Below are 99,152 nucleotides of genomic sequence, written 5' to 3' on the forward strand. Positions count from 1 at the left end.
GTGCTGGTGGGGTGCGGTGTTGGTCGGGAGTAGTGCTGGTGGGGCGCGGTGTTGGTGGGGCGCAGTGCTGTGGGCTGTTCGGGATTCGGATCTTCTTTGGGGGCTGGAGTTTGCGGGCCGGGTGCGGTTGGTGTGTGGGTTGAAAGGCGATTTTTACGGCCTTCGGTTATGGTTGTGCCGGTTCGGGGTTCGGGTCGGTGGGTGTGTTTGTCGGCTGCCGGTTCCTGCGTTCACGACCCCGCCATGCCTCAGGCCTCTTCAACTCCGGCAAGTTAGAGCAAGAACCAGATCAACAGCAAGATCAAGAGCCAGATCAAGGTCAAAAACTGTGATGAAGAGCCCGGCGCCTCCGGCGGGGGCTCTCGGCTCCCTCGGGGAACTGGCGCAATTCCATAGGGTGGTCCGGTCAGGGCCCTGCGCTGGCGGTTTGTGAGGTGGTTGCGGTTCGTTCCCCACGGTCGCGTCGTCAGCCCCAAGGGGTACAGCACCGGTGTCCGGGAGTAAAGTCCGCGCGCTTGCGGTCGGGGCTGCATGCTGCGGTTTGTATAGCGCGAACTTGACTCCCGGCCACCGGCACTGTAGGCGAAGCCCTGCCGACGCGACCGAGGGGAACGAACCGAAAACCGGCCGGATAGGTGCAAAGCCCAGTGGTGCGGGTACCGGCGACTCGGCGAGTTCGGCCGCCGGTCCGGCGTGTGGCGGCGCGGCAGTCCCAGAGTGCGCATTCTAGGCTGGCGAGTGCGAGTGCGAGTGCGAGTGCGAGCGCAGATGCGGGCGCGGGCGCGGGCTCGCCAGGCCGCCAAGGCCGATGCTGGCGGATAGCAAGGTGCGCGCTGGGGGATGTCGGCAGTCGGAGGCAGACTGCTGTGAGCGCGGCCGGTCCGTTGCCGCATACCGCACCCGGGCACGCCGTTGACCAACTGACCAGCGGCCCGTCGCCACGCTCTTACCGGCAGCGGCACCGCCCAGCCCGCGTCTACGGGCCCTGCGGTTGCTTTTCTTCCGGTCGGTTTTCGGTTCGTTCCCCTCGGTCGCGTCGGCAGGGCTTTGCCTACAGTGCCGGTTCTCGGGAGTCAAGTTCGCGCTGTACGCGGCTGCCACCTGCGCGCGTATCGTAAGGGCGCGGACTTTACTCCCGGGGTTCGGCGCTGTACCCCTTGGGGCTGACGACGCGAGCGAGGGGAACGGACCGCACCACCTCACAAACCGCCGCCGCAGGGCCCTGACCCGGCCACCCTATGGAGCAGCGCCAGTTCCCCGAGGGAGCCGAGAGCCCCCGCCGGAGGCGCCGGCCCTTCATCACAGCTCTTGATCTTGTAGTTGATCTTGCCTGTGCAGTTGATCTTGTGATCTTGCCTGTGATCTTGCTCTTGATCTTGCTCTTGATCTGGCTCTTGATCTGGCTCTTGATCTGGCTCTTGTTCCAACTTGCCGGGGTTGAAGAGGCCTGAGGTGCGGCGGGGTCGTGAACGCGAAGACCGGCAGCCGACAAACACACCCGCCGACCCGAACCCCGAACCGGCACAACCATAACCGAAGGCCGTAAAAAGCCTTGAAAACCAACAAAAAAACCGCAGCCCAGCCCGCAAACTCCGAGCACCTCTAGCCCGCTGCCGGCTTGCGCACCAGAACCTGAATCCCAGCTGCCGCGTTCCCGTTCATGGTGGCCACGCCGATCCGTCGGGTGTCCTGGACCTCGAAGCCGTCCAGCAGCGTCGCGAAGTGATCGGCCGGGTGGTGCCGGCACACGGCCCCGTCGCTGGTCTCGAAGACCCCGTAAGCGAAGACCCCATTAGTGCCGTTGCCGTGTGCCGCAGCGAATCGTTCGTAGCGTTCGCGGCTGCGCGGGTCGTCGCCCAGCAGGAGGTCGCTGACGTAGAGCAGGCCGCCGGGTTTGAGGATCCGACTGAGCTCGTCGATCAGCCGTCGCTGGGCCGCGTCGCCCGGGATGCAGGTCAGGACTGCGAACAGGACTGCCAGGTCGAAGCTCGCGTCGGGGAACGGCAGTGTGGGCGGGGTGTCCACGAGCTCGAACCGCATCGTCGGGTGCTGCGTGCGGGCCGTGCCGATCATCCCCGCTGAGCTGTCGGCGCCGGTCAGATCGGTGAAGCCGAGCTCTGCGAGGTCTGTCATGGTCCGGCCGTATCCGCAGCCGTAGTCCAGGATTGCGGCGTCCCGGCCGATCGCCGCTGTCCAGGGCGCGTGCAGCGGGTGGGTGAAGCGCTTCGTTGTGGCGACGGCGTCCCAGTAGGGGGTCTGGTTGTCGAGGTCGGTCATGGTTGGGTCCTCCCGTCGTCCTCCCGTCGCGACGTTACCTGCCGGTCAGGATCTCCGCTGCGGCCTGGAGGCAGACCCGCGAGGCTCCGTAGCTCGCGATCCAGGCCGCGCCGCCCGGGTCGATGTGCGCGACGCCGAGATCGACCACGATCGTATCGGGGCGGTCCTTCACCAGGCTGGTGACGCGTTCCAGGTCCTCGGGGGAGCGTTGGATGCCGCGGACCACGATGACCAGCGGTCGGTCGGCGGGGACCTCGGTGGTGGCGGCGAGCTGCGAACTCGTGGTGCCGGGCAGGAGTTCGGCGAGGCAGGTCGCGAGGCTGCGGGGGAGTACGGCCTCGACGACGTGCGGGGCGGCTTTCAGGGGCAGCGCGCCGTCGTCGGCACGCAGCACCGTGGCCGCGCGCCGGGCTGCCGCGAGTCCGATGCTGGCGCGCGCGGCATCGGCGGCATTTGCGATGTCAGTGGCGTCAGTGGTGTCAGTGGCATCGGCGGTGTCGGTCGCATCGGTCGCGTCGGCGGCGTTGACAGGGGTCTCCCGCGCCGCCCGCCGCCACTCGGCGAACGCCGCGACCCTCTCAGCAGCCTCCACCAGCCGCGCCTCGCTCAGCGTCCCGTCCCGCAACGCCGCCGCGACCGCGTCGGTGATCGCGGTCAGGTCGGCGTCCGTGGTGTTGCTGTCCACACAAACCAGGTCGATGCCTGCGGCCAGCGCTCGCACCGCCGCGCCCGCGAGCCCGTAGCGCTCCCGGACGGCGGCCATGCCGATCGCGTCGCTGACCGCCAGGCCGTCGAAGCCGAGCTCGGAGCGGAGCAGGCCGCCGATCACCGCCGGGCTCACGGAGGCCGGGTGTTCGGCGTCGAACTCGGGCATCAGCAGGTGCGCGACCATCACCGCGCGCACCCCGGCCTCCGCCGCGGCCGCGAACGGGGGCAGGGTGTCGCGCCGCAGCTCCGCCAGGGTCGCGGTGACGGTCGGCAGGCCGAAGTGCGAGTCCACGACCGTGTCGCCGTGCCCCGGGAAGTGCTTGGCACACGCCGCGACCCCGGCCGCGTGCAGGCCGCGGACGGCGGCGGCGACGTGCCGCGCCACCAGCGTCGGGTCCGATCCGAACGAGCGCGCGCCGATCACCGGGTTGCGCGGCTCGCTGTTCACGTCGGCGACCGGCGCGTAGTCCAGATCGATACCGGCCGCGCGCACCAGCGCCCCGATCGAGCGCGCCGCGGCTTCGGTCAGCGCCACGTCGTCCACGGCCCCCAGCGCCAGGTTCCCGGGGAAGGACGATCCCGTGGCCGCCTCCAGCCGCGTGATGTCCCCGGCCTCCTCGTCGATGGCGACGAACATGTCCGGGTTCTCCGCCCGCAGCCCGTCGGTCAGCGCCCGCAGCTGCGTCGGCGACTTGATGTTGGCCGCGAACAGGATCACCGACCCGAGCCCGTCGGCCAGCCGGCGGCGGACCCAGTCCGGAATCTCCCGGCCGTCGAAACCCGGCTGCAGAACGCGGGCAGTCAACACATCCAGCTCGGACATCAGCACTCTCCATCGCGCGCATACAACAGATACGGTTCCCGCTCCACCTCGGCGAACCGCCGGGCCGGCTCCCGCCACTCGTCCAGGATCTCCTCGGCGGAGCAGCCCTTGTTCAGCGCCGTCCGCAGCCTGTCGGACCCGGCTAGCAGGTCGAAGTGCTTGTCCCGGAACCGCAACCGGCCCAGCCAGCCGTCGCGCAGCGCGCACAGCACCGTCACGCCGACGGTCAGCGGATCGACGGCCTCGGGGTCGGTGACGTGCAGCTGCGCGCCGCAGATCAGCTGGCCCGCGTATCGGTCGAAAGCAGGGGTCGCATACGCTTCCCGCACCGCGATCCCGGCCGGCTCGGCGGCCCGCAGCCGCTCGGCGAAACCGCGGTCCAGCCACGGCGCGCCGAGCAGTTCGAACGGCGTCGTGGTGCCCCGGCCGACCGAGACGTTCGTCCCCTCCAGGAAGCACGTCCCGGGGTAGATCAGAGCACTGATCGGCGTCGGCAGGTTCGGCGACGGCGGCACCCACGGCAGCCCGGTCGCGCTGAACAATCGCGCGGGGTCCCAGCCGGCCAGCGTCACGACCTCCGGCGCCTCGACGCCGAGCCGGGCAGCGAACAGGCCGCCGAGTTCGCCCATCGTCATGCCGTGCCGCACCGGGATCGGAGCCCGTCCCACGAACGAGGAGTACGCCTCGTCCAATATCGGCCCGGCGACGGCTTGTCCGCCCAACGGATTCGGCCGGTCCAGCACGCACACCCGGACGCCGACCATCGCCGCGGCGGCCAGGGCGTCGTAGAGGCTTGATTCGTAGGTGAAGAACCGGGCTCCGGCGTTCTGCAGATCGACGGCCAGCACGTCGATCCGTGCCTCGGCCAGCATCCCGGACAGGTGCTCGACGCTGTGATTGTAGGTGTCGTAGACCGGGAGTCCGGTGCTCGAATCGGTCGCCGCGGACTCCGATTCCCCGGCCTGCGCGGTGCCCAGCACTCCGTGTTCGGGGCCGAACAGGGCTCGCAGGTCGGTGCCGGCGTCCAGGAGCGCGTGCGCGGCGTGGCGGCCGTCGGAGGTGATCGCCGCCGGGTGAGTCAGCAGCCCGACGCGCTGACCGGCGAACGGTTTCCCGGCGTGGACCAACCGTTCGAGCCCTGAGACGGTCATGCGGTGACCGGCTTCTCGAAGGCCCAGAAGACCCGGCCCAGGCGCGCCCCGACGGTCTTGGAGTAGAACCGCGCCGGGCCGACCCAGCCGATCTCGACGACGTCGATCCCGGCGGCACGCTGGTCGGCCAGGCAACGGCGCAGCAGTACGGCGCCGATGCCCAGGCCGCGCGCCGCCTCGTCGGTGCCCATCGGCCCGAACATGCCGACGCGCTGCATGCCGTGGCCGGCGAAGCCGAGGAACGCGCCGTCGCGGACCGCGACGTGCAGCGTCGGCGGGTCCTTGCGCAGCGCCATCGCGGCTTCCTGGCCCCAGGTGCCGCCGAACTCCTCGTCGGACCAGGCGCGCAGGGCGGCCTCGTCCTCGGGCCGGCCGCGCCGCACCTCGATGCCCGCCTCGGCCAGGCGTTCCACGTCCTGTTCGGTCGCCAGGTCCGCCGCGGCCAGGTTGACCAGCATGCTGTTGGCGTCGAGCAGCCGCTCGTAGCCGGCGGCCGCGGCCAGGCAGACCGCCGGGGTGTAGCGGATGTCGATGCCGGGCCAGGCGAAGTTCGGCGGGTTGCCGCGGATGCGCAGCCGGGCTGCGCCCACGGTGACGAGGCGACGCTCCAACTCGGCGAGCAGTGCGCGTCCGTGGCCCTGTTCCCGGTGCTCCGGGCCGACGACGATGAGCTCCACGTGTCCGGTGGCCGGCTGTTCGTCGCGGGCCGGGCGCAGTGAGCCGAGGGCGAAGCCGATGATCCGGCCCGAGCTCTCGGAGTTCGCGGCGGCCGCGCCGCCCGCCCTGTCGTCGCTGTCCGCGCTGTCCGCGCCGTCCTCCAGGACGATCCGGCACCCTTCGGCGGCGGAGGACCACAGCAGGTCGACGACCGCGTCGGTGTCGGGGTCGTAGATGAGGCCGGTGCGGGCCAGGGACCGCAGGGCCGGCAGGTCTTCGGGAATCGCTTGGCGCATAGCGGCTCTCTGTCACTAAGCTCTGTCACTAAGCTTGTCGTCATTTGCTAACGTCTTCAGGCATGTTGACGGTGGAAACCTACCACCGGCCCCACGCGGGAAGGAACCGATGGTGAGCGGCGATTTTGTGGTGGGTGCCGATCCCGGTGAGATCGTCGCCGAGGCCGTGCGCGCGGGCGTGGTGCCCGGCGCGGTGCTGATGTACGGCCGCGGGAGCGACGGGCCGGTGCACGGCGCCGCGTTCGGGGCCGGGGTCAGCCCGGACACGCTCTACGACCTGGCGTCGCTGACGAAGGTGACGGCCACGCTGCCGTGCGTCTTGCGCCTGGTCGAGGCCGGGGAGATCGGGCTGGACGATCCGGTGCTGAAGTACCTGCCCGGATTCGGGAAGCACCAGGTGAAGGACCGGGTAAAGGACCGGGTGACCGTCCGGCATCTGCTCGCCCACTCCTCAGGGCTGCCCGCGATCCTGGAGGTGTGGCGGCTGCCCGGGACGGCCGAGGATCGGTTAGCGGCCGTGCTCGCCGAGCCGTTGGAGGCGCCGGTGGGCAGCCGAGTTAAGTACTCCGACCTGGGCTTCATCCTGCTGGGGCAGATCGTCGCCGACCTCACCGGCAAGCCGTTGCAGGAGGCGTTCCGCGAGCTGGTCGCCGAGCCGCTCGGCATGACCGCCACCGGCTACCTGCCTTCCGGGCCCGCCGCCGCCACCGAGGCCAACTGGTTCGACGATCCCGGGCGTCAGGACGCGAAGTCCGGCGTGGTGCACGACGAGAACGCCGAAAGCCTCGGCGGCGTCGCGGGCCAGGCCGGCCTGTTCGGCACCGCCTCCGACCTCGCGGCGTACCTGCGCGGCGGATGGCTCGCCGAGGACAGCCCGATCCTGTCCTCGGCCATGCGCGCCGAGGCGTTGCGCTGCCAGACCGAGGGGCTGGACGGCCGGCGCGGGCTGGGCTGGACGCTGCGCGGCGACTCGTTCGATTTCATGTCCGACCGGTGGCCGCCGACCGGGGCCGGGCACAGCGGGTTCACCGGGACCAGCCTGGCGTTCGACCCGGTCTCGGGGATCTGGTGCGTGTTGTTGACCAATGCGGTGCTGTATGGCCGGGACAACCGGGCCCGGCAGTTGCGGCGCTCGCTGCACGGCGCGGTGGCCGCCGCGTACGGGGTCGGGCACGGGGATGCCCACGGGGTTGCCGACGGCGTCGCCCACGGGTTCGAAGTCCCACCTGGTGACGTGCGGGAAGGCGGTTCCGGAGGCTCCCTCAACGGCGGTACCGACGGCGCCGGGCCTGGCTCTAGGATCACGTCATGAGCAGTGGCGCGAATCGGCAGTCCCGCGGCGGCCGCGGCGCGGTGCCCGCCGCCTCGGCCGCGACCGGCGTCTCCACGCTGGTCATCGGCGAGGCCGGGCCGCCGCCGACCGTGCTGGTGCGGATCCGGGCCCTGCTGCCGACGCTGCCGCCCTCGGAGCGCCGGGTGGCCGAGGCGGCGATCGCCGACCCGGCCGGCGTCGCGGCCAAGACGATCAGCGAGCTGGCCGCGGACTGCGACACCTCGGAGACCACGGTCATCCGCTTCTGCCGCGCGGTCGGACTCAAGGGCTACCCGGAGCTGCGGATCGGGCTGGCCGCCGCGGCCGGGATCGAGGACGCCGCCGCCACCGCCCACACCGCCGGCGGCGACATCGGGCCGGGCGACTCGCTGGCCGACGTGGTGACCAAGCTCGGCTACGCCGACGCGCGCGCCGTGGAGGACACCGTCGCGCAGGTGGACCTTCAGGTGCTGGAGCGCGCGGTGGACGCCGTGGTGTCGGCCGGCGCCGTGGACGTCTACGGGATCGGGGCCAGCGCCCTGATCGCCCTGGACCTGCACCAGAAGCTGCACCGGATCGGGCACCGGGCCTTCGCCTGGCCGGACGCCGAGGCCGCGCTGACCTCGGCGGCGCTGCTGGGCCGGGGCGACGTCGCGATCGGCGTCTCGCACACCGGCGCCACCCCGGCCACCGTCACCGCCCTGGCCGAGGCGCACGACAACGGGGCCCGCACCATCGCCATCACCAACTTCCCGCGCTCGCCGATCACCGACGTCGCCGACCTGGTGCTGACCACCGCGGTCCGCGAGACCACGTTCCGCTCCGGCGCCATGGCCAGCCGGATCGCCGCGCTGACGGTGGTCGACTGCCTGTTCGTGGGCGTGGCCCAGCGGAACTTCAGCCGGACCACCCGCGCGCTGGAGCGGACGCGCAGCGCCGTGCAGGGGGCGCGGGGGCGGTAGCTCGGTACGATCTCGACCATCGCTAGGGAGGGGTGGTTCTGATGGACTTCACGTTGACCGGCCGGCTGGTGGGGCTGCGGATCCTGCGGGAATCGGATCTGGACTCGCTGGTCGCCTGGTGGTCCGACCCGCAGACGATGGCGCGGCAGACCCACGGACCGTTCGCGGCCAGGCAGGCCGCCGACGTCCGAATGAGGTCACGGCGGCGGCGTCCGTTGATCATCGGACCGGCTGCCGCGCCGGGAACGGACCAGCAGACCGAAGAACGGCAGCCACGGCAGCAAGTCCCCGAGGATCTTGCGCGCCCGTTCCGCACGCTCCGCCTTCGCGAACACCGCGGGCGCGATGACGATACCGAACAGAAGGAACAAGAACACTGCGCTCAGGCAGGCCGGAACGAGCACGAGCCCGAAGGCGATGGCACCAGCTGAGTGCAGAGTCATGGACGGATCTCCCTGGGGCTGTTTCACAGCACGCGAAAACAACACCAGGAGTCTTCTCCGCCTGAAGCCATCGGCTCAGGCTCGGTGGCCGGGAGCGTGTGAAGCTCCGTGATGACGACCACGCCGATTGGGGAGTACTCCCCCCTGGGGTTCCAAGGGTAGCGGCGAGTGCTGATGGTCGCCAGCAACTGCTATTAGTGACCGGCAATAGTGGACTCAAATCCCTGTGGTCTAAACCACGCCGGTGTGAGCGCCGGGTACCCGCCGACCCCTATGCCGCGCCGACAGCCGAGAGCTGAGAATGGTGCGTGCTACGACTACCACCCACCTAGCGGCCGAGCTGGATCGGCGCGCACCGCGACCGTGACCCGCAGAACCGCTCGCCCGCCGTTTTGGATGTCGCCATCCGCCACCCGCAGAACCGCCACCCCACCCCACAGCGCAGCGGCCCCCACGCGGGGCTCAGGTCCGCGTGGAGGCCGCCAGTGCCGCCCGCACCTGCCCCGAGGCGGCGGTCAGCGCGCGCCGGGCCTGGTCCGGCGCGACCGCGCTGAGCAGGCAGACCAGCGCCGTCTTCAGTTCGCCGTCGGCGTCGGCCAGGGCTTTGGCGCAGACGTCTTCGGGCAGGCCGGTGGCCTCGGTGAGGATGGTCAGGACCCGGCCGCGCAGTTTGGTGTTGGTCGGGGCGAGGTCGACCATGAGGTTGGAGTAGGTGTGGCCCAGGGCGATCATCGCGGCGGTGGACAGGCCGTTGAGGATCAGTTTCTGGGCGGTGGCCGCTTTGAGGCGGGTCGAGCCGGCGATCGCCTCCGGGCCGGTGTCGGGGCCCAGGTGCACGTCGGCCTCGTCGGCCAGGGCCGCGGCCGGGTTCGCTGACACCAGGACCGTGTAGGCCCCCGCCGCTCGGCCTGCTTGCAGCGCTCCCGCGACGTAGGGGGCGCGCCCGCTGGCGGTCAGTCCGACCACGACGTCACCGGCCTTGACCTCGGCGGCGTCCGCCGCGCCGCCGGGCACCGAGTCCTCGGCGCCCTCGACCGGGATGGTCAGGGCCTTGATGCCGCCGGCGATGTGGGCGACCACCACTCCCGGCGGGAGGCCGAAGGTGGGGATCAGCTCGGCGGCGTCCATCACCGCCACCCGGCCGGAGGTGCCGGCGCCGAAGTAGTGGACGCGGCCGCCGGCGCGCAGCCGGCGCACCGTCTCGTCCACCACGTCGGCCAGGGCCGGCAGGACGGCGCCGACCGCGGCCGGGACCCGGGCGTCCTCGGCGTTGAGCAGCCTGAGCACCTCCACCGTCGGCACGGCGTCGATGTCCGCGGTCGCCGGGTTGCGCGCCTCGGTCGGCGCGGCCACGCGCTCTGCGGTGGGCGGGGTGAGGGAGCTCATGCGTGGCGTTTCCTCTCGGGGGTCAGCCGGGGGTGGGGAAGTGGCTCTTCGCGGGTCGTGCCGTTGGCAAGTTACGGAATGAACGCGATTCGCGCAACTCATTGACGAAGGTTGGCGCCGCGCCCTACGGTTCCACTCACCGACCCGGCACCGCCGTGTCCGCGCACTTGGAAAAGCCAGCCCACACCCCGTCCCACCGACCCGAACGGAGATGTCAGGACCATGTCCCGACCCAAACCACTGGTCGCGGCGATAGCCGTCGCGGCGGTCGCGGCCACCGCGCTGTCGGCGTGCTCCAGCTCCTCTTCCTCGGCGAAGAAAACCAACGGTGGCGGCGGCGGTACCGGCGGCGTCTTCACCAGCATCGACGCCAACAACAAGATCACCGCCGGCGCGCCGATGAACCCGTACAACGCCTCGCCGAACATGTTCAAGGGCTACAACTGGATGCAGCTGGCCTTCACCAAGAACGACCCGTCGGACCCCAACGCGGTGCTCCCGGGCCTGGCCGCCAGCTGGACGTCCTCGGACTCCGGCCTGACCATCCAGCTCCAGCCGAACGCCAAGTGGTCCGACGGCACCCCGGTCACCGCCGCCGACATCAAGACCTCGCTGGCCATCGCCTACACCCAGGGCACCGCGGGCCCGGTGGCCAGCGCCGGCGGCACCGTCGTGGCCGGCAGCAACTTCGAGGTGTCCGACGTCAAGGACCTCGGCGGCGGCAAGATCGAGATCGACCAGCAGCCGGGCGTGAAGAACCTCTACTTCCAGCGCCTGGTGCTCACCGCGACCATCGTCAACGACAAGGTCTACGCCGGCCAGCTGCCGGCCGACATCTGGACCCAGATCGCCGCCGTCCAGGGCACCGACCCGGCAGCGGCCAGCGCCGCGGCCGACAAGCTGGCCGCCGAGGGCAAGACCATCGCCGCCTTCTCCCCGGCCAAGGACGTCTCGGCCGGCCCGTTCGTGGAGACCCGGGTCAACCCGGGCGAGGCGCTGCTGGACCGCAACCAGTACTTCTACGCCGCGAACAAGATCTCGCCGAAGCAGGTCATCCTGCGCAGCTACTCCGGCAACCAGCAGATCTGGGGCTACATGAACGGCGGCGAGCTGGACTACGCGCCGTACACCTCGATGCCCACCAACATCTTGAACCAGGTCCTGAAGGCCGGTTACACCCGCATCGACGCCCCCAGCTACGTCAGCGCCTCGATCGCGTTCAACGAGAAGCAGGCGCCGTACAACCTGACGCCGGTCCGCCAGGCGCTGGCCTACGTCATCGACCGCGACGCGGTCACCAAGGTCGGCGAGCCGGTCGGCGGTATCACGGCGCCGACCACCACCGGTCTGGTCGGCTCGCAGTCCGACTCGATCCTGTCCGCCGACCAGAAGGCGGCGCTGAACCCCTACAGCCCGGACCCGGCCAAGGCCGCGTCGCTGTTGCAGGGCGCCGGGTTCACCAAGGACTCCTCCGGCCAGTGGCACCTGCCCAACGGCCAGCAGTGGAAGATCACGCTCCAGACCGTGAACGGCTTCTCCGACTGGATCGCCGCCTCCACGATCGTCGCCAACGAGCTGACCGCCTTCGGTATCCAGACCACCGCAGCCATCACCGCGGACTTCGCCACCTACCAGAAGGAGATGGCCGCCGGTAAGTACGCGGTCGGCTGGTGGCTGGTCGCGCTGGGCCCGCAGACCGACATGGCCTACGCCCGCATTTACGGCTCCGCCGACGGCTACAGCGTCACCAACGGCCAGGCCGCCCACGACGACAACGCGGCCACCAACTGGGAGCACACCCCGGCCAGCTACACCGTCAACGGCCAGAGCATCGACCCCGGCCAGCTCGCCGCGCAGCTTTCGACGACCCCGGTGTCCGCCCAGCAGCCGATCATCGCCCAGCTGGCCGCGGCCACCAACCAAGAGCTGCCGGTGATCCAGATCTGGAACTACACCCACGTCATGTTCGACCTGGACAAGCGGTTCACCAACTACCCCAAGACCGGGCAGGACGACCTGCTTGCCAACCCGCCCGGGGTGTGGATGATGCAGGGCTACGTGCAGGGCAAGTAAGCGCGAGTACGGGCACCGGGTCAGTAGCACAGACGGGGCCAGGACAAAGAACAGGGCCAGGACACAGACAGGGCCACCGACCATGACAGGAAGAGGGAGGGGAAGAAGATGACGGCGTTCGCCCGGCGACTGGCCGGCAAGCTGGCGGCCGGACTGGTGATGGTCTGGGTCGTGGTGACGTTCACGTTCTTCCTCGTGCACGCGCTGCCCGGCAAGCCCGGCGATGTGCAGTACGAGCAATACATCCAGTCCGGGATGAACGCCGAGCAGGCGGCCGCGAAGGTGAAGGCGATCTACGGCTACACCTCCCACGACTCGATGCTCTCGCAGTACGGCGGGTATCTCGGCAAGCTGCTGCACGGCGACCTGGGGCAGTCGATCAGCTACTCCGGCGTCCCGGTCAGCCGCCTGATCTGGGCCGCGCTGCCGTGGACCGTGATCCCGGTGCTGTCCGGGCTGCTGGTCAGCTTCCTGATCGGGGTGACCGCCGGCGTCGTGGCCGCGGTCCGGCGCTCCAGCCGCTGGGGCGGTCTGCTGACCGTCTCCGGCTCGCTGTTCGCCGGCGTCCCCGCCTTCGTCCTGGCCCTGCTGCTCCTGGTGGTCTTCCACACCGAGTGGAACCTGCTGCCCGACGCCGGCACCAGCGACATCCAGTACGACCCGGGCTGGAACCTGCCGTACATCGGCTCGGTGGTCCAGCACGCGGTGCTTCCGGTGTGCGCGTACGCGCTGCTCAGCTATGGCGGCTGGCTGCTGGCGATGAAATCCTCGGTGGTGTCGGTGCTCGGCGACGACTTCATCCTGGCCTCCGAGCTGCGCGGCATCGCCCCGGTCACCCGGGCCCGCTACATCGGCCGCAACGCGATCCTGCCGTTGTTCACGGTGCTGGCACTGTCCTTCGGCGTGATGTTCGCGGGGTCCTTCTTCATCGAGGACACCTTCGACTACCCGGGGTTGGGCGACCTGCTCCTGAAGAGCATCGGCACCCGCGACTATCCGGTGATGGCCGGGGCGTTCCTGCTGATCACGGTGTCGATCATCATCGCGAACATCCTGGCCGACCTGTGCTACACCCTGATCGATCCGAGAGTGAGGCGCTGAGATGGCCGCCACCGCCACCCTGGCCGCGTCGGTACGCAGCCGCCGCCCGGCGCTGACGGCCTTCCGCAAGGCCGTGACCCGCAAGCCCGGCCGCATCATCGGGCTGGCCATCATCGTGTTCTTCGTTCTGCTGGCGATCTGCGGGCCCTGGTTCTACGGCCGGCTGGCCGTCGACCCGAACTCGCTGTACGCGGCCCCCAGCGCCAAGCACTGGCTGGGCACCGACTTCGCCGGCTCCGACGTGCTCCAGGAGGTGGTGACCGGCGCGCGCTACGTGCTGGCCACCGCCGCCCTGTCGGCGTTGTTCACCAGCCTGTTCGGAGTCACGATCGGCCTGGTCGCCGGCTACCAGCGCGGCCTGACCGACAGTGCCCTGATGCGGCTGACCGACTTCGTCCTGACCATCCCGGGCCTGCCGCTACTGATCATCCTGTCCACGGTGTGGAACTTCGGCAGCCCCTGGAAGATGGGGCTGATCCTGGGCGTCACCGGCTGGGGCGGCGTCGCCCGGGCCGTGCGCTCGCAGGCGCTGTCGCTGCGCGAGCGTGGGTTCCTGGAGGCGGCGCGCGGGCTGGGCCTGTCCCGGCGGCACATCCTGCTCAAGGAGATGCTGCCGAACGTCGCGCCTTACGCGGCCATGCAGCTGATGCTGTCGATGATCGCGTTCATCGGCGCCGAGGTCGGCCTGTTCTTCCTCGGCCTGGTGCCCTTCTCCAGCACCAACTGGGGCGTGATGCTGAACCAGGCGGTCTTCTCCGGCGGGGCGATGGAGACCCCGTCCGCGCTGATCTATCTGCTGGCGCCGCTGGTCTGCATCCTGGTGCTGACGCTGGGCATCGTGCTCTTCCTGGACGCCATCGACGAACTGTTCAACCCGCGGCTGAGGGAGCGCGTGTGAGCGAGGTAGAAGTACGCGATCTCACGGTCGAGTACCAGACGTCGGTCGGCTGGCTGCCGGCCGTGGCCGGGGCTTCCCTGGACCTGCGGGCCGGGCAGATCACCGGTCTGGTCGGCGAGTCCGGCTCCGGCAAGTCCACGCTGGCGCTGTCGCTGCTCAACGCGGTGCCGGCGCCGGGCCGGATCGCCGGCGGCACCATCGAGGTGGCCGGGGTCGGCGACCTCACGCGGCTGGGCGGCAAGCAGCTGCGCAAGGCGCGCGGCGGGGCCATCGGCTACGTCTTCCAGGCGTCGCAGAACTCGTTGAACCCGCTGAAGACCATCGGCCGGCAGCTGCTGGACTTGGGGCGCTCGCATGAGGTCGGCGACCTGCGGGCGCTGATCGCCCGGGCCAAGGATCTGGCCAACCGGATGGGCCTGGACGGTGACCGGGTGTTGGATTCCTACCAACACGAGCTGTCCGGGGGCATGCGCCAGCGGGTCGGCATCGTGTTCGCGCTGGTGCTGAACGCCAAGGTGCTGATCCTGGACGAGCCGACCACCGCGCTGGACATGCTGTCCCAGGCCTCGGTGCTGGACATCGTGCGCAAGGTGCACGACGAGAACCAGCTGTCCACCCTGATCATCACCCACGACATCGGCGCCATCTCCGAGATCGCCGACCGGCTGGCGGTGATGTACGGCGGCCGGATCGTCGAGGACGGCCCGCTGCTGGACGTGCTGCGCCGGCCCACCCACCCCTACACCAAGGCCCTGATAGGGGCCACGGCCCGGATCACCGGCGACGTGGACGGCGCCCGCGCGCTGCCCGGCCGGCCGCCGGACCTGACCACCGTGGCCCGGGCCGGCTGCGTCTTCCGGGACCGCTGCCCGTTCGCGGTCGAGGTCTGCGCCCAGACCGAGCCGGAGTTGGAGACCTTCGAGAGCGGCCGGCGGCGCGCCTGCCACGTAGAACCGTCCACTGTGCTGACCGGACCCGTGCTGACCGGGACCACCGGGACGCCCGCGGCCGTTGGGGAGCCGGCATGATCCAGGCCCGCGGTATCACCCGCACCTACCAGACCCACGGCTCGTTCACCGGCGACCGCACCGTGCGCGCGCTGCGCGGCGTCGACTTCACCCTGCCCGACGGCGGCGCGGTGTCGTTCATCGGCGAGTCCGGCTGCGGCAAGACCACGCTCGGCAAGATCCTCACCGGGCTGGAGACCTTCGACGGCGGCGAGCTGGTCGTGGACGGCGTCGAGCTGTCCAAGCTGCGGCCCCGGCAGCGGGAGAAGTACTTCCGCCGGATCCAGATGATCCATCAGGACCCGTATTCGGCGCTGAACCCGACCCGCACGGTCGAGGCGACGCTCGGCGATCCGTTGCGGATGCGGGCCCGGGAGAAGGCAGCGGCCGGCGAGCAGGCCGGCAGCTGGCGCGAGCGCGCCGCCGAGCTGCTGACGCTGGTCGGCCTGGAGCCGACCGCGGTGCTGCCGAAATACCCGCACCAGCTCTCCGGCGGGCAGCGGCAGCGCGTGGTCATCGCCCGAGCGCTGACCGTCGACCCGACGGTGCTGATCGCCGACGAGGCGGTCTCGATGATCGACGTCTCGATGCGGCTGGGCATCCTGAGCCTGCTGCGCGACCTGCGGGCCCGGCTGGGGATCTCGCTGGTGTTCATCACGCACGACGTGGCCACCGCGCGGTATGTCGGCGACGGCGGCGAGCTGCACGTGATCTACCGGGGCGAGGTCGTCGAGCGCGGGCTGACCGACGAGGTGATCCTTTCGCCGGTGCACCCCTACACCCAGTGCCTGCTCTCGGCGGTGCCGGTCATGCGCGGGCTGGAGGAGCCGGGGCCGGACCGGACGGCACCGACCGCGGCGCTGGACGAGCGGACGCCGACGCCGGGGTGCCTGTTCCAGCCGCGGTGCCCGTTCGCCGGTGCGCAGTGTGCTGAGAAGCATCCGGTCCTGGTCCCGTTCGGGCTGGACGCGGCGGGGCAGGGGGAGGCGGCCGCCGCCGAAGACGGCTCCGGACACGTACACGCGTGCTTCTATCCGGAATCCCGCCGCGTGGTCGGCGTCGAGGTCGGAGCCGCGAGCGCGTGAGAGTCCTGGGTCTGAGCTCCGGCACCTCCCACGACGCGATCGACGTCGCGCTGGTGGACTTCCGGCTCGACGGCGACGTGCTGGTCGGCGTGCTCGAACACGCCGGCCACGTCCCGTACCCGGACGACCTGCGCGCGCAGATCATCGCCGCGCTGCCGCCGAACCCGACCGACCTCGGCGCGGTCTGCCGCCTGGACACCGGGATCGGCCAGGCGTTCGCGGCGGCGGCGTGGCAGGCCGTGCAGGCCGCGGGCCCGGTGGACCTGGTCTGCTCGCACGGCCAGACCCTGTTCCACTGGACCGAGGACGGCGCGGTGCTCGGCACGCTGCAACTGGGCCAGCCGGCCTGGATCGCCGAACGGGTCGGCGTCCCGGTGGTCTCCGACGTCCGCACCGCCGACGTGGCGGCCGGCGGCCAGGGCGCGCCCCTGGTCTCGCTGCTGGACCTGTTGCTGCTGCGCGGCCTGCCCGGCCCGGTCGGCGCCCTGAACCTGGGCGGCATCGCCAACCTGACGGTCGTCGCCGACCCGCCGGTGGCGTTCGACATCGGCCCGGCCAACGCCCTGCTGGACGCCGCCTGCCGCCGGCTGACCGGCAAACCCTACGACCGCGACGGCCGCCTCGCCGCCGCCGGCCTGGTCCACCCCGGCCTGCTCGCGGCGCTGATGGCAGAGCCCTACTACGCCCGGCGCCCGCCGAAGACCACCGGCAAGGAGCTGTTCCACGACGCGTACCTGGCCGCCCACATCGAGGCCTTCCCGGACCTCACCCCCGAGGACCTGATGTCGACCCTGGCCACCCTCACCGCGATGACCGTGGTCGACGCCGTCCGCTCGCACGGCATCGCCACCCTGGCGGTCTCCGGCGGCGGCGCCGATAACCCGGAGCTGATGAAGCGCATCGCCAAGCGCCTGCCCGGCGTCGAGGTGCTGCGCTCGGACGCGTACAAGGTCCCCTCCGACGCGAAGGAGGCGATCGCCTTCGCGCTGATCGGCTGGTTCACGGCCCACGGTCTGCCGGGAACGGTCGCGGCCTGCACCGGCGCCTCGGGGGAGCGGGTACTCGGGCGGATCAGCCCGCCGGCTCGCGGGGCGCTGGTACTGCCGGAGCCGGTGGAGAAGGCGCCGAGGTCGGTGCGGTTCGAGGGGTAGTGCCGAAGGGCTGCCGTTGCTGTCGTCGCTCAGATCGCCGTGGTGCCGCCGTCGACGACCAACTCCATCCCGTTCACATAGCTGGAGTCGTCCGAGGCCAGGAACAGCGCGGCGGTCGCGATCTCCTCGGGGCTGCCCATCTTTCCCCGCGGGATCAGGGATTCGAACTGCCGCTTCGTCGCCTCGTCGAACAGTTCCTCCTGCTTGGCGGTGGCGACCTGGCCCGGGGTCAGCACGTTGACTCGGATCCGCCGGTCCTTCAACTCGGCCAGCCACACGCGGGCGTAGGCCTGCTGCACGGCCTTGCTGGCCGCGTACACGCTCCACCCGGGGTAGCCCTTGAGTGAGGCGCTCGACCCGGTCATGAAGATCGAGCCGCCGTCGTTGAACAGCGGCAGCGCCTTCTGCACCGCGAACAGCGTGCCGCGCGCGTTCAGTCCGAACGTGGCCTCGAAGTGCTCTTCCGTGATCTCGCCGAGCATGCGCTGCTCGCCGGTCCCGGCGCTCGTCCACAGCACGTCGACCGCGCCCTTCTCCTGCCTGACCGTGGCGAACAGCCGGTCCAGGTCGGCCAGGTCGGCCGAGTCGCCCCGCACGCCGGTCACGTTCTCGCCGATCAGCTTCACGGCCTCGTCCAGCGCTTCCTGCCGCCGGCCGGTGATGAAGACATGCGCTCCTTCGTCGACGAACAGCTTGGCCCCGGCCAGCGCCAGGCCGGTCGTTCCGCCCGTGATCACCGCTACCTTGCCATCGAGCTTGCCCATGATCGCTCCCTTGAAGTGGTGGATGTTCCAGATGAATTGGCGGCTATTCCAGACAGCTATGCACACCGATCTGTGTACTTAAGCTAGCGGCCGACGCCCGATGGCGCAAGCTATGTACACCGATCGGTACCGAACGGGGCTAAGCTGGGGGCATGACGGAGTTGGAGAAGGGCCCCCAAGGCCTGCGGCGCGGCCGGGGCGCGCGCGAGCGCATCCTGGGCGCCTCACAACAGCTGTTCCGCGAGCAAGGCATCAACCACACCGGCATGGACCAGCTCTGCGCGGTGGCCCAGGTGTCGAAGCGCACGGCGTACCAGCACTTCACCGGCAAGGACGAACTCGTCACCGAGTACCTGCGCCGGTTCGATCCCGACGTCATGCCCGGGGTGTTCGACCGCACCGACCTCACGCCCCGCGAACGGCTCCTCGCCGCCTTCGACGTGCCCAAGACCGGGCCGCAGAACCTCACGCCCCTGTGTCCCTACATCGCGGCCTCCGTCGAGATCCACGACCCCGAACACCCGGCACGCCAGCAGGCCCACGACTACAAGGCGGCCGTCGCCGCGCGGCTCGCCGAGACCGCCCGCGAAGCCGGCGCCACCGATCCCGAACAACTCGGCGAGCAACTGGCGCTGCTCCTCGACGGCGCCTCGGCGCGCACCCGGGTCCTCAACGCCGACGCCTTCCCGACCGCCGCCGCCATCGCCGCCGTGCTCATCGACAAGGCCATCCCGGCCTCGGTCCGGTGACGAGGGCGCGCGTCTGAGAGTAAGCGGGCTTCTTCGAGGGCTCCTTTGCGGGCTCCTTCGGGCGCACCTTCGTGCGTTCCTTCGGGTGTCAGAGCCGGGCAGTATGGTCTGCGGCCATGACGACGATCGCCCGCCTCGCCGGGGTTTCGCTCGATACGGACGACCCGCACGGGCTCGCGAGCTTCTACCAGCACCTGTTGGGGCTGGAGGTCTTTCTGAACAGCGATGACGTCGTCGCGCTGAAGGGCGCGGGATTCCTGCTGACCACCCAGCGCGTGGCAGGCTACGTGCCGCCGGACTGGCCGAGCGGGCCCACGCCCAAGCAGATGCACCTGGATGTAGCCGTCGCAGACCTCGAACGAGCCGAGAGCCTGGCGCTCTCGCTCGGGGCGACTCGGGCGGCGTACCAGCCCGCACCGGAGGAGTGGCGGGTGCTGATCGACCCGGCCGGCCACCCGTTCTGTCTGACCACCCAGGCCCCGATGGACCTCGGCTGACCGTTCGGCAGCGATGGTCTGGTAGCGACTGTGCGGTAGCGGAGAAGGCCCGTGACTCCGCCGACCCTCGATCATCCCCGCTCCGCCGTGAGAGAGTCGGATCATGCAATCCCTCCTCGCGCCCCGGGCTCTGAAGGCCGGCGACCGCGTCGCCGTCATCGCGCTCAGCGGGCCGCCCGGGCGGCAGGAGCTCGATCTCGGGCTGGCGGCGCTGCGGAGCGTGGGGCTGGTGCCGGAGGTGTTCCCGTCGGCGCGGTCGGTGGGGCCGTATCCGTATCTGGCCGCCGACGACAAGGTGCGGGCCGACGACCTGGCGCGGGCACTGGGGGAGCCGGGGTACACGGCCGTGTTCTGCGCGCGCGGCGGGTACGGGGTGCAGCGCGCGCTGGAACTGCTGGACTGGGACGCGCTGGGGACGCCGGAACCGCGCATCGTGGTCGGCTTCTCCGATGTCACGGCCCTGATCGAGGCGGTGCGGACCCGGTTCGGCTGGATGTCGGTGTACGGCCCGCTGGTGTCCAGCGTGATGTTCCGCTCCGGCGTCCCGTCCTTCGAAGGGCTGACCCGCCTGCTGCTGACCCCGCACAAGTGCACCGAGCTGCTGTTCCAGGACACCCGCGCCCTGGTCCCCGGCGTCGCCGAGGGCGTGACGGTCGGCGGCACCGCGAGCCTGATCTCCACCTCCGTGGGCACCCCGTTCTCGGTCCCGGCGCGCGACGGCATCCTGTTCCTGGAGGACGTCGGCGAGCAGCCCTACCGCCTGGACCGGGTCCTGACCCACCTGCGCCGCTCCGGCTACCTCGACGGCGTCCGCGGCATCCTGTGCGGCACCTGGGACGAATGCGGCCCGCTGGCCGAGGTCGAGGAACTGCTCGCCGACCGCCTCGGCGACCTCGGCGTCCCGGTGCTGCTCGGTGCGGACATCGGGCACGGGGTGTTCATGCAGTCGCTGCCGCTGGGCGTGCGGGCCCGGCTGGACACGGCGGCGGCGACGCTGACGTTCCTGGACCCGCCGCTGTCGGTGGGGGAGTGAACCGCACCGGGATCGTGCCACTCCCCTCGGTTTGCTCGTGTTCATAACGACCTCACCTGGACTCTTGGGCGGCTCGCGAGCGCATCCTCAGGGTCACCGATCGGCCGAAGCTCCTGTCTCCCGGAGGTACTCGTGCACCAGGCGGACGGACATCGATCCTTCCCCCACGGCTGAGGCGACGCGCTTGATGGAGCCGCTGCGCACATCGCCGGCCGCGAAAACTCCCGGTCGGCTCGTCTCGAGTACGTAGGGCTCGCGGGCCAGATGCCGCCAGTGCCGCGCGCGGCCGGAATCGGCGGCGGCGTGGCCGGTGAGCACCGCGCCGCGGTCGTCCAGGGCCAGGGTGCCGGCCAGCCACTCGGTGCCGGGCTTCGCTCCGATGAACACGAACAGCGCTCCGACCGGCAGCGTCCGCTGTTCGCCGGTGCGGTTGTCTTCGACGACCACTGACGCGATGGCTTTGTCGCCTTCCGCGGCGCGTACCTCGGTGTTCAGCAGCACCTCGATGCGGGGGTCGGATTCGATGCGGTCGACGAGATAGCGCGACATGTCCTTCGACAGGTCCTCACCCTGCACCACCAGGTAGACGTGCGGTGATTGGGCGGCCAGGAAGACGGCGGCCTGACCCTCCAGCAGCCCGATCTCGCCCAGGAACCGGCCGGGGCCGTGGACCCGGACGACGCCCTCGTCCGGGCCGGCGCCGTCGATGATCGCGACCAGGCCGGCGAGCACGACGAAGAAGTGGCCGACGGGTTCCCCCGCCCGGAACAGCACGTCCGCGGCCTGGACCGGGCGGCGTTCGCCTCGGGCGGCGAAGACGGCGATCTGCGAGTCGGTCAGCCGGGGGAACGCGCCGTCCAGGTCCGGCGTCTCGGTCGCGGTACTCATACGTAGGCCTCGTCGATGTAGCACCAGCGCCAGTCCTCGCCCGGTTCCAGGGAACGGACGATCGGGTGCGTGGCGGCGTGGGCATGAGCTCGGGCGTGCTTCATCGGTGAGGAGTCGCAGCACCCGACATGCCCGCAGGTCAGGCACAACCGCAGGTGCACCCACGGTGTGCCGAGCCGCAGGCACTCCTGGCAGCCCTGCGGCGTGCGCGGCGTGACCGGCCGGACCAGGGCCAGGTGCGGGTCGGGCAGGGCCCGGCTCACGAGACGTCTCCGGAATCCGGGGCGCCGGCCTCCGCCGGGCGGCGGCTCGCGAGGGCCTGATCCACCCATCGGCGCAGCACCGGCGCGGGAGCGGCCCCGGACTGCCGGGCGATCACCTCGCCCCGGTCGGTCACCAGCAGCGTGGGCACGGCCTTGATGTCGAAACGCCGAGAGAGCGCGGGGGAGGCGTCCACGTCGACCTTGACCAGCTTGATGCGGCCGGCCAGGTCGGTGGCCACCTGCTCCAGCGCCGGGCTCACCATCCGGCACGGGCCGCACCAGGTCGCCCACATGTCCACCAGCACCGGGATGCCCGCCTTCGCCACGACCTGGGCGTAGCTGGCGTCGTCGGCGTCGGCGATCCACGGCAGCAGGTGGTGGCAATTGCCGCACTCGGGCCGCCCCTGGGCCACGGCCGGAACCCTGTTCTTCTTCTGGCAGTTCGGGCAGCGGACCACCCTGGTCGCGGCGCTCACGACACCCTGCTCTGTCCGGCGTGGTTCCCCGGATCCGGCTCCGCGCGGCTGGCGCCGTCCTCGTCGGTCTCCTCGAAGTCGACGGTCAGCTCCCCGCCCTCGGCATCCACCACCACGGTCAATCCCTCACGGACCCCGCCGGCCAGCAGCGCGCGGCCGATCTTCGTCTCCACCTCGTGCGAGATGAAACGGCGCAGCGGCCGGGCGCCGTAGACCGGGTCGAAGCCCTCCTCGGCGATCAGGCGGCGGCCCTGCTCGGTCAGGTGCAGCGTGATGCGCTGTTCGGCCAGGCGCCGGCGCAGCTCCTCGAAGAGCAGGTCGACGATCCGCTCGATCTGGGGCAGGCCGAGCGGCCGGAAGACGACCACGTCGTCGACCCGGTTGAGGAACTCCGGACGGAAGTGGCCGCCCAGCTCCTGCATGATCAGCTCCCTGACGTCCGGCTTGATCTCGCCGTCGGCGGTGGCGCCCTGCAGCAGATACTGCGAGCCCAGGTTGGACGTCATGATGATCACGGTGTTGCGGAAGTCGACGGTCCGCCCCTGGGAGTCGGTGATCCGGCCGTCGTCGAGGACCTGCAGCAGGGTGTTGAAGACGTCCGCGTGCGCCTTCTCCACCTCGTCGAACAGCACCACCGAGTAGGGCTTGCGGCGCACGGCCTCGGTCAGCTGGCCGCCCTCCTCATAGCCCACGTATCCGGGAGGCGCGCCGATCAGACGGCTGACGGTGTGCCGCTCCTGGTACTCGCTCATGTCGAGCCGCACCATGTTGTCCTCGCTGTCGAACAGCGCCGCCGCCAGGGTCTTGGCCAGCTCCGTCTTACCGACCCCGGTGGGGCCCAGGAAGATGAACGAGCCGATCGGCCGGCGCGGGTCCCGGATGCCGGAACGGGCCCGGATGACGGCGTCGGCGACCAGCTGGACGGCCTCGTCCTGGCCGATCACCCGCTGCCGAAGGATCTCCTCCAGCCGCAGCAGCTTCTCCCGCTCGCCCTCCTCCAGTCGGGACACCGGGATACCGGTCCAGGCCGACACGATCTCGGCGATCTCGTCGGCGGTGACCACTTCGCGCAGCAGCCGGGTCTGGCCCTGCTTCGCAGACAACTGCTGCTCTTCGGCCACCAGCCGCCGTTCGAGTTCGGCGATCTCCCCGTAGCGCAGTTCGGCGGCCCGGTTCAGGTCGTAGGCGCGCTCGGCCTGCTCGGCCTCCTGCCGGGCCTGCTCCAGTTTCTGGCGCAGTTCCTGGACCTTGCGGATGGCCTGCCGCTCGGCCTCCCACTGCGCGCGCTTGGAGTCCGCCTCGGCACGCAGGTCCGCGAGCTCGCGGCGCAGGTCTGCCAGGCGGTCCTGGCTGGCGCGGTCCTTCTCCTTGGCCAGCGCGGCCTCCTCGATCTCCAGACGGGTGACCCGGCGGGTGAGCTCGTCGAGTTCGGCCGGCATGGAGTCGATCTCGGTGCGGAGCCGGGCGCACGCCTCGTCGACCAGGTCGATGGCCTTGTCGGGGAGGAACCGGTCGGTGATGTAGCGGTGGCTCAGGGTCGCCGCGGCGACGAGCGCGCCGTCCTGGATCTTCACGCCGTGGAAGATCTCCAGACGCTCACGCAGTCCCCGCAGGATCGAGACGGCGTCCTCGACGGTGGGCTCGTCGACCATGACGGTCTGGAAGCGGCGCTCCAGGGCGGCGTCGGACTCGACGTACTTGCGGTACTCCACCAAAGTGGTGGCCCCGATCATGTGCAGCTCGCCGCGGGCCAGCATCGGCTTGAGCATGTTGCCCGCGTCCATCGTGCCCTCGGCCGCCCCCGCGCCGACCACGGTGTGCAGCTCGTCGACGAACAGCAGGATCCGGCCCTCGGCGGCCTTGACCTCCGACAGCACCGCCTTGAGCCGCTCCTCGAACTCCCCTCGGTACTTGGCCCCGGCGATCAGGGCACCCATGTCCAGGGAGAAGACCGTCTTGTCGCGCAGCCCTTCGGGCACGTCGCCGCGCAGGATGCGCTGGGCCAGTCCCTCGACGATGGCCGTCTTGCCGACGCCGGGCTCGCCGATGAGCACCGGGTTGTTCTTGGTCTTGCGGCTGAGGATCTGGACGACGCGGCGGATCTCGGCGTCCCGGCCGATCACCGGGTCGAGCTTCCCGGAGCGCGCCTCGGCGACCAGGTCGCGCCCGTACTTCTCCAGCGCCTCGTAGGACCCCTCCGGGGTAGCCGAGGTCACCCGCTGGTTGCCGCGCACCTTTGTCAGGGCCGTGAGGAAGCTGTCCCGCGTCACTCCGCGTTCCTTCAGCCGACGCCCGGCGGAGGTGGCAGAGCCCTCCTCGATGAGCGGCAGGACCAGGTGCTCCACCGAGACGTACTCGTCCTTGAGGCGTCTGGCCTCGCGCTCGGCCGCGTCCAGGAGCCGGGACAGCCGCTGGGTGAGGACGACCTGGCCCGGGGCAGTTCCGGGGCCGGTCGTGCGAGGACGCTTGGCCAGGTCGGCGCTCAGGTCCGCGTGCAGACTCTCGATGTCGGCGCCGGCCTGGTCCAGTAGCCGGGGAACGAGGCCCTCGGGCTGGTCGAGCAGAGCGATCAGCAGATGCTCGCCGTCGACCTCGGTGTGTCCCAGCCGCACGGCGACGGTCTGCGCCTCCTGCAGCGCCTCCTGGGACTTCTGGGTGAGGCGGTTCATATCCACGGCTTCTGCTCCTTACCTCCGGCGCCCATCGCGGCGCAGTTCGGCTTCCAGCCGCTCGATCCGGTCCAGCAGGTCCAGGACCAGTCCGAGGGCGGCGTAGTTGAGGCCGAGTCCGGCATGCAGCCGCAGCGCCCGGGCGACAGTCGCCGGGGCGCGCGCGTCGAACCAGAGCCGTCCGGCCTCGTCCCGGCGTGCCTGGACGAGGCTGAGCGTCACGAAGCGGCTGATCAGCTGGGGATGGACCCCGCAGCGGCGCGCGACATCCTCCAGGCTCAGCAGGCCGCGGTCGGCCGGGTGCGCCACGACGACCATCGGGAAGCGCACCTCGGAACCGACCTGGTCAGCCGGTCCCCCGAATGGCGGTTGGCGGGCAGTCATATCTGCCTCCTCGGGTCGAAGTCCGAGACGGCGGCCAGCTGCTCGAACAGCTCCCGCTCCCGATCGGTGGGTGAGGACGGCACCATGATCCGGACCTCGGCGTAGAGGTCCCCGGGCGAGCCCTTCGGGTTGGGCATGCCCTCGCCGCGCAGCCGCAACTTCCGGCCGGTCGAGGAACCCGCGGGGACCACGACCTTGGCCGTCCCGGCAGGGGTGGCGACCGGCGCGGTGGCGCCCAGGACCGCCTCCCATGGACTGACCGGCAGATCCACGGTGATGTCCCGGCCGGAAAGCCGGTAGCGGCGGTGCGGCCTGATGTGCACGACGAGGTAGAGGTCGCCGGGCGGCCCGTCGCCGTACCCGCGCCCGCCTTGCCCGGCCAGCCGGATGCGTTGACCGTCCACGACCCCGGCCGGGATGTCGACCTCGTACTCGCGCCCGCCGCCCGGACCCCCGATGGTGATCTTCCGCCGGCCTCCGTGGAACGCCTCCTCGACGCTCAGCTCCAGGTCGGCTGTCTGGTCCGCGCCGGCGACCCGGCCGGCTCCCGGACGGGCGAACATGCCGCCGAACAGGTCCTCGAAGTCGACCGGGGAACCCTGGAAGCCGGCGCCGCCGAAGCCCGCACCGGCACCGGCACCGGCGCGACCGCGCCCGAACCCGCCGGCGCGCGCGCCCTGGGCCGCCTGGGCCGCGGCCACCCGCTCGTCGTAGTCCTCCGGGATCTGCCGGAAGTCCGGCCCGAACCGGTCATACCGGGCGCGGGTCTTCGGGTCCGACAGCACCTGGTAGGCGTCGTTGATCTCCTTGAACCGCTCCTCCGCCGCCGGGTCCTTGTTGACGTCGGGGTGGAGGCGCCGGGCGAGCTTCCGGAAAGCCTGCTGGATCTCCTGCGCGCTCGCGTCCCGCGAGACGCCCAGCACCTCGTAATAGTCGCGGGCCATGACGGCTCACTCCTGCTTGCGGCTGACCAGCACGGCCGCCGGACGCAGTTGGCGCTCGGGCGGCTCGCCGTAGCCCGGTCGCAATACCCTGACGACCGTTCCGGGCGGTGCGCCGGGCTCGTCGACCATGCCGGTCGCCTCGTGTCGAACGGGGTCGAACGGCACGCCGGTCTCGTCCTCGCGCGGATAGCCGAGCGAGGCGAGCAGGGCGACCGCCTGATCCCGCACCGCCCGCACACCGTCGATGAGGGCCGCCGGATCGCCCTGGGAGTGCTCCAGGGCGAGCTCCAGGTTGTCCACCACGGGGAGCCAGGCCAGCGTGACCCGGCGGCGCTCGGCCTCGGCCGCCTGGCTCAGCTCGCGAGCGTGCCGCTTGCGGGTGTTGTCCAGGTCGGCCAGCGCGCGGCGCCAGCGGTCTTCAAGGTCCTTCACGGTGGCTGCCAGCGCGTCGGCGTCGGGGGACGGTCGCCCGGTGGCGGTCTCCTGACCGCGGGACCCGTCCCGGACGTCGTTCACCTCGTCGCCGGACATGTCGCCGCTCTCGGGAGCGCCCAGATCGTGGACCATGGCGACGCCCCTCAGCTCCGGTCGAAGTCCGCGTCGATGACGTCGTCGTCCTCGCCGTCGGCCGACGTGGTGTCCTGGCCGCCGGCGCTCGTCGCGCCGGTCCCGCCGGCCCCGCTGTCGCCGCCGGGACGGCGGCCGGCGAGGGACTGGTAGATCTGCTGCAGCTCCGAGGTCAGCGTGCGGACGCGGTCCAGCGGTGCCTCGTCCTTGACCGCCTCGCGCGCGTCACCGATGAGCAGTTCGGCCCGCGCCCGCTCGTGCTGCGGTGCCTCGCCGCCGAGCTCAGACAGCCGCTTCTCGACCTGGTAGGCGACCGCGTCCAGCTCGTTGCGCGCGTCCACGGCCTGGCGCAGGCTCTGGTCCTGGGCCCGGTTCTGCTCGGCCTCGGCGACCATCCGCTCGACCTCCGCGGGATCCAGGTTCGAGCCCTCGCTGATCGTGATGCCCTGCTCCGCGCCGGTGTCCTTGTCCTTCGCGCTGACGTTGAGGATGCCGTTGGCGTCCACGTCGAACGTGACCTCGACCTTCGGCTCGCCACGCGGGGCGGGCCGGATGTTCTCCAGCCGGAACCGGCCGAGCACGCGGTTGTCGGCTGCGGCCTCCCGCTCGCCCTGCAACACGACCACGTCCACCGCGCCCTGGTTGTCGTCGGCGGTGGAGAAGACCTCCGAGCGGCGCACCGGGATGGTGGTGTTCCGCTCGATGATCTTCGTCATGACGCCGCCGTGGGTCTCCACGCCCAGTGACAGCGGCGTGACGTCCAGCAGGAGGACGTCCTTCACCTCGCCCTTGAGCACCCCGGCCTGGACGGCCGCGCCGAGCGCGACGACCTCGTCGGGGTTGACGGACATGTTGGGTTCCTTGCCGCCGGTCAAGCGCTTCACGAGCGCCTGCACCGCGGGGATCCTGGTCGAGCCGCCGACCAGGATGACCTCGTCGATGTCGCTCGCGGTGACCTTCGCGTCCGCCATGGCCTGCTCGACCGGGCCGAGGCAGCGCTCGACGAGGTCCGCGGTGATCTGGTCGAAGGTCGACCGGCGCACCGTCTCGGTCAGGTGCTTGGGGCCGGCGGCGTCGGCGGTGATGAACGGCAGGTTGACCTGGGTCTGGGAGACCGAGCTCAGCTCCGTCTTGGCCTTCTCCGACGCCTCGAACAGCCGCTGGAGTGCCTGCGGGTCGCTCCTGAGGTCGATCCCGTTGGCCTTCTGGAAGCCGTCGGCCAGATAGTCGACCAGCCGCCGGTCGAAGTCGTCACCGCCCAGATGGCTGTCGCCGGCGGTGGAGCGCACCTCGACGACACCGTCACCCACATCCAGCAGGCTGACGTCGAACGTCCCGCCGCCCAGGTCGAAGACGAGAACCGTCTCGTGCCCCAACTTGTCCAGGCCGTAGGCCAGGGCCGCGGCGGTGGGCTCGTTGATGATGCGCAGCACCTCGAGCCCGGCGATCTTCCCGGCGTCCTTGGTGGCGGTCCGCTGGGCGTCGTTGAAGTACGCCGGCACGGTGATCACCGCTTCGGTCACCCTCTCGCCGAGCGACTTGGACGCGTCCTCGGCGAGTTTGCGCAGCACCAAGGCGCTGATCTCCTCGGGGGCGTACTGCTTGCCGCGCACGTCGATGCGGGCCGTCCCGCCGGGCCCCTCGACCACGTCGAAGGCGACTGCCTTCGCCTCGTCGGACACCTCGTCGAAGTGCCGGCCGATGAAGCGCTTGGCGGAATAGACCGTGCCCTTGGGATTGAGGATCGCCTGGCGCCGGGCAAGCTGCCCGACCAGGCGTTCGCCGTCTTCGGTGAAGGCCACCACGGACGGCGTGGTCCGTGCGCCCTCGGCATTCGGTATGACCGTCGGCTCGCCGCCCTCCCAGATCGCGATGACCGAGTTGGTCGTGCCTAGGTCGATCCCTACCGCTTTCGCCATGGGACGCTCCTTGCTCAGGTCGGCGCCGGTGTGAGCCGCCCGGTAGGGCATGCTCATGATGCCGTGGCCGGATGGATCGTATTAAAGGGGGCACTTTCGTTCCTACCATCGCGAGCATTGCCCCGCGAGCCGGTCACGGTTCCGCATGCTGACGGCGCCCAGTGCCGACGGTCATGGCCGCATCGGTCCTTTCCTGATCGGCGACGGCGGGATCCCCGGGGCCGGACCGCGTGTGCCGCGGGTATCCGAACAGCAGGTCGTAGCCGTCTGGGAGCTGCCGTAGCAGGCGGTGGGTGAGCTCGGGGCCGGCGGCGTCGGCGACCACCGACAGCACCGCGCTGACGTCCCAGGTCGCGGTCTGCTCGGTGGCGCCCTCGATCCAGGCCGCGGTGGCTCGGAGGAACCGCCGCGGGTCCAGCGGTTCGTCCGCTCGCGGCGGGTCGAGCAGGGTCAGCGTGAACGTCTCGGGCAGCCGGGCGGCCAGCTCCGCGCGGACGGTGCCCGCCAGGTGCGCACCCAGCAAAGCGAGCACGACGCGGGCCGCTCGCTCGGCTTCACGCCGATCGGGGTAGGCGCCGCGCTCCTGGACGGCTGTCAGGAACGCATCCCATTGCATGGCCATCGTTCTCCTTCCCCTTTTGTGGACTGTCCTGACGGGGCCGCTGCCTGGGCGGGCACGCGGCCCGGATGTAGTCATGGGCCTGGCCGGCGGTGTTCGGCCCAGACCGGCGGGGCGATCGACGTCGACGTGGGGCCTCGCCGTCCCCGGCTTCGAGCGCGTCATGGACCGCTTCCAGGCCCGGGTCGGCCGGGTCTCGTGCGCGGGACGTCGCATGCGCCTCGGGCGGGGCCCGCGGCCGGCGGTGCCCTCTGCGCCCATCTGTCCGGGTTGCTGATCGTGGCGGGGGCCCGCGGCCGTGGGAGCCGGTGGTCAGGCGTTGATCTCCTTGCGGCGGCCAGCCGTGGTGATCTCCACCTTGCCAGGCTTGGCCGCCTCGGCGACCGGGATCCGCAGCGTCAGCACCCCGGCGTCGTAGTCGGCCTTGATGTCGTCCGCGTCCAGGGCGTCGCCCAGGAACAGCTGGCGGGAGAACACGCCCAGCGGGCGCTCGGAGATCTGCATCTCCGCGTCCCCGGTCTCGGCGGGGCGCCGTTCGGCCTTGACCGTCAGCACGTTCCGCTCGACGCCGACATCGACGGCGTCCGGCGACACGCCGGGCAGATCGAGGCAGACCACGAACTCCTCACCGCGCCGGTAGGCGTCCATCGGCATCGGGTTCGGGCGCGACCAGGTGCCCGCGGCGGCGGTCCCGAGCAGCTGCTGGGTGAAGCGGTCCAGGTCACGGAACGGGTCGGTGCGCATCAACATGGGGTTCACCTCCGGTGTCCGGGTCGACGGCGGTCCGTCGACGTGTCTTCGACACCGTTGTAACATGTCATCCAAACGATGGCAAATGCTCCAGTCGGCGAACGGATGACATTGTGAATGGCCAGGTGAACGGCCCGCAGGGCACCCAGGGGGAAGCGGAGGCTGCGACAGCCCTGGATGCCGGGTCGGCGCTGGACCAGGTGCTGGCGGCGGTATCGGCCCTCCGCGCCGCGCCGGTCACGGCTGCGGGGCCGGCAGGAGCCGGCGGCGGACCGCTGAGCGGCCCCCAGGTCCTGGCCGCGCTCACGCTCCTGCGCGAGCTGCGGGCCGAAATCGCCGGATGGGAGCCGGAGCTGATCGAGGCCGCGAGGCGCCGGGGCACCAGCTGGGTCGAACTGGCCCCGGCCCTGGGAGTGGCCAGCCGCCAGGCCGCCGAGCGCCGGTTCCTGCGGCTGCGCCCCTCGGCCACGCCGGGACCGGTGACCGGGGAGCAGCGGGTGACCGCCGAGCGGGACCGGCGGGCCGGCGACCGCGCCGCCCGGGCCTGGGCCCGAGACAACGCCGCCGGTCTCCGCCAGCTGGCCGGACAGATCAGCGCCCTGACCGACCTGCCTCGCGGCGCCGCGCACGACGTGGCCGCCGTGCGCCACGCCCTGGGCGGCGATGACGCCGCCGACCTGCTCGGGCCCCTGGAACAGGCCCGGCCACACCTGGAAGCAGGCCATCCCGGCCTGGCCGAGGCGATCGGCGCCGTCGACGAGAACACCCGCCGGGCACGCCGGGATGCCCGCCACCGCACGGCCGACTGAAACTACGCTGCCGCCGTGGCCTCCGCCGCCTCGCCGCGGCCGCCCTGGTGTGCTGTGTCGAGAACGAGCCGAGGGCTACAGCGCCGGTCCCGCGCGCCTTCCCCGCCGTCCCGCGCCTGACCACCCGCACGGGTGAGGGACTCGCGTCCGCGTCGAGGTCAACTGCGCCAGCCCCGGCAACGCCTGTGCGACGGGGAGCTGGCGAGGAGATCCGGCGACAACGCCGTGAGGTCCTTCCGGGGGAGCGGTTCGTGCTGCGCCGCGTCAGTGGCCGAGATAGGGGCCGCTTCACATCAAGACCGCGCGTACTCCAGTCACCGATCATTGCCTAGAATATCGATTATTTTTGATTTCGCCTTGACTCATCACTTTAATCGATCGCCGCGCTACACTGGGTCCATGGGCCAGCTGAACAGCAAGCGCGGATCGACCCGCTCGCTGGAGGTCTACAACGAGATCCGCTCGGACATCCTGGCCGCGCGCATCCCGCCCGGTAGCCGGCTCAAAGTCGGTCCCCTCTGTGAACGGTTCGGCGTCAGCCTCTCCGTTGTGCGCGAGGCGCTGACCCGCCTGTCCGAGCAGCGCCTGGTCCGCTCCGAACCGCAGCTCGGTTTCACCGTTGTGCCACTGGACCGGGCCGGCCTCGAAGACTTGACCAGGGTCCGGGTCGAGATCGAAACCCTCGCCCTGCGCTGGGCCATCGAGTGCGCCGACCTGTCTTGGGAGACCTCCGTCGTCGCCGCCCTCTACCGGCTCGGCCGGACGCCCGTGAGCGAGCCCGATGATCCCAACGGGGTCTCCGACGCCTGGTCCGACGCCCATGCCGCGTTCCACGCGGCGCTCGTGTCCGGCTGCGCAAGCCCGCTGCTGATGGAGCTGCGCCGCGGCCCCTACGACTCGGCCGAGATCTACCGGCGGTGGGCCCGGCCCGGGGCGGTGCGGGAAGAACGCGACGTGCACAAGGAGCACACCGAGATCGCGGACGCGGCGATCGCCCGGGACGTCGGGCTCGCGACCAGCCTGCTGGAAGCCCACATCCGGCAGACCACGCGGACTTTGCTGACGAGCGACTTGATGAACTCCACGCCGGACTAGCCGATGAGCTGACGAACCGACGGGAGATCGGGAGGAGAACGGAATGCTCGATCGCGACAGCGCCGTCACCCCGCAAGAAGGCCGCTACGCAGGCGGCTACGAAAGCTCCTGCGACGGGCCGTTGCGTGCCTACGAGCGCTACCGCACCAAGGACCCCGCCCAGGCATCAGCCTTGTCGGCGACCGTCCTGTCCGCGAATCAGCTGGTCGTCCGCGACCGCGACCGCCGGTTCGAGGCCACCTGCCGCGCCGTCCGAGTCCATTCCGCCTCGCTGCTGTACCTGACCTACGGCACCGATGTGGTCGTGGACCGGGTCCGTCCCGCCCACCGCGACTACCTGGCGATCCTGTTGCCCATCCGCGGCCGGCTCCACCTGCGTCACCAGGGCCGTGAGTTCGACGTCCGGGCCGGGGAGACGGCGGGTGTCACCGTCTCGCGCGACACCATGCATGCGGAGTTCGGTACGCAGGCGTCGGTCCTCACGCTGCGCGTCGACGTGCACGCGGTCGAGCTCGCGCTCGGGAACCTGCTCCTGGAGCCGCCGCCCACCGACCTGCGCATCCAGTCGGGCCCGGTCACCGGTTCGGCTCGCAGTTCACTGACGGGGACAGCCGAGCTGCTGGCGGCCAGTCATGACGAGAAGGACCCGCTGTCCCCGCTCCCGCCCGTGGTCGCGCGCCGCATCGAGGAGCAGATTCTGTTCACGGTGCTGCTCTCGGTCGACCACAACTACCGGGCTGCGCTGTTGGGGGAGAAGGCGCGGCCGGGTCGGCGCACTGTCCGCGAGGCGATCGACCTGGTTTCGGCTGAGGAAGAAGCCACGTGGACGATCCCCGAGCTCGCCGGTGCGGTAGGTGTCACGGTCCGGGCGCTTGAGCTGGGCTTTCGAAAGGAACTGGGCAAGACGCCGCGGGAGTTCGTCCGGGAGCAGCGGTTGCTGCGCGCCCACGACGAGCTGCTGCGCGCTCATTCCGGGGACGGAACCACCGTCACCGGGGTCGCCGGCCGCTGGGGTTTCTGGCATGCCGGCCGGTTCGCGACCTGGTATGTCGAGCGGTTCGGTGTCCGGCCCGTCATGACACTGCGGTCCGCCACGACACTGCGGTCCCAGGCAGCGACAACGACAACGCCCGTCGCCACGGTTCGCTAGTCGGCTGAGGCGCGGTTCGCGAAAACGCGCTCTGCCGAATCGCGGTTCGCTAACTGGCACCCCCGTGTTCGGTCGGCGACTCGGCTGACCGCGAAGCAGCTCGTAACGTCTCTATCCCAGGCGCAGGCGGCAGGCCGGCGCGGAAGGGATGAGACATGGCCTTCGTAAGCCTCGAAGACGAGATCAACCGGGCCGGCGGGGCGCTGCGGATGCTGCGCAGTACGCACGCCGGCGCGCACCCCTTCCCCATCCCACCCCAGTTCACCACGTGGCAGGACGAGCAGAAGTCCTGGCAGCAGACCGCTGTGCTGTTCGAGATGCGCCACATGACCGATGTCTATTTCGAAGGCCCCGACGTGCGGCGCCTGCTCAGCGACGTGGCCGTCAACAGCTTCGCCACCTTCGGGCCGATGAAGGCCAAGCAGCTTGTCGTGGCCAACGAAGCAGGCCAGTACGTCGGCGACGCGATCCTGTTCGGGCTCGGCGAGGAGAAGGTGAGTCTCGTGGGCGGCACCGCCGCCGCGAACTGGGTTTCCTTCCAGGCCGAGCGGGGCGGCTATGACGTGGCGATCAGCCGCGATGAAAACGCACTGGTCAACAAGGGCAGGCGCCTCGTCTTCCGCTACCAGGTGCAGGGCCCGCGCGCCCTCGACATCGTCTCGGCCGCGCACGGTGCTCCACTTCCGCGGATCAAGTTCTTCAACATCGGGGCTTTCGACATCGCCGGAATCCGGGTTCACGCGCTCAACCACACCATGGTCGGGATACCGGGGCAGGAGAGGACCGGGCTGGAGATCTGGGGGCCGGTGGAGTCCGGGCCGCAGGTCCTGGAGGCGCTGCTGGCCGCCGGGGAGCAGTACGGGCTGCGGCAGGGCGGGGCGATCGCGTATTCCACCACGGCGTTGGAGTCGGGATGGTTCGGCCTTGTGGTGCCCGGCATCTACGCCGGCGATGCCACCGAGGCCTACCGCCGGTGGCTGCCCGCCGGGGGATTCGAGGCCGGCGCGTCCCTGGGTGGCAGCTTCGTCTCCGAGGACATCAACGACTACGTTCCCACGCCCTACGAACTGGGCTATGCGAACATCGTCAAGTTCGACCACGACTTCATCGGCGCGGACGCGCTGCGCCGGAGCAAGAAGGAACCCCACCGCCGCAAGGTCTGGCTGCGATGGAACCGAGAGGACGTCACCCGGCTCCTCGGCGACAGCTTGTACGGGCCCGAACAAGACCGGCCCAGGTACCTGCAGATCCCGTACGCCGTCTACGCCACCTACCAGTACGACGCGATCATGCATGGCGGCCGGGTGGTCGGCATCTCCAACCGCACCGGCTACACCGTCAACGTCGGCGCCTGGTCCTCCCTGTGCATGATCGACGAGGAACTGGCCGTCGACGGCACCGAAGTGACCGTGCTCTGGGGCGACCCTCAAGGCCCCAGCCTGCGTCCCACTGTCGAAACGGCCCACACCCTCAGGGAAATCCGGGCTGTCGTGAGCACCCGGCCGCTCGCTTAGCGATCCGTGGAGGACCACGATCATCATGTCCCTGGCATCATCATCGAACCCGCTGACCATCGGCCCTGTCCTGGCGGACGCGACCATCGAGATCATCCCGCTCAAGGGCGCCCAGGACCAGATCCAGGCCGCGCCCGCCGCCGCCACGGTGGCCATCACCTGCTCGCCGAGGTTCGGATTGGACCGCACCCTCCAGTTCTGCGCCGTCGCCGCCGACTCCGGCCGAAGGGTGGTGCCGCACCTCGCGGCCCGCATGGTGACCAGCCGCCGCGAGCTCACCGAGTTCGTCAGCCGGATCCAGGACCTCGGTATCACCGACCTGTATGTCATCGGCGGCGACAGCGAGAAGCCAGCCGGCCCCTACAGCGAGGCCGGCCAGGTCCTGGAGGACCTGCACGAGCACGGGCACGCGCTGGCCAGACTGGGCGTCAGCTGCTACCCCGAGGGCCATCCGCTCATCGGCGACGACCAGCTGTGGGCCGCCCTGGAACGCAAGCAGCAGCTGGCTACCTACATGGTCAGCCAGATGTGCTTCGACGGCGTGGTCGTCCGTGACTGGCTCGCCCAGGCCCGACAGCGCGGCATCTCACTCCCGCTGCGGGCCGGCGTCGCCGGACCGGTGAAGCTCGCCAAGCTGGCGGAGCTCTCGCTCAGGATCGGGGTCGGCCAGTCACTTCGCTACCTGGGCAAGCAGCACGGCATGGTCGGCAACGTCCTGCGCCGGCGCGCGTACGACCCGAGCCCGTTCATCTCCGTGATCACCGGGATGCCCGGGGTCGAGGGTCTTCACTTCTTCAGTTTCAACCAAGTCCCCGAGTACGTCGCCTGGCGGGACGCCCGCCGCGACAGTGGCGACACCTCGCCGCAGTAGGAAGGAGGTCGGCTCTTGAGCGACGTCATCGTCACCCTGTCGTGCCCTGACCAGCCCGGGATCGTCCGCGCCGTGGCCGGATTCGTGGCCGATCAGGGCTGCACCATCACCGAGAGCCATCAGTTCATCGACCGTGAGGCCTCGCGCCTGTATATGCGCTTGGCGTTCCAGGCCGCGCACGGCGTGACGCCCGGCATCGCTATGCTGACCACCGAATTCGCTGAGGTGGCGCGTGAGTTCCTGATGACCTGGAAGATCACCGACGCCACTCGGCGCGCCCGCCTGATCATCATGGTGAGCAAGTTCGGCCACTGTCTCAACGACCTGCTCTATCGGGTCAAGGTCGGCCAGCTCAACGCCGATGTCGCGGCCGTGGTGTCCAACCACCGAGACCTTGAGCAGCTGGCGGCGTTCGCAGGCGTGCCGTTCGTGCACCTGCCGGTCACCCCGGCCACCAAGCCGGAGGCCGAGGCGGAACTGCTCCGGCTTGTGGACGAGCTCGAAGCCGATCTGGTCGTCCTGGCCCGCTACATGCAGATCCTCTCGCCGGGCCTGTGCGCCAAGCTTGAGGGACGGGCCATCAACATCCACCACTCGATGCTGCCCAGCTTCAAGGGCGCCAAGCCGTACCAGCAGGCCTACCGGCGGGGCGTGAAGCTGGTGGGCGCCACCGCCCACTACGTCACCTCCGACCTCGACGAAGGGCCCATCATCGAGCAGGAGGTGCAACGCGTCGACCACGCGATGGACGCCGCCGGCGTGACCGCGCTGGGCCGCGACACCGAGGCGCTGGCCCTGGCCCGCGCCGTCCAATGGCACCTGGAGAACCGGGTCATGCTCGACGGACGCCGGACGGTCGTGTTCCGGTGACGGCTGAGTCGGCTGCGAGAGGAGACGTGAAATGCGGTTCGTGACCTACGCATCCCCGGCGGGTGGCGACCGAGTCGGCGTCGTGCATGACGCGGAGGTGTTCGGAGCCGAACCCGGGCCAAGCCTGCTCGACCTCTTGGACCAGGGGAACCTGCGCCAGGCCGGCGAGCACATCATTGCCTCGCCGGTCGAGCGGATCCCGTATGCCGAAGCGACCTTGCGGGCCCCGCTCCAGCCGCGTTCGCTGCGCGACTGCGTCGGCTTCCTGCAGCATCTGCGCAACCTCTCGCAAGCCGCGGACATGCCGGTCGACGAACGGCATTCGCAGTTCCCGCCGTTCTATTTCTCCAACCCGGCCGCCGTGATCGGCCCCGACGACGACGTCCCCATCGCACCGGATTCGGCGATGTTCGACTACGAGCTGGAGATCGCGGCAGTCATCGGGAAGGCCGGCGCGAACATCCCCCTGAAGCACGCCGAGTCGCACATCGCCGGCTACATGCTGCTGTGCGACTGGAGCGCACGCGACCTACAGACCTACGAGATGCCGCTGCGACTGGGACCGGCGAAAGGCAAGGACACCGCGAACTCGCTCGGGCCCATGCTGGTGACACCCGACGAACTGGAACCCTTCCGTTCCCGGCAGGCCTTCGACCTGGAGATGACCGGGTACGTCGACGGCGACCTCGTCAGCCGGGGGCGCTGGAACACGATCGACTGGGGCTTCCCCGACATGATCACCTACGCCGCCCGCGGAACCCGGCTGCGGGTAGGCGACGTCATCGGCTCCGGGACGGTCGAGACCGGGTGCCTGTTCGAGCACTACGCCGTCGATCCCGGCACCTTTCGCGGCTGGCTGGCGCCCGGCAACGAAGTGCGGCTCGCGGTGGAGCAGCTCGGCGAGCTACGCCACCGCGTCGTCGAAGGGGTTGAAGCCGAGCGGTTGAGCAGCGGCTACTGACGACGCCAATGACCCTCGACGGATCGACCGGCGCGCTAAAGCAGGTGCGCGCCGGCATCCACGACGAGGTTCTCGCCGGTGACGCCTCGGCAGGTCAACAGGAACAGCACCGCCGCGACAATGTCATCGGGACTGGGCAGCCGTTTGGCCGGCGTGCGCTGACGCTGCGCCTCGAAGAACTCGGCGAGGACCGGATCGGCGTTGTCGATCGCGGCTGTTCCCGCGACCGAGCCCGGCGTGATGGCGTTCACCCGCACCGGAGCGATCTCGACCGCGAGGGAGTTGACCAAGCCGAGGATCGCGGAGTTGGCCATCGACATCGTCGTGGACCCGGGGGAGGGCCGCCACATGGACAGGCCGCCGAACATGACCACGGAGCCGTCCGGGTCGAGCTTGGGCAGTGCGTGCGCGACGGCGTTCGCGTAGCCGACCGTCTTGATGAGCATCATCCGTGCGGCGGCGTCCGCGCGGAAGTCGGCGACGGTGTTGTTGTCCCGCTCGATGGCGGTGAGCACCAGGTGGTCGACCACGTCGAGGTCGGCGAACAACCGGCCCATGGAGCCGGCGTCCAACAGATCGCAGCCCAGCCCGCGAGCCGATGGCCCGAGTTCGGCGGCCCGCGCCTCGGCGGCGTGCGCGTCCCGCCCGGTGACGGTCACTCGCACGCCTTGTTCCGATGCCGTCCGGGCCAGTTCGAACCCCAGGCCACGCGCCCCGCCGATGACGAGGAGATGGGTATCTTTTCTGAGCGTCGCGTTCGACTTCATACCAGTCCTTTCCTTCGATGATGCTGATAGTGCCGACATGGCGGACGGCAGCAACGTGCTAGACAGATTCCACGCCTGTCAGTCGAGGCTGAAACTGTCGCTGAACAGGCTGAACGTGAGCCGGACGGTTCCTTCGTTCAGCTGCCAGCCGTGCACGGTGTTCACGCGCAGGCCCTCGCGGTGGAAGGGTTCTGTATCGGAGATGGCCACCGCCGCTTCCAGGGACGATGCCCTGATGATGGCGGTGCCGCTGCCGTCCCACTCCTGTCCGGCGGCGTTGGCGCCGGACAAGAACAAGACGCCGTTCTTCTCCTGCGTCGCAAGCCAGAGAATGTGTTCTTGGATGTGGGGGGCCAGGTATTCCATCGGCGAGTCCACGGGATGCACCATGTCCATGCGCATCATGTACAGCTGTACCTGGCGCAGGTTTTTCAGGTGGTCCTCAAGGTCGAACGATCCCTCCGGGTGGTCGGGCAGTTTCTCGTTTCCGGTGGTCGTCATTTCCGGCTCTCCTTAGCTGGTTTCTGTTGTGTCGTAAACATCGACATGGGCTTTCAGCGTCTTGTTGGCGACTGCTTCCAGGATGGGGACGCCGCCGGTTTCGGCCACGGTCACGAAGAGCCGTCCGTCCGGGTCCAGGCAGCACGCGACCGGTTGGCCGTCGCCCGTGCCGATTTGGTCCAGCCGACCGGATCGGCCGACGAGGGCGATCGCATGGGCGCTGAGCGTGCAGACCCAGACGCCGTGCGCGGCGGCGCAGATCCCGTCGGGCCGTGCTTCGGGATGCACGACCGCGGCGAGGTCGGCGAACAGTCTCCGGTCGGTGAGCTGTCCGCCGGCACCGATGGTGAAGGCGGACAGGCGCTGGGCCCAGGTCTCGGCGACGACCAGGGTGTGGCCGTTGTCGATGATCGCCAGCCCGTTCGGGAACTCGAGGCCTTCCGCCGCCACCGTCGCCCGCCCGTCCGGCGTGACATGGATCAATCGGCCCGGCCGCGGCTGTTCACCGAGGTGGGCGGCGTAGCCGACATCGTCGACATACAGACCGCCGTCTCGGTCGCCGACCATGTCTCCCAGCGGTCCCGTGGCGACGGCGGACAGGTCGGCGTATTCCCCGAAGCCGGCTCCGTCCCAAAGCCCGACTCTCTTCTCGCGCATGATCGCGCCGACCAGGCGGCCGTCGGGAAGGAACCACAATCCATTCGACTGCGCGGCCAGCGGTGTGAAGGCCCACGTGCCGCCGCTGTCAGTCCAGATCCCGCCCTTCTGGGGGTCCGAGACCCACAGGGCTCCGTCGTTCCACCGGGGGCCTTCGCCCAAAGTCAGTCCGTCGCCGTACAGACTCATGGCGTTACGTCCTCGTCCTCAGCCACCGGGGTACCGGCGGGCGCCGCGCCGTGTTCACCCGACGGCACTGTGGGCTCCGGTCATGTGGGCGGCGAGGTCCTCCGGGTTGACGAAGGACGGCGGGGGAGGCGGGCCCCAGCTGTAGAGGGCCTTGTCCTCGTCCCAGACGCGGGGGGACCACAGCGCGTCGTCGATGATGCAGTCGAGGTCTGAGTAGTACTCGGAGAAGGTCCCGGCCGGGTCCCTGAGGTACCAGAAGAAGTTGGAGCCGATGAAGTGGCGTCCCAGCCCCCACGTGTGGCGTTCGGGATGGTCCGCGAGCATCGCCATCGCGCCCCGCCCGATCTCGTCGACGTCGTCGACCTGCCACGAGGTGTGGTGCAGGAAGGTGATCGGTGCCCGGGTGACCAGCACGTTGTGGTGGTCGGTCGAGCACCGCAGGAACGTGGCCGCGTCACGGACCTCGTCGGACACCTTCAAGCCGAACCCGTCGGTGAAGAACCGCCGGGAGGCGGCCTGGTCGGTGGACCCGATCACGACGTGGCCGAGTCTGCGCGGCCGTACCGCGCCTTCGCGCAGGAGCCCGGGTGCGCGGGCTTCTGGCCGCTTGATGAGTCCGGGCTGGTTGTACGCGGTTTCCGGCGACGGCCGCTGGATCAGCCGTCGCGTCACCCTGGCGGTGACCTGCACGCCGGTGACCGGTTCGACCGCCGTGACCGCTTCGTCGGTCAGGCGGGAGACAGTGAGATCAAAGCGCCGGAGCCGGCCGGCGATGCGGCCGATGTCGTCGAAGTCGTCGACGCCGATCTCCATCCGCATCAGCTGCCGGTGCGAGGCCGGCACCAGGCGGAGCTGCCGGCCGCCGTCGGTCGTCGACAGCCAGCCGTCGTCCTCGCCGCTGAGCCCGAAGTCCTCGTAGTAGCCCCGGACGGCCTCGACGTCCGGCACTCCGACCGTCAGCGAGTTCAAGGTGTGAAGAGACATGAGCCGTCTCCTAATTAAGAGCTTTCAGATGGTTTGCGAAGTGTGCCGCGGGCCTGCCGCGAACGTGTTGCGAAGGCGGCCGACACCGGAGATCCAGGTCTCCAGAACGTCGCCCGGCGCGAGATAACGCCGCGGTGACCGGGCGTGGCCGACGCCGGACGGCGTGCCGGTGAAGATGAGGTCGCCAGGGGTCAGCGCAAGGATCGCCGACAGCCGTTCGACGAGGGCGGCGACGGAGAAGATGAGGTCGCTGGTGCGGGCGTGCTGAACTGTCTCGCCGTTGACACTGCACCCGATTTCCAGGTCCTCGCGGTCGGCCAGCTCATCGGGCGTGACGATCTCGGGCCCGATCGGAGCGAACCCTGGGAAGGACTTGCCGATGCTGAACTGCGGCGGGGCGCCGACCAGCTGCCGGGTCCGCTCGGACAGGTCCTGCCCGACCATGACGCCGGCCACGTGGTCCCAGGCCCGTGCCGCGTCCACCGCGACGGCGCGCCGGCCGAGGACGACTACCAGTTCCGCTTCCCAGTCCACGGTCGACGTCGGCAGCCTCACCTGGTCGTTCGGACCGGCGATGGCGGTCTGGAACTTGGTGAACACGGCCGGTTCAGGCGGCAGCGGCAGGCTGCTCTCGCCGGCGTGGTCGGCGTAGTTCAGCCCGATCGCGAACACCTGCGACGGGCGCGGAACGGGCGCTTTGAGGCGCCGGGGGTCGAAGGGCTCGACGAAAGGAGCCCGCAGGCCGTCGGCCCAGGCGACGAACTCGTCCCAGCGGGCGAACACGGCCTGCGGGTCCGCGGCGAACCGCCCGTCGCTGGCCTTCTGCACGTCGGTGACGCCGTCCGGGTACTTGAGCACGAGCCGGCCGTCAAGATTGGCGATACGCATGCAGCGCACTCTCCTTATATTCGATGCGGATGTCCGATGCGGCCTCGCCGCTCAGCAGGCGCACCTGACGGCGAACTCCCGCTCGTTCCCGCCGCCCAGAACCTGCGTGTGGGCCGCCGCATTCGCCAGCACCGAACCGCGGATCGCGTTGTCGAGGCGGTAGACGTCCGCGACGAGCGCCTCCCAGTCCCGGTTGCCGTCCGCGTCCCACTGGAACGGCAGACGCTCCAGCTCCCAGTCCGGCCCGGCCTGCTCGGCATGCTCCAGTGCCGCCTTGACGATCTCCCGTTGCTGCGCCTGCTCCCGCGGCCGACCCGCCGGACAACCCAGCGGAAAGTCCAGGAACGAGGCACGCGGCGGCTTCAGGTACGTGGCCTGCTTGTACAACGTGGTGATGCTGGTGGTCGGGATCCCCCGCTTCTCGATCGCCCGGGCCAGAACCCCGAAGGCCACATGGCACTGCGGGCAGAACGGCACCACCAGCACCAGATCGACCCCCATGGCCTGGAACTCCTCGACGATCCGGGGAGCCACCCCGGTCGCCAGCTCGTCGAACTGGCTGATCGAGCCCACCATCGACACCGCGGCGGCCGCGTACCGGCCGATGACACCGTCCCGCTCCAGATCGAGCATGGTGTCCCTGGGATAGGCCACATTGGGATCGGCGAGCGCGAAGGCCCGGATCGGCGTCATGTGCCCGAACAGCACCTCATCCAGGCCACGCTCCCTGGGCAGCAGCCGGTAGGACAGGTCGCTGTGCTGCCCGAGCCGCGGCTGGTCCGGAAAGTAGGCGCCACAGGACACCAGCAACCCGACCGTGGCCTCCCGCAACGGCACCCCCATCGGCGTCAACGCGGGAGGATCGAAGTCCGGCAACGGCTCGGGCTCAATACCCAGCACGTTCCTGAGCAGGCTGTCCGGGTCGAACACCGGGAACCCGGGAACCCCCAGGCCGGAAGTCGTCTGATCAACGTCGGTCACGGTCATCACCTCAGGAAGAAGCGGCTGAATACGCACGACGTTACGAGCCGCTTCACATCCGGCCGAGTCGCTGGCCGAAGGCGGGGGTGCCAGTTAGCGAACCGCGGTGACGGGGCCCGGATCGCAGTGCCGTGGCCTGGCGGACACCGAACCGCAGGGGCGGGTCCGGGTACTGGGCCGGCCCGCGCAAGTCAAGGCGGCCGAGTCCAGGCGTCGCGCCCTGGGGAACCGCCCCGCCCCACACGCTGGCCGATGGCTAGGCCTTACGCGCTTCCCCGCCGACGACTGACACGCCCAGGTGCGTCGGGAACGGATTGCGTCCGGAATCTCTCAGACCGTAGATCCCGCTCTACAGAGCTGCGGCAATGTCCCGCATGACGGACTCCAGGTCGCGTTCACCCGCCGGGGTTTGCACGCCATGCTCCAAGGCGCTCGTCATGAGTTTCGCGGGCAGGTCCCCGCTCACCAGCCCAACCCACGCGTCATTCTCCGCGCGCAGGCTATCGGTCAGATCCGCGGGCGGAACCAGCTGCTTGGCCGCGGCGATGACCTCCGGCGAAAGCGCGGCGATCTTCTCTGCCACCGTGTCGACGAGCGCGTCGAGGTCGGCTGCGGGCACCGCGCGGTTGATCCAACCGTAGGCGGCCGCGGTGTCCGCAGCCACCAGGTCGCCGGTGAGCAGCAGCTCGAGCGCGCGGTTGCGCCCGACGCGCTCGCGCAGGTACTGCGTTCGTCCGCCACCGGGAACGATTCCCATCAGCACCTCGGTTTGACCGATGCCCGCGTTCTCCCGCGCAGCGAAGGTCATATCGGCCGCCGCGACGAACTCGGCAGTTCGGCGAAGTCGGCGGGGGAGCCGTGCCAGAGCGCGTCTTGGACCAGCAGCGGGTCCAAGACGTCGGCGCACGCGGACGGCGTCGGCCACATCGGTTTGCTGCGAGTCCAGGGCGAGTACGGAGTTGCCCAGCCGGACCATCGGGGACGGGGTCGCGGCGAACAGCCGGATCGGCCTTCTCTCGGCGGACACCGATCACATCATGGCCCGCGTCGTGACCGGCCACGTCGCCGACGCCGAACGGCCGTGAGGAATCAGCGTCCGGTCAGTGTCCGGCGCCTCAGTGGCGCGCGGCGCCCGGGACCGGCGGGGCGGGGGCGAGCAGTCTGAGGTCCCGGGCTCGGGCGACGGCCTCGGTCCGGCTGTGCACGTCGAGCTTGTCGTACAGCTTGCGTATATGGGTCTTGATGGTGTTGCGCGAGACGGACAGCTCGCCGGCGATGTCCTGCGAGGTCAGGTTCGTCGGCAGGTAGCGCAGCACGCGGATCTCACTGTCGCTGAGCGGGCCGGCCAGCGGATGCGGGCCGCCGGGTGCCTCCTTGACCTGGGCTCCGTCGAGCGCGCCGCGAATCTCGGCGAGCAGCGAGGCATGCGCGGTGCGGCTGTGATGGGCCAACCCGGGGGGCGGATACAGCAGGAACGGCGAAAGCAGTCCGTCGGGTTCCGCCTCGTCGAGGGCGTGTTCGATGGCTGATTCGGCACCCGCGCTGTCACCGAGCGCGTCGTACGCGGCCGCCGCCAGCAGGTGGGCCTGAGCCCGCCAGACGCGACGGTCCAGTGGAACGGCACCTTCCAGTACCGGGGCGAGCGCGGCGAGCGCGGCGTGCGGATCGCCTTGCGCGAGATTCAGCTCGGCGGCGGCGGTATGGATCTCACCGAAGGCGCGATCCCGGTCGCCCAACCCGGCCAGCAGGCGCTCGGCGTGCTCGGCCCGGCCCGCGCGAATCAGGGCATGGATCTGGAACGTGCGTATGCGGGGGATGAGGTGGTGCGGTCCGTCCAGACGCCGGGCCTGGGCCTGGACGGACCGCAGCGCGGTCAATGCCGCTTCGTAGCGGTTCCGGCCCAGCTCCAGCAGCGCGCGGACGTAGCAGATCCCCAGGCTCGCCGCAGGCTGTGTCTCCGCTCTGAGCGTACGTTCGGCGCGCTCGATCCACGGCTCGGCTTCCTCCGTCCGGCCTTGCCGCACCAGCACGGTGGCCACCGCCATGCAGGCGACGCCGGCGGCGGCGTGGCCGGTCCAGCCGTGTCGACGGGCCAGTTCGTACGCCTGCCTGCCATCGCGGTCGGCTCGGGCGAAGGAGACGTAGATCTCTGCCATCGCCAGGTCGGCCAGGCCCGTGAACTCCAGATAGGGACGCCCGATCCGTCGACTCAGCGCGACGCCGGCCTCCAGGTGGTCTCTGCCGTTCTCAAGCCGGTCCACCCAGAACTCGGCCGCGCCGAGACTGATCGACGCCAGCGCCCGCAGATCCTCGCCGCAGCCCCTCACGGCGGTACCCGCCGCCGTCTCGGAGCACAGCCGTGCCGCGACTTCGGCCACCGCCGAGACGTTCCCGCGCTCACGGGCCAGCAGCAGCCCGACGATCCCGAGCAGGATGCGAAACCGACGACGATCGGGTTCGGGCACCGACGCCGATCGACGCTCGGCGAGGCCGAGGTAGCTCTCAGCCGCCTCCAGCGATCCGCGGTTCAGCTCATCGGCGGCTGCCACGACGGCCAGGCCGGCGTCAGCCGCCACCAGGTCGGCGGGGAACGCGGTGAGCAGTTCGTGGATGGTGGCGTGTTGTCCGTTCAAGCGCAGACCGGACCACGCATCGACGAAGAGGCCGGCGGCGAGGTCCCAGTCCTGGGCTGCCTGCGCGTGCCGGATCGCCTCGCTCGGGAACCCGTGCTCGGCCAGCCATCCGGCGGCGGTCTTGTGCAGTCCGGCGACCTCACCGGGCGCTACGCGGCGCAGCTCCAGCAGCAGTAGGTCGGCGAACATCTGGTGATAGCGGAACCAGGTGCGCTGCCCGTCCAGCGAGACGACGAAGGCGTTCGCCCGTTCCAGGTCCAACAGGATCCGTTCCGCGCCCTCGTCGCCGGTCAGCAGGCTGGCCAGTTCCGCGTTGACCCGCTCCAGGATGCAGGTACGCAACAGCAGCCGCCGCACTTGCTCGCTCTGCTGGCTCAGCACCTCCGCACACAGGTACTCGGCGACCGTCCGTTCGCTGCCGGAGAAGTCGGCGGCGAACCGCACCGGTTCCGGCTGCCTGGCCAGCGACAGGGCGGCAAGGCGCAGTCCCGCCGCCCAGCCCTCCGTCCGTTCGTGCAGCGCCGTCAGCGCCGACGCGGGCAACTCCACCCCCGCGGACGCCACCAGTTCGGCGGCCTCGGCCACGCTGAACTTCAAATCCTCGGCGCGGATCTCGGTCAGCTCGCCCTCCAGCCGCAGCCGGTGCAGCCCCAGCCGGACGTCGTGGCGGGCGACCAGGACGAACCGTAGCTCCGGCGGGGCACGCATCACCAGCAGTTCGAGTTGCCGCAGGACGTCCTCCGAGCCCAGTTCGTGCACGTCGTCGATCACCAGCCACAACCGGTCCCGCACCGGTGCCAGATCCTTGAGCAGCAGCTCCATCAGGACCCAGCCATCCAGATCCGGCGCCGCCGAAACCGCTCGCACCAGCGCCGATCCCACGGAAGTCCGACGTATCGCGTCCAGTACGGAAAGCCAGAACCGCTGCGGATCCCGGTCGTCGCGCCCCACCGGCACCCACCCGGCGCGACCGGCCATGTCCGGCTGGCTGATCCACGATTTGAGAAGCACCGTTTTGCCGCTTCCCGGCGGCGCCGACACGAACGTCACCCGGGCCGCCCCGGCCAACCGCTGCACCAGCGCCGGGCGTGACACCACCCTGCTCACCACAGGACCGGGGACACCCGCGGCGCCGGCACTCGTTTCACCCGCGCCCACATTGACATTATGTCACCGTCGCCGGCACCCAAAGCCTTGGCGGCTTGAGAAGTCATCTCCAGATCCAGGTGATCCGGGGCGGGCCGGCGCCGGGTAGTCAGGACCGCGAGCTGGTCAGGGGCGGTGGGTCGGGACACCTTCGATCCCGTGCCGTGTTGATGAGAATCAATCTACTGAGATCGCAGGAGGTTACCCAGAGCACTGCGATGCCGCCGGGGTGGCATCGTTTCTGTGCGCCTCGACGCCGGCCCGCTACCCGCCGAGGTTCTCCACCTCCACCGGGTCGATCCCCTCGGCCGCCGGCAGCTCGAAGCCGAGTACTTGCCCGTAGAAGGACAACTCGGCGTCCAGGGCCCGGCAGATGTTCGCCCCGAGCCGAAAGCCATGCTGCTCGCCGTCGAACAGCAGGTAGGCCACGGGCACACCCTGCCCGCGCAGCGCGTCGACGATCAGCCGGCTCTGGCTGGGGGGCACCACTGCGTCCTCGGTGCCCTGGAGGACGAGCACCGGCCTGGTGAGGTCGGCGATGTGGGTGATCGGCGAGCGCTCCACGTAGACATCGCGACGTTGCGGGTAGGGCCCGATGAGCCCGTCGAGGTAATGGCTTTCGAACTTGTGCGTGTCCTTTACGAACGCCTCCAGGTCGGCCACGCCGTAGCGGTCGGTGCCCGCGGCGAACGGGGTGTCCTTGTGAGCCAGCGCCGCGAGCGCCGTGTAGCCGCCCGCAGAGCTGCCGCTGATCGTCAGCCGCGCTCCGTCGACGCGTCCGCGCGCGGCCAGCCATGACACCGCAGCCATGCAGTCCTCCACATCGGCGACGCCCCATGCGCCCCTGAGCGCCTCGCGGTAGCGGCGCCCATAACCGGTCGAGCCGCGGTGGTTGACGTCGACCACGGCGAACCCGCGGCTCGTCCAGTACTGGTAGCTCGTCTTCAACGACGAGTGCCCCGTGCCGGTGGGGCCGCCGTGGACCTGCACGCGTACTGGTGGGAGTTGTCCGTCCGGCCCGGTGAACCCGGGATTGGTGGGCGGGTAGAACAGCGCATGTGCTTCAGCGCCCGCACGCGTCGGGTAGGTGAGGTGTTCGGGTACTGACAGGTATCCGGGCTCGATGCCGAATTCGGGCGGCCGGCGCAGGACGGTCAGCTCGCCGGTGGCCGGGTCGAGCCGGTAGATCCCGGCGGCGGACGTGGGGGTGCCGCCGACGAACACCACGGCGTCACCGGCGGAGCACAGCGCCGACAGGGCGGTGAAGGGTTGGTCGAGGTCGCGTATCGCGCCGTCGACGGCGCGGACGGCGAGCCCGTCGCGTCCGTCGCGATAGCGGGCGAAGACGACGGTGCCGTCGTCCAGCGTCGCCGAACGGGACACCCCGAACTGCCAGGCGGCCACCCCGAGTTCGGCATCGGTGTGCACTACCGGCTCGACGCCGCTGTCCGGCAGCCAGTGGTAGAGGTTCCACCAATCGGTGCGGTCGGACAGGAACGACAACGCACCGTCGGGTTGCCAGCGCGGCTCGCCGACCGATTCTCCGGGCCCGCCGGCGACAACGGTCTGCGCGCCGGTCGCGATGTCGCGCACCAGCAGTTCGACGTCGTCCCAGGGCATGCTCGGGTGGTTCCACTGGAGCCAGGCCATCCGTGCGCCGTCCGGCGACAGCCGCGGCGCCGCGACGAAGTCGGGTCCGCTGACCAGGACCTCGGGCTCGTCGGCGCGATCGGCGGCGATGCGCACGATCTCGTTGCGCACGCCGGTGGCGCCGGGCCCACCGTGACACTCACGCACACAGACGATCGACGTGCCGTCGACGCTCGTGTCCCCGTCGGCCCAGCGGTCAGCGCGCGGTGTGGCCGGCGGCGCCGTGATCGGTTCCGGCGCCGCGCCCGGCCGGAGCCGGTAGAGCCGTTGATCTGCCCAGTTCGCGAACCAGAGGACGCCGCCGCGCATCCACCATGCCCCGCCCCCGTACTCGTGCACGGCGGTGCGCGCGCTCATCCCGTCAGGGAGCAGGTCGGTGCGGGTGCCGTCGGCAGCACGGCGCACGAGTTGGACCCGGCCGCCCTCGGACGGCCGGGCTTCCTCCCAGACCACGGCGTCGCCGTCGACGAACAAGGCGCCCAGGCGCACCGAGTCCTCAAGGACGAGGGCAGAGGTGATCGGGCTGGACCACGAACCAAATGGTGCAACAGTCACGTCTGCAACAGTCACGTCATCGACCATGATGGGGTCCCATCGTTTCATCGGGTGATCTACTCGTCTCACGCCTGCCGGCGGTACCTGCTCACAAGACCGTTCGAAGCTCAGTGGCCAGCTCGGCGGCGCGGGAGCACGCCACTTTCGCCGCGGCCGGATCGGGCGCCTCGGACAAGAACACCAGGGCGAGCATCACGGCGGCGTCGAGACGGAAGATGAGCTCGGCGGCTTCTGAACGGCGGTAGTCTCCGGCGACCGATCGGTAGCCGGCTTCCAGTTCATCACCGGCGATATCACCGATCTGCCGGGATCGGGCGAGTTCCAAGAGCACCGGGCCCACGAGGCTGTTGCTCCAGTCCAGGACCACGACGGGACGCCGGCTTGATCGGCGAAGATTCGCCGACCGGACGTCGAGGTGGAGGAGGTGACCATCATCTGCCACCTCCAGCAGTACGGCGGTCATCTCCTCGACGGAGGGAATGGGCAACGACTCACCGGTGATCTCGTTGAACACGAGAACGCGCCGATTGATTCGGTGCGGAACGAGTCGGCTCGCCGGCAGACCCTCCTGCGCGGAGGTGGCGAACTCCGGGGGAGGTACTTTGTGCAGGGCCGCCAAGGCGCGCCCGACTTCGTAGCCTTCGACCGGCTCGGCGTCGGACTCGATGTATTCGGAGATCATGAAAGGGTGGCCGTCGAGTTCATCGACGACGAATGCTCTTGGCACCTGCGAGAACCCGTGGCGGTGCAGGTGGGCGGCGAGCCGTTGCTCCTGTCGGAACAGCGTCGACAGCTCGACACCCGGATCGTTGACATTCTCATAGGACAGATTCACCGGAAGTTTGACGACAACCTGGCCATATTGCTCCGAAGTCGCCCTCCAAACTTGGGATTCTATACCGCGAGCCAGGATCCGCACCGAGCTCAGGCCGTGCAACCGGGCCACTGCCAATGCCATCGGGCCGCCGGCCAACTGACGCTCAGCCACGTCATCCGCACTCATGTTGTCTCCAGGCTGTTTTGCCAGCTGTCAATCTCCACCTGATTGCGGTGAGCGACAAGTTCCGTCAAACCTCGACAGTCGCCGAAAACCTTGAAGAAGGTATACAGCGGACGGACCTCGCAGCCTCGCGCGACCTTGGCGCGATAGGTCTGCGTGCCGAAGCGTAGCTCGTGACAGCCCCGTACCAGGGCTCGCCGTATGCGTTCATAGTAGAACATGTTGAAGTAGACGAACGCGCCGTTCCTCCTGGATCCGTAGATCGCCGCGGTGGATCCGCCGCCGGGTTCGGCCACCAGGCCCATGATGCCGACCAGTTCCCGGGCCGAGTCTCTTGCGAAAAGGAACTCCATTCCGGGAAAGAACTTCTCGGTTCGCTCAATTCTGTTCCGGACGCGACCCCGTACGTTTGTCCAACCGTAGCGTTCCTGGTGGGCGACGATGAGATCCTCGGCCTCGGTGGTCAGATGCTCGACGGCGTGGGATGACAACTCCATTCCCTGTTCGGAAAAGGTGCGGATCTCGTGCCGGACGGTACGGCGGCGTTGACGAGGCAGTCGCTCCAGGTACCCGGAAAAGCCGTCGACACCCCGTAGAGGCAAAAGCGTTTCGCCGGCAAATACTGCCTTGAGGTAATCAGTTTCCGCAAAGGCCGCCTCCAGCTCCGGCCAGCGAGATTCCTCGAAATTGAAGAAGGCGATCGCCTCGGCGCCGTTCGCGACCGCCTCCGACTCCAGGTGTGCGATCAGGTGACTGAGGGCGCCCTTCGGCAGGTGGTCCTTCGCGACAAGGCCTGGAAGGTGTGCGCTGCCTATTGCGCACACGTATGTCGGGCCGATGCTGTCGCCGAGGCGCGATGCCGACGTCGATTGCTCTCCCACGCCCTTTGCCAGTAGTTGGCTGTCCAGCCGAAACGACACATCCGTCTGATTCCGGTCGATGATCATGCATGCGGCCGCTGCCAGGGCTTCGCAGCCGTCGTCGTCGACCAGGAAGTGATAGCGGTGCGTGTCGGCGATGCGTCCGTGTTGCGACCGCAGCCATGCGGCCGACATCTGCGCCGGCTTACCCGCGCTGAGAGTCCTCCACATCTGTTCGAACTCGCCCGCGAGACAAGGAGTGGTCAGGATTCGCATGTCGGCGACCGGTGGTCAGCGATGGCTGAGTGGCGGGCAATGGTGACCATACAGTGGCCTCCTCGAGAGGTATCGCAGTGAGCTGTCATTGTGACGGATCGACAACCGGTAGCGCCGCCGGCGACCTGGTCGGCACGGCGTGGCGTTGTGCCCAGCCGATGGTGAACGGCACGGCCAGGCCGGTCAGCACGAACAGTGATCCGACCACGTACCAGCCCTGGCGTCCCCCGTTGATGCACAGCGCGATCAACAGGCCGGGACCAACGGCATCGGCGAGACTCGAGCCGAGCCCGAACAAGCCGAGATACTGACCGGTCGCGTATTCGGGCGCGAGGGCGAAGGAGACTTCGAACCCTCCGGCACAGTGCCACAGCTCGCCGATCGTGTGCACCACGACCGCTGTCATCAGCAGCGCGGCGGCCGTCCAAGGAGCCAATCCCGCGGTCAGTGAGATCAGCGAGCAGGACAGGAGGAACGCTACGCCCGCCCGCCGGTAGGCTGCGCCACCGGCCACAGGCGTGTCGACGTTCCGGCTCGCCCGCACCTGGAACAGGATGATGATGACCGTGTTGACGATCATCGTCCCGGCCGTCAGCCAGTGCGGCGCTGTTGTGAAGGCGAACAGCCACAGCGGGATGGCGACAGTGAGGACCTTGTACTGGATGGACATGATGCCCTCCAGGACGGTCATCAGGATGTAAGGCACATCGCGAAGGGCTACCCACCCCGCCGATCTGCCGTGCGGGACGGGGACGGGCTCAGAGGCTGGTAGGAAGAACATGAAGGCCGCGGAGCCGGCGAAAGCGATCACGTTGGCGACGACGAGGAGACTGTAGGCACTGTGCGTGCCGACCGTGACGATCCAGCCTGCGCCAAGCGCGCCGAACGACATTCCCAGGTTGGTGACAGATCGCAGATAGGCGCGAAATCTCTGTGGGCTGTCGCCTCCGTTGCCTCTGATGAGCAGGCTGCGTGCGGCGAGCCCAGCGGCTTGCCCGCTGTTGGCCAGGCACACCGTGATGAGGAAGATCCAGAAGTTGTCGGCCAGGAGGAATCCGGCTGTGGCCGCGGCCCGGATCATGAGGGTGACGACATAGATGTCGCGACCGCCGTAGCGGTCGGCGAGGCGGCCGACCCCGATCCCCGCGAACAGCGCGACGACGCCGGCGGCACCGAGGCCGAAACCGACTTGGGCCGTTGGCAGGTGGGCTGCCTGGGTGAAATACAGGACGCCGGCTGTGAGGTACAGACCACCGCCGAAGCTGTTGACCAAGTCCGATGCCGCCATCATGCGCTGCGGGCCGGTGTCTGGGATCAGCTGACGCACCGCGAGCCGCTCCGCTCGGGCAAGGTACGTCTCCAGGACGCGGCCAGCCACCGCTCGTACTCGGGGCCGACCGGGGTGTCCACCACCAGACACAACGGCTCGATGATCCGTCCCGGACCGCCGGCCAGGCCGCCGTGGAGCATGGTGAGGTTATGGCCGAACAACAGGTCGCAGTGCTCGCCCGGTGCGAGTACTTCCCAACGGCGTCGGAACCCGCCCCAGGTCAGGCCGGTTGCCATGAGCACCTGATGACAGAACAGACGCGCCGCCTCGCCCTCACACTCCCCGCAGGCACAGTGCCGGGTCAACGGGACGGCGGCGGGATAACGGCCTCGTTCCTCCTTCGTCATCACGGCCTCTCCGTGGTGGAAGGACAAGCCGTGCCAGAGGGGCTCCTCCAGGCTCAACATCGCCCCGAACGACGGATAGGCACAGCCGTGCTCAGGCTGACGCTTCAGCGCCCGGCGCAAGTTGTCGCCGATCCAGCGTGCCGCAGCAGCCTGACGGTCGTCCCCGACGTCGATGCCACGCCGGTCGAGCACGTCGTCGATGACGCCGAGCCAGTCGTAGTACGTGGTGACACTCAGTCCCTCTCCCACGTCGGACAGGAAGATGCCCTGGTACATCTTGTGGGCGGGGGTGGTGGTGTAGCCGGAGTCACCGAATTCCCGCCAAGCGGGATCCCAGTCTGGCGCGTCCTGGAGACTGGGTGTCAGATACGAGCAGTGCTGTCCGTCGTGGTGGGGCAGCAGAGTCCGCGTGGAGAAGCCCTCGGGCACGTGCGTCTGCTGCGGCCGGTCGATCTCCAGCCGCATCTGCGCCGGGGCGCCACGGGCGATCAGAGCTACGCGGATTCGTTCGGCCAACGTCGTCGAGAGCCTACGGCTCTCCTCGACGCCCAGCCGTAGCCGGCCGATCCGGAACACCGCGAAGCCGACCCGGTGGATGACGTCGGCGGCTGCGGCGGCCAGTTCGTCCAGCCCCTGTTCGCGTCGATCCCGCGGCCCGGAGACCACAGCGGTGCAGTCGAACTGAGCCTGTGCGGGGGCGAATTTCACTGGCGCTCCAGGGGTTCGTCGGAGGCACTGTCGGACCAGGGCGCCAACTCCGGCGGCGCGCACTCGGCGCGGAAGAGGGACTCGAAGAGCAGGCGTGCCACGATCTGCGCGGTCGCACCGGACGGGTCGTAGCGAGGTGCGACCTCCGCCACATCGAAGGCGCCAACGGGAAGCGCCCGGAGTTCCTCATAAACGTCGAGAAGGTGACCGATGCCGAGTCCACCCATGGTCACATGACCGGTGCCGGTCGCCGAGGAGCTGTCGATCACGTCGATGTCGAGTGAGACGTAAACCGTGTCGCATCGCGAGCCGAGTTCCTCAATAAGGGGACGAAGCGCTGCGGCGGCCCCGTCCCTGATGATCTGGTAGCCCGGCACGGCGTGGAAACCACGGTCGATCAGCTCTTGGTACTGGTCGTACTTGGTCACGTCGCCGACACCGACGAAGGCCATGTCCTCCGGGCGCATCTGGGGGATCTCGCTGATCCGGCGGGAGTTGGAGCCGTGGTACAGCGGCCCGTGCAGCGCGCTCCAGTTGCCGAAGTCGAAGTGATGGTCGATGTTGATGAACCCCACGCGGCCCGCTCCGCGATCGAGCCGCCCGGCACGGAAGCCGGCGAACGTGGGGAAAGTGCACGAATGGTCACCGTTGAGGAAGATCAGACGTGGCGCGGACTGGCTCAGGCGGCGGCTCTCCGCCGCGACCGCCTGGAAGGTCCGCACGGTGTCCGTCGGATAGACGTGCAGGTCACCTGCATCTGCGACCTGGGGAGCGCGGTAGCGGAAGGTCTGACCGGTGCGGGTGTCCAGCATCCGCCACTGGCCCAGACTGGTCAGATAGCTGGAGAAGATCAGACTTGCCTGGCGGATGGCCCGGGGCCCCTCCGCGGCTCCCGGCCGTGAGCTGGCGGTGGCGTCGAAAGGAACGCCCGACACCAGCCAGCCGTCGTCCCCCACATCCATCCGGCCGGCGGCAAGGGCAGGGGCGCCGAAGAGCGTCGCGATGCCGGCCCAGCCCGGCAGCGGGTCCTGCTCGAAGTCCTCGGCCTTGACGCTGTTCTGCAGAGTTGCGAAGTCGGGGAGCTCAGCCATGTCACCTCTCCTGAGCAGCGGTCGTGAGAGCGGTCATCGGGGCACGGATGATGTCGTGTGCTGTCGCGATCTTTTCCTGGAACGCGTTCCAGCTCGCTTCGGGAGACAGGTGCTTAGGCCGGTAGACAACCGGCGCGTCCTCCCTCCACTGGGCGTAGTCCCAGTTGAATATGCGCTCACGCAGCCTTGAGAAGTCCGGAGTGAGCGGATAGGGAACAAAGTTGTAGAGGTTGAAGAGCCACAGCGCCGAACTGTTCTCCCGCATCCAATCGACGGTCTGGCCGTGCGCGGCTTCCGTTTCCTCGTCGAGCCCGCCCATCATGTTGAGCACGACCTTCAAACCGGCGTCGCTCAACTTATGGATTTTGGTGGTGTAGTGGTCCAGGCCGCGCGAGAGTTTGTTGAGCCGCTTGAGCATCTGGGAGTCGGCCGACTCGAAACCGAGTTCCACGGCGACCACGCCCAGCTCCAGCATGGCCTCGACGATCCAGTCCTTCACCTGCATGACGTGTGTCTGCACGATGAACCGGTAACCAGGCCGGTCGCGGAAGACGTCCAGCAAGTTGGCGACCGCCTCACGGGACTGGCCAAAAGTCTTGTCACCGATATAGAAGAGCCGAGTGTCCGGGAACCGGGCGGTGAGTTCGTCCACTTCCCGCCTGAGGGCGTCCTTCGCCACGAGGGTGAGCTGCTTGCTCCAAGCGTCGCCGCAGAATGAGCACTGATACAGGCATCCGTGGCTCGCGTTGAGTCTCAGCAGCGGAACCTGGCCCTGGTAGTCACCGAGATGGCGGTATTCCGGTGCCCAGGTGATCTGCTCGGACGCCAGCCCGGGCAGCAGAGGCTTTTCCAGGCCCCCACCCGCCCCGGAGGCGATTTCCGCGAGTCTGCGGACGAGGGTGGCGTCGAGTTGGCCGCGGTGTACCGCGTGGACGGCACCGTCCGGGGCGAGCGGGGCCATGTTCCCGCCGAGGACGACACGGCGTCCGGCGTGCTCCAATCGTTCGGCCACGTCCAGCGCCAGGCGGAAGTTCTGGGCCAGAGGCGACATGAGGACAAGATCGCCGGAGGTCGTCGCCTCCAGCAGCGCTTCGGAGCAGACGTCCGGCTCCGCCGGCGTCTTCGACAGGTCGCAGAAGACGGAGTCGATGCCCGCGGTGTCCACCAGGGCGGTGAGGTGCGCGACCCACAACGGCATCTCCCACAACCCGTCGGACGGGACGAAGTACTCGGGGAGCACCGCCCGGAATCTCCGGTCGTAGTCGTCGTAGTAGCTGGACAAGGTGGGGTCCGGGTCATGGCTGGAGGGAAAAGGAAGTTGAACTATGCAGCTCATGGGCATGGTCGTCTCCTTCGACGATGGTAGGGAATCCTCGAAGTTGAAGCCGTCAGCGGGAACTACGGAAGGGGACCGCACAGAAGCATTTCGTTGCTCAAAGGGGAGATCAGCCCTACGGCCACGACGAAAGGTCTGCCTGACGGTAAGAGGGTCTACCTGGTGGGGATCTGCCGAGACTTCGCCTTCGCCGAACTCGGCACGCGCTGCGGCGTCTATAAGGCTACGGACATCTCTCGCGGGAATGCGGACCGGAAAGGCTCACTGCCCGGGCGGGCCGGACGAGGGCACTATCAAAGGGCTCGATGCCGCACGCCTTGCCGTGCGCGGAGATCGCGCTGGTCGCAACCATCGGACTGGTCCCTTCATGACGGGGGTCAGCGAATATGGCCGACCTATCCCGGGAAAACCCCTCTCGCGGAACCGATCCGCAGCGCACCCGTCTCAGGGCACGGACCTCCAACGAGGACAAGGGGCTGGATCAAGCTCCCCTCATCGTCCAACCCGCCGGGGTGAGCCGGCGTCACCCGATTAGGGTGATAAATGCCCATGGCTCCACCCGGCACACCGGCCGCCGTCCGCGTCGGGGTCCGCGCCCGAGCCCGCTGCGCCGAGGGATGCCGACCAACCTCGATCTTTCCCGATCGCTCAGCAGCGCCAAGAGATGTTCCACGAGCACTGAATCACCCGCCCCCACGCCGCCCGTCCGAGTCGAGGAGATCTGCCATGCCCACTTCCGCGCTGCGCAGAATAACCTGCGTGGCCATCGCGCCCATCCTGACCGCGACCGTGGCCGCCGCCAGCGTGACAGCCCTGGTCGCCGCACCAGCGCACGCCGCCGTCACCCAGGTGAATGACACCGACTCGTCCATCTCTTACTCCGGCGGATGGACCTACTCCACCGGCCAGTCCGGCTACTACAACGGCGACGCCCACTACAGCGGCATCGCCGGCGCGACGGCCACACTGACTTTCACCGGCAGCACGGTGGCCTGGATCGGCGCGGACAATACCGACCACGGCAAGGCCGACGCCGTGATCTGCGACGACGCCGGCGCGAACTGCGGCCCGACCACCACGGTGGACACCTACGCCGCGGCGTCCGTCCCGCAGGTGGTCCTGTTCAGCGCGTCGAACCTGGGCAGCGGCACCCATACGCTGCGCATCACGGTGCGCTCCGACAGCAGTGGCACAGGCCACTACACCGACATCGACGCTTTCGTCTCAGGGACCGCATCCGGGACCACCGAAGTCGACGACACCGACCCGTCGATCGCGTACTCGAATGCCTGGACGCTGACCGACAACACCGCGGCCGCGGCGAGCACCGCGTACAACGCCGCGAACGACTTCTCCGCGACCCAGGGCGCCAACCAGTGGCGCGCGCAGTACTACACCGCCGGCGGCGGCTGGCTCGACATCAGTCCCTACGACGCGGCGAACCAGCGCTGGGGGAGTAACGGCTACGTGTCGCGCTTCGACCTGTCCCCGGACACCTGCTCGGCCTGCCCGATCGCCCGCGCCTGGGTGGCACCCGGCAGCGGCACGATCGCCATCCGCGGGCGCGTCCTGAAGGAAACACTCGGCGGCGACGGCGTGCTTGCGCGGATCACCCGCAACGGCACCCAGATCTGGCCGGCCTCAGGCGGCGCGCAGACCGTCGCCGGGACCGACGCCGCAGGGTACGACACCAACGTCACCCTCTCGGTGGCCGCGGGCGACACCATCAAGTTCGAGGTGACCGACGGCGGCGACGGCGACGCCACCAACGATGTGACCGCGTGGACGCCGTCCATCGCCTACCAGTAACCGACGATGCCGGCCGGACTCCGCATGGGTACGCGGAGTCCAGCCGGCACAACCGAGAGCCAGGTGGGTTTCGCAGACTGGCCGCGGCGTCGCGCGATCGGCACAGCCGACCCCGCTCAGCGAACGAACCTGATGAGTCGCGAGTCTTTGACGATCTAGGGCGTGTTTGAGAAGTCGGGTGGGTGGTGTCCCGCAGGTGATGAGCAGGTCGAGCGCGACGGCTCAGCGGCAAGCATGGCAAGACGGACGGCCTGCCTCATCCTGGTTGGCTGTGGCTGGTCGTCCGGCGCAGCCAGGCGCCGCCGATCAGGCGTCGCGCCCCGCCCGACTTCTCAAACACGCCCCTAGCTCCGGCTGGAGCGTCAGCCGCGGACAGCGATTGTCGGCCGGCCCCGAGCCGGCCCTCACCGCACCAGCGGCAGGAACATCGTGTCCACGATCTCTTCGAGCACCTGCTCCGACGCCGGGGCGTAGGTGGTCAGGATCTCGTGCCGCAGCAGGTCGAACGGCAGGGCCTTGATCCGGTCGGTCAGGCGCTCGGCGTCGGCCTCGCCGCGCTCGACGGCGCGGTCGTAGATGGCGTCGACGGCCTGTTTGCGGTCGGCGTCGGCGGGATCGAGCAGTTCGGCCGGGCTGGTTCCGGTCTCCAGGTGGTAGCTGGCCAGGTAGACGCTCATCACGGTCATGAGCTGGACCCGGTTGGTGTTGATGTCGCGCAGGATGGCCAGGATGTCCTCGCGCAGGCTTCCGGTGTCCGGGACCTTCAGGACGTTCTCGCGCAGGACGTGGACGAGGGTGGCCCGGACCAGGGCGTCGCGGTCCGACCAGCGGCGGTACAGGACCGGCGGGCTGGTGCCGGCCCGCTTGACGACGGCGTCCATCGTGAACCTGGCGTAGCCGCCGGACAGGAGTTCGTCCCAGGCCGCGTCGAGCAGGGCCCGCTCCAGGGCCGCTCCGTGGCGTCGTTCCGGCATCGCTTCGATCCCTCTCCCGCTAGATAGACTTGCGTATCTAACGATAGCGGCTTAGCCTGAGGACTGGAAGATAGAGTCCTATATCTTAAGGATCCGCTCATGGCTGCCACCAGCAACGCCGCCGCCGACACCCCCACCGCCGGCCCGCCCGACGCCGCCAGAGCGCCCGACGCCGACGCCGACGTCGTAGACCCGGCGGTGCGGCGTCTGGTGTTCACCCTGATCGTCGGCGCGCTCGCGGTCATCTTCGACACCACGATCATGAGCGTCGCGATCGACAGCCTGGCCGGACAGCTGCATACCTCGCTGGCCACCGTCCAGTGGGTCACCACCGCCTACCTGCTGGCCCTGTCCGCCACCATGCCGGCCGTCGGCTGGGCCCAGGCGGTCCTGGGCGGCAAGCGTTTGTGGATCCTCGCCCTGTGCCTGTTCTTCGCCGGATCGCTGCTGTGCGCCGCGGCCTGGAACGCCCCCAGCCTGATCGCGTTCCGCGTCGTCCAGGGCATCGGCGGCGGCGTCATGATGGTGCTGATGGCCACCCTGGTCATGCAGGCCGCCGGCGGCCGCAACATCGGCAAGGTGATGGCGCTCATCACCGTTCCCACCGCTCTGGGACCGGTCATCGGCCCGGTGATCGGCGGGGTCATCCTGCACTTCGGCGACTGGCGCTGGATCTTCCTGTTCAACATCCCGTTCTGCCTGGTCGGCGGCTACCTGGCCGGGCGCAACCTGCCCGCGGACCGGCCTGGGCCCGGAACCCGGCCCCGTCTGGACGCCGTGGGCATGCTGCTGCTGTCGCCCGGCATCGCCGCGGTCATCTACGGCCTGACCCAGCTCGGCGGAGCCGACGGGATCGGCAGCGTCAAGGTCGTCCTGCCGCTGGCCGCCGGAGTGGCGCTGCTCGTCGGTTACACCGGCTGGGCGCTGCGGCGCGGCGCCGCCGCCCTGCTCGACATCCGCCTGTTCCGCCACCGGTCGCTGGCCTCGTCCACGGTGTTGCTGCTGCTGGCCGGAGCCGCCCTGTACGGGGCCATGCTGCTGATGCCGCTGTACTGGCAGCAGGTCCGCGGGGAATCCGCTCTGGGCGCGGCGCTGCTGCTCATCCCGCAAGGCGTGGGCACGCTGCTGTCCCGCACGCTGGCCGGTACGTTCATGGACCGGGTCGGCGCGCGCCCGGTCGCCGTCATCGCCTTGATCATCACCTTCGCCGCCACCGTGCCGTTCGGCTTCGTCACGGCCACCACCAGCAACATCATGCTGATGGCCGTGCTGTTCGTCCGCGGGCTCGGCCTGGGCGCGGCCATGATCGCCCTGATGGGCGGCGCCTTCGTCGGCCTGAGCCGCGAGGAGATCCCGGCCGCCGCCAGCATCAGCCGGGTCGCCCAGCAGGTCGGCGGCTCCATCGGCACCGCCGTCCTGGTGGTGATCCTCCAGCGCGCCGTCGCCGGCAGCCATACCACCGCCGACCTGGCCTCCGGCTTCGGTGACGCCTTCTGGTGGGCTGCCGCGTTCACCGCCGCCGCCGTCCCGCTGTGCCTGCTGCTGCCCGGCAAGGCCCCCACCGAGTCCCAGGCGGAGGAAGCAGCCTCCGCCGAACAACTCGCTGAGGTGTGACCGCGCACGCTCGTGTGCCCTAGATCAAGCCCGCCCCGGTGACCGAATTGGGTCACGGGGCGGGCTCGACGGTGAGTGGTCCGGGCTACCGATTCAGCACGGCGTCCTCGGCGTCGGTCAGCAGCCGCGAGCGAATCAGGAACCTGACCCCCTCCGGCGCCTCCAGCGAGAACCCCCCTCCGCGTCCCGGCACGATGTCCACGGTCAGGTGGGTGTGACGCCAGCGTTCGAACTGTTCGCGGCCCATCCAGAACATCACCGGCTCGGTGATGTCCACGATGGCCAACTGCGCGAGCAGCACGTCGGAGGCGCCGGTGCGGAACTCGCCCGCCAGGTAGCACATCGGTGAGCTGCCGTCGCAGCAGCCTCCTGACTGGTGGAACATCAGCGGGCCGTTCGCAGCGTAGAGCTTGCGCATCATCACCGCCGCGGCCTCGGTGACGGCCACGCGCGCCGGTGCCCCGGCCGTATCGGCGGCACCGACCTTGGCAGCACCGGTCCTATTGGCAGCGCCGGTCCTATCGACCGCACCGGTCGGCCCGGGCTCAGGCCCGGCCGAGGCCTGCGCCCCCGGCCCCGCGCCCGCCATCAGAAGAAGCCCATCGCCTTCGCCGAGTAGCTGACCAGCAAGTTCTTCGTCTGCTGGTAGTGCTCCAGCATCATCAGGTGGTTCTCCCGCCCGATCCCGGACGCCTTGTACCCGCCGAACGCCGCGTGCGCCGGGTACAGGTGGTAGCAGTTCGTCCACACCCGACCGGCCTGGATCGCGCGGCCGGCGCGGTAGGCGGTGGTCCCGTCCCGGGTCCACACCGCGGCGCCGAGGCCGTACAGAGTGTCGTTGGCGATCCGGATCGCGTCGTCGTAGTCGTCGAACTGCGTGACGGCGACCACCGGGCCGAAGATCTCCTCCTGGAAGACGCGCATCGCGTTGTCGCCCTCGAAGATCGTGGGCTGCACGTAGTAGCCGCCGGCCAGTTCGCCGTCGAGCTCCACGCGCTCGCCGCCGATCAGGACCTTCGCGCCCTCGCTCTGGCCGATGTCCAGGTAGGACAGGATCTTCTCCAGCTGGTCGTTGGACGCCTGCGCGCCGACCATGGTCTCGGTGTCCAGCGGGTCGCCCTGCTTCATCCGCTCGGTGCGGGCGATCGCGTCGGACAGGAAGTCGCCGTAGTGGCCGCGCTGGATCAGGGCGCGGCTGGGGCAGGTGCAGACCTCGCCCTGGTTGAGGGCGAACATCGCGAAGCCCTCCTGCGCCTTGTCGTAGAAGTCGTCGCGGGCGCGGGAGACGTCGTCGAAGAAGATGTTCGGGCTCTTGCCGCCCAGCTCCAGCGTGACCGGCTTGATGTGCTCGGAGGCGTACTGCATGATCAGCCGGCCGGTGGTGGTCTCGCCGGTGAACGCCACCTTCGCCACCCGGCCGCTGGAGGCCAGCGGCTTGCCGGCCTCGACGCCGAAGCCGTTGACGATGTTCACCACGCCCGGCGGGATCAGGTCCGCGATCAGGCTCATGAGGTAGTGCACGGAGACCGGGGTCTGCTCGGCCGGCTTGAGCACCACGGCGTTGCCCGCGGCCAGCGCCGGGGCCAGCTTCCAGATCGCCATCAGGATCGGGAAGTTCCACGGGATGATCTGCGCCACCACGCCCAGCGGCTCGTGGAAGTGGTAGGCGACGGTGTCCTCGTCGATCTGCGACAGCCCGCCTTCCTGCGCCCTGATCGCCCCGGCGAAGTACCGCAGGTGGTCGATGGCCAGCGGGATGTCGGCGGCCAGCGTCTCCCGGATCGGCTTGCCGTTCTCGAACGACTCGGCCAGCGCCAGCCGGTCCACGTTCATCGCCATCCGGTCGGCGATCCGGTTCAGGACCTCGGCCCGCTCCGCCGGCGAGGTACGGCCCCAGGCCGGCGCGGCGGCGTGCGCGGCGTCCAGCGCCCGCTCGACGTCCTCGGCGGTGCCCCGGGCCACCTCGCAGAACGGCTGCCCGGTGATCGGCGTCGGGTTCTCGAAGTACAGCCCGCCGGCCGGCGCGACGGCCTCGCCACCGATCCAGTGCTCATACCGGGGCTGGTAGCTCATGAGGGCGTCGGGGCGGCCCGGCGCGATGAAGACGGTCATGGGAGACCTCCACATTCTGCGGCGTTTCGAGGGACAGCCGTCGTCTAGCCCGCCGGCGGCATGCGCGTGACGCTAATCCCGAGGTGGGGCGGGTTCACACTGCTGTACGGGGATCTGCGTATAAGGGTTTGAAATCGGGCCGCGGGCTGTCCGTGGAAAATCGGGTGCGCACCCGTCGCGGCCGCTGCTAGCCTCCGGTTCTTTGTGCCTGTCAGGTCAGGTGTGCCTGCCAGGTCACATGTGCCTGCCAGGTCACGTGTGCCTGTCAGGTCACGACAGGTCAGGTCCGGCCGTAGGGATCGCCCAGTGAATCCGCTCCATGAGAAACCTTTCCGCCGCTTCTTCATCGCCCGATCCATCTCCGTCGCCGGGAGCGCCGTCACCCCGGTCTCCCTGACCTTCTCCGTCCTGCAACTCACCGGCAGCGCCAAGGACCTGAGCTTCGTGGTCAGCGCCCAGCTGATCCCGACCATCGCGCTGCTGCTGATCGGCGGCGGGGTGGCCGACCGGGTCGGGCAGGCCCTGCTGCTGCGGGTCACCCATTTCGGGTCCGGTCTGTCCCAGGCCGCCATCGCGTTCTGCCTGTTCACCCGGCAGCCGATCGGCTATCTGATCGCGCTGGCCTTCGTCAACGGCGTGCTCCAGGCCTTCACCGGGCCCGCGCTCAGCGGCATCGTGCCGCAGCTGGTCGGCCCCGAGGGGTTGCGGCGGGCCAACTCGCTGCTGGCCACCGTCGCCAACGCGACCAAGGTCATCGGGCCGAGCGTGGCCGGCGTGCTGGTCGCCACGGTGGGCGGCGGCTGGGCGCTGTCCGTGGACTCGGCGTCGTTCTTCATCGCCGCGATCGTCCTCGCGCTGATCCCCGTTCAGGACCGGCGGAAGAAGCGCGACGCGAAGCTGTTCACCGAGCTGCGGCAGGGCTGGACGTTCTTCCGCTCCACGCCCTGGTTCTGGTCGGTCACCCTCGCCTACACCGTGGTCAACCTGGTCCAGATGGGTGCCTGGCAACTGCTCGGCCCGGTGCTGGCCCGGGGGACGTTCGGGGCCGGCGGCTGGGGCGCCATCCTGAGCTGCCGGGCGGCCGGGGCCCTGGTGATGAGTGTGCTGATGGTGCGGCTGAACGTGAAGCGGCCACTACTTGCCGGGCAACTCGCCATGACGGTCGCGGCCGTGCCGTTGATGCTGCTCGGGGTGAACGCGAGCGTGGTGGCGATCGGCGCCGCGACGTTCTGCGCCGGGCTCGCGTCCAGCTTCGGCAGTGTGCTGTGGGACACCGCGCTGCACACCCACGTCCCCAACGAGATGATGTCCCGCGCCGTGGCCTACGACCAGTTCGGCTCGTACTGCGCCATCCCGATCGGTCAGTTGTCGGTGATCCCGCTGGCGACGGCGTTCGGCGCGCGCCACGTCGCGCTGGCGGCCGGCGTCATCTTCCTGGGCTCGATGGTCGCGCCGTTGGCGCTGGGTTCGGTGCGTCGGCTGGGATCTGCTCCAATAACAGCTACTCCGGTGGCAGCCGAGGTTCCGGCCGGAGCGAGTACGCCGAATGCCGGGAATGCGGCGGTCGCCTCATGAATCCGCTTCGGGACAAGGCCTTCCAGCGCTTCTTCGTCGGCCAGTCGATCTCGGTGCTCGGCGGCGCCGCCACCCAGATCGCGCTGTTCTTCGCCGTCCTCCAGCTCACCGGGAGCGCGAAGGATCTGAGCTTCGTCGTCAGCGCCCAGATGCTCCCGACGATCGCGTTGCTGCTCATCGGCGGTGGGATCGGCGACCGGCTGGGGCAGGCGCTGCTGCTGCGGGTCACGCATTTCGGGCTCGGGCTGACGCAGGGCGTGATGGCGTTCTGCCTGCTCACCAAGCAGCCGATCGGTTACCTGATCGGCCTGGCCTTCGTCACCGGCGTGCTGTCGGCGTTCGCCGGTCCCTCGCTGAGCGGGATCGTGCCGCAGTTGGTGCGTCCTGAGGGATTGCGGAAGGCGAACTCGTTGCTGGCCAGTGTCGGCAACGCCGCCCGGGTGCTCGGGCCGACGGTCGGCGGCGTGCTGGTCAGCACCGTCGGCGGCGGGTGGGCGCTGGCCGCGGACTCGGCGTCGTTCTTCCTCGCGGCCGTCATCTTCTGCTTCGTCCCGGTGACCGGGCGGGTGCGGACCGACCGGAAGTTGTTCAGCGAGCTGCGGCAGGGCTGGACCTACTTCCGGGGGAGCTCCTGGATCTGGTCGATGACCGCGGCGTTCACCGTGTCCAACTTCCTGCAGATGGGCGCCGGACAGGTGCTCGGGCTGGTGCTGGCCAAGCAGACGTTCGGCGCCGAGGGCTGGGGCGTGATCATCAGCTGCCGGGCGGTGGGGCAGCTGGTCATGAGCGTGCTGATGATCCGGGTCAGGGTGCGGCGGCCGTTGCTGGTCGGGCAGATCGCCATCACGTTGCAGGCGGTGCCGTATCTGCTGCTCGGGCTGGACGGCGGCGTGGCGGCGGTGGCCGCGGCGTCGTTCGTCGCGGGGTTCGGGATCACGTTCGCCGCGGTCAGTTGGGACACATCGCTGCACACGTATGTCCCGAACGAGATGATGTCCCGCGTCGTGTCCTACGACCTGTTCGGCAGGTCGCTGGCCGTCCCGCTGGGCCAGCTGACGGTCATCCCGATCGCCGACGCGCTGGGCGCGCGGCACGTCATGGTCGCCACCGGCGTGCTGTTCGCGCTGGCGATGGTCGCGCCGCTGATGCTGGCCTCGGTGCGCCGGGTGGGGACGGAGGCCGGGCCCGCGGTGCCTGCGGATCCCTCGGTGCCTGCGGATCCCTCGGGGCCTGCGGATCCCGAGGCGCCTACGGCATCGCCGCCAGCGCCTGTAGCCGCCTCATGACCTGCGGCTCCGGCCAGTCTTGGACGTAGTAGCGGATCGGGTGGAAGCGGGGATCGGGGACCAGGGGGCACTCCCGGGCGACGTCGTCCCAGGGGACGAAGAAGCGCTCGTTGTCCCGGGTGGCGATGGCGATCCAGTCGGCCTCCGGGAGCAGCGTCATCTCCAGGTCCTCGGCCCAGGTCGCGACGGTGAACGAGGCACCGGTCCCCGGGTCGACGAAGCGTTGCAGGGCGGCGACGAACGGGTCGCCGAACTCTGCTTTGGCGCGCAGGTATTCGGTCTGGCCGGCGTAGACGCTGTCCGCGAGCAGGTTCCAGGAGCGGCGGAGCGCGCCTCGGAACGGGGAGTCCTCGGGCAGGTCGTAGGGGATCATCTGGCCGGCGGCGTCGCAGGTGTAGAGGACCGGGGACAGCGGCCGCTCGGCGCCCTGCCATTCCCGCTCGGCGGCGGCCAGGAGGTTCAGCAGCTGCTCGGCGTCGGTGGGTTCGGGGGCGATGAGCAGGGCGTTGCGTTGCGGGATGAGGAAGACCGGACGTCGCTCGCCCCAGCCGGATCTGTCGGCCGAGGCGGAGCTTTCGGCCCAGGCGGTGATCCAGCCGCCCAGCAGTGGCAGGGAGCTGAAAAAGCCGTCCCCGGGCTCGTGCAGATAGGTCACGTCCGGCGCGAGGGCGTGGCTGTTCACCAGCGGGCGGAAGTCGGCGCCGAGGTTCGCGTGCGCGGTGGCGACGACCTCGTCGACGCTCACGCCCCAGCCGGCCACCAGCTCGGTGGTGACGTAACCCATGCCCACGCTCAGGTCCACGCCGATGAACTCGCTGAGGCACGGCGCGATCGGCCGGGAGGGGAACTGGACGCCGGTGTCGTCGGCGGCGTCCAGATCGAAGTCGGCCGGGCGGGGGACCGGCCGCAGCAGCGGGCGGGCCGAGGCCCAGTCCCGCGGGGTCCGATCAGGCCTGGGGTCTGTGGTGCTTCCCATGATCGGGGACCCTACCGAGGTCCCCGATCACCGGTGGGCGGTATTTCGACCCTCGTTCAGATGCTCGGGTACTCGTAGAATCCGCGCCCGGCCTTGCGGCCCAGCCGGCCGGCCTCGACCATGCGCAGCAGCAGCGCCGGCGGGGTGTACAGGGGTTCCTTGAACTCCTCGTACATCGCCTCGGCGGCCAGCTTCACGGTGTCCAGGCCGATCAGGTCGGACAGCGCCAGCGGGCCCATCGGGTGCGCGCAGCCCAGGACCATGCCGGAGTCGATGTCCTCGGCGGAGGCGAAGCCGCCCTCGGCCATCCGGATCGCGGCCAGCAGGTAGGGGATGAGCAGCGAGTTCACCACGAACCCGGCGCGGTCCTGGGCCACCACGGCCTGCTTGCCCAGCTGCTCGACGAAGGCCACGGCCCGGGCCCGGGTGTCCTGGCTGGTGGCCAGCGAGGGGATGACCTCGACCAGCTTCAGCACCGGGACCGGGTTGAAGAAGTGGACGCCGATCACGTTGTGCGGGCGGGCGGTGGCCGTGCCCAGGCGCATGATCGGGATGGAGGAGGTGTTCGAGGCCAAGATGGCGTCCTGGGGCAGGATCTGGTCCAGCTTGGCCAGCACCGCGCTCTTGACGGCCTCGACCTCGACCACGGCCTCGACGGCGAGCTGCCGGTCGGCGAACTCCTGCACGTCCTCGGTGAAGCGGATCCGGCCCAGCGCCGCGTCGGCGTCGGCCTCGCTCATCTTGCCGGCCTTCACCGCGCGCTTGAGGGACACCGCGATCCGGTCGCGCCCGCGCTTGAGGCCCTCGGCGTTCTCGTCGGCGACGATCACGTCCAGCCCGCTGCGCGCGCAGACCTCCGCGATGCCTGATCCCATCTGGCCGACCCCGACCACTCCGACTCGTTCGATCACCGATGCCTCCGGTTCCGGAAATTACGTTCTGTTCCGCACTTGTGGTGCGTACCACAGGGTATCTGTGGCACTGAGTGTGGATAATCGAGGGTACCCAGTACCGTCACACTAGGAGCGAGCCATGGCCGCCGACTTCGACCTGTTCAAGGTCTCCGAGGAACACGACCTACTGCGGGAGGCGGTGCGCTCGCTGTGCGAGGAGAAGATCCTGCCCTTCGCCGCCGAGGTCGACGAGCAGGCCCGCTTCCCCCAGGAGGCCCTGGACGCCCTGGTCTCCTCCGACCTCGCGGCCGTCCACGTGGCCGAGCAGTACGGCGGCCAGGGCGCCGACGCCCTGGCCACCTGCATCGTGATCGAGGAGGTGGCCCGCGTGTGCGCCAGCTCCTCCCTGATCCCGGCGGTGAACAAGCTGGGCTCGATGCCGGTCATCCTCTCCGGCTCCGAGGAGCTGAAGCAGAAGTACCTGACCCCCCTGGCAGCCGGCAGCGCGATGTTCTCCTACTGCCTGTCCGAGCCCGACGCCGGCTCCGACGCCGCGGGCATGAAGACCCGCGCCGAGCGTGACGGGGATCACTACCTCCTTAACGGCGTCAAGCGCTGGATCACCAACGCCGGCGTCTCGGAGTTCTACACGGTGATGGCCGTCACCGACCCCACCGCCCGCTCCAAGGGCATCTCGGCCTTCGTGGTGGAGAAGAGCGACGAAGGCGTCACGTTCGGAGCCCCCGAGAAGAAGCTGGGCATCAAGGGCTCCCCGACCCGCGAGGTCTACTTCGACAACGTCCGCATCCCCGCCGACCGCCTCATCGGCCCCGAAGGCACCGGCTTCGCCACCGCCATGCGCACCCTGGACCACACCCGCGTCACCATCGCGGCCCAGGCCCTGGGCATCGCCCAAGGAGCCATCGACTACGCGTCGAACTACATCAAGGAACGCAAGCAGTTCGGCAAGCCGATCGCCGACTTCCAGGGCATCCAGTTCATGCTCGCGGACATGGCGATGAAGCTGACCGCGGCCCGCCAACTCACCTACACCGCCGCGGCGAAGTCCCAGCGCGGCGACAAGGACCTGACCTACTACGGCGCCGCGGCGAAGTGCTTCGCCTCCGACGTGGCGATGGAGGTCACGACGGACGCGGTGCAGCTGCTCGGCGGGTACGGGTACACGAAGGACTATCCGCTGGAGCGGATGATGCGGGATGCGAAGATCACGCAGATCTACGAAGGCACTAACCAGGTGCAGCGGATCGTCATGGCTCGGCAGGTGCTGGCTGGTGGGTTGAGCTTGTAGTTCTTGTTTGGAATTTTCTCGGCGGCCGGGTGTGGACACCCGGCCGCCGACTGCTTGTTCCGTGGCCGTTCCGTGAGAACTTCCCCAGAGGGCCTTCGAGCTCATCGACGACTGATGACACGCGAGCCTGCCGTGCCTGGTGTCAGGACGCGGATCATGCTTTGCCTGTGTGCGGGCGATCATTGCCGCTGAATGGGCGGCAACCACGGTCTGAGCCTTGCTTGCCAACGTCAGTCGTGCGATCTCGTCGAGGGACGGACGGTGGCCGGCCGGAGAGAGGAACGGTTCAGGCTCGTCGATCAGGACGACTTGCTCGGGCCCGACGTCTACTACGCCGCGGCCAGTTCGCCTCCCGTGACGAACTGGCCGCGGCCATCGACACCTTCGTCTTGGCCTACGACGGACACGACGCCAAGCTCTACCGCTGGACCTGCGACGGCAGCTCACTCAAAGCCGCATGAACCCCCGGAGGATCAACGCGGCGCTGCACTAGTACTGCACTAGTACTGGAAGAGTACTTCCGGATTGTTCGGCGTGGGGCCGTCCAGCAGCGGCCTGTGGATCCCCTTCAGCGTCTGGTCGAAGAACGCCGTCACGTACTCACGCGTGATCACGATTCCACGTTCGGGGTCCAGGGGCGGCGTCGGGAGCCTGGCCTCCTCCTCGAGCAGGTCCACGTCGGTGAAGCTGGGGTGGTCGGCGCCGGTGACCGCCAGCCACTTCTTGTAGCCGCCGAGGGCGGCCCAGGTCTGGCCCCACGTGGGGTCGCCACCGCCGGCCGAGTGGACGTCGGCCCTACCCAGCATGAGGAACGGCCGGTTGATCTGGCCGGGCATCGGGACCGGGTAGAAGGCGCCGTCCATGTCCACCCCGGCCAGCACTCGCGGGTCGGCGATCATCGTGGTGGCCGCCGCCGCTCCGCCGATGGAGTGTCCGGCCATGCCGATCTCGTGCTTGTCGATGAGGTGCGCCAGGGGCCACGCGGAATTGCCATGGGTCAACTGGTCGATGACGAAGGAGACGTCCAGTGCGCGGCTGGCGGTGACTTCGGTCATGTCGAGCGCCGGGTCATCGCAGATCGCGCACGGCGGCGTCTGGCCGTTCGCCAGCGTCTCGCCGCTGTCCCCGTGAGTGTCGCCGACGAGCGCGACGATGTAGCCGTGACTGGCCAGGTCGGTCGCGAGCGAGGTGAGCACCATGCGCGGGTCCCCGAACCCGGGTGAGAGGACCACCAGCGGATACTTGCCTCTGTGCGGCCGCGCGCCGTCGAAGGCGTGAGTGGTGACGCTGGAAAGGTTCTGTGGGGTGATGCCGGAGCTTGCCGGTATCTTCGCCTGCTGGATGTGTCCGGCTGCCTCGGCGAGGGTCATGTAAGGGGCCGGAGTTCCGGTCCCGGGGACGGCCGGGTAGACCATCGTGACGGTCAGTTGGCGGGGGCCGGATGAGGGCACCCACGGGTCGGGACGGCTCGCGTCGGTGAGGTGGATGACGTCCTCGCCGGCGGCGTAGCGGCCGGTCGGCGCGGGGAGCGTGCCTTGGAAGGACCGCGTGGGCGCGGTGGCCGTGGCCGGTGCGGTGTCGAACGCGTGCGTGGCCACGGGTGTGGCCGACAGTGTGGTCGTGGCGGCGAACCCGGCACCGGTTCCCGTGCCGAGGGCGGCGAGCGCCAGCACCGCGACAGTGCTGATACGACGATTGCGTTTCATGGGATCGACGCTAGATTCCGCAGCTCCGTATCGAATCGGCCCGCGGATGTAAACGTTCTGGTGTCGTTCGTAACCCCCGTGAGGTACCGGAGTCACCCGCCGGGAGTATGTCGTGCGGCGCGGGGTTTCCCTTCGCCGGCCTCGTTGAGCGCCATCTTCGTCTCGGCCTACGACGAACACGACGCCACGCCCTACCGCTGGACCTACGACGGCAGCCCGCTCAAAGCCTAATTCAAGGCCTTCTCGATCGCATCGGCCGAGTCCGCGACGTCGATCGACCACGTGCCGCGTTCTGCCGACATCGCGATGAGGTCGCCTGGCTGGAGGTGGAGCTTCGCAGTGTCCCCAGAGGACTTGTGCCGCCGGGGTGAATCCTTGCGCCACACGTCCACAGAAAAACCCGCGCGTCGCACTGGACAGTGGCTGTGCCGCGGCGCGTGCCGCGGTAGGCGAACACGTCCGTACCCTTGCCGCCGCTGGCGCCCTTGCGGCACTTCGCTGAACAGTCGGGTGCTCACCCTGGAAACCGGGCGCTGCACCGTGTCGGAGGTGCGCGGATCCCGGTAAATCAGGGTTCTCCATTAAGGGAAAGTGAATCAGTGCTCTTATGTGAAACTCAGGTTGTGTTTGCCCGCGTCTCAGCCCCCGAGCGGCTACTGGAACCGACAGCCGAACGGGGGTCGCCGGGATTCCCGCGACTGGCTGACTCTAAGGAGAGGAACCATGAACCAAAGCACCAGGGGCAAGGCGGCGGCCGTTACGGCCTCCCTCCTGCTGGCAGGCGCCGCGGTGGCCGGGACGGCGGGGACGGCCTCGGCCGCGACCACGTCCGACTCGGCGACCACGGCCAGCCAGCCGAACGTCACCTGCTACGGGGCCGCCTTCTCCGTCACTTTGCCGGCCAACGGATACAGCAGCGACTTCACCAAGAAGTCCTACTGCAACGACATCAACCTCAAGATCACTTCGGGTGGCGGCCAGTGGGTCGCCGTCTGCTGGGTCACGCACAACAACTGCCAGAGCCACTGGACCTGGGTCCCCCAGGACGGGAACTTCCACGTGGTCGCCTCCAGTGTCCTGAACGGCACCGTGTACCAGTTCACCACGACTGAGGGCGGCCCCACCCGGCATGGTCTGGACGCCGACTGAACAGCCATGCCCGTCACGGCCGGTCTGAACTCCTTGCGGGCACGCCTTTAGACCGCACAGAGCCAGCACCGGCAAGCTGAAAGCGTGTCCCCGTGCTCCCCTTCGGGAGGGTACGGGGGCACGCCCTTTGGACAACTTGCTCAACAAGGTCACGCAGATCTGCGAGGGTAGTACTAACCAGGTGCAGCGAATTGTGGTGGCCCGGCAGGTGCCGGCTGGTGGTCTGAGCCTGTAGTTCGTCGCCTTCCCGGCTTCAGACGTCGTCGGCCGCCGCACTCGCAAAGTGCGGCGGCCGACGTGTTCCCCGTCGTCAGGGTCCGGTGTCAGTACCCAGAGGGGTCGGGGAGCTGGCGTCGTGGATGAGGATGCGTGGTGCTCCTCCGCCGTCGGCGGGTACGGCCCAGATGTCCCAGTCGCCGCCGGACTGGCGGGGGCGGCCGTACATGACCGTGCTGTTGTTGAGCCATGCCGCCTGGTCGTCGATGCTGTGCTCGTCGGCGAGCGGGGTTTCCGCCATGGTGCGCAGGTCGAGGACGTAGAGGCGCCAGGGGCGGTTCGCGCTGGCGTTGACGCGCTTCTTGAACACGATGCGGGTGCCGTCCGGTGACAGGGAGGGGCATTCGACGTTCTCCTGTAGCGTCCGCGCGGTCCAGGCGCGGTAGTCGCCTTGGACGAGGTAGGTGCGGCCCGCGGTGCGCACGGTCGCGTAAAAGGTGTTGTCGTCCGCGGCGAAGGTGATGCCCCAATAGTTCACGTCCGCGGCCTGGTAGGGCTTGCCGTCCAGGGTGAGGGGGATGCTCTCGACGTTGTCGATGAGCCGGCCGGTCTTGGTGTCCAGGATGGCCGTCCGGGTGGAGAAGTCGTCGCTCAGGTAGGAGTCGCCCTGGACGAACATCGTCCAGGACACCATCCTGCCGCTGGCTGAGACGCGCGCACGGTTGGGGAAGCCGGCGGTCTTGACCTGGCGCACCTGGTGCAGCGAGTGGTCCAGGACGGTGGCGTAGGTGGCGGGGAGCGCCCCTCCGCGTTGCAGGCAGATCGCGGTGCCGTTGGCGGCGTAGAAGCGGTCGCACAGTGTGCTGCTGACGGTCGGGGCGGCGTCGGGGTGGGCGCTGGGCACTGACGCGATGTGGCCGAAGTCGGGCCCCGGTGCGGTGTCGCGGAAGACGATCGTGTCGGCCGTTGCCAGATCGATCCTGCCGGTCGGGGATGCGCCCGCTGCGGCATCACGGGTGTTCACCGTGTATCCGACGATCGCGGTGGCGGCCATCAGGCCGGTGACCGTCAATATCAGCACTCGTGTGCGCGTGTTCATGTGTTGCTTTCCTTCGCTAGCGGGAGGATCCACAGGGCCGCGAGGATCGCGGCGGCCAAGGAGGCCACGGCCAGCGCGAGGGCCGCGTGCAGCCCCCAGCGGCCCCAGGCCGCGCCGAAGAGCACCGAGGACGCCAGCAAGGCGACCGACTGGCCGGTCTGGATCAGGGCGATGCCGCTGGCGCGCAGCTGGACGGGAAGCATGGGTCCGACAGCGGCCATCAGGACGCCGTCGGTGGCGGCGTAGAACAAGCCGTGCAGCGCGAGTGTGGGCAGCAGCAACACCACACCGCCGACGGGTCCGAACAACATCAGGTACGCGCTCAGCAGGGCGACGTAGCCGCCGACGAACACCCGGATCCTCCCGACCCGGTCGGCGAGGTGCCCGAACGGGACCGCGAGCAGCAGATAGCTGGCCGTCGTGCCGAGCGGCAGCAGGGGGAAGTACTCGGCGGAGATGTCGAGGCGTTGTTGCAGCAGCAGATAGACGAAGGAATCGCTGAGCGCCACGACGCCCAGCAGCAGGGCGGCTATGCAGACCCGGCGGAATCGCGGCAGGAGCAGGAGCCGCAGCGCGGCGCCCAAGGAGACCGGGTTCGCCTGGTCCACCGCCTCCGTCCGGTCGCGCACCAACAAGGCCAGCATCACGACCGCGAACGACGCGATGCAGAAGCTGGCGACGAAGACGGTGTCGTAGTGGTTCGGGTTCGCCAGAAGCAGCCCGAAGGCGGCCAGGGGACCCAGAAACGCCCCGACGGTGTCCAGAGCGCGGTGCACACCGAACGAACGGCCGAGCGTCTCCGGGGTGCTGCTCAGGGAGATCAGCGCGTCCCGGGGCCCCGTACGCAGTCCCTTGCCGGTGCGGTCCGCGGCGATGACGGCACCGAGCGCCGACACCGACGAACCGGCGGCCAGCAGGCCCAGCTTGCAGACCGCGGACAGCGCGTAGCCGCTGCCCGCCACGAGCTTGCGGCGCTGCCACCGGTCGGCCGCGTGCCCGCCGGCCAGGCGCACCAGCGCGGTGATGCCGAAGTACAGACCGTTGAGTTCGCCGAACTGGAGCGGGCTCAGGCCGAGTGTGAAGATCACATACATCGGCAGCACCGCTGTGATCATCTCCGAGGAGATGTCGGTGACCAGACTGACCGACCCCAACGCCAGCACGTTGGGGGCCACGGCGACCCGGGCCCGTACCGGTACCGGTACCGGCACCGGCACGGAGGCGGCATCGGCACGCGCCGGTGCCGCCTCTACAATCTCCGCCGGGTCCGCCAACCCGGCAGGACTCGCAGAAGCGACTGAGACGGCCGGAGCGGGGGAATTCCGACGCGTCGACGAGATGTACATGTCCGTCCTCTCAGACCGGCTGCCCCGAGTGGGGGGCTGCCGGCCGGCACACCGGAACGGTGCGCCGACCGGCAGGGAGTGGCGGGCCGGTTCCGCCGCCCGATGGGAGACGGCGTCAGTCGGCGATGGTGTACGTGTCGCCGTCGGTCATCCAGGACAGTGGCGCGTTCAGGTTCAGGTTGCCCTTGTCGAGGAAGACCTGCTGCTCGGTGTCGATGCGACTGGTGTCATCGGGTGTGGCCTCGGCGAGCATCGCGGCCTTGCGGGCGTTGAGGAAGGCCTTGATATACGTCGCCTCGTCACCGCCTTGCGCGGGAGTGCGAGCCTGCTTCATGGCCGCGGCGCGGATCGCGGCGAAGCTGACCGGATCCGTTCCGGAGCCGTGCCTGACCATCGCGTCGAAGTAGGCGAACTGTCCCAGCGCGTGCAGGCCGTCGGCCTTGGCCTGGGTGACCGCGGGGTTGAAGTAGTCCCGGTCCATTTCGTCGTTCTGGGCTTGCTGGAACGCCGGGTCCAAAGCGGCGGTGTGCCAGGCGGAGGCGAAGTCCGGGTCCAGCCCGCGGTGTGAGCTGCTGCCCTTCACCGCGCGCAGTGCCGGCAGGTACCCGGCCAGCGCGTTGTGCGGAACCCGCTGGGTGTAGAGGTTCACCAGGTCGAGCAGGTCGCCGGAGCCGGAGCTGAATCCGGCGATCCCCGCGGTGTAGCCGCGGCCGTCGCTGATGTCCTCGATGTAGGCGTACTGCGCTTTCCAGTCCAGCGAGGAGTTCTGCGCGCTGGAGACCAGTTCCATCGCGGCCTCCTTCTTGCGCGGATCGGTCAGGTCGCTGGTGGAACTGCTCGGCGGGATCGGCGAGGCGTAGGTCGGGCCGGTCACCTGCGGAGTCGCCGGCAGGTTCGGCACCGGGTTCGCCGCTGCGTTGGCCGGCGCGTTCGCCGGCGGGGCGGCCAGGGCGGACGCCGGGCCGTATATCCCGAACTCATAGAGCGAGTAGCCGTAGGAGGTGCCGCGCTTGGTGCCGTACATGCGCACGTAGCGGCCGTGTCCGTTGACCGTCAGGTCCTCGTTTCCGCCGTGGCCACTGGTCGTGGAGTAGACGGTCGTCCAGGTCTTGTCGTCGTCAGAGGTCTGGATGGTGTAGGCCTTGCCGTACGCGGCCTCCCAGCTCAGTTTGACCTCGTTGATCGCCATGCTGCTGCCCAGATCGACGGAGATCCACTGCGGATCCGAGCCTTCCTTGCTGCCCCACCGGGTCGTCGCGTCACCGTCGACCGCGTTGGACGCCGGCAGTGACGAACTCTCCGTCGAGGACGCGGTGGCCGGCCGTCCCAGTGCGAGGTCGGTGCCGCCGGACGGCGGCGACGTCGACGAGGTCGGGGGCGAGCTCGGAGGGGTTGACGTGGTGCCGCCCTGGTCCCAGATGCCGGAGATGTCGGAGGCCGTGGCCGCGCTCCCCAGCGCCGGCAGGCCGTAGTCGTCTTCCAGCGTGCGCAGGAGCGAGTAGTGGTTGTAGTGGGTGCCGCTGCTGGCGCCCGGCTTCACGTGGGCGCCGACGATCATGGTGGCTATCTGGTTGTCGGAGTCGTCGCCGTCGTTCTCGTCCCAAGTCACGATCAGCAGGCTGTTGTGCGTCTTGGCCCACTGGGCGTAGCCGTCGATGTGGTCGTGCAGCCAGGTGTCGCCGGCCTTGACCGTCCCGTCGTGCATGTCGTCGTCGAGGTTCGGCGTCACGAACGACACGGTGGGCAGCTTGCTGAAGTCCGTCGGGAACTTGCTGAAGCGCAGATTCGAGCTGGCCGGGATGTCGGCGAAGTCGGCCCAGCTGTTGTGCTTGCGGGCGTACCCGCCACTGCCGTCGTCGCCGCAGTCCTTCGAGCCGTCGGCGGGCAGGCTCTCCGAATAGCCGACGAACGTGTGACCGTTGGTCAGCAGCTGGTTGCCGAGGTTGTCGGCGTTGAAGTTGTACGGGCAGTCGTCGGAGTCGACCCCGTGCAGGGAGCCGGAGAACAGCGCCACATAGTTGCCCTGGCTCGGGTGCGTCGTGCCGTGGAAGTTCGTGAACGACGCACCCTGCTTGATCAGGGAGTTGATGTATGGGGCGTTGCTGCTGCCGACGATGTCGTCGTAGTACTTGTTCTCCTCGGTGACCAGCACGACGTGGTCGTACACGGGCAGACCCGTGGCCGAGACCGACGCCGAGGCCGAGGACGGCCGGGCGGCGGCGGTCGACGCCACGCCGAGCGTGACCAGCACCAGGGCCGACCCGGCCGCGATGACGGCGCGCCGTTTCTTCGTTCCCAGCAGGGTATCCGCGGCGGACGAAGGGTCCGGAGCCAACGGTGGACGGGTGCGCCCGGGGCGCAAAAAGGCTTGCCGAAGTCGCATTTCGGTCTCCTTGAGGGCCACAGCCCCCGATGCGATGGGGAAACGGCCGGCGCGCGGCACGCATCGCCGCAAGCGCTGTCCGCAACGAGATGGCGGCATACGGCCGCGGGCAGCCGGGTCAGATTCCCTCTGAGCGTGTCCGGTTCGGAACTTCCACGCCAAGCCGCTGACGAGATACGTACATGCTCTGATAGGTGCTTGTCAATCGTTCGGCCCTCAACGATTCTCAGCACCGCGCCGAGTCCCCCTCAGACTCTTGACGCTGCTCAGGCCTGCTGGTATTCCTGTCGTTAGGGAGGTTTACCAGAAATCATGGAAGCGTGATCACCGGGAGGCACCGGGACAGATCGCGCGTTGAGGTTCGAAAACTTCCAAAGCTTCTTTCTCCGTATCCTGCGAACGGAGGGCAGCGCCGTAGGTCAGGAGTGCGCGGCCCACGCCGACACAGTCCTTGACGTGCGCGCCGGTGATGCGGTGGGGGCCGGGGCGGAGACGCCGGGGTGTCTGCGAAGAAGGGAAGATGATGACTTCGGTGCTTCCTCGAAGATTGCGCAGCCATGCCGCCCTCGGGTTGCTCGTGGCGCTGCTCGCCTCGTTGTGTTTTGTGATCGGAGCCCCGGCGGCCCCGGCGACCACTCCGACCGCGGCTGCCGCGGCGACCACGATCGCGGTCAATGGCGCTGGTACCGGACGTACCTTTGACGGGATCGGTGCGATCAGCGGCGGCGGGGGCAACTCGCGGTTGCTCATCGACTATCCGCCGGCTCAGCGTCAGCAGATTCTCGACTACTTGTTCGAGCCCGGATACGGTGCCGACTTGCAGATCCTCAAGGTTGAGATCGGGGGTGACACCAACTCCACCGATGGGGCGGAGCCGTCGATTGAGCACACTGCCGGCGCCGTCCAGTGCAATACCGGCTACGAGTTCTGGCTCATGCAGCAGGCCAAGGCTCTGAATCCGAATATCAAGCTGTATGGGCTGGCCTGGGGTGCGCCGGGGTGGATCGGCGGCGGCAATTTCTGGTCCACCGACACGATCAACTATCTGGTGTCGTGGCTCAACTGTGCCAAGGCGGACGGTCTGACGATCGACTATCTCGGTGGCTGGAATGAGCGCGGCTACAACATCGCCTGGTATGAGCAGCTGCGTTCGGCCTTGAATGCGGACGGCTACTCGGGTGTGCAGATCGTCGGCGCGGACTCGGACTGGTCGGTGGCCAACGACATCGACGCCGACCCCGCCTTCGCCAACGCGGTGCAGGTCATCGGGTCGCACTATCCGTGCCAGGGTGATGGCGGGCCGGCCTATTCGTGCTCGACCACCAGTCAGGCGACGTCTTCGGGCAAGCCGCTGTGGGCCTCGGAGAACGGGTCGCAGGACATGGATACCGGCGCGCCCGCGCTGATCCGCTCCATCGTCCGCGGCTACACCGACGCCCGCATGACGGCGTACCTCAACTGGCCGCTGATCGCCGCGATCACCCCGAATCTGCCGTATCCGACCGATGGGATGATGACCGCTGGTCAGCCCTGGTCGGGCAACTACTCGGTCGGGGAGAGTGCCTGGGCCACCGCGCAGGTCACCCAGTTCACCGCGCCCGGCTGGCAGTTCCTGGACTCCGGCTCGGGGTACCTGGGCGGCGCCGAGGGCAACGGCGCGTACGTCTCGTTGAAGTCCGACAACGGCAGCGACTACTCCACCGTCATCGAGACCACGACGGCCAGTGCGGCCCAAACCGTGAACGTCAACGTGTCCGGCGGCCTGTCGGCAGGCACCGTGCACGTCTGGAGCACCGACGTCAACGCGCCGAATCCGGCGACCGCGCTGATCCACAGCCAGGACATCACGCCGGCCAACGGCTCGTACTCGCTGACGGTCCAGCCGGGGTACATCTATACCCTGACCACCACGACCGGTCAGGGCAAGGGCACCGCGGTCAGCCCCGCCCCGGCGACGCTGGGCCTGCCGTACACCGACTCCTACGACCAGGACGCGACCGGCAGCGAGCCGCGGTATTTGCAGACGATGCAGGGCGCGTATCAGGTCGAGCCGTGCCTGGGCGGCCGCTCGGGGCAGTGCGTCCAGCAGCTGACCCCCACCAAGCCGATCGAGTGGCAGAGCGATTCCGACGCGTACGGCCTGATCGGCGACACGACCTGGTCGAACTACACGGTCTCCTCCGACGTGTACCTGAACCAGGCCGGTACCGCTGAGCTGTTCGGTCGGGCGAACAAGCAGGACCGGCCCCAGGCCGATCAGGCCGCCTACCTCTTCCGGGTCTCCGATTCCGGGGCGTGGTCGATCGACAGGAGTGACGCCGTCGGGTCCATCACGACGCTCGCGTCGGGCACCGTGGGCGCGCTGGGTACGGGCAGCTGGCACACCATCGCGTTGAACATGTGGGGCACCGCGCTCACCGGTTCGATCGACGGGACCAGCGTCGGCTCCGCCTCGGACGGCACCTACCAGACCGGCCAGGCCGGCCTCGGCGTCGTCGGTTACCAGACCGACCAGTTCGACAACCTCGCCGTCAACCCGCTCCCCGGCGGCTACGGCACGTACGGCACAGGTCCGGCCTCCTCCGCTCTGGCCGGGTTGTGCCTGGACAACGCCAACGGCTCGATCGCCAACGGCAACAAGGTCGACATCGGCAGCTGCGACAACTCCACCGGCCAGCAGTGGACGCCCTCGAACGGCATCATGAAGACCAACAGCGACATGTGCCTGGACGTCGTCGGTTCCGGTTCCACGGCCAACGGAAGCCTGGTCGACGTATGGTTCTGCAACGGCGGCCCGAACCAGGTCTGGATACCGCAGGCGAACGGTGAACTGCTCAACCCGCAGTCCGGCCGGTGCCTGGACGACCCGGCGCTGAGCACGACGCCGGGTACCCAACTCGACATCTGGGACTGTAACGACGGTGCGAATCAGAGGTGGGCGCTGCCCCCGATCGTCGGACCGGTCACCACCGCCGTCGACGCACTCTGCCTCGACGACGCCAACGACCTCACGACCGACGGCAACAAGGTCGACATCTACGGCTGCAACGACACCAACGCGCAACGGTGGCAGCAAGTCGGGACCGCGCTGATGAACAACGGCAAGTGTCTGGACGTCACCGGCTCCGGCGCCACCGCCAACGGCACCCCGGTCGAGCTGTACACCTGTGACAACGGCGCCAACCAGGTCTGGACGCCGCAGGCGAACGGCGAACTGCTCAACCCGCAGTCCGGCCGGTGCCTGGACGACCCGGGATTCAGCACGACGCCGGGTACCCAACTCCAGATATACGACTGCAACGACGGTGCTAATCAGCAGTGGGCGCTGCCCGCCGCCTGAGGCTTCAAGCCGCGACGCCTGACGCGTCGAGCCCCGCAGCCTGAGCCTTCAAGACCCGCTGGCTGAGGCTCCAAGCCCAGCTCCCGCTACCCTGTCCCGTCTGCTCCTCGTCAGCCACCCGGCTGCGGGAGCAGACGGGACTCATGCTCGATCGGCTACCGCGTCGTCATGTGCCGTACTGCGTCGTCTCAGGGCGCTCGATCATCAAAACGTGCGCGGGGCTCTCAGCAACTGGCCGATGCCGCACCCCTGTGGGCACGACGAAGAGATCGCCGGTGCTGAGTGTGACCGGGCTCTGCCCCTCGATTTCGACGATCCTTACATTGAAGGCGAGCCCTTCGGCGCCGGGTCGTCGGTCACGCCGGCCGGGTCGCGGTGATGCCGCCGTCGACGTACAGGGTGGTGCCGTGAATCATGCGGGCCTCGTTTGATGCGAGGAAGGCGACGGCGTGGGCGATGTCCGCGGGGCTGACGGGGCAGCCGGCCGGGGTTCCGGCCGCCAGCTGCTCGATGATCGCCAGCGCGTGCTCGTTCCCCGGGGTCGGGGTCACCCCCGGCGCGACGGCGTTGACCCGGACGCCGTGCGGTCCGAACTCGGCCGCCCAGGAACGGGTCATCTGCTCGTCGGCCGCCTTGGTCGCGGTGTAGAGGGCCGCGTACGGGCTGCCCACGGTGGCCATCCACGATCCGATCGTCACGATCACGCCGGTGCGCCGGTCCGCCATCGCCGGGGCCAGTTCGGCCACCAGGATGTGCGGGGCTCGGATGTTGACGGCGAGCATCGCGTCCAGATCCTCGTCCGGCAGGTCGGCTGTGGCCGTGGCCGGGTAGAGGCCGGCGTTGTTCACCAGGATGTCGACCCGGCCGTTCGCCGCGGCGGCCGCGCGGGCGGCGAAGTCCCGGACCGTGTTCGCGCTGGATGCCAGATCGGCGGCGACGAAGTCGGCCTTGCCGCCGTCGGCGCGGATCTCCCGCACCACCGCTGTGCCGCGGGACTCGTCGCGTCCGCTGACGATCACGTGCGCGCCGCGGGCCGCCAGCAGACGGGCGGTGGCGCGGCCGATGCCGCTCGTCGCCCCCGTGACGATCGCGGCCTGGCCTTGGAACGGGTGCGTGGCAACCGGGAACGGGGATTCTGTCTTCGGTGTCGTGGTCATGAGTTCATTGCACCGGCGGCTACGGGCTCGCCACCAGGGCGAACGCAACCTAGGCACGCTGTGACCAGGCACGCCGCCGGACGTGGGACCTACCATGAGGGCATGGAACGGGATCAGTCGGCTTTTGGTGCTTTCCTGCGGGCCCGCCGGGACCGGATGACCCCCGCGCAGGCGGGGATCACCGCGCTGCCGGGTCCGCGCCGCGTACCGGGTCTGCGCCGGGAAGAGATGGCCATGCTGGCCTCGATGAGCACCGATCATTACAGCCGGCTGGAGCAGGGCAGGCAGGCGGCCGTATCGGAATCGGTGCTCAAGGCGCTGACACGGGCGTTGCGTCTGGATGAGACGGAAGCCGCGCACCTGCGCGACCTCGCGGCGCCGTCCGGCCGGAAGCGCCGTCCGGCGATGGCGGCGCAGCGCGCCGATCCGGGACTTCTGCGGGTGGCCACGGTGTTGGACCACGTTCCGGTGCTGCTCCTCGGCCAGCGCGGCGAAGTCCTCGCGCGCAACGCGCTGCTCCAGGCGGTACTGGGCGACCCGATGCCGCCCGGCTCGTCGTTCACCGACTATCTGTTCCGCGAACCGCTGGCGCGGGAGCGGATCGTCAACTGGGCCGACTTCGCCGCGAGTTCCGTCGCGGCCATGCGTATGGAGCTGGGCAGGCATCCCGACGACCAGCGCCTCGTGGCCGACGTCGAGTGGCTGCGCCGCACCGATCCGGATGTGGCCCGCTGGTGGGACGACCACACGGTGCGCGACTACGCCTCGGTCCGCAAGCAGATCACGCATCCCCAGGCGGGCCTGCTCGACTTCAACATCGAGGTGATCACCGCGCCGCATGTCCCGGACCAGTATCTGGTGATCTACACGGTGGAACCGGACTCGGCGGCCGCACGGGCCCTGCCCTTCCTGGCCAGTTGGGTAACCGCATCGACGCCCTGACTCCCGTCACACCCCGGTGGAATGTGAGGACAGAGAGCGCAATGAGCGCCTGCGGATAGATATGTCTATCGGTATTGGATTCTGGCTGTCGCTGGTCAGGCTGCACCCTGAGCCAGGGCGTGTCCTGTATCGGCGTCGCGGGGGCAACCGCCATGCTGTGACATATGTCTATTGCGGTGTCGGTGACGGCTGCGCTCCTGGCCGCCGTGGCCTTTGCCGTCGCGGCTGTGATTCAGCAGGCTGCCGCTTCGGATGTGCCGGCGTCGGAGTCTTTGCGGCCGGGGTTGTTCCTCTCGCTGGTGCGTCGCCCGGCGTGGGTCGCGGGGGCCGCGCTTGACGTCGCCTCGTTCGGGATTCAGGGGGTGGCGCTGGCGTTCGGGCCGTTGGTGCTGGTGATGCCGCTGGCTTCGACCGACTTGTTGTTCGCGCTGCCGTTGCTGGCGTGGCGGCGGGGTCAACGGCTGAATCGGGCCGAGGTGGTGGGGGCGGCTTGTACGGCTGGTGGGATGGCCGCGTTCCTGGTGGCGCTGCCGTCCACGGCCGGGGCCGGGCTGCCGGGGTTGGCGGATTGGGTGCCGGCGCTGATCGGGGTCGCGGCGGTGGTGGCCGGCTTGCTCGCGGTGGGGATTCGGATGTCCGGCAATGTGCGGACGGCGTTGTACGCGGCGGCGGCCGGGGCGTTGTTGGCGCTGCTCGACGCGGTGACGAAGAGTGTGGCGGATCTGTTCCGTCACGATGGGCTGGGGGCGTTGGGGCACTGGGAGCCCTACGCGCTGATCGTCGTCGGGTGCACCGGGCTGATCCTGGTGCAGAGCGCGTACCAGGCCGGATCGCTGGCGGTCAGCCTGCCGATCATCGACACCGTCGAGCCGGTGGGGTCGGTGGTGATGGGGGCCGTGGTGTTCGAGGAGCCGTTGGCGACGTCGTGGGCCTTGGTCGGGCAAGTCGCGGCCGGGATGCTCGCGGTCGCCGGGATCGTGATCCTCAGCAGGTCGCCGCTGGTGCGGGAATAACATTGAGGGAAACGTCATCGATGGGGAGTAGGGATCGACGTGGCATCGGATATCGACGATCTGGTCCGGCAGGTCGAGTTCCCGGATGACTACGACCAGGCCTCCGAGGCGCTCATCGAGCTGGTGAGCCTGGATCCGGGCACCGGCGCGCGGGTGGCGTTGAGGGTCCTCCAGGACGACATCGGCGACGTGTTCCTGCGCGGATTCGCCTTCGACCTGCTGTATCGGGCCGATCAGGCGGCGGCCGTAGAGCTCATCGAGCAGAGCGCGAGTACCTGCGAGCCGCACGTCTTCGCCGAGATGCTGACGGAGGTCGCGGCGGACGAGGCGCTGGCGGCGGACTCGGATGAGGTGCGGCGAGCTGTCGCGTCCTTGCGGTCGGCGCTCAAGGCTCGAACGGCCGGCGATCTGGAGGAGATCAGCGGCAGCGTCGACATGTTCTTCGAGGCTTACGGACGCTGAGCGGTTCGATAGGCGCCGCCTAAGGACTCAGCTGGTCGTAGGGCTGCATTGAAGAGTGACAGTCCATCCTCCGACGCCACCTGGCACGTCGACCTGCTGAGTGGCACAAGTCAGGGAGGTGGCGCCAGCTTGCAGGTCGGCGGAAATCCGAAAAGTTCCCGGTTTGACCCACAGCACCGCTGTATCTCCTTCGGAGAAGCCGGTGGAGCGGGGATCACCACCGTGCGTCAGATCGGTGACGACCACCGAGCCGCCTAGTGCCGTGCTATAGCCGCCGACGGCTATGGTCAGGTCGACCATGCCTGGTGCGGGCGAGTCAGCGTCGGAGGATGAGTCAGCGTCGGAGGATGACGCGGCGCCGGAGGACGATGCGGTGGAGGATGACGCGGTGGAGGATGAAGCGGGTACGCCGGGTGCTGACAGTCCACCCGAGCTGTTGGTGATGCCTATGGTGCCTGCTGAGGAGCATCCGGCGGTTATCGCCGCCGCTACCCGCGGCCACACGTAGGCGCCGCGCACGTTGGACGTGAACCTGGGCTTGCTATGACGCAGAATCCTGTCCATCGGACTTCCTTATTCAGACGGCGCGTTGACGCAACGCGTGCCGGAGTCTAGGTAGCCATGCTCGGGACCGGTCCTGGGCTCCAGCCTTGACAGCGCGGGTGGTGTCATTGGGCGGCGTGTGGTGGATCTTGGCGCTTGCGTCGTAGAAGGCTTCTAAGCCGCCGCAACCTCTTCATCGTCCCCCTGGAACAGCGCGAAAACCGCCCCCTGCGGGTCGCGCAGCGTCGCGAAGTGCCCGGTGCCGGGCAGATGAAAGGGCTCGGTCAGAGTCTGGGCTCCGAGTTCGGCCGCGTGTTGGGCCTTGGCAGCGGCATCCTCCGCGCGGAAGTACGGCAGCCAGTGCGCGGGTGTGTTCTCGGGGGTGCCGCCGGCGTTCATGTCCTGGATGCCGCCGAAGTGGTGGTCGCCGATGCTCAGGTGCGGGTAGGGGTCGGCGCTGATGGACCAGCCGAACAGGGACTGGTAGAAGGCGGTCGCTGTGGGGACGTCGCGGGTGGCCAGTTCCACCCAGCACGCCGCGCCGGGCTCGTCCCACCGGCCGAAGCCGTGGAAGGCGCGGGGCTGCCAGATGCTGAACATGGCGCCGGTGGGGTCGCGCAGGACTGAGAAGCGGCCGCTGTCGAAGATGTCCATGGGCGCCATGACCACGGTGCCGCCCTCGTCGGCGGCGCGCGCCGCGACGTCGTCGCTGTCCAGGACGGCGAAGGAGACGGTCCACGCCACCGGTTGGCCCGGGGCGTAGAGGGGTGACAGGGCTGCTGTCGGGGCGTCGTCCAGGGCGGCGGTGGTGTAGCCGCCGGCTTCGGCGCGCGGGTCGGTCGTGAAGGTCCAGCCGAGCAGGGAGCCGTAGAACTGGCTGGATCTCGGCACGTCGGAGGTGCCCAGCTCGACCCAGCACGGGGCGCTGATGACGGCTTCGGTCGGCTTCACGGGACGGCCTCCTCGCCGGTGCTGCGCTTGCCCCCGCCGGCCACGTTTCCACCTCGCGCGGGCGGGCGCGAGCGGAATCGGCCATCCGTTCATCCGTTCAGCGCAAGCGATTCGTGTCTGAGGGCACTGATCGCCCAAAGTGGGGCCCGACTTCGGCAATCTCGGGCGGATGGATCTGACCTTGGCCACACGGTTCTCGGCAACGGCGGCGGCGATCGGGCTGGTCGGCGGGGCGTTCGTGGCGTTACCGGCGGGCGTCGCGGCGGCGACCGCGCCCGCGGCTCACCCGGCCGCGCGTCCAGGCGGGCATCCGGCCCAGCGCCCGGCCGCCTTCGCCGCGCCAAAGGCCGCCGAGGGGGCGGTCCCGGCCGGGTCCATCCCCTTCTCGGTCGCCGATCCGGACACGGCGCCGCGGCCGGTGGTGACCGTCGAGATCGGCGGGGTGCAGCTGCTGTTGCTGCTGGACACCGGCTCCACCGGCATCCGCGTGGTGGCCGACAAGATCCCGTCCAGCGCGGTGGCGGTCACCGGGGCGGCGCGCGCTTACGGCTACGGCAGCGGCATCCAGCTGCACGGCGACCAGGCGAACGCCGACGTGGTCCTGGCCGGTTACCACACCGGTCCGCTGCCGATCGAGCTGGTCCGCTCCACTGACTGCTTCGCCGACAAGCCGGACTGCCCGGCCGCGCACGGGGTCAAGCCCGCGATGTTCGGGGGAGTGCTCGACGGGATCATGGGGGTCAGCCCCGAGGAGATCTCCGGCCTGGTCAACCCGCTGTGGGGGGTGCAGGACCCGGCTGGGAACCACATCGGGCGGCAGTTCGCGGTGCGGTACGACCCGGCGCAGGTCAGCGGCGAGATCCTGCTGAACGTGCCCGCCGCCGGCTACGGCCTGGCGCAGCTGCCCCGGACGCCCCCGCTCAACCACAAGCGCTCCCGCCCGGCGAGCGCGGCGAACCCGGCGAAGCCGCCGTCCTGGAACCCGCGCGCCGTCCAGACCTGCGTCGAGGGCACCGGCCTGGCGAAGACCTGCGGCCCGGCGATGTTCGACTCCGGCACCCCCGAGTTCGCGCTCAACGTGCCCGGCGCCCCGGCCGCGACCTGGCCCGCCGGGCGTTCCCTGACCGTCGGCGTCCCGGCGGCCCGCTGGTCTGCCACCTACAGCACCGGCGCCGGGACCGGCGTCACCGTGGCCGACGCGCCCTCGACCGACACCTCCGGCACCCTGATCGGGCTTCCGGCGTTCGCCCAGGGGCCGATCCGCTTCGACCTCGCCGCCGGTACGGTCGGCTTCCCGGTGCCCGGCGCGTCGGCGGGTGCGGTGCCCGCGCCGCAGCAGCGCGGCCTGGTCCAGGCGGCCCCGGCCTCCGCGGCTCCAGCGGCCGTCGCCGCAGTGCAGCATGCTGCGACGACACAGCACCCGGCGGCGCCCCACACGAAGACCACGAAGGTCGCCAAGCGGCAGCCATCCAGCCAGCCGTTCCACAAGACCGGCAAGAAGGCGCGCAGCCTGCCCGACACCGGCGTCCCGCTGTCGGCGGCCCTCGGCGCGGTCACCGCGTTGACCGCCCTGCTGGCCGGTATCGGCACCGTCCTGGCGGCCCGCCGCCGCCCCGACCACGAGGCCTGATCTGTACAGATTGGCCCGCACAGCTAGACCTTGACCTGCACAGCTTGGCCTGCACAGCTTGACCCGCACACGTCAGCTAGTCATCCGACGCTAACCCGCCGACGTCCGGTTGATGGATCCTATGATGATCTGGACGGCACCCGAACAGCGACCACTTGTGACCGTCGCAGAGCTCGGTGGGCAGGGCGTGACGAACCGCGGCGGTAGGTGACGCCGGGGCGGCGACGGCGGCCGCCGCGCTGACGGCGGTCAGTGGGACCAGCGAAACGACAATGGCGCAGTTGAACGCCAGGCGTGCGGCCCTGCGGGGTCTAATGAGAACCTTCATGACGTCCAGGGTCGCGATCCGCACCGACGAATGCCGCATCCGTTGCGCCGAATGGATGGCGGCTTCGGCGTGTCGGGGATGATCGCGTGCCCAGGCTCGTTCGGCGTTGCAGGACAAGTTTCCTTCAGGAGGAGTGCGGCATGCGGATTCTCGTCGTCGGAGCCGGGGCCACCGGCGGGTATTTCGGCGGGCGGCTGGCTCAGGCCGGGCGGGACGTGACGTTCCTGGTCCGCCCGGGCCGGGCCCGAAAGCTGCGCGAGCGCGGCCTGCGCATCGTCGGGCTCGGCGAGCAGACGGTGCTGGAGCCCAAGCTGGTCACCGCCGATGCCCTAACGGGCCCCTATGACCTGGTGCTGTTCACGGTGAAGGAGTCCGGGCTGCTCGGAGCGGTGGCGGACATGGCGCCCGCCGTCGGCCCGGACACCCTGATCGTTCCGGTGCTCAACGGTATGCGGCAGATCGATGTGCTGGTCGAGCGGTTCGGCGAGGCCGCCGTGCTCGGCGGCATCGCCTACGTCATGACCACGATCGATGCCGAGGGCGACATCCTGCGCCTGGACGGCATGCACCGGCTCGTCTACGGCCGGCGGGACGGCAGCGTCGACGAGCGGGTCTCGGCGGTGCACGCCGCGCTGTCCGACGCCGGGTTCGACACCGCGCTGTCCGAGCGGATCCTGTCGGGCATGTGGGCGAAGTGGACGTTCATCGCCACGCTCGGTGCGGTGTGCGTGCTCGGCGACGGGAGCGTCGCCGAGGTGGCGGCGGTCGCCGGCGGCCAGGCCCTGGCCTTGGCGGTGCTCGCGGAGGGCGCGTCGGTCGCGGCGGCGGCCGGGCATCCGGTGTCGGAGAAGGAGCTCGAACTTGTTCGCGGCATGCTGACGACGGCCGGGAACGACGGCACGTCCTCGCTGTTCCGCGACCTGAGCGCCGGGCTGCCGGTCGAGGCCGAGCAGATCTTCGGCGACCTGGTGGCCTCGGCCGAGGCGCTGGGCGTCGCGGTGCCCTTGATGGCGGCGGTCGCGGTCCGGCTGCGGGTGCACAACGCACGGCTGGACGCTGCACGGCTGGACGCTGAGCGGCTGGACACTGAGCAACTGGACACTGAGCAACTGGACGACGTGCGGGTGGCCGGCGCGTAAGGGCTTTGTGTTCGTTCGCTGTGGCCGGGCGGAGTATCGACGCATAGATATGCGTGACCAGTTAGCCTCCTCGGTATAGGGGCGCTCGGATCCGGGCGGAGGGGGTCGTGGTGGGCAAGCTTGGTGACGGCGGTTTCGGTGTCGGAAGGCGTGCCGGAAAACCTGGCGGCTGCAAGCTCGGTGTCCGGGGGCGGCGGGCCGTCGCGATCCTGATGCCGGTGGCGGTGTGCGTCGCGGCGTTCGGGTACGGGCTGCCGAAGCTGGCTTCCTACCACGGAGTGCTGGGGACTTTTCGTGACCTGACTTCCGGGTGGGCGATCCTGGTCCTGGCGGCGGCCGCGGTGAACCTGCTCCTGAACTGGCTGTTCATCGCGGCGGCGATTCCGGGGCTGCCATTGCGGCGAGCCGCCGCGGTGAACCTGGCCTCGACGGCCGTGGCCAACACGGTCCCGGCCGGCGGCGCGGTGTCGGTCGGGGTAAGTTGGCGGATGCTGTCGAGTTGGGGGCTGAGCAAGCGCTCGTTCGCCGTCTACACCGGGGTCACCGGGCTGTGGAGCACGCTGGCCAAGTTGGCCACGCCCGCCGTCGTGGTGCTGGTGTTGGCCGCGACCGGTCGGCTGACCGCCGGGACCGGCGCCGTCGCCACGCTGTGTCTGGGCGCGCTGGTCTGCGCGGCCGTGTTCGTCGTCAGCGCGGTGCTGGTGCGCCGGTCGCTGCGCGACGAGCGGGCGGCCGACGCGGTCGGACGGGGCGCGCAGCGGTGGGCCGACCGGCTCTTCCGGGTCCTGCGCCGCACCGCGCCGACCACGATCGCCGCGGCCGTGGTGCGGTTCCGGAACGACGCCGTGGACCTGCTCCGCGCCCGCAGCCGGCGGCTCACGCTGGCCACCATCGGCAACGACCTGGGCTGGCTCCTGGTGTTCCAGACCAGCCTGCTGGCCTGCGGGGTGCCGCAGTCGGAGGTGCCGTGGAGCCGGTGCCTGGCCGGGTACGCGCTGGCCCGGGTGCTGGCCGTGCTGCCGGTGACGCCGGGCGGGGTCGGCGTGATCGAGTGGGGGCTGGCGGGCTACCTGGCGGCCGGGCTCGACACGGCGGGGAAGGCGCAGGTCACCGCCGCCGTGTTCCTGGCCAGGGGGCTGACATACGCGCTGCCGATCGTGTTGGGGGCGCTGGCTTACGCCGGGTGGCGGTTGCGGCGGCGGCCCGAGCCCGTAGCCCGCTCGCAGCAGGCTGCTGAATGAATAGCACCGAATAGCACCGAATAGCACGGAATAGAACCGAATAGGATCTCGCGATCCGCCCGACCGCCCTGGATCTCTCAGCCGGCCGCCCCTCAGACCGCCGACCCTCAGCCGGCCGCCCCTCAGACCGCCGCCGCCAGCGCCTCCCGGCGTCGGGCCCGCTGCGTGCGGGCGGCGACCGGGTCGACGATCGGCACCGCGTTGAGCAGCGTGCGCGTGTACTCGTGCCGCGGGGCGTCGAAGAGCGTCGCGGTGTCGGCGAGCTCGACGATCTTCCCGGCCCGCATCACCGCCACGCGGTCGGCGACCTGCCGGACGACGGCCAGGTCGTGCGCCACGAACACGACGGTGAGTCCGTACTCCTCCTGGACGTCGCGGAGCAGGTTCAGGATCACGGCCTGGGTCGAGACGTCGAGCGAGGCGACCGGCTCGTCGCAGACCAGCAGCTTCGGGCGCGGGGCCAGGGCGCGGGCGATGCCGACGCGTTGGCGCATGCCGCCGGAGAACTCGTGCGGGAACCGGTCGTAGGAGTCGGGGTCGAGGCCGACTTCGGTCATGAGGCCGTGGACGGTGGTGCGGATCTCAGCGTCCGTCAACCCGCCGGCGATCCGCAGCGGGTCGGCGATGGTCTCGCCGACCGAGCGCCGGGGGTTCAGGGACGAGAGCGGGTCCTGGAAGACCATCTGGAGGTCGTGGCGCAGGGGTCGGAGCCGGCGCTCGGGGAGTGCGGAGATGTCGGTTCCGGCGAAGACGACCCGGCCCGCCGACGGTTCCAGGAGCCGCACGAGCATGCGCGCGAGGGTGGTCTTGCCGCTGCCGCTCTCGCCGACCAGGCCGAGGGTCTCGCCGGCGCGCAGGTCGAGGGTGACGCCGTCCACCGCGCGGACGGGTTCGGTGCGGCGGGCGAGCAGGCCGCCGCGGCGGTAGTGCTTGGTGACGGCTTCGATGTGGGCCAGCACCTCAGGCTCGGCAGAAGAGCCGTCGGTAGTCGCTTCTCGTTGCACCAAAGGCGAATCCAGCCGAGGCATCGCCGCCAGCAGCCCCTGCGTATAAGGCTCCCGCGGTGCCAGCAAGACCTGCTCGGCCGAACCCGCCTCGACCGCCGAGCCCTCGTGCATCACCACCACGTCGTCCGCGGTCCCGGCCACCACGCCGAGGTCGTGGCTGATCAGCACCAGGGCCATGCCGGTCTCGGCCCGTACCTCGTCGAGCAGGTCCAGGATCTGCGCCTGGACCGTCACGTCCAGGGCCGTCGTCGGCTCGTCCGCGACCAGCACCCGCGGCCGGCAGGCCAGCGCCATGGCGATCAGCGCGCGCTGGCGCATGCCGCCGGAGAACTCATGCGGGTGGGCCCGGTAGCGGCGCGCGGCGTCGGGGATGCGCACCTGCTCCAGCACCTCGATCGCGCGCGCCCGCGCTTGCGCCCGCGAGGCCTTCGTGTGGACCCGGTACACCTCGGAGATCTGATCGCCGATGGTGTGGAAGGGGTCCAGCGCGGTCAGCGGGTCCTGGAACACCATCGCGATCTGTGACGCGCGCAGCCGGCGCACCGCGGCCTCCGGGGCGGTGACCAGGTCCACGCCGTCCACCAGCACCTGGCCCGACACCCGCGCGGACGTGCCACGGTGCAGGCCCAGCAGGGACAGCGCGGTGGCGCTCTTGCCCGAGCCGGACTGGCCGACGATGCCCAGTGCCGAGCCCGCCGAGACCGCGAAGCTCAGGTCGCGGACCGCGTGCACCACCGAGCCGCCGCGGATCGGGAAGTCGATGCTCAGGCCCTTGACTTCGAGCACCGCGCCGGACCCGGCGCTCGCCCCGGGCTCCGCGCCCGCCCCGGGCTCCGCACCGGTATCCGATATCGCGCTCATGCCAGCTCCACTCGAGGATCAATAGCCGCATACAGAATGTCGGCCAGCGCGTTGGCCAGCACATAGACCGCGCCGGCGGTCAGCGTCACGCCGACGATCACCGGCAGGTCGGTGCTCCCGACCGCCTGCACCAGCGCCTGGCCGATGCCCGGCAGGCCGAACATGGTCTCGGTGAGCACCGCCGAGGTCATGATCCCGGCCAGGTCGATCGCGGCCATCGTCACCAGCGGGGTCAGCGCCCCGCGCAGCACGTGCCCGGTGATGATCCGGCGCTGGCTCAGGCCGTAGGCGCGCGCGGTGCGGACGTGGTCCTCGCTGAGCGTTTCCAGCATCTGGGCCCGCGTCATCCGCGCGTACGCCGCGGCCTGGACCAGGGCCAGCGCGATCCACGGCAGCAGCAGGTTCTGGGCCCAGCCGGCCGGGTCCTGGGTCAGCGGCACGTAGGTCGGGAACGGCAGCCACTGCAAGTCGGAGCAGAACACGATGAGCAGTATCAGCGCGACCAGGAACACCGGCATGGCGTAGCCGACCAGCACCACCACGTTGAGCCCGCGGTCCAGCCAGCGTCGGCGGCTGAGCACCGTCACCAGCCCGGCGCCGATGCCCAGCAGCAGCGACAGCGCCATCGCGCCGAGCGCCAGGGACGCCGAGACCGGCAGCGTGCTGCCCAGGATGGTGGTCACCGGCTGGTCGGTCTCGAAGGAGTAGCCCAGGCACGGCGCCGGGCAGTGCCGCACCGACGGACCCGAGGAGTAGTCGTGCCCGAAGAAGATCGCGTGCAGGAACGACAGGTACTGGTCCACCAGCGGCTTGTCCAGGCCCATCGAGGACTTCACGACCGCGAGCCGGTCCGGCGTGCAGCCCTTGCCGCACGCCAGCAGCGCCGGGTCGGAGGGGCCGGCGTAGAAGAGCCCGTAGACGATCGCCGACAGTGCCAGCAGCACCACGGCCGCGCCGATCACCCGGCGGATCAGGTAGCCGATCACGCGGCCACCTCGGTGTTCCGCGGGTCCAGCGTCCGCCGCACGCCGTCGGCGAGCAGGGTGAACGCCAGCAGCGTCAGGAACAGCGCGCCGCCGGGGACCAGCACATACATCACGTCCGGCCGGAACCAGGTGGTGCCGGCGGACAGCATCTGGCCCCAGGACGGCGTCGGCGGCCGTACCCCGACGCCCAGGAACGACAGCCCGGCCTCGGCGATCATGTTGGCCGGCACCAGGAGCGCGGCGTAGGTGATGACCGGGGTCACCAGGCCGGGCAGGATCTCGCGGCGGGCCACGCGCAGCGGCGGCGCGCCGGAGAGCTTGGCCGCGGCCACGTAGTCCCGGGTGCGCAGGGACAGCGTCTGGCCGCGCGCCAGCCGGGCCGTGGCGCCCCAGCCGAGCAGCGCGATGACCACGGCCAGCACCAGCGGCCGCGGGACCGAGCCCGGCACGATCGCCATCAGCCCGATCGCGAACAGCACCGAGGGGAAGGCCAGCGTCAGGTCGGTCAGCCGGCTCAGGGCGGAGTCGAGGAACCGCCCGCCGAGCCCGGCGGCGATGCCGACGGACACGCCGATCAGGACCTGGAGCGCCGTGGCGCCGAGCGCGACGCCCAGGGAGATCCGGGCGCCGTAGACGAGCCGGGCGAACAGGTCGCGGCCGGTCTGCGGCTCGACCCCGAGCCAGTGGCCGGCGCTGACGCCGCCGAGCGAGCCCAGCGGGGTGCCGCCGGAGGCCGAGTCGACCAACTCAGGGTGCTGAGTGGTCGTGTCCTGGCCCTCCAGCGCGGTCAGCAGCGGGGCGAAGACCGCGACCAGCACCATCAAGGTGATGATGACCATGCCGGTCGCGGCGGCCTTGTCCTGGCGCAGCCGGCGCCAGGTGGCGCCGCGCGCGTGTGGGGGCGAGGACGGGTCGGGTCCCGGCTGGGGACCCGACAGCGCCTCGACGGTGAGCGTCAACGCCGCGGCCCTACTTGACCGAGACCCGGGCCAGGTCGTACTGGCCGCGCCAGCCGTCCGGCACCGCGTCCTTGACGTTCTTGCCGAACAGCGAGACGTCCTTCTCGTAGAACAGCGGCACGGTCAGCGCCTGCTGCCCGAGCTTGGCGTCCAGCGCGCCCCAGCGGGCCTGGGCCTGGGCCGGGTCGGTGATGGCGTTGATCGCGTCGATCTCGGCGTTCACGCTCGGGTCGTTCAACTGCGCCAGGTTGAAGTTGCCGCCGCTGGTGATGATCTCCCGGCCGTCGAAGATCGGGATCAGGAACGGCGCGCCGGAGGGCCAGTCGGCGCCCCAGTACTGGAGTGACATGCCGGGCTCGGTGCTGGGCTTGCCGGTCACGTCGGTGTAGCTGTTGTCGTCGATCGGGTCCAGGTTCACGGTGATGCCGGCGGCCTTGAGCGCGTCCTGGACCGCGGTGGCCAGCTTCGGGCCGAAGTTGTTGGCGTCGTCGGACTGGTGGGCCAGCGTGACCGTCAGGCCGTTGGGATAGCCGGCCTGGGCCAGCAGCTCCTTGGCCTTGGCCGCGTTGCCCGTCGGACCGGCCGGGAAGTAGTCGTAGGGCTGGTAGCCCAGGGCCTTCTGGGGCGGCAGGAAGGTGGTCGAGGCGCCGGCCACGGCGGTGCCGCCGGCGGCGTTGACGGCCGTGGTGCGGTCGATCGCGTAGGAGATCGCCTCGCGGACCCGGATGTCGTCGAACGGCTTCACCTTGGGGTCGAAGGCGATGTAGGTGGTCGCCGGGAACTCACCGTGCGCCACCCGCTTGGCCAGCGCCGGGTTGCTGTTCAGCTGCGCCAGCTGGTCCGGGCCGATGGTGGTGTCGGTGGTGACGGCGTTCGCGTCCTGGCCGGTGCCGGTCGCGATGCGCTGGTTGATGACCGCCGGGTCCAGGCCCGAGGTGACGTCGATCTTGTCCGGGCAGGCGTAGCGCAGCGGGTCGGTGGCGGCCGACCAGTGCGGGTTGCGCACCAGGTCCAGGGTCTTGTTCTTCTCATAGCTGGCGACCATGTAAGGGCCCGAGGAGATCGGGTGCTTGTCGTAGTCCACGCCGGTGTCCTTGGCCTTGGGCACCGGGGCGAACTGGGTGGCGGTGGCCAGCAGGGGGAAGTCGCCCTCGGGCTTGCGCAGGTGGAAGATGATGGTCTTGGGATCCGGGGTCTCGATCGCGGCGATGCCGTCCGGGTCCTTATAAGGGCCCTGGTAGTTGGCCGCGTTCACCAGCCAGTCCCGCAGGTACGGGGCGCCGCCGGGCAGCTCCGGGGCGAACGAGCGCTCGATGCCGTACTTGATGTCCGCCGAGGTGATCGGCGTGCCGTCCTCGAAGAAGATGCCGTCCTTGAGGTGGTACGTCCAGGTCTGCGCGTTGTCGCTGGGCGTGCCCAGGTCGGTGGCCAGGTCCGGCGCCGGCTTGGTGCCGTCCTGCCCGGGCTCCCGGTTGCGGGTGGTCAGGGTGCGGAACAGCAGCGAGGGGATGTTGCCGCCGCCGGAGGTGTAGATCCGCGCCGGGTCCAGCTTGCTGATGCTGTCCTGGTTCAGGACCTCCAGCGTGCCGCCCTGGCAGGTCTTGGGATCGAACGCGGCGGCGGTGCCGGAGCCGCCGGAGGAGGAGTGTCCCGACGACGACGAGCACGCGGCCGTCCCGGCGAGGACCAGCGCCAGGGCAGCCGAGACGACGGATATTCTCCGCATGGGAAGACCTCTCGGATGAGGGGGGAGACGTGGGGCAGCGGCGCGGGCCCGGGGAAGGCGCGCACTGACGGGAACGCTTGGTGTGGGGGATCCGCGACGAATGCGGAGGGGAACCGGCGAAACGGTTGCCGGTGAAGGCTCCGGCTCGCGGCTGCTACCGGTTGAGTGCTGCTTAACGGCTACAGAGAATGTCCGCGACGCAGTGGTTCGTCACCGCGAGCAGGGCGCGCTCGAGGAACGCCATGCGGGTCGCGATGATCGAGGACATGTCTAGAAAATAGGTCGGGATTCCAGGGACGGTCAAACCGGTTCGGTATATGGACAAGAGCTTGACGTGATCGTTACCCGAGGGTGCTCTGGCCGAGATTATTCGGCCTTGGGCGGCTAAGGACATGATGCGAATATGCCCTCGCGGTATCAGGATCATGCGATTTAGCTCAATGTCACCGCGGGAATGACAAGTCAGGGTTCTGTGACGGTCCGCCGGGCGATCGGTTCCAGGGCCGTGGTCAGTTCGGTCGCGGCCTCGCGCACGTAGACGGGGAAGTCGGCGCCGTCCGGCTCCTCGGTCCAGCGCGCGAACGCCGCCTGGAACACCGCGACGCCGACGTCGGCGAGCAGGCGGGCGGCGGTGTCGGAGGCGCCGCGGGCGCGCAGGACTTCGGCCACGGCGTCGACGACGGCCGCGAGTTTGGTGCGCTCTCGCTCCTTGAGTTCGGCGCTGCCGGCGACGATGCGGCGGCGTTCGGGGGAGCGGGGCACGTTCTTGGCCAGCAGGGTGCCGGTGTCGGCGAGGCCGGTGATCAGGGCCTCGGCCGGGGTCAGTGCCGGGTCGGTGGCCTGGACCGCCTTGGCGATGACCGTGGGGAGCCGGTCCGAGCCGGCGAACAGGACGTCGCGCTTGTCGGCGAAGTAGCGGGAGAAGGTGCGGCGGGTCAGGCCGGCGTGGTCGGTGATGTCGGTGACCGTGACGTTCTCGTAGCCGCGTTCCAGGAACAGGGCCAGCGCGGATTCACGGAGGCGGTCCTCGGCTCTCGGGTCCCAGCGCGGCATGGTGCGATTCTAGCAGTGATGGCGCAGTGAGACATCAGGCGCTAGGGTGATGTCTCAGTGGGACATCACGAAGTGCTGGGCCGCCCGTCGCGGCGACCCCTTTGATCAGGAGGACGAACCATGACATCGACTATGGCTTTGACCGGGCAACGCGTCGTCGTCATCGGCGGCAGTTCGGGCATGGGGCTGGCGACGGCGCAGGCCGCGGCGCGCGCCGGTGCGGCCGTGACGATCGCGTCGAGCGACAAGGGGCGCCTGGACAAGGCGCTCGCGCAGATCCCCGAGGGCGCCGACGGGGTCGTGACCGACACCAGGGACGAGGACTCCGTCGCGGCGCTGTTCGAGCACGTCGGCAACCTGGACCATCTCGTCTACACGGCCGGCGACGCGGTGGCGCCGAAGGCGCTCGTCGACACGCCGCTGGCCGATGCACGCCAGCGGATGGACGTGCGGTTCTGGGGCTTCGTCGCGGCGGTCGGGCACGCGGCGCCGCGGATGAGCCCGAACGGCTCGATCTCGGTGACCTCCGGCACGGTCGGCGTCCGCCCGGCGCCCGGCTTCGCGCTGGGGGCGGCCGGCGTGGGCGCGACCGAGGGCCTGGCGCGTGGGCTCGCGCTGGAGCTGGCGCCGATCCGGGTGAACGTGGTGCGGGCCGGCGCCGTGCGGACGCCGATGTGGGAGGCGCTGCCCGAGCAGCAGCGCGAGGCGTTGTTCGCGACGATGGCGAAGCGGACGCTGACCGGGGCGATCGGGGAGGCGGAGCAGATCGCTGCGACGCATCTCTACCTGATGCAGAACGGGTTTGTGACCGGCACCGTCATCACCGTCGATGGCGGTGCGCTGCTGACTTGACCCTAGGCGGAGAACCCGCCGGGCTGATCAGCGGGCTGATCGTATGAGCCCGCCGGCGCTTGCGGCGGGGTTTCCGGCTGGGACTTCCGCTTGCCGCCGGAACTCCCGCCGGAACCCCCGCCGCCGAAGCCGCCGATGTCGCCGCCGCCGAGGAACAGGAACACCAGCAGCGCGATGACCAGCGCCGCCGCGCCGAGCACGAGTGCGCCGCACAGGGCCGCGATCGGCACGCCGACGAAGAGGGTGAGCCAGTGCTTGGCGAAGGGCCGGGCCAGGGCGATGCTGCCGATCGCGAACACGGCCGCACCGCCGACGAGGATGGCGATACCCGCCTTGGCGTGCAGGGATTGGTGCCACGCGAGCTTGACCGTGGCCACCGTGATCAGCCCGCCGACGTCCTGGTGCTTCGCCTTGGTCCACACATAGGCCGCGGGCCCGCCGACACCGGCGAGTTGCAGGACCAGACCCGCGAAGATCCACCAGCCGCGGTGCGCGGTTGGTGGGATATGTCCGGGTATGTGGGATAGTGTTCCGTTGTTGAGCTCTGTTTTCGCCGCCCCCGCAGTCATGCCGGTGAAGGTACCACCGGCGCGGCCCTCAACGGCGCCGCCGTGGGTGCCAGCCCGGCGACATAGACGTCGATGACGCGGCGGGCGGCGGTGTTCCAGTCCGCGACGTGCGGCAGTTGTTCGGTCAGCAGGGCCCCGAAGATCACCAGATCGCCGGCGGTGACGTCGGCGCGCAGGCTGCCGTCCCGCACCCCGGCTTGCAGCAGGGCCCTGAGTTGCGCGTGGACCGCGGCTTGGACGGCGGCGGTCCGCTCGTCCAGGGCCGGCGGGCCGCCGCGCAGGGGCATGACCAGATCGCCGCCGTGCTCCACGGTCCGGTCCAGGAAGCGGCGGACGGCTTCGGCCCCGGGCTCCTCGGAGTCGGCGTTCGTCTCGGCGGCCTGGGTGGCTGCCGCCAGGACCAGCTCGAAGGAGCGGTGGGTCAGGGCACTGAGTAGCGCTTCGCGGGAGGGGAAGTGGCGGTAGACGGTGCCCACGCCGACCCCGGCGTCGGCCGCGATGGTGGCCATCGGCACCGCGATCCCCTCGCGGCGGACCGCGGTCGCCGCCGCGGCGAGCACCCGGTCCCGGTTGTCGGCCGCGTCCCGGCGCGGGCCGCGCTGCCTGGTCTTTTCGCCGGTTTCCGCCTTCGTCACGCCCCCGATCATGACACCTCAACGACCCGGACGGCCGCTGTTGACCCCCCACTTAAGCGGACGATATCTTCCGTTTAAGCGATCAAGGACGCCCGCCCCGGGGTCCCGCACCGAACGGAGCCGGCGATGAGCATGGCCTACCTGGCACAACCCGACCAGCAACAACAGCTCGAATGGCTTCAGGGCAGCACCATCACGATGCTCCTGGACGGCCAGGCCACCGACGGCCAGCTGATGATGGGCCGGTTCCAGGCCGCCGAGGGCGAGGCCCCGCCCTTCCACCTGCACACCCGCGAAGATGAGATATTCCTGCTGATCAAGGGCACCGCGCTGGTCTGGTTCGACGACGAGGAGTACGAGCTGGCCGAGGGCGGCGTCGCCTATCTGCCGCGCAACCACCCGCACGGCTACCGCATCACCTCCAAGAGCGCCGACCTGCTGGTGGTCAACACCCCGGCCGGGATCGAGGGGATGTTCCGGGCCATCGGCCGCGACATGAGCACGCCGCGTCCGGAGGGCTTCGAGGTGAAGCCGAACCCGGCGGTCAACAAGGAGTACGGCAGCGTGATCGTGGGGCCGCCGCGCTGAGCTGGAGCACTTCCGGCCCACTACAAGTGGGCACCGCCGGCCCCCCGAACGCCCCACTCGGGCGGCCGGTCTTTGACTTCAAGCGCTTGAAGTGTGTTCAGCTGCCTTCATGACGGCTTACACCATCCAGGAGGTCTCCAGGCGAAGCGGCCTGACCGAGCCGACCCTCCGCTACTACGAGGAAGTCGGGCTGGTCGGACCGATCGATCGGGACGAGCGCAGCGGCCACCGCCGCTACGGCGCCGACGACGTCGAGACCGTCGAGGTCCTGACCTGTCTGCGGGCCGTGGGCCTGGGCATCGACGAGATGCGCAGGTATCTGGCCAACCGCCGGATCGGCCGCGAGCGGGCCGGGGAGCAGCGCGATCTGCTCCTGCGGCACGCCGAGCGGGTCGAGGCCGAGATCCTCGCGCACCAGGCGCGGCTCGGCTACCTGCGGGAGAAGGCTGCCCTGTGGGACGCCCGGGACCGGGGTGACGCCGTCGCCGAAGCCGAGTGCAGTGCGCGGCTGGTGGCCGTGATCGAGCGTTTGGAGGCAGTGCTGTGAGTACGAGGAATCCTGTTCTGGTGACCGGTGGATCCGGGTTCGTGGGCAGTCAGTTGGTCGCCGCGTTGTTGCGCGACGGCCAAGAGGTGCGGGCGACTGTGCGTTCGCGGAGCCGGGAGGCCTCGCTGCGCGAGGCGGTCCGCCGGGGCGGTGCCGACGACGCCGGCCTGGAAGTGGTGACCGCGGAGCTGATGGCCGACGAGTGCTGGAAGGACGCGATGGCCGGCGTCGAGGACGTCTACCACGTGGCGTCCCCGATCCCGTTGACGCAGCAGCCCGACGACCCGGACGAGCTGATCGTCCCGGCCCGGGAGGGCACGCTGCGGGTGCTGCGCGCGGCCCGGGACGCCGGCGCGCGGCGGGTGGTGCTCACGTCGTCGTTCGCCGCCGTCGGCTACACGCCCAAGCCCGGCGCGGAGTTCACCGAAGCCGACTGGACCGACCCCGACACCCCCGGCCTGCCGCCGTATCCGAAGTCGAAGGCGATCGCCGAGCGCGCGGCCTGGGACCTGATGGCGGCCGACGGCGGCGACACCGAGCTGGTGACCGTCAACCCGACGGCCATCTTCGGACCCGCGCTCAGCACGGCCGTGGCGTCCACGACGCAGCTGATCAAGGCCATGCTCGACGGCACCATGCCGATCGCGCCCCGGGCCCGCTTCGGCGTGGCCGACGTACGCGACGTGGCCGACCTGCACCTGCGGGCGATGGCCGCGCCGCAGGCCGCGGGCAAGCGCTACCTGGCGGTGTCGGACGGCCCGACCCTGAGCTACGTGGAGGTGGCCGCGATCCTGCGGCGCCGCCTCGGCGACCTCGCGGCGCTCGCCCCGACCACCGAGGCCGACGGCCCGGACCTGCCGCGGCCGATCATCCACAACGACCGGGCTCGCGCCGAGCTCGGGTGGCGTCCGCGGCCGGCGGAGACGGCGGTCGTGGAGGGGGCGGAGAGCTTGCGCGATCTGGGGTTGCTGGCCCCGAGGGGCTGAGGAACCGAGTGGGCGGCTGACGCCGCGACGGTTGTGGTGGCTCCGGTGACGACCGTTTTTCTGTTGTCGCCGGAGCCTTTTGTTATGAGCGGAGTCGGTGGGTTGGGGCCTGTTGTTCGGGGGCGGATCTTTTTTGGGGTGCTGGGGTTTGCGGGGCGGGTCACGGTTG

Annotated in this window: 87 protein-coding genes and 1 pseudogene; 36 read left to right on the forward strand and 52 right to left on the reverse strand. The window is 69.7% G+C overall.

Going from position 1 to position 99,152, the window contains the following annotated elements; all coding sequences use genetic code 11:
* Window positions 1-1,602: 1,602 nt before the first annotated feature.
* The 4 genes from IZR01_RS04300 to IZR01_RS04315 are packed head-to-tail and all read right to left on the reverse strand — an operon-like array spanning window position 1,603 to window position 5,912.
* A complete protein-coding gene (locus IZR01_RS04300) occupies window positions 1,603-2,277 on the reverse strand; it encodes a class I SAM-dependent methyltransferase (protein WP_194922961.1) in 675 nt (224 codons plus the stop codon).
* A 34-nt stretch (window positions 2,278-2,311) separates the two neighbouring features.
* Window positions 2,312-3,808, reverse strand: a complete 1,497-nt coding sequence (locus IZR01_RS04305; protein WP_194922962.1) for a glycoside hydrolase family 3 protein — start codon at window positions 3,806-3,808, stop codon at window positions 2,312-2,314.
* Complete coding sequence (locus tag IZR01_RS04310; RefSeq protein WP_194922963.1) at window positions 3,808-4,959, reverse strand: exo-beta-N-acetylmuramidase NamZ family protein; 1,152 nt, start codon at window positions 4,957-4,959, stop codon at window positions 3,808-3,810. Before IZR01_RS04310 ends, IZR01_RS04305 begins: the two co-directional genes overlap by 1 nt.
* Window positions 4,956-5,912 carry a GNAT family N-acetyltransferase gene (locus tag IZR01_RS04315; RefSeq protein WP_194922964.1) on the reverse strand — a complete coding sequence of 319 codons (957 nt, stop codon included), beginning with the start codon at window positions 5,910-5,912 and terminating at the stop codon, window positions 4,956-4,958. Before IZR01_RS04315 ends, IZR01_RS04310 begins: the two co-directional genes overlap by 4 nt.
* A gap of 112 nt (window positions 5,913-6,024) precedes the next feature.
* Between IZR01_RS04315 and IZR01_RS04320 the strand changes: the two genes are divergently transcribed.
* Window positions 6,025-7,224 carry a serine hydrolase domain-containing protein gene (locus tag IZR01_RS04320; RefSeq protein ID WP_194922965.1) on the forward strand — a complete coding sequence of 400 codons (1,200 nt, stop codon included), beginning with the start codon at window positions 6,025-6,027 and terminating at the stop codon, window positions 7,222-7,224.
* Entirely contained in the window at window positions 7,221-8,186 is a 966-nt protein-coding gene (locus IZR01_RS04325) for a MurR/RpiR family transcriptional regulator (protein ID WP_194891454.1), read from the forward strand. Before IZR01_RS04320 ends, IZR01_RS04325 begins: the two co-directional genes overlap by 4 nt.
* A gap of 197 nt (window positions 8,187-8,383) precedes the next feature.
* Here IZR01_RS04325 and IZR01_RS04330 read toward each other — a convergent pair whose 3' ends face one another.
* Window positions 8,384-8,629, reverse strand: a complete 246-nt coding sequence (locus IZR01_RS04330; protein WP_194922966.1) for a hypothetical protein — start codon at window positions 8,627-8,629, stop codon at window positions 8,384-8,386.
* 462 nt (window positions 8,630-9,091) lie between these two features.
* Complete coding sequence (locus tag IZR01_RS04335; protein WP_194922967.1) at window positions 9,092-10,015, reverse strand: N-acetylmuramic acid 6-phosphate etherase; 924 nt, start codon at window positions 10,013-10,015, stop codon at window positions 9,092-9,094.
* A gap of 222 nt (window positions 10,016-10,237) precedes the next feature.
* Here IZR01_RS04335 and IZR01_RS04340 point away from each other — a divergent pair, with 222 nt between their 5' ends.
* The 6 genes from IZR01_RS04340 to IZR01_RS04365 all read left to right on the forward strand — a co-directional run bounded on the left by IZR01_RS04340 (window position 10,238) and on the right by IZR01_RS04365 (window position 17,330).
* Window positions 10,238-12,088 carry an ABC transporter substrate-binding protein gene (locus tag IZR01_RS04340; RefSeq protein WP_194891457.1) on the forward strand — a complete coding sequence of 617 codons (1,851 nt, stop codon included), beginning with the start codon at window positions 10,238-10,240 and terminating at the stop codon, window positions 12,086-12,088.
* A 108-nt stretch (window positions 12,089-12,196) separates the two neighbouring features.
* Window positions 12,197-13,189 (forward strand): ABC transporter permease, encoded by a 993-nt coding sequence (locus IZR01_RS04345; protein ID WP_194891458.1) that lies wholly within the window; start codon window positions 12,197-12,199, stop codon window positions 13,187-13,189.
* A 1-nt stretch (window position 13,190) separates the two neighbouring features.
* The gene (locus tag IZR01_RS04350; protein WP_194891459.1) at window positions 13,191-14,087 is read left to right on the forward strand and encodes an ABC transporter permease; all 897 of its coding nucleotides are present in this window, start codon (window positions 13,191-13,193) and stop codon (window positions 14,085-14,087) included.
* Window positions 14,084-15,115 carry an ABC transporter ATP-binding protein gene (locus tag IZR01_RS04355; RefSeq protein ID WP_194922968.1) on the forward strand — a complete coding sequence of 344 codons (1,032 nt, stop codon included), beginning with the start codon at window positions 14,084-14,086 and terminating at the stop codon, window positions 15,113-15,115. Before IZR01_RS04350 ends, IZR01_RS04355 begins: the two co-directional genes overlap by 4 nt.
* Complete coding sequence (locus tag IZR01_RS04360; RefSeq protein WP_194922969.1) at window positions 15,112-16,179, forward strand: ABC transporter ATP-binding protein; 1,068 nt, start codon at window positions 15,112-15,114, stop codon at window positions 16,177-16,179. Before IZR01_RS04355 ends, IZR01_RS04360 begins: the two co-directional genes overlap by 4 nt.
* On the forward strand, window positions 16,176-17,330 hold the full coding sequence (locus IZR01_RS04365; protein ID WP_194922970.1) for an anhydro-N-acetylmuramic acid kinase: 1,155 nt from the start codon (window positions 16,176-16,178) through the stop codon (window positions 17,328-17,330). Before IZR01_RS04360 ends, IZR01_RS04365 begins: the two co-directional genes overlap by 4 nt.
* A 29-nt stretch (window positions 17,331-17,359) precedes the next feature.
* Here IZR01_RS04365 and IZR01_RS04370 read toward each other — a convergent pair whose 3' ends face one another.
* Window positions 17,360-18,094, reverse strand: coding sequence for an SDR family NAD(P)-dependent oxidoreductase (locus tag IZR01_RS04370; RefSeq protein WP_194922971.1), 735 nt, complete (start codon window positions 18,092-18,094; stop codon window positions 17,360-17,362).
* Between the two features lie 152 nt (window positions 18,095-18,246).
* Here IZR01_RS04370 and IZR01_RS04375 point away from each other — a divergent pair, with 152 nt between their 5' ends.
* The 3 genes from IZR01_RS04375 (at window position 18,247) to IZR01_RS04385 (ending at window position 20,373) form a co-directional block, all read left to right on the forward strand.
* On the forward strand, window positions 18,247-18,843 hold the full coding sequence (locus tag IZR01_RS04375; protein WP_194922972.1) for a TetR/AcrR family transcriptional regulator: 597 nt from the start codon (window positions 18,247-18,249) through the stop codon (window positions 18,841-18,843).
* Between the two features lie 116 nt (window positions 18,844-18,959).
* Window positions 18,960-19,340 carry a VOC family protein gene (locus IZR01_RS04380; protein ID WP_194922973.1) on the forward strand — a complete coding sequence of 127 codons (381 nt, stop codon included), beginning with the start codon at window positions 18,960-18,962 and terminating at the stop codon, window positions 19,338-19,340.
* 103 nt (window positions 19,341-19,443) lie between these two features.
* Entirely contained in the window at window positions 19,444-20,373 is a 930-nt protein-coding gene (locus IZR01_RS04385) for a S66 peptidase family protein (RefSeq protein ID WP_194891466.1), read from the forward strand.
* Between the two features lie 93 nt (window positions 20,374-20,466).
* On the opposite strand, the gene IZR01_RS04390 is transcribed toward IZR01_RS04385, so the two are convergent.
* The 10 genes and pseudogenes from IZR01_RS04390 to IZR01_RS04435 all read right to left on the reverse strand — a co-directional run bounded on the left by IZR01_RS04390 (window position 20,467) and on the right by IZR01_RS04435 (window position 29,852).
* Window positions 20,467-21,261 (reverse strand): FAD-dependent oxidoreductase, encoded by a 795-nt coding sequence (locus IZR01_RS04390; protein ID WP_194891467.1) that lies wholly within the window; start codon window positions 21,259-21,261, stop codon window positions 20,467-20,469.
* Window positions 21,258-21,524: a UBP-type zinc finger domain-containing protein gene (locus IZR01_RS04395; protein WP_323746068.1), complete on the reverse strand. Its 267-nt coding sequence runs from the start codon at window positions 21,522-21,524 to the stop codon at window positions 21,258-21,260. The genes IZR01_RS04390 and IZR01_RS04395 overlap by 4 nt, the downstream gene beginning before the upstream one ends.
* The gene (gene trxA / locus IZR01_RS04400; protein WP_194891469.1) at window positions 21,521-22,000 is read right to left on the reverse strand and encodes a thioredoxin; all 480 of its coding nucleotides are present in this window, start codon (window positions 21,998-22,000) and stop codon (window positions 21,521-21,523) included. The genes IZR01_RS04395 and trxA overlap by 4 nt, the downstream gene beginning before the upstream one ends.
* The gene (clpB, locus tag IZR01_RS04405; RefSeq protein WP_194922974.1) at window positions 21,997-24,675 is read right to left on the reverse strand and encodes an ATP-dependent chaperone ClpB; all 2,679 of its coding nucleotides are present in this window, start codon (window positions 24,673-24,675) and stop codon (window positions 21,997-21,999) included. The genes trxA and clpB overlap by 4 nt, the downstream gene beginning before the upstream one ends.
* A 12-nt stretch (window positions 24,676-24,687) precedes the next feature.
* Complete coding sequence (locus IZR01_RS04410) at window positions 24,688-25,053, reverse strand: chaperone modulator CbpM (RefSeq protein ID WP_194922975.1); 366 nt, start codon at window positions 25,051-25,053, stop codon at window positions 24,688-24,690.
* A complete protein-coding gene (locus tag IZR01_RS04415) occupies window positions 25,050-25,997 on the reverse strand; it encodes a DnaJ C-terminal domain-containing protein (RefSeq protein ID WP_194891472.1) in 948 nt (315 codons plus the stop codon). The genes IZR01_RS04410 and IZR01_RS04415 overlap by 4 nt, the downstream gene beginning before the upstream one ends.
* Window positions 25,998-26,003: 6 nt before the next feature.
* Window positions 26,004-26,528, reverse strand: a complete 525-nt coding sequence (locus IZR01_RS04420; RefSeq protein WP_438939608.1) for a nucleotide exchange factor GrpE — start codon at window positions 26,526-26,528, stop codon at window positions 26,004-26,006.
* Between the two features lie 47 nt (window positions 26,529-26,575).
* Window positions 26,576-28,483 carry a molecular chaperone DnaK gene (gene dnaK / locus IZR01_RS04425; protein ID WP_194922976.1) on the reverse strand — a complete coding sequence of 636 codons (1,908 nt, stop codon included), beginning with the start codon at window positions 28,481-28,483 and terminating at the stop codon, window positions 26,576-26,578.
* 235 nt (window positions 28,484-28,718) lie between these two features.
* A pseudogene (locus tag IZR01_RS04430) lies at window positions 28,719-29,105 on the reverse strand (DUF2267 domain-containing protein); the annotation flags it as partial.
* A 309-nt stretch (window positions 29,106-29,414) separates the two neighbouring features.
* Window positions 29,415-29,852 carry an Hsp20/alpha crystallin family protein gene (locus IZR01_RS04435; protein ID WP_194922977.1) on the reverse strand — a complete coding sequence of 146 codons (438 nt, stop codon included), beginning with the start codon at window positions 29,850-29,852 and terminating at the stop codon, window positions 29,415-29,417.
* 113 nt (window positions 29,853-29,965) lie between these two features.
* On the opposite strand from IZR01_RS04435, the gene IZR01_RS04440 reads away from it, so the two are divergent.
* The 7 genes from IZR01_RS04440 to IZR01_RS04470 all read left to right on the forward strand — a co-directional run bounded on the left by IZR01_RS04440 (window position 29,966) and on the right by IZR01_RS04470 (window position 37,122).
* Window positions 29,966-30,661, forward strand: coding sequence for an HSP18 transcriptional regulator (locus IZR01_RS04440; RefSeq protein ID WP_323746906.1), 696 nt, complete (start codon window positions 29,966-29,968; stop codon window positions 30,659-30,661).
* A gap of 399 nt (window positions 30,662-31,060) precedes the next feature.
* Window positions 31,061-31,756, forward strand: a complete 696-nt coding sequence (locus tag IZR01_RS04445; protein ID WP_194891477.1) for a GntR family transcriptional regulator — start codon at window positions 31,061-31,063, stop codon at window positions 31,754-31,756.
* 43 nt (window positions 31,757-31,799) lie between these two features.
* Complete coding sequence (locus IZR01_RS04450; protein WP_194922978.1) at window positions 31,800-32,906, forward strand: helix-turn-helix transcriptional regulator; 1,107 nt, start codon at window positions 31,800-31,802, stop codon at window positions 32,904-32,906.
* 155 nt (window positions 32,907-33,061) lie between these two features.
* The gene (locus IZR01_RS04455; protein ID WP_194922979.1) at window positions 33,062-34,420 is read left to right on the forward strand and encodes an aminomethyl transferase family protein; all 1,359 of its coding nucleotides are present in this window, start codon (window positions 33,062-33,064) and stop codon (window positions 34,418-34,420) included.
* Window positions 34,421-34,445: 25 nt separating this feature from the next.
* Window positions 34,446-35,291 carry a methylenetetrahydrofolate reductase gene (locus IZR01_RS04460; RefSeq protein ID WP_194922980.1) on the forward strand — a complete coding sequence of 282 codons (846 nt, stop codon included), beginning with the start codon at window positions 34,446-34,448 and terminating at the stop codon, window positions 35,289-35,291.
* A 15-nt stretch (window positions 35,292-35,306) separates the two neighbouring features.
* Window positions 35,307-36,161, forward strand: a complete 855-nt coding sequence (purU, locus tag IZR01_RS04465) for a formyltetrahydrofolate deformylase (protein ID WP_194922981.1) — start codon at window positions 35,307-35,309, stop codon at window positions 36,159-36,161.
* Window positions 36,162-36,192: 31 nt separating this feature from the next.
* The gene (locus IZR01_RS04470) at window positions 36,193-37,122 is read left to right on the forward strand and encodes a fumarylacetoacetate hydrolase family protein (protein ID WP_194922982.1); all 930 of its coding nucleotides are present in this window, start codon (window positions 36,193-36,195) and stop codon (window positions 37,120-37,122) included.
* Window positions 37,123-37,157: 35 nt separating this feature from the next.
* Here IZR01_RS04470 and IZR01_RS04475 read toward each other — a convergent pair whose 3' ends face one another.
* The 7 genes from IZR01_RS04475 to IZR01_RS04505 all read right to left on the reverse strand — a co-directional run bounded on the left by IZR01_RS04475 (window position 37,158) and on the right by IZR01_RS04505 (window position 43,065).
* Window positions 37,158-37,889 (reverse strand): SDR family oxidoreductase, encoded by a 732-nt coding sequence (locus IZR01_RS04475; protein ID WP_194922983.1) that lies wholly within the window; start codon window positions 37,887-37,889, stop codon window positions 37,158-37,160.
* A 78-nt stretch (window positions 37,890-37,967) separates the two neighbouring features.
* Complete coding sequence (locus IZR01_RS04480) at window positions 37,968-38,390, reverse strand: YciI family protein (RefSeq protein ID WP_194891484.1); 423 nt, start codon at window positions 38,388-38,390, stop codon at window positions 37,968-37,970.
* Window positions 38,391-38,402: 12 nt separating this feature from the next.
* Window positions 38,403-39,236 (reverse strand): SMP-30/gluconolactonase/LRE family protein, encoded by an 834-nt coding sequence (locus tag IZR01_RS04485; RefSeq protein ID WP_194891485.1) that lies wholly within the window; start codon window positions 39,234-39,236, stop codon window positions 38,403-38,405.
* Between the two features lie 54 nt (window positions 39,237-39,290).
* Window positions 39,291-40,220 (reverse strand): VOC family protein, encoded by a 930-nt coding sequence (locus IZR01_RS04490; protein WP_194891486.1) that lies wholly within the window; start codon window positions 40,218-40,220, stop codon window positions 39,291-39,293.
* A gap of 24 nt (window positions 40,221-40,244) precedes the next feature.
* Complete coding sequence (locus tag IZR01_RS04495; RefSeq protein WP_194922984.1) at window positions 40,245-41,108, reverse strand: fumarylacetoacetate hydrolase family protein; 864 nt, start codon at window positions 41,106-41,108, stop codon at window positions 40,245-40,247.
* A 51-nt stretch (window positions 41,109-41,159) separates the two neighbouring features.
* The gene (locus IZR01_RS04500; protein WP_194891488.1) at window positions 41,160-42,089 is read right to left on the reverse strand and encodes a glycine/sarcosine/betaine reductase selenoprotein B family protein; all 930 of its coding nucleotides are present in this window, start codon (window positions 42,087-42,089) and stop codon (window positions 41,160-41,162) included.
* Window positions 42,090-42,438: 349 nt separating this feature from the next.
* Window positions 42,439-43,065 carry an enoyl-CoA hydratase/isomerase family protein gene (locus IZR01_RS04505; RefSeq protein ID WP_228558918.1) on the reverse strand — a complete coding sequence of 209 codons (627 nt, stop codon included), beginning with the start codon at window positions 43,063-43,065 and terminating at the stop codon, window positions 42,439-42,441.
* Between IZR01_RS04505 and IZR01_RS52115 the strand changes: the two genes are divergently transcribed.
* Window positions 43,049-43,174, forward strand: coding sequence for a hypothetical protein (locus tag IZR01_RS52115; protein ID WP_267254761.1), 126 nt, complete (start codon window positions 43,049-43,051; stop codon window positions 43,172-43,174). The genes IZR01_RS04505 and IZR01_RS52115 overlap by 17 nt on opposite strands.
* A 30-nt stretch (window positions 43,175-43,204) precedes the next feature.
* Here IZR01_RS52115 and IZR01_RS52975 read toward each other — a convergent pair whose 3' ends face one another.
* The 8 genes from IZR01_RS52975 to IZR01_RS04545 all read right to left on the reverse strand — a co-directional run bounded on the left by IZR01_RS52975 (window position 43,205) and on the right by IZR01_RS04545 (window position 55,027).
* Window positions 43,205-45,880, reverse strand: coding sequence for a winged helix-turn-helix domain-containing protein (locus IZR01_RS52975; RefSeq protein WP_194922985.1), 2,676 nt, complete (start codon window positions 45,878-45,880; stop codon window positions 43,205-43,207).
* 252 nt (window positions 45,881-46,132) lie between these two features.
* Complete coding sequence (locus IZR01_RS04515) at window positions 46,133-48,073, reverse strand: S9 family peptidase (RefSeq protein WP_323746907.1); 1,941 nt, start codon at window positions 48,071-48,073, stop codon at window positions 46,133-46,135.
* A gap of 88 nt (window positions 48,074-48,161) precedes the next feature.
* Entirely contained in the window at window positions 48,162-49,076 is a 915-nt protein-coding gene (locus IZR01_RS04520) for a phosphotransferase family protein (RefSeq protein WP_194922987.1), read from the reverse strand.
* Window positions 49,073-50,209, reverse strand: coding sequence for a peptidogalycan biosysnthesis protein (locus IZR01_RS04525; RefSeq protein WP_194922988.1), 1,137 nt, complete (start codon window positions 50,207-50,209; stop codon window positions 49,073-49,075). Before IZR01_RS04525 ends, IZR01_RS04520 begins: the two co-directional genes overlap by 4 nt.
* 85 nt (window positions 50,210-50,294) lie before the next feature.
* Entirely contained in the window at window positions 50,295-51,500 is a 1,206-nt protein-coding gene (locus IZR01_RS04530) for an MFS transporter (protein WP_323746913.1), read from the reverse strand.
* 23 nt (window positions 51,501-51,523) lie between these two features.
* Entirely contained in the window at window positions 51,524-52,594 is a 1,071-nt protein-coding gene (locus tag IZR01_RS04535; RefSeq protein WP_194922990.1) for a hypothetical protein, read from the reverse strand.
* Window positions 52,591-53,685: an arginase family protein gene (locus tag IZR01_RS04540; RefSeq protein WP_194891495.1), complete on the reverse strand. Its 1,095-nt coding sequence runs from the start codon at window positions 53,683-53,685 to the stop codon at window positions 52,591-52,593. The genes IZR01_RS04535 and IZR01_RS04540 overlap by 4 nt, the downstream gene beginning before the upstream one ends.
* Before the next feature lies 1 nt (window position 53,686).
* The gene (locus tag IZR01_RS04545; protein WP_194922991.1) at window positions 53,687-55,027 is read right to left on the reverse strand and encodes a B12-binding domain-containing radical SAM protein; all 1,341 of its coding nucleotides are present in this window, start codon (window positions 55,025-55,027) and stop codon (window positions 53,687-53,689) included.
* Between the two features lie 753 nt (window positions 55,028-55,780).
* Between IZR01_RS04545 and IZR01_RS04550 the strand changes: the two genes are divergently transcribed.
* Window positions 55,781-56,830 (forward strand): hypothetical protein, encoded by a 1,050-nt coding sequence (locus IZR01_RS04550; RefSeq protein ID WP_194922992.1) that lies wholly within the window; start codon window positions 55,781-55,783, stop codon window positions 56,828-56,830.
* A 404-nt stretch (window positions 56,831-57,234) separates the two neighbouring features.
* Here IZR01_RS04550 and IZR01_RS04555 read toward each other — a convergent pair whose 3' ends face one another.
* On the reverse strand, window positions 57,235-57,804 hold the full coding sequence (locus tag IZR01_RS04555; protein ID WP_194922993.1) for a TetR/AcrR family transcriptional regulator: 570 nt from the start codon (window positions 57,802-57,804) through the stop codon (window positions 57,235-57,237).
* Between the two features lie 99 nt (window positions 57,805-57,903).
* Between IZR01_RS04555 and IZR01_RS04560 the strand changes: the two genes are divergently transcribed.
* Entirely contained in the window at window positions 57,904-59,418 is a 1,515-nt protein-coding gene (locus IZR01_RS04560; RefSeq protein WP_194922994.1) for a DHA2 family efflux MFS transporter permease subunit, read from the forward strand.
* An 85-nt stretch (window positions 59,419-59,503) separates the two neighbouring features.
* On the opposite strand, the gene IZR01_RS04565 is transcribed toward IZR01_RS04560, so the two are convergent.
* Both IZR01_RS04565 and exaC read right to left on the reverse strand, forming a co-directional pair.
* Entirely contained in the window at window positions 59,504-59,839 is a 336-nt protein-coding gene (locus IZR01_RS04565) for a DUF779 domain-containing protein (protein ID WP_369125472.1), read from the reverse strand.
* A gap of 167 nt (window positions 59,840-60,006) precedes the next feature.
* A complete protein-coding gene (gene exaC / locus IZR01_RS04570; RefSeq protein ID WP_194922996.1) occupies window positions 60,007-61,530 on the reverse strand; it encodes an acetaldehyde dehydrogenase ExaC in 1,524 nt (507 codons plus the stop codon).
* Window positions 61,531-61,836: 306 nt separating this feature from the next.
* On the opposite strand from exaC, the gene IZR01_RS04575 reads away from it, so the two are divergent.
* A complete protein-coding gene (locus tag IZR01_RS04575; protein ID WP_194922997.1) occupies window positions 61,837-63,105 on the forward strand; it encodes an MFS transporter in 1,269 nt (422 codons plus the stop codon).
* Window positions 63,102-64,391: an MFS transporter gene (locus IZR01_RS04580; protein WP_194922998.1), complete on the forward strand. Its 1,290-nt coding sequence runs from the start codon at window positions 63,102-63,104 to the stop codon at window positions 64,389-64,391. Before IZR01_RS04575 ends, IZR01_RS04580 begins: the two co-directional genes overlap by 4 nt.
* Here IZR01_RS04580 and IZR01_RS04585 read toward each other — a convergent pair.
* Together IZR01_RS04585 and IZR01_RS04590 are read right to left on the reverse strand one after the other, a co-directional pair.
* Window positions 64,354-65,367, reverse strand: coding sequence for a DUF1444 domain-containing protein (locus IZR01_RS04585; protein WP_194922999.1), 1,014 nt, complete (start codon window positions 65,365-65,367; stop codon window positions 64,354-64,356). The genes IZR01_RS04580 and IZR01_RS04585 overlap by 38 nt on opposite strands.
* Window positions 65,368-65,423: 56 nt before the next feature.
* Window positions 65,424-66,278: a 3-hydroxybutyryl-CoA dehydrogenase gene (locus tag IZR01_RS04590; protein ID WP_194891505.1), complete on the reverse strand. Its 855-nt coding sequence runs from the start codon at window positions 66,276-66,278 to the stop codon at window positions 65,424-65,426.
* A 121-nt stretch (window positions 66,279-66,399) separates the two neighbouring features.
* On the opposite strand from IZR01_RS04590, the gene IZR01_RS04595 reads away from it, so the two are divergent.
* Window positions 66,400-67,569, forward strand: a complete 1,170-nt coding sequence (locus IZR01_RS04595) for an acyl-CoA dehydrogenase family protein (RefSeq protein WP_194923000.1) — start codon at window positions 66,400-66,402, stop codon at window positions 67,567-67,569.
* Between the two features lie 500 nt (window positions 67,570-68,069).
* On the opposite strand, the gene IZR01_RS04600 is transcribed toward IZR01_RS04595, so the two are convergent.
* A complete protein-coding gene (locus IZR01_RS04600; protein WP_194923001.1) occupies window positions 68,070-69,275 on the reverse strand; it encodes an alpha/beta hydrolase family protein in 1,206 nt (401 codons plus the stop codon).
* A 723-nt stretch (window positions 69,276-69,998) separates the two neighbouring features.
* Between IZR01_RS04600 and IZR01_RS04605 the strand changes: the two genes are divergently transcribed.
* A complete protein-coding gene (locus tag IZR01_RS04605) occupies window positions 69,999-70,424 on the forward strand; it encodes a hypothetical protein (RefSeq protein WP_194923002.1) in 426 nt (141 codons plus the stop codon).
* Between the two features lie 310 nt (window positions 70,425-70,734).
* Here IZR01_RS04605 and IZR01_RS04610 read toward each other — a convergent pair whose 3' ends face one another.
* The 3 genes from IZR01_RS04610 to IZR01_RS52980 all read right to left on the reverse strand — a co-directional run bounded on the left by IZR01_RS04610 (window position 70,735) and on the right by IZR01_RS52980 (window position 75,468).
* Window positions 70,735-71,739 carry a TolB family protein gene (locus tag IZR01_RS04610; protein ID WP_194891509.1) on the reverse strand — a complete coding sequence of 335 codons (1,005 nt, stop codon included), beginning with the start codon at window positions 71,737-71,739 and terminating at the stop codon, window positions 70,735-70,737.
* Window positions 71,736-72,956, reverse strand: coding sequence for an MFS transporter (locus tag IZR01_RS04615; protein ID WP_323746908.1), 1,221 nt, complete (start codon window positions 72,954-72,956; stop codon window positions 71,736-71,738). The genes IZR01_RS04610 and IZR01_RS04615 overlap by 4 nt, the downstream gene beginning before the upstream one ends.
* A 244-nt stretch (window positions 72,957-73,200) precedes the next feature.
* On the reverse strand, window positions 73,201-75,468 hold the full coding sequence (locus tag IZR01_RS52980; protein ID WP_323746909.1) for a chitosanase: 2,268 nt from the start codon (window positions 75,466-75,468) through the stop codon (window positions 73,201-73,203).
* 523 nt (window positions 75,469-75,991) lie between these two features.
* On the opposite strand from IZR01_RS52980, the gene IZR01_RS04630 reads away from it, so the two are divergent.
* Window positions 75,992-78,808 (forward strand): ricin-type beta-trefoil lectin domain protein, encoded by a 2,817-nt coding sequence (locus IZR01_RS04630; protein WP_194923019.1) that lies wholly within the window; start codon window positions 75,992-75,994, stop codon window positions 78,806-78,808.
* A 166-nt stretch (window positions 78,809-78,974) separates the two neighbouring features.
* On the opposite strand, the gene IZR01_RS54060 is transcribed toward IZR01_RS04630, so the two are convergent.
* Both IZR01_RS54060 and IZR01_RS04635 read right to left on the reverse strand, forming a co-directional pair.
* The gene (locus IZR01_RS54060) at window positions 78,975-79,124 is read right to left on the reverse strand and encodes a cupin domain-containing protein (RefSeq protein WP_369125473.1); all 150 of its coding nucleotides are present in this window, start codon (window positions 79,122-79,124) and stop codon (window positions 78,975-78,977) included.
* A 40-nt stretch (window positions 79,125-79,164) separates the two neighbouring features.
* Window positions 79,165-79,965 carry an SDR family NAD(P)-dependent oxidoreductase gene (locus tag IZR01_RS04635; protein ID WP_194923004.1) on the reverse strand — a complete coding sequence of 267 codons (801 nt, stop codon included), beginning with the start codon at window positions 79,963-79,965 and terminating at the stop codon, window positions 79,165-79,167.
* Window positions 79,966-80,067: 102 nt separating this feature from the next.
* Between IZR01_RS04635 and IZR01_RS04640 the strand changes: the two genes are divergently transcribed.
* The 3 genes from IZR01_RS04640 (at window position 80,068) to IZR01_RS04650 (ending at window position 82,382) form a co-directional block, all read left to right on the forward strand.
* Window positions 80,068-80,907 (forward strand): helix-turn-helix transcriptional regulator, encoded by an 840-nt coding sequence (locus tag IZR01_RS04640; protein WP_194923005.1) that lies wholly within the window; start codon window positions 80,068-80,070, stop codon window positions 80,905-80,907.
* A gap of 164 nt (window positions 80,908-81,071) precedes the next feature.
* On the forward strand, window positions 81,072-81,920 hold the full coding sequence (locus tag IZR01_RS04645; RefSeq protein WP_194923006.1) for a DMT family transporter: 849 nt from the start codon (window positions 81,072-81,074) through the stop codon (window positions 81,918-81,920).
* Between the two features lie 39 nt (window positions 81,921-81,959).
* Complete coding sequence (locus tag IZR01_RS04650; protein WP_194923007.1) at window positions 81,960-82,382, forward strand: hypothetical protein; 423 nt, start codon at window positions 81,960-81,962, stop codon at window positions 82,380-82,382.
* 717 nt (window positions 82,383-83,099) lie between these two features.
* On the opposite strand, the gene IZR01_RS04655 is transcribed toward IZR01_RS04650, so the two are convergent.
* Entirely contained in the window at window positions 83,100-83,876 is a 777-nt protein-coding gene (locus IZR01_RS04655) for a VOC family protein (RefSeq protein WP_194923008.1), read from the reverse strand.
* A gap of 169 nt (window positions 83,877-84,045) precedes the next feature.
* Between IZR01_RS04655 and IZR01_RS04660 the strand changes: the two genes are divergently transcribed.
* The 3 genes from IZR01_RS04660 to IZR01_RS04670 all read left to right on the forward strand — a co-directional run bounded on the left by IZR01_RS04660 (window position 84,046) and on the right by IZR01_RS04670 (window position 88,214).
* A complete protein-coding gene (locus tag IZR01_RS04660) occupies window positions 84,046-85,506 on the forward strand; it encodes a DUF3443 family protein (RefSeq protein ID WP_194923009.1) in 1,461 nt (486 codons plus the stop codon).
* Between the two features lie 468 nt (window positions 85,507-85,974).
* The gene (locus IZR01_RS04665; RefSeq protein ID WP_194923010.1) at window positions 85,975-86,973 is read left to right on the forward strand and encodes a ketopantoate reductase family protein; all 999 of its coding nucleotides are present in this window, start codon (window positions 85,975-85,977) and stop codon (window positions 86,971-86,973) included.
* Window positions 86,974-87,080: 107 nt separating this feature from the next.
* Complete coding sequence (locus IZR01_RS04670; protein ID WP_194923011.1) at window positions 87,081-88,214, forward strand: lysylphosphatidylglycerol synthase transmembrane domain-containing protein; 1,134 nt, start codon at window positions 87,081-87,083, stop codon at window positions 88,212-88,214.
* 122 nt (window positions 88,215-88,336) lie between these two features.
* Here the strand turns inward: IZR01_RS04670 and IZR01_RS04675 are convergent, their stop codons facing one another.
* From IZR01_RS04675 to IZR01_RS04695, 6 genes are all read right to left on the reverse strand, one after another.
* Entirely contained in the window at window positions 88,337-90,082 is a 1,746-nt protein-coding gene (locus IZR01_RS04675) for an ABC transporter ATP-binding protein (protein ID WP_194923012.1), read from the reverse strand.
* The gene (locus IZR01_RS04680; RefSeq protein WP_194923013.1) at window positions 90,079-91,068 is read right to left on the reverse strand and encodes an ABC transporter permease; all 990 of its coding nucleotides are present in this window, start codon (window positions 91,066-91,068) and stop codon (window positions 90,079-90,081) included. The genes IZR01_RS04675 and IZR01_RS04680 overlap by 4 nt, the downstream gene beginning before the upstream one ends.
* Window positions 91,065-92,027 (reverse strand): ABC transporter permease, encoded by a 963-nt coding sequence (locus IZR01_RS04685; RefSeq protein ID WP_228558913.1) that lies wholly within the window; start codon window positions 92,025-92,027, stop codon window positions 91,065-91,067. Before IZR01_RS04685 ends, IZR01_RS04680 begins: the two co-directional genes overlap by 4 nt.
* 10 nt (window positions 92,028-92,037) lie before the next feature.
* Window positions 92,038-93,753: an ABC transporter substrate-binding protein gene (locus IZR01_RS04690; RefSeq protein WP_194898543.1), complete on the reverse strand. Its 1,716-nt coding sequence runs from the start codon at window positions 93,751-93,753 to the stop codon at window positions 92,038-92,040.
* Between the two features lie 172 nt (window positions 93,754-93,925).
* Window positions 93,926-94,021: an Ms4533A family Cys-rich leader peptide gene (locus IZR01_RS52985; RefSeq protein ID WP_323746664.1), complete on the reverse strand. Its 96-nt coding sequence runs from the start codon at window positions 94,019-94,021 to the stop codon at window positions 93,926-93,928.
* A 194-nt stretch (window positions 94,022-94,215) separates the two neighbouring features.
* Entirely contained in the window at window positions 94,216-94,806 is a 591-nt protein-coding gene (locus IZR01_RS04695) for a TetR/AcrR family transcriptional regulator (protein ID WP_194898544.1), read from the reverse strand.
* Between the two features lie 120 nt (window positions 94,807-94,926).
* On the opposite strand from IZR01_RS04695, the gene IZR01_RS04700 reads away from it, so the two are divergent.
* Window positions 94,927-95,658 (forward strand): SDR family oxidoreductase, encoded by a 732-nt coding sequence (locus IZR01_RS04700; RefSeq protein ID WP_228558914.1) that lies wholly within the window; start codon window positions 94,927-94,929, stop codon window positions 95,656-95,658.
* Between the two features lie 2 nt (window positions 95,659-95,660).
* Here the strand turns inward: IZR01_RS04700 and IZR01_RS04705 are convergent, their stop codons facing one another.
* Both IZR01_RS04705 and IZR01_RS04710 read right to left on the reverse strand, forming a co-directional pair.
* The gene (locus tag IZR01_RS04705; RefSeq protein WP_194923014.1) at window positions 95,661-96,227 is read right to left on the reverse strand and encodes a hypothetical protein; all 567 of its coding nucleotides are present in this window, start codon (window positions 96,225-96,227) and stop codon (window positions 95,661-95,663) included.
* Entirely contained in the window at window positions 96,224-96,862 is a 639-nt protein-coding gene (locus IZR01_RS04710) for a TetR/AcrR family transcriptional regulator (RefSeq protein ID WP_323746911.1), read from the reverse strand. Before IZR01_RS04710 ends, IZR01_RS04705 begins: the two co-directional genes overlap by 4 nt.
* Before the next feature lie 126 nt (window positions 96,863-96,988).
* Here IZR01_RS04710 and IZR01_RS04715 point away from each other — a divergent pair, with 126 nt between their 5' ends.
* The 3 genes from IZR01_RS04715 (at window position 96,989) to IZR01_RS04725 (ending at window position 98,983) form a co-directional block, all read left to right on the forward strand.
* Window positions 96,989-97,450: a cupin domain-containing protein gene (locus IZR01_RS04715; protein WP_194898547.1), complete on the forward strand. Its 462-nt coding sequence runs from the start codon at window positions 96,989-96,991 to the stop codon at window positions 97,448-97,450.
* Between the two features lie 109 nt (window positions 97,451-97,559).
* Window positions 97,560-97,997 (forward strand): MerR family transcriptional regulator, encoded by a 438-nt coding sequence (locus IZR01_RS04720; RefSeq protein WP_194898548.1) that lies wholly within the window; start codon window positions 97,560-97,562, stop codon window positions 97,995-97,997.
* Window positions 97,998-98,014: 17 nt separating this feature from the next.
* Window positions 98,015-98,983, forward strand: a complete 969-nt coding sequence (locus IZR01_RS04725) for an NAD-dependent epimerase/dehydratase family protein (RefSeq protein ID WP_228558924.1) — start codon at window positions 98,015-98,017, stop codon at window positions 98,981-98,983.
* Window positions 98,984-99,152 lie beyond the last annotated feature (169 nt).

Source organism: Catenulispora pinisilvae (genome assembly GCF_015356865.1).
Classification (GTDB): domain Bacteria; phylum Actinomycetota; class Actinomycetes; order Streptomycetales; family Catenulisporaceae; genus Catenulispora; species Catenulispora pinisilvae.

Bases quoted from the DNA above. Each gene is read 5' to 3' on its own strand.
- IZR01_RS04595 (WP_194923000.1), top strand. From the start codon at position 66,400: ATGGCCGCCGACTTCGACCTGTTCAAGGTCTCCGAGGAACACGACCTA.
- IZR01_RS04705 (WP_194923014.1), bottom strand. From the start codon at position 96,227: ATGACTGCGGGGGCGGCGAAAACAGAGCTCAACAACGGAACACTATCC.
- IZR01_RS52980 (WP_323746909.1), bottom strand. From the start codon at position 75,468: ATGCGACTTCGGCAAGCCTTTTTGCGCCCCGGGCGCACCCGTCCACCG.
- IZR01_RS04660 (WP_194923009.1), top strand. From the start codon at position 84,046: ATGGATCTGACCTTGGCCACACGGTTCTCGGCAACGGCGGCGGCGATC.
- IZR01_RS04315 (WP_194922964.1), bottom strand. From the start codon at position 5,912: ATGCGCCAAGCGATTCCCGAAGACCTGCCGGCCCTGCGGTCCCTGGCC.
- IZR01_RS04540 (WP_194891495.1), bottom strand. From the start codon at position 53,685: ATGGCTGAGCTCCCCGACTTCGCAACTCTGCAGAACAGCGTCAAGGCC.
- IZR01_RS04690 (WP_194898543.1), bottom strand. From the start codon at position 93,753: ATGCGGAGAATATCCGTCGTCTCGGCTGCCCTGGCGCTGGTCCTCGCC.
- IZR01_RS04340 (WP_194891457.1), top strand. From the start codon at position 10,238: ATGTCCCGACCCAAACCACTGGTCGCGGCGATAGCCGTCGCGGCGGTC.
- IZR01_RS04715 (WP_194898547.1), top strand. From the start codon at position 96,989: ATGAGCATGGCCTACCTGGCACAACCCGACCAGCAACAACAGCTCGAA.
- IZR01_RS04665 (WP_194923010.1), top strand. From the start codon at position 85,975: ATGCGGATTCTCGTCGTCGGAGCCGGGGCCACCGGCGGGTATTTCGGC.
- IZR01_RS04450 (WP_194922978.1), top strand. From the start codon at position 31,800: ATGCTCGATCGCGACAGCGCCGTCACCCCGCAAGAAGGCCGCTACGCA.
- IZR01_RS04455 (WP_194922979.1), top strand. From the start codon at position 33,062: ATGGCCTTCGTAAGCCTCGAAGACGAGATCAACCGGGCCGGCGGGGCG.
- IZR01_RS04470 (WP_194922982.1), top strand. From the start codon at position 36,193: ATGCGGTTCGTGACCTACGCATCCCCGGCGGGTGGCGACCGAGTCGGC.
- IZR01_RS04485 (WP_194891485.1), bottom strand. From the start codon at position 39,236: ATGAGTCTGTACGGCGACGGACTGACTTTGGGCGAAGGCCCCCGGTGG.
- IZR01_RS04640 (WP_194923005.1), top strand. From the start codon at position 80,068: ATGGAACGGGATCAGTCGGCTTTTGGTGCTTTCCTGCGGGCCCGCCGG.
- IZR01_RS04720 (WP_194898548.1), top strand. From the start codon at position 97,560: ATGACGGCTTACACCATCCAGGAGGTCTCCAGGCGAAGCGGCCTGACC.
- IZR01_RS04475 (WP_194922983.1), bottom strand. From the start codon at position 37,889: ATGAAGTCGAACGCGACGCTCAGAAAAGATACCCATCTCCTCGTCATC.
- IZR01_RS04555 (WP_194922993.1), bottom strand. From the start codon at position 57,804: ATGCCGGAACGACGCCACGGAGCGGCCCTGGAGCGGGCCCTGCTCGAC.
- IZR01_RS04310 (WP_194922963.1), bottom strand. From the start codon at position 4,959: ATGACCGTCTCAGGGCTCGAACGGTTGGTCCACGCCGGGAAACCGTTC.
- IZR01_RS04445 (WP_194891477.1), top strand. From the start codon at position 31,061: ATGGGCCAGCTGAACAGCAAGCGCGGATCGACCCGCTCGCTGGAGGTC.
- IZR01_RS04375 (WP_194922972.1), top strand. From the start codon at position 18,247: ATGACGGAGTTGGAGAAGGGCCCCCAAGGCCTGCGGCGCGGCCGGGGC.
- IZR01_RS04460 (WP_194922980.1), top strand. From the start codon at position 34,446: ATGTCCCTGGCATCATCATCGAACCCGCTGACCATCGGCCCTGTCCTG.
- IZR01_RS04525 (WP_194922988.1), bottom strand. From the start codon at position 50,209: ATGCGAATCCTGACCACTCCTTGTCTCGCGGGCGAGTTCGAACAGATG.
- IZR01_RS04495 (WP_194922984.1), bottom strand. From the start codon at position 41,108: ATGCGTATCGCCAATCTTGACGGCCGGCTCGTGCTCAAGTACCCGGAC.
- IZR01_RS04305 (WP_194922962.1), bottom strand. From the start codon at position 3,808: ATGTCCGAGCTGGATGTGTTGACTGCCCGCGTTCTGCAGCCGGGTTTC.
- IZR01_RS04415 (WP_194891472.1), bottom strand. From the start codon at position 25,997: ATGGCCCGCGACTATTACGAGGTGCTGGGCGTCTCGCGGGACGCGAGC.
- IZR01_RS04410 (WP_194922975.1), bottom strand. From the start codon at position 25,053: ATGACTGCCCGCCAACCGCCATTCGGGGGACCGGCTGACCAGGTCGGT.
- IZR01_RS04545 (WP_194922991.1), bottom strand. From the start codon at position 55,027: ATGCCCATGAGCTGCATAGTTCAACTTCCTTTTCCCTCCAGCCATGAC.
- IZR01_RS04530 (WP_323746913.1), bottom strand. From the start codon at position 51,500: ATGATGGCGGCATCGGACTTGGTCAACAGCTTCGGCGGTGGTCTGTAC.
- IZR01_RS04635 (WP_194923004.1), bottom strand. From the start codon at position 79,965: ATGACCACGACACCGAAGACAGAATCCCCGTTCCCGGTTGCCACGCAC.
- IZR01_RS04600 (WP_194923001.1), bottom strand. From the start codon at position 69,275: ATGAAACGCAATCGTCGTATCAGCACTGTCGCGGTGCTGGCGCTCGCC.
- IZR01_RS04585 (WP_194922999.1), bottom strand. From the start codon at position 65,367: ATGGGAAGCACCACAGACCCCAGGCCTGATCGGACCCCGCGGGACTGG.
- IZR01_RS04560 (WP_194922994.1), top strand. From the start codon at position 57,904: ATGGCTGCCACCAGCAACGCCGCCGCCGACACCCCCACCGCCGGCCCG.
- IZR01_RS04695 (WP_194898544.1), bottom strand. From the start codon at position 94,806: ATGCCGCGCTGGGACCCGAGAGCCGAGGACCGCCTCCGTGAATCCGCG.
- IZR01_RS04480 (WP_194891484.1), bottom strand. From the start codon at position 38,390: ATGACGACCACCGGAAACGAGAAACTGCCCGACCACCCGGAGGGATCG.
- IZR01_RS04520 (WP_194922987.1), bottom strand. From the start codon at position 49,076: ATGAGTGCGGATGACGTGGCTGAGCGTCAGTTGGCCGGCGGCCCGATG.
- IZR01_RS52985 (WP_323746664.1), bottom strand. From the start codon at position 94,021: ATGTCCTCGATCATCGCGACCCGCATGGCGTTCCTCGAGCGCGCCCTG.
- IZR01_RS04645 (WP_194923006.1), top strand. From the start codon at position 81,072: ATGTCTATTGCGGTGTCGGTGACGGCTGCGCTCCTGGCCGCCGTGGCC.
- IZR01_RS04675 (WP_194923012.1), bottom strand. From the start codon at position 90,082: ATGAGCGCGATATCGGATACCGGTGCGGAGCCCGGGGCGGGCGCGGAG.
- IZR01_RS04390 (WP_194891467.1), bottom strand. From the start codon at position 21,261: ATGAGTACCGCGACCGAGACGCCGGACCTGGACGGCGCGTTCCCCCGG.
- IZR01_RS04700 (WP_228558914.1), top strand. From the start codon at position 94,927: ATGACATCGACTATGGCTTTGACCGGGCAACGCGTCGTCGTCATCGGC.
- IZR01_RS04335 (WP_194922967.1), bottom strand. From the start codon at position 10,015: ATGAGCTCCCTCACCCCGCCCACCGCAGAGCGCGTGGCCGCGCCGACC.
- IZR01_RS04345 (WP_194891458.1), top strand. From the start codon at position 12,197: ATGACGGCGTTCGCCCGGCGACTGGCCGGCAAGCTGGCGGCCGGACTG.
- IZR01_RS04490 (WP_194891486.1), bottom strand. From the start codon at position 40,220: ATGTCTCTTCACACCTTGAACTCGCTGACGGTCGGAGTGCCGGACGTC.
- IZR01_RS04610 (WP_194891509.1), bottom strand. From the start codon at position 71,739: ATGAACACGCGCACACGAGTGCTGATATTGACGGTCACCGGCCTGATG.
- IZR01_RS04300 (WP_194922961.1), bottom strand. From the start codon at position 2,277: ATGACCGACCTCGACAACCAGACCCCCTACTGGGACGCCGTCGCCACA.
- IZR01_RS04580 (WP_194922998.1), top strand. From the start codon at position 63,102: ATGAATCCGCTTCGGGACAAGGCCTTCCAGCGCTTCTTCGTCGGCCAG.
- IZR01_RS04350 (WP_194891459.1), top strand. From the start codon at position 13,191: ATGGCCGCCACCGCCACCCTGGCCGCGTCGGTACGCAGCCGCCGCCCG.
- IZR01_RS04370 (WP_194922971.1), bottom strand. From the start codon at position 18,094: ATGGGCAAGCTCGATGGCAAGGTAGCGGTGATCACGGGCGGAACGACC.
- IZR01_RS04565 (WP_369125472.1), bottom strand. From the start codon at position 59,839: ATGATGCGCAAGCTCTACGCTGCGAACGGCCCGCTGATGTTCCACCAG.
- IZR01_RS04385 (WP_194891466.1), top strand. From the start codon at position 19,444: ATGCAATCCCTCCTCGCGCCCCGGGCTCTGAAGGCCGGCGACCGCGTC.
- IZR01_RS04420 (WP_438939608.1), bottom strand. From the start codon at position 26,528: ATGTCCGGCGACGAGGTGAACGACGTCCGGGACGGGTCCCGCGGTCAG.
- IZR01_RS04325 (WP_194891454.1), top strand. From the start codon at position 7,221: ATGAGCAGTGGCGCGAATCGGCAGTCCCGCGGCGGCCGCGGCGCGGTG.
- IZR01_RS04330 (WP_194922966.1), bottom strand. From the start codon at position 8,629: ATGACTCTGCACTCAGCTGGTGCCATCGCCTTCGGGCTCGTGCTCGTT.
- exaC (WP_194922996.1), bottom strand. From the start codon at position 61,530: ATGACCGTCTTCATCGCGCCGGGCCGCCCCGACGCCCTCATGAGCTAC.
- dnaK (WP_194922976.1), bottom strand. From the start codon at position 28,483: ATGGCGAAAGCGGTAGGGATCGACCTAGGCACGACCAACTCGGTCATC.
- IZR01_RS04435 (WP_194922977.1), bottom strand. From the start codon at position 29,852: ATGTTGATGCGCACCGACCCGTTCCGTGACCTGGACCGCTTCACCCAG.
- IZR01_RS04605 (WP_194923002.1), top strand. From the start codon at position 69,999: ATGAACCAAAGCACCAGGGGCAAGGCGGCGGCCGTTACGGCCTCCCTC.
- IZR01_RS04505 (WP_228558918.1), bottom strand. From the start codon at position 43,065: ATGGTCCGGCTGGGCAACTCCGTACTCGCCCTGGACTCGCAGCAAACC.
- IZR01_RS04380 (WP_194922973.1), top strand. From the start codon at position 18,960: ATGACGACGATCGCCCGCCTCGCCGGGGTTTCGCTCGATACGGACGAC.
- IZR01_RS04630 (WP_194923019.1), top strand. From the start codon at position 75,992: ATGACTTCGGTGCTTCCTCGAAGATTGCGCAGCCATGCCGCCCTCGGG.
- IZR01_RS04360 (WP_194922969.1), top strand. From the start codon at position 15,112: ATGATCCAGGCCCGCGGTATCACCCGCACCTACCAGACCCACGGCTCG.